This is a genomic window from Enterobacter sp. UPMP2052 (assembly GCF_053709675.1).
The window spans coordinates 1,093,543-1,208,885 of record NZ_JBSKJR010000001.1 but is presented as its reverse complement, the minus strand read 5'-3'; the positions used below and the strand labels follow the sequence as shown (position 1 = coordinate 1,208,885).

The 115,343-nt window shown below is 56.5% G+C and carries 95 protein-coding genes and 3 pseudogenes (2 of these 98 only partly in view); 58 read left to right on the top strand and 40 right to left on the bottom strand.

Annotated elements, in window-relative coordinates:
- The 5 genes and pseudogenes from ACWKX3_RS05500 to ACWKX3_RS05480 all read left to right on the top strand — a co-directional run.
- Positions 1-611, top strand: partial view of a TolC family outer membrane protein gene (locus ACWKX3_RS05500; protein ID WP_454541413.1) — the end only. 727 nt of this gene lie to the left of the window's left edge; only the last 611 of its 1,338 coding nucleotides appear in the window; its start codon lies beyond the left edge, outside the window; the stop codon is at positions 609-611.
- A gap of 40 nt (positions 612-651) precedes the next feature.
- A pseudogene (locus tag ACWKX3_RS05495) lies at positions 652-1,083 on the top strand (BapA/Bap/LapF family prefix-like domain-containing protein); the annotation flags it as partial.
- Between the two features lie 72 nt (positions 1,084-1,155).
- Positions 1,156-18,786: pseudogene (locus ACWKX3_RS05490) on the top strand (Ig-like domain-containing protein); the annotation flags it as partial.
- A 149-nt stretch (positions 18,787-18,935) separates the two neighbouring features.
- On the top strand, positions 18,936-21,116 hold the full coding sequence (locus tag ACWKX3_RS05485) for a type I secretion system permease/ATPase (RefSeq protein WP_454541412.1): 2,181 nt from the start codon (positions 18,936-18,938) through the stop codon (positions 21,114-21,116).
- A complete protein-coding gene (locus tag ACWKX3_RS05480; RefSeq protein WP_153688399.1) occupies positions 21,113-22,288 on the top strand; it encodes an HlyD family type I secretion periplasmic adaptor subunit in 1,176 nt (391 codons plus the stop codon). The genes ACWKX3_RS05485 and ACWKX3_RS05480 overlap by 4 nt, the downstream gene beginning before the upstream one ends.
- A 35-nt stretch (positions 22,289-22,323) precedes the next feature.
- Here the strand turns inward: ACWKX3_RS05480 and ACWKX3_RS05475 are convergent, their stop codons facing one another.
- Positions 22,324-23,208, bottom strand: a complete 885-nt coding sequence (locus tag ACWKX3_RS05475; RefSeq protein ID WP_454541411.1) for a MarR family transcriptional regulator — start codon at positions 23,206-23,208, stop codon at positions 22,324-22,326.
- Between the two features lie 326 nt (positions 23,209-23,534).
- Between ACWKX3_RS05475 and ACWKX3_RS05470 the strand changes: the two genes are divergently transcribed.
- Positions 23,535-24,998, top strand: coding sequence for an EAL domain-containing protein (locus tag ACWKX3_RS05470; RefSeq protein WP_006175160.1), 1,464 nt, complete (start codon positions 23,535-23,537; stop codon positions 24,996-24,998).
- 82 nt (positions 24,999-25,080) lie between these two features.
- Here the strand turns inward: ACWKX3_RS05470 and ACWKX3_RS05465 are convergent, their stop codons facing one another.
- The 3 genes from ACWKX3_RS05465 to ycgZ all read right to left on the bottom strand — a co-directional run bounded on the left by ACWKX3_RS05465 (position 25,081) and on the right by ycgZ (position 26,044).
- Entirely contained in the window at positions 25,081-25,359 is a 279-nt protein-coding gene (locus tag ACWKX3_RS05465; protein ID WP_006175161.1) for a biofilm development regulator YmgB/AriR family protein, read from the bottom strand.
- A 24-nt stretch (positions 25,360-25,383) separates the two neighbouring features.
- On the bottom strand, positions 25,384-25,683 hold the full coding sequence (locus ACWKX3_RS05460) for a hypothetical protein (protein ID WP_006175163.1): 300 nt from the start codon (positions 25,681-25,683) through the stop codon (positions 25,384-25,386).
- A 121-nt stretch (positions 25,684-25,804) separates the two neighbouring features.
- Positions 25,805-26,044: a regulatory protein YcgZ gene (gene ycgZ / locus ACWKX3_RS05455; RefSeq protein ID WP_042319765.1), complete on the bottom strand. Its 240-nt coding sequence runs from the start codon at positions 26,042-26,044 to the stop codon at positions 25,805-25,807.
- Between the two features lie 183 nt (positions 26,045-26,227).
- On the opposite strand from ycgZ, the gene ACWKX3_RS05450 reads away from it, so the two are divergent.
- A complete protein-coding gene (locus ACWKX3_RS05450; protein ID WP_236347418.1) occupies positions 26,228-26,431 on the top strand; it encodes a hypothetical protein in 204 nt (67 codons plus the stop codon).
- 41 nt (positions 26,432-26,472) lie between these two features.
- Here ACWKX3_RS05450 and ACWKX3_RS05445 read toward each other — a convergent pair whose 3' ends face one another.
- The 3 genes from ACWKX3_RS05445 to ACWKX3_RS05435 form a co-directional block, all read right to left on the bottom strand.
- On the bottom strand, positions 26,473-26,745 hold the full coding sequence (locus ACWKX3_RS05445) for a CsbD family protein (RefSeq protein ID WP_058608818.1): 273 nt from the start codon (positions 26,743-26,745) through the stop codon (positions 26,473-26,475).
- Between the two features lie 546 nt (positions 26,746-27,291).
- The gene (locus tag ACWKX3_RS05440) at positions 27,292-27,768 is read right to left on the bottom strand and encodes a DUF2778 domain-containing protein (RefSeq protein WP_058608816.1); all 477 of its coding nucleotides are present in this window, start codon (positions 27,766-27,768) and stop codon (positions 27,292-27,294) included.
- Positions 27,765-28,247, bottom strand: a complete 483-nt coding sequence (locus tag ACWKX3_RS05435; RefSeq protein ID WP_101737750.1) for an Hcp family type VI secretion system effector — start codon at positions 28,245-28,247, stop codon at positions 27,765-27,767. Before ACWKX3_RS05435 ends, ACWKX3_RS05440 begins: the two co-directional genes overlap by 4 nt.
- A gap of 235 nt (positions 28,248-28,482) precedes the next feature.
- Between ACWKX3_RS05435 and ACWKX3_RS05430 the strand changes: the two genes are divergently transcribed.
- The 3 genes from ACWKX3_RS05430 (at position 28,483) to ACWKX3_RS05420 (ending at position 31,761) form a co-directional block, all read left to right on the top strand.
- Positions 28,483-28,758: a metal/formaldehyde-sensitive transcriptional repressor gene (locus ACWKX3_RS05430; protein WP_006175178.1), complete on the top strand. Its 276-nt coding sequence runs from the start codon at positions 28,483-28,485 to the stop codon at positions 28,756-28,758.
- 33 nt (positions 28,759-28,791) lie between these two features.
- On the top strand, positions 28,792-29,910 hold the full coding sequence (locus ACWKX3_RS05425; protein WP_006175179.1) for an S-(hydroxymethyl)glutathione dehydrogenase/class III alcohol dehydrogenase: 1,119 nt from the start codon (positions 28,792-28,794) through the stop codon (positions 29,908-29,910).
- Between the two features lie 159 nt (positions 29,911-30,069).
- Positions 30,070-31,761, top strand: a complete 1,692-nt coding sequence (locus ACWKX3_RS05420) for a methyl-accepting chemotaxis protein (RefSeq protein WP_153688394.1) — start codon at positions 30,070-30,072, stop codon at positions 31,759-31,761.
- Positions 31,762-31,850: 89 nt separating this feature from the next.
- Here the strand turns inward: ACWKX3_RS05420 and ACWKX3_RS05415 are convergent, their stop codons facing one another.
- The 7 genes from ACWKX3_RS05415 to ACWKX3_RS05385 all read right to left on the bottom strand — a co-directional run bounded on the left by ACWKX3_RS05415 (position 31,851) and on the right by ACWKX3_RS05385 (position 39,566).
- Positions 31,851-34,235: a glucose/quinate/shikimate family membrane-bound PQQ-dependent dehydrogenase gene (locus ACWKX3_RS05415; RefSeq protein ID WP_454541410.1), complete on the bottom strand. Its 2,385-nt coding sequence runs from the start codon at positions 34,233-34,235 to the stop codon at positions 31,851-31,853.
- A gap of 285 nt (positions 34,236-34,520) precedes the next feature.
- Entirely contained in the window at positions 34,521-35,444 is a 924-nt protein-coding gene (locus tag ACWKX3_RS05410; protein WP_454541409.1) for a LysR substrate-binding domain-containing protein, read from the bottom strand.
- A 152-nt stretch (positions 35,445-35,596) separates the two neighbouring features.
- A complete protein-coding gene (cydB, locus tag ACWKX3_RS05405) occupies positions 35,597-36,607 on the bottom strand; it encodes a cytochrome d ubiquinol oxidase subunit II (protein WP_006175183.1) in 1,011 nt (336 codons plus the stop codon).
- A complete protein-coding gene (locus ACWKX3_RS05400; RefSeq protein WP_454541408.1) occupies positions 36,607-38,010 on the bottom strand; it encodes a cytochrome ubiquinol oxidase subunit I in 1,404 nt (467 codons plus the stop codon). Before ACWKX3_RS05400 ends, cydB begins: the two co-directional genes overlap by 1 nt.
- An 87-nt stretch (positions 38,011-38,097) precedes the next feature.
- On the bottom strand, positions 38,098-38,604 hold the full coding sequence (locus tag ACWKX3_RS05395) for a ferritin-like domain-containing protein (RefSeq protein WP_006175186.1): 507 nt from the start codon (positions 38,602-38,604) through the stop codon (positions 38,098-38,100).
- A 192-nt stretch (positions 38,605-38,796) separates the two neighbouring features.
- Positions 38,797-39,291: a YciE/YciF ferroxidase family protein gene (locus tag ACWKX3_RS05390; protein WP_006175188.1), complete on the bottom strand. Its 495-nt coding sequence runs from the start codon at positions 39,289-39,291 to the stop codon at positions 38,797-38,799.
- Between the two features lie 89 nt (positions 39,292-39,380).
- Complete coding sequence (locus tag ACWKX3_RS05385) at positions 39,381-39,566, bottom strand: con-10 family general stress protein (RefSeq protein ID WP_042319775.1); 186 nt, start codon at positions 39,564-39,566, stop codon at positions 39,381-39,383.
- Between the two features lie 502 nt (positions 39,567-40,068).
- Here ACWKX3_RS05385 and hglS point away from each other — a divergent pair.
- Both hglS and ACWKX3_RS05375 read left to right on the top strand, forming a co-directional pair.
- Positions 40,069-41,412, top strand: coding sequence for a 2-oxoadipate dioxygenase/decarboxylase HglS (gene hglS / locus ACWKX3_RS05380; RefSeq protein ID WP_454541407.1), 1,344 nt, complete (start codon positions 40,069-40,071; stop codon positions 41,410-41,412).
- Between the two features lie 42 nt (positions 41,413-41,454).
- Positions 41,455-42,960 (top strand): carboxylesterase family protein, encoded by a 1,506-nt coding sequence (locus tag ACWKX3_RS05375; RefSeq protein ID WP_442779172.1) that lies wholly within the window; start codon positions 41,455-41,457, stop codon positions 42,958-42,960.
- On the opposite strand, the gene ACWKX3_RS05370 is transcribed toward ACWKX3_RS05375, so the two are convergent.
- Positions 42,947-43,789 carry a LysR family transcriptional regulator gene (locus tag ACWKX3_RS05370; protein WP_058608808.1) on the bottom strand — a complete coding sequence of 281 codons (843 nt, stop codon included), beginning with the start codon at positions 43,787-43,789 and terminating at the stop codon, positions 42,947-42,949. The genes ACWKX3_RS05375 and ACWKX3_RS05370 overlap by 14 nt on opposite strands.
- A gap of 113 nt (positions 43,790-43,902) precedes the next feature.
- Here ACWKX3_RS05370 and ACWKX3_RS05365 point away from each other — a divergent pair, with 113 nt between their 5' ends.
- The 6 genes from ACWKX3_RS05365 to rimL all read left to right on the top strand — a co-directional run bounded on the left by ACWKX3_RS05365 (position 43,903) and on the right by rimL (position 49,109).
- Positions 43,903-45,072 (top strand): methionine aminotransferase, encoded by a 1,170-nt coding sequence (locus ACWKX3_RS05365; protein WP_454541406.1) that lies wholly within the window; start codon positions 43,903-43,905, stop codon positions 45,070-45,072.
- A 10-nt stretch (positions 45,073-45,082) separates the two neighbouring features.
- Positions 45,083-45,856 carry a transporter substrate-binding domain-containing protein gene (locus ACWKX3_RS05360; protein ID WP_058608806.1) on the top strand — a complete coding sequence of 258 codons (774 nt, stop codon included), beginning with the start codon at positions 45,083-45,085 and terminating at the stop codon, positions 45,854-45,856.
- A gap of 142 nt (positions 45,857-45,998) precedes the next feature.
- Positions 45,999-46,232, top strand: a complete 234-nt coding sequence (locus tag ACWKX3_RS05355) for a type II toxin-antitoxin system Phd/YefM family antitoxin (protein ID WP_058608805.1) — start codon at positions 45,999-46,001, stop codon at positions 46,230-46,232.
- Positions 46,233-46,259: 27 nt separating this feature from the next.
- Positions 46,260-46,595, top strand: a complete 336-nt coding sequence (locus ACWKX3_RS05350; protein WP_454541405.1) for a type II toxin-antitoxin system RelE/ParE family toxin — start codon at positions 46,260-46,262, stop codon at positions 46,593-46,595.
- 231 nt (positions 46,596-46,826) lie between these two features.
- The gene (locus tag ACWKX3_RS05345) at positions 46,827-48,482 is read left to right on the top strand and encodes a glucan biosynthesis protein D (RefSeq protein ID WP_042319778.1); all 1,656 of its coding nucleotides are present in this window, start codon (positions 46,827-46,829) and stop codon (positions 48,480-48,482) included.
- Between the two features lie 87 nt (positions 48,483-48,569).
- Entirely contained in the window at positions 48,570-49,109 is a 540-nt protein-coding gene (rimL, locus tag ACWKX3_RS05340) for a 50S ribosomal protein L7/L12-serine acetyltransferase (RefSeq protein ID WP_454541404.1), read from the top strand.
- Here rimL and ydcK read toward each other — a convergent pair.
- Positions 49,104-50,084, bottom strand: a complete 981-nt coding sequence (gene ydcK, locus ACWKX3_RS05335; RefSeq protein WP_101737738.1) for a YdcK family protein — start codon at positions 50,082-50,084, stop codon at positions 49,104-49,106. The two genes, rimL and ydcK, sit on opposite strands and share 6 nt — an antisense overlap.
- A 122-nt stretch (positions 50,085-50,206) precedes the next feature.
- Here ydcK and tehA point away from each other — a divergent pair, with 122 nt between their 5' ends.
- A complete protein-coding gene (tehA, locus tag ACWKX3_RS05330; RefSeq protein ID WP_006175207.1) occupies positions 50,207-51,211 on the top strand; it encodes a dicarboxylate transporter/tellurite-resistance protein TehA in 1,005 nt (334 codons plus the stop codon).
- The gene (tehB, locus tag ACWKX3_RS05325; RefSeq protein ID WP_006175209.1) at positions 51,208-51,801 is read left to right on the top strand and encodes a tellurite resistance methyltransferase TehB; all 594 of its coding nucleotides are present in this window, start codon (positions 51,208-51,210) and stop codon (positions 51,799-51,801) included. Before tehA ends, tehB begins: the two co-directional genes overlap by 4 nt.
- On the opposite strand, the gene pepT is transcribed toward tehB, so the two are convergent.
- Positions 51,798-53,027, bottom strand: a complete 1,230-nt coding sequence (gene pepT, locus ACWKX3_RS05320) for a peptidase T (protein ID WP_454541403.1) — start codon at positions 53,025-53,027, stop codon at positions 51,798-51,800. The two genes, tehB and pepT, sit on opposite strands and share 4 nt — an antisense overlap.
- A gap of 111 nt (positions 53,028-53,138) precedes the next feature.
- Between pepT and ACWKX3_RS05315 the strand changes: the two genes are divergently transcribed.
- Together ACWKX3_RS05315 and ACWKX3_RS05310 are read left to right on the top strand one after the other, a co-directional pair.
- Positions 53,139-54,734 (top strand): ABC transporter substrate-binding protein, encoded by a 1,596-nt coding sequence (locus ACWKX3_RS05315; RefSeq protein WP_454541402.1) that lies wholly within the window; start codon positions 53,139-53,141, stop codon positions 54,732-54,734.
- 133 nt (positions 54,735-54,867) lie between these two features.
- Complete coding sequence (locus ACWKX3_RS05310) at positions 54,868-55,542, top strand: DUF3313 domain-containing protein (protein ID WP_454541401.1); 675 nt, start codon at positions 54,868-54,870, stop codon at positions 55,540-55,542.
- 33 nt (positions 55,543-55,575) lie between these two features.
- Here ACWKX3_RS05310 and ACWKX3_RS05305 read toward each other — a convergent pair whose 3' ends face one another.
- Positions 55,576-56,472: a DMT family transporter gene (locus tag ACWKX3_RS05305; protein ID WP_088209079.1), complete on the bottom strand. Its 897-nt coding sequence runs from the start codon at positions 56,470-56,472 to the stop codon at positions 55,576-55,578.
- Positions 56,473-56,645: 173 nt separating this feature from the next.
- Between ACWKX3_RS05305 and ACWKX3_RS05300 the strand changes: the two genes are divergently transcribed.
- Positions 56,646-57,518, top strand: a complete 873-nt coding sequence (locus ACWKX3_RS05300) for an AraC family transcriptional regulator (RefSeq protein ID WP_006175222.1) — start codon at positions 56,646-56,648, stop codon at positions 57,516-57,518.
- Here ACWKX3_RS05300 and ACWKX3_RS05295 read toward each other — a convergent pair.
- Entirely contained in the window at positions 57,498-58,664 is a 1,167-nt protein-coding gene (locus ACWKX3_RS05295) for a benzoate/H(+) symporter BenE family transporter (protein WP_454541400.1), read from the bottom strand. The genes ACWKX3_RS05300 and ACWKX3_RS05295 overlap by 21 nt on opposite strands.
- Before the next feature lie 92 nt (positions 58,665-58,756).
- Between ACWKX3_RS05295 and ACWKX3_RS05290 the strand changes: the two genes are divergently transcribed.
- A complete protein-coding gene (locus ACWKX3_RS05290) occupies positions 58,757-59,284 on the top strand; it encodes a helix-turn-helix domain-containing protein (RefSeq protein WP_454541399.1) in 528 nt (175 codons plus the stop codon).
- 80 nt (positions 59,285-59,364) lie between these two features.
- Positions 59,365-61,326, top strand: a complete 1,962-nt coding sequence (locus tag ACWKX3_RS05285) for a peptidase U32 family protein (RefSeq protein WP_454541398.1) — start codon at positions 59,365-59,367, stop codon at positions 61,324-61,326.
- Here ACWKX3_RS05285 and ACWKX3_RS05280 read toward each other — a convergent pair whose 3' ends face one another.
- Positions 61,327-61,557 carry a DUF2554 family protein gene (locus tag ACWKX3_RS05280; protein ID WP_058608827.1) on the bottom strand — a complete coding sequence of 77 codons (231 nt, stop codon included), beginning with the start codon at positions 61,555-61,557 and terminating at the stop codon, positions 61,327-61,329.
- A gap of 220 nt (positions 61,558-61,777) precedes the next feature.
- Here ACWKX3_RS05280 and ACWKX3_RS05275 point away from each other — a divergent pair, with 220 nt between their 5' ends.
- A complete protein-coding gene (locus ACWKX3_RS05275) occupies positions 61,778-62,140 on the top strand; it encodes a hypothetical protein (RefSeq protein WP_006175230.1) in 363 nt (120 codons plus the stop codon).
- A gap of 146 nt (positions 62,141-62,286) precedes the next feature.
- On the opposite strand, the pseudogene ftrA reads toward ACWKX3_RS05275, so the two are convergent.
- Positions 62,287-63,286 (bottom strand): annotated as a pseudogene (gene ftrA / locus ACWKX3_RS05270) (transcriptional regulator FtrA).
- Between the two features lie 73 nt (positions 63,287-63,359).
- Here ftrA and ACWKX3_RS05265 point away from each other — a divergent pair.
- The 3 genes from ACWKX3_RS05265 (at position 63,360) to zinT (ending at position 65,735) form a co-directional block, all read left to right on the top strand.
- On the top strand, positions 63,360-63,773 hold the full coding sequence (locus ACWKX3_RS05265) for a rhodanese-like domain-containing protein (protein ID WP_454541397.1): 414 nt from the start codon (positions 63,360-63,362) through the stop codon (positions 63,771-63,773).
- A 155-nt stretch (positions 63,774-63,928) separates the two neighbouring features.
- Positions 63,929-65,035 (top strand): cobalamin-independent methionine synthase II family protein, encoded by a 1,107-nt coding sequence (locus ACWKX3_RS05260; RefSeq protein WP_454541396.1) that lies wholly within the window; start codon positions 63,929-63,931, stop codon positions 65,033-65,035.
- Positions 65,036-65,093: 58 nt separating this feature from the next.
- Positions 65,094-65,735, top strand: coding sequence for a metal-binding protein ZinT (gene zinT / locus ACWKX3_RS05255; protein WP_042319796.1), 642 nt, complete (start codon positions 65,094-65,096; stop codon positions 65,733-65,735).
- Between the two features lie 109 nt (positions 65,736-65,844).
- Here the strand turns inward: zinT and ydeE are convergent, their stop codons facing one another.
- Positions 65,845-67,038: an efflux MFS transporter YdeE gene (gene ydeE / locus ACWKX3_RS05250; protein WP_454541395.1), complete on the bottom strand. Its 1,194-nt coding sequence runs from the start codon at positions 67,036-67,038 to the stop codon at positions 65,845-65,847.
- 190 nt (positions 67,039-67,228) lie between these two features.
- Here ydeE and eamA point away from each other — a divergent pair, with 190 nt between their 5' ends.
- Entirely contained in the window at positions 67,229-68,128 is a 900-nt protein-coding gene (eamA, locus tag ACWKX3_RS05245) for an O-acetylserine/cysteine exporter (protein WP_058608791.1), read from the top strand.
- A gap of 37 nt (positions 68,129-68,165) precedes the next feature.
- Here eamA and marB read toward each other — a convergent pair whose 3' ends face one another.
- The 3 genes from marB to marR are packed head-to-tail and all read right to left on the bottom strand — an operon-like array spanning position 68,166 to position 69,249.
- Positions 68,166-68,381 (bottom strand): multiple antibiotic resistance protein MarB, encoded by a 216-nt coding sequence (marB, locus tag ACWKX3_RS05240; protein WP_058608790.1) that lies wholly within the window; start codon positions 68,379-68,381, stop codon positions 68,166-68,168.
- 32 nt (positions 68,382-68,413) lie between these two features.
- Positions 68,414-68,794 carry an MDR efflux pump AcrAB transcriptional activator MarA gene (gene marA, locus ACWKX3_RS05235; RefSeq protein WP_001303241.1) on the bottom strand — a complete coding sequence of 127 codons (381 nt, stop codon included), beginning with the start codon at positions 68,792-68,794 and terminating at the stop codon, positions 68,414-68,416.
- 20 nt (positions 68,795-68,814) lie between these two features.
- Positions 68,815-69,249, bottom strand: coding sequence for a multiple antibiotic resistance transcriptional regulator MarR (gene marR / locus ACWKX3_RS05230; protein WP_042319808.1), 435 nt, complete (start codon positions 69,247-69,249; stop codon positions 68,815-68,817).
- A 255-nt stretch (positions 69,250-69,504) separates the two neighbouring features.
- Here marR and ACWKX3_RS05225 point away from each other — a divergent pair, with 255 nt between their 5' ends.
- From ACWKX3_RS05225 to ACWKX3_RS05215, 3 genes are all read left to right on the top strand, one after another.
- Positions 69,505-70,170: a MarC family NAAT transporter gene (locus ACWKX3_RS05225; RefSeq protein WP_006175246.1), complete on the top strand. Its 666-nt coding sequence runs from the start codon at positions 69,505-69,507 to the stop codon at positions 70,168-70,170.
- A gap of 267 nt (positions 70,171-70,437) precedes the next feature.
- Complete coding sequence (locus ACWKX3_RS05220; protein WP_454541394.1) at positions 70,438-70,818, top strand: hypothetical protein; 381 nt, start codon at positions 70,438-70,440, stop codon at positions 70,816-70,818.
- 12 nt (positions 70,819-70,830) lie between these two features.
- Positions 70,831-71,277 (top strand): lysozyme inhibitor LprI family protein, encoded by a 447-nt coding sequence (locus ACWKX3_RS05215; RefSeq protein WP_454541393.1) that lies wholly within the window; start codon positions 70,831-70,833, stop codon positions 71,275-71,277.
- A 79-nt stretch (positions 71,278-71,356) separates the two neighbouring features.
- Here the strand turns inward: ACWKX3_RS05215 and ACWKX3_RS05210 are convergent, their stop codons facing one another.
- The gene (locus ACWKX3_RS05210) at positions 71,357-72,553 is read right to left on the bottom strand and encodes a sugar transporter (RefSeq protein WP_454541392.1); all 1,197 of its coding nucleotides are present in this window, start codon (positions 72,551-72,553) and stop codon (positions 71,357-71,359) included.
- Positions 72,554-72,728: 175 nt separating this feature from the next.
- On the opposite strand from ACWKX3_RS05210, the gene ACWKX3_RS05205 reads away from it, so the two are divergent.
- The gene (locus ACWKX3_RS05205; RefSeq protein WP_137273116.1) at positions 72,729-73,526 is read left to right on the top strand and encodes a PhzF family phenazine biosynthesis protein; all 798 of its coding nucleotides are present in this window, start codon (positions 72,729-72,731) and stop codon (positions 73,524-73,526) included.
- A 2-nt stretch (positions 73,527-73,528) separates the two neighbouring features.
- On the opposite strand, the gene ptrR is transcribed toward ACWKX3_RS05205, so the two are convergent.
- Entirely contained in the window at positions 73,529-74,407 is an 879-nt protein-coding gene (gene ptrR / locus ACWKX3_RS05200) for a putrescine utilization regulator PtrR (protein ID WP_454541391.1), read from the bottom strand.
- 101 nt (positions 74,408-74,508) lie between these two features.
- Between ptrR and sad the strand changes: the two genes are divergently transcribed.
- From sad to ACWKX3_RS05150, 10 genes are all read left to right on the top strand, one after another.
- Positions 74,509-75,897 carry a succinate-semialdehyde dehydrogenase gene (sad, locus tag ACWKX3_RS05195; protein ID WP_101737727.1) on the top strand — a complete coding sequence of 463 codons (1,389 nt, stop codon included), beginning with the start codon at positions 74,509-74,511 and terminating at the stop codon, positions 75,895-75,897.
- Between the two features lie 110 nt (positions 75,898-76,007).
- Complete coding sequence (locus ACWKX3_RS05190; protein ID WP_454541390.1) at positions 76,008-77,597, top strand: methyl-accepting chemotaxis protein; 1,590 nt, start codon at positions 76,008-76,010, stop codon at positions 77,595-77,597.
- Between the two features lie 62 nt (positions 77,598-77,659).
- Positions 77,660-78,586: a glutaminase B gene (gene glsB / locus ACWKX3_RS05185; RefSeq protein ID WP_058608785.1), complete on the top strand. Its 927-nt coding sequence runs from the start codon at positions 77,660-77,662 to the stop codon at positions 78,584-78,586.
- Positions 78,586-78,942: a DUF4186 domain-containing protein gene (locus ACWKX3_RS05180; RefSeq protein ID WP_454541389.1), complete on the top strand. Its 357-nt coding sequence runs from the start codon at positions 78,586-78,588 to the stop codon at positions 78,940-78,942. Before glsB ends, ACWKX3_RS05180 begins: the two co-directional genes overlap by 1 nt.
- A gap of 114 nt (positions 78,943-79,056) precedes the next feature.
- Positions 79,057-80,505: a GGDEF domain-containing protein gene (locus ACWKX3_RS05175; protein WP_273968212.1), complete on the top strand. Its 1,449-nt coding sequence runs from the start codon at positions 79,057-79,059 to the stop codon at positions 80,503-80,505.
- Positions 80,506-80,685: 180 nt separating this feature from the next.
- The gene (locus ACWKX3_RS05170) at positions 80,686-81,678 is read left to right on the top strand and encodes a diguanylate cyclase (RefSeq protein WP_454541685.1); all 993 of its coding nucleotides are present in this window, start codon (positions 80,686-80,688) and stop codon (positions 81,676-81,678) included.
- Positions 81,679-81,731: 53 nt separating this feature from the next.
- The gene (locus ACWKX3_RS05165) at positions 81,732-82,697 is read left to right on the top strand and encodes a sensor domain-containing diguanylate cyclase (protein ID WP_454541388.1); all 966 of its coding nucleotides are present in this window, start codon (positions 81,732-81,734) and stop codon (positions 82,695-82,697) included.
- Between the two features lie 84 nt (positions 82,698-82,781).
- Positions 82,782-83,309 (top strand): GNAT family N-acetyltransferase, encoded by a 528-nt coding sequence (locus ACWKX3_RS05160; RefSeq protein WP_088209093.1) that lies wholly within the window; start codon positions 82,782-82,784, stop codon positions 83,307-83,309.
- A 118-nt stretch (positions 83,310-83,427) separates the two neighbouring features.
- Entirely contained in the window at positions 83,428-84,879 is a 1,452-nt protein-coding gene (locus ACWKX3_RS05155; protein ID WP_102890864.1) for a tagaturonate reductase, read from the top strand.
- Positions 84,880-85,078: 199 nt separating this feature from the next.
- Positions 85,079-85,993 carry a bestrophin family protein gene (locus ACWKX3_RS05150; RefSeq protein ID WP_006175268.1) on the top strand — a complete coding sequence of 305 codons (915 nt, stop codon included), beginning with the start codon at positions 85,079-85,081 and terminating at the stop codon, positions 85,991-85,993.
- On the opposite strand, the gene ACWKX3_RS05145 is transcribed toward ACWKX3_RS05150, so the two are convergent.
- Positions 85,981-86,529: a GNAT family N-acetyltransferase gene (locus ACWKX3_RS05145; RefSeq protein ID WP_006175269.1), complete on the bottom strand. Its 549-nt coding sequence runs from the start codon at positions 86,527-86,529 to the stop codon at positions 85,981-85,983. The genes ACWKX3_RS05150 and ACWKX3_RS05145 overlap by 13 nt on opposite strands.
- Positions 86,530-86,643: 114 nt before the next feature.
- Between ACWKX3_RS05145 and ACWKX3_RS05140 the strand changes: the two genes are divergently transcribed.
- The 5 genes from ACWKX3_RS05140 to ACWKX3_RS05120 all read left to right on the top strand — a co-directional run bounded on the left by ACWKX3_RS05140 (position 86,644) and on the right by ACWKX3_RS05120 (position 91,632).
- Entirely contained in the window at positions 86,644-87,084 is a 441-nt protein-coding gene (locus tag ACWKX3_RS05140; RefSeq protein ID WP_088209096.1) for a GNAT family N-acetyltransferase, read from the top strand.
- Positions 87,085-87,228: 144 nt separating this feature from the next.
- The gene (locus ACWKX3_RS05135; RefSeq protein WP_202562164.1) at positions 87,229-88,224 is read left to right on the top strand and encodes an alpha/beta fold hydrolase; all 996 of its coding nucleotides are present in this window, start codon (positions 87,229-87,231) and stop codon (positions 88,222-88,224) included.
- 44 nt (positions 88,225-88,268) lie between these two features.
- Positions 88,269-89,009 carry a response regulator gene (locus ACWKX3_RS05130; RefSeq protein ID WP_006175274.1) on the top strand — a complete coding sequence of 247 codons (741 nt, stop codon included), beginning with the start codon at positions 88,269-88,271 and terminating at the stop codon, positions 89,007-89,009.
- A complete protein-coding gene (locus tag ACWKX3_RS05125) occupies positions 89,006-90,304 on the top strand; it encodes an ATP-binding protein (RefSeq protein ID WP_006175279.1) in 1,299 nt (432 codons plus the stop codon). The genes ACWKX3_RS05130 and ACWKX3_RS05125 overlap by 4 nt, the downstream gene beginning before the upstream one ends.
- Positions 90,305-90,441: 137 nt before the next feature.
- Positions 90,442-91,632 (top strand): cytochrome c biogenesis protein/redoxin, encoded by a 1,191-nt coding sequence (locus ACWKX3_RS05120; protein WP_454541387.1) that lies wholly within the window; start codon positions 90,442-90,444, stop codon positions 91,630-91,632.
- An 8-nt stretch (positions 91,633-91,640) separates the two neighbouring features.
- Here ACWKX3_RS05120 and tam read toward each other — a convergent pair whose 3' ends face one another.
- Together tam and ACWKX3_RS05110 are read right to left on the bottom strand one after the other, a co-directional pair.
- A complete protein-coding gene (tam, locus tag ACWKX3_RS05115) occupies positions 91,641-92,399 on the bottom strand; it encodes a trans-aconitate 2-methyltransferase (RefSeq protein WP_454541386.1) in 759 nt (252 codons plus the stop codon).
- An 85-nt stretch (positions 92,400-92,484) separates the two neighbouring features.
- Positions 92,485-93,069: an NUDIX domain-containing protein gene (locus tag ACWKX3_RS05110; protein ID WP_454541385.1), complete on the bottom strand. Its 585-nt coding sequence runs from the start codon at positions 93,067-93,069 to the stop codon at positions 92,485-92,487.
- A gap of 86 nt (positions 93,070-93,155) precedes the next feature.
- Here ACWKX3_RS05110 and ACWKX3_RS05105 point away from each other — a divergent pair, with 86 nt between their 5' ends.
- The 3 genes from ACWKX3_RS05105 (at position 93,156) to ACWKX3_RS05095 (ending at position 95,608) form a co-directional block, all read left to right on the top strand.
- On the top strand, positions 93,156-93,914 hold the full coding sequence (locus ACWKX3_RS05105) for a DeoR/GlpR family DNA-binding transcription regulator (RefSeq protein WP_042319819.1): 759 nt from the start codon (positions 93,156-93,158) through the stop codon (positions 93,912-93,914).
- A gap of 117 nt (positions 93,915-94,031) precedes the next feature.
- Positions 94,032-94,289 (top strand): type II toxin-antitoxin system antitoxin HipB, encoded by a 258-nt coding sequence (gene hipB / locus ACWKX3_RS05100; protein WP_101737717.1) that lies wholly within the window; start codon positions 94,032-94,034, stop codon positions 94,287-94,289.
- A complete protein-coding gene (locus ACWKX3_RS05095) occupies positions 94,289-95,608 on the top strand; it encodes a type II toxin-antitoxin system HipA family toxin (protein ID WP_137273130.1) in 1,320 nt (439 codons plus the stop codon). The genes hipB and ACWKX3_RS05095 overlap by 1 nt, the downstream gene beginning before the upstream one ends.
- Positions 95,609-95,918: 310 nt before the next feature.
- On the opposite strand, the gene ACWKX3_RS05090 is transcribed toward ACWKX3_RS05095, so the two are convergent.
- From ACWKX3_RS05090 to ACWKX3_RS05080, 3 genes are all read right to left on the bottom strand, one after another.
- A complete protein-coding gene (locus ACWKX3_RS05090; protein WP_102890873.1) occupies positions 95,919-98,012 on the bottom strand; it encodes a pyrroloquinoline quinone-dependent dehydrogenase in 2,094 nt (697 codons plus the stop codon).
- Between the two features lie 10 nt (positions 98,013-98,022).
- A complete protein-coding gene (locus tag ACWKX3_RS05085) occupies positions 98,023-98,388 on the bottom strand; it encodes a hypothetical protein (RefSeq protein ID WP_088209104.1) in 366 nt (121 codons plus the stop codon).
- A gap of 236 nt (positions 98,389-98,624) precedes the next feature.
- Positions 98,625-99,530, bottom strand: coding sequence for a LysR family transcriptional regulator (locus tag ACWKX3_RS05080; RefSeq protein WP_454541384.1), 906 nt, complete (start codon positions 99,528-99,530; stop codon positions 98,625-98,627).
- A gap of 125 nt (positions 99,531-99,655) precedes the next feature.
- Here ACWKX3_RS05080 and ACWKX3_RS05075 point away from each other — a divergent pair, with 125 nt between their 5' ends.
- On the top strand, positions 99,656-101,086 hold the full coding sequence (locus ACWKX3_RS05075) for an MFS transporter (RefSeq protein WP_454541383.1): 1,431 nt from the start codon (positions 99,656-99,658) through the stop codon (positions 101,084-101,086).
- An 18-nt stretch (positions 101,087-101,104) separates the two neighbouring features.
- Here ACWKX3_RS05075 and ACWKX3_RS05070 read toward each other — a convergent pair whose 3' ends face one another.
- Genes ACWKX3_RS05070 through ACWKX3_RS05060 form a run of 3 tightly spaced genes read right to left on the bottom strand, consistent with a single transcriptional unit; the run spans position 101,105 to position 103,815 of the window.
- The gene (locus tag ACWKX3_RS05070) at positions 101,105-102,100 is read right to left on the bottom strand and encodes a DUF2891 domain-containing protein (RefSeq protein ID WP_454541382.1); all 996 of its coding nucleotides are present in this window, start codon (positions 102,098-102,100) and stop codon (positions 101,105-101,107) included.
- A 9-nt stretch (positions 102,101-102,109) separates the two neighbouring features.
- Positions 102,110-103,096 (bottom strand): DUF979 domain-containing protein, encoded by a 987-nt coding sequence (locus ACWKX3_RS05065; RefSeq protein WP_006175307.1) that lies wholly within the window; start codon positions 103,094-103,096, stop codon positions 102,110-102,112.
- The gene (locus ACWKX3_RS05060; RefSeq protein WP_006175309.1) at positions 103,093-103,815 is read right to left on the bottom strand and encodes a DUF969 domain-containing protein; all 723 of its coding nucleotides are present in this window, start codon (positions 103,813-103,815) and stop codon (positions 103,093-103,095) included. Before ACWKX3_RS05060 ends, ACWKX3_RS05065 begins: the two co-directional genes overlap by 4 nt.
- Positions 103,816-104,059: 244 nt before the next feature.
- On the opposite strand from ACWKX3_RS05060, the gene ACWKX3_RS05055 reads away from it, so the two are divergent.
- Positions 104,060-104,608, top strand: coding sequence for a winged helix DNA-binding protein (locus ACWKX3_RS05055; protein WP_006175310.1), 549 nt, complete (start codon positions 104,060-104,062; stop codon positions 104,606-104,608).
- Between the two features lies 1 nt (position 104,609).
- Here the strand turns inward: ACWKX3_RS05055 and glgX are convergent, their stop codons facing one another.
- The 3 genes from glgX to treZ are packed head-to-tail and all read right to left on the bottom strand — an operon-like array spanning position 104,610 to position 110,954.
- Positions 104,610-106,685 carry a glycogen debranching protein GlgX gene (gene glgX, locus ACWKX3_RS05050; RefSeq protein WP_337285331.1) on the bottom strand — a complete coding sequence of 692 codons (2,076 nt, stop codon included), beginning with the start codon at positions 106,683-106,685 and terminating at the stop codon, positions 104,610-104,612.
- A gap of 16 nt (positions 106,686-106,701) precedes the next feature.
- On the bottom strand, positions 106,702-109,170 hold the full coding sequence (gene treY, locus ACWKX3_RS05045; protein ID WP_454541381.1) for a malto-oligosyltrehalose synthase: 2,469 nt from the start codon (positions 109,168-109,170) through the stop codon (positions 106,702-106,704).
- Positions 109,167-110,954: a malto-oligosyltrehalose trehalohydrolase gene (gene treZ / locus ACWKX3_RS05040; RefSeq protein WP_454541380.1), complete on the bottom strand. Its 1,788-nt coding sequence runs from the start codon at positions 110,952-110,954 to the stop codon at positions 109,167-109,169. The genes treY and treZ overlap by 4 nt, the downstream gene beginning before the upstream one ends.
- Before the next feature lie 211 nt (positions 110,955-111,165).
- Between treZ and ACWKX3_RS05035 the strand changes: the two genes are divergently transcribed.
- Positions 111,166-112,050, top strand: a complete 885-nt coding sequence (locus tag ACWKX3_RS05035; protein WP_042319827.1) for an SDR family oxidoreductase — start codon at positions 111,166-111,168, stop codon at positions 112,048-112,050.
- Here the strand turns inward: ACWKX3_RS05035 and ACWKX3_RS05030 are convergent, their stop codons facing one another.
- Positions 112,051-112,935, bottom strand: a complete 885-nt coding sequence (locus ACWKX3_RS05030; RefSeq protein WP_006175323.1) for a LysR substrate-binding domain-containing protein — start codon at positions 112,933-112,935, stop codon at positions 112,051-112,053. It abuts the gene before it with no gap.
- Between the two features lie 117 nt (positions 112,936-113,052).
- On the opposite strand from ACWKX3_RS05030, the gene ACWKX3_RS05025 reads away from it, so the two are divergent.
- The 3 genes from ACWKX3_RS05025 to ACWKX3_RS05015 form a co-directional block, all read left to right on the top strand.
- Positions 113,053-114,534, top strand: coding sequence for a UbiD family decarboxylase (locus ACWKX3_RS05025; RefSeq protein WP_446187259.1), 1,482 nt, complete (start codon positions 113,053-113,055; stop codon positions 114,532-114,534).
- A 124-nt stretch (positions 114,535-114,658) separates the two neighbouring features.
- Positions 114,659-114,946, top strand: coding sequence for a VF530 family protein (locus ACWKX3_RS05020; RefSeq protein ID WP_454541379.1), 288 nt, complete (start codon positions 114,659-114,661; stop codon positions 114,944-114,946).
- Between the two features lie 7 nt (positions 114,947-114,953).
- Positions 114,954-115,343, top strand: the 5' end (the start) of a protein-coding gene (locus tag ACWKX3_RS05015) for a glycoside hydrolase family 10 protein (protein WP_088209114.1). The gene runs 903 nt beyond the window's last position; only the first 390 of its 1,293 coding nucleotides appear in the window; it begins with the start codon at positions 114,954-114,956; its stop codon lies beyond the right edge, outside the window.

Here is a 115,343-nt window from a genome sequence, read left to right as displayed (position 1 = left end):
AGCAGGACGCCGTTAACCGCATTGATTACGCCTCGATCCCGGCGGTCATGGCCGCGCAGAATATGGAAAAGGCCGCGCAGTACGGGATCGAAACCGCAAAGTCTCAGCACTGGCCAACGCTGAGCCTGAAAGCAGGCCGTACGCGCTATGAGTCAGATAACCGCTCATACTGGGACGATCAGATCCAGCTGAATGTTGATGCCCCGCTTTATCAGGGCGGCGCGGTATCGGCCCGGGTACGCCAGGCGGAAGGTGCGCGCGCAATGGCCGCTTCGCAGGTAGATCAGGCGCGTTTTGACGTGCTGCAAAAAGCCTCTGTGGCGCAGGCGGACTGGACCGGCGCGCTCGGCAGAAGAGAGGCGGGGAAACGGCAGCTTGAGAGCGCGCTCCGCGCCCGGGATGTCTACAAAAATGAATACACCCTGAGCAAGCGCAGCATTAACGATTTGCTCAGCGTAGAACAGGATGTCTGGCAGGCCATTTCCGCAAAAATAATGGCGGAATATGATGGCTGGAGTGCCGCAATTAATTACGCCTCTGCGGTGGATAATCTCATGCCGCTGGTTGGAATAGAGACAAATGCCGCAGCGAAATTACCGGATTTGAGTTAACGGAAGACGCGATTTTCAGCGTGGAATAAGTCAAAAAAGAATGGGGCGTAATCCCCAGGGCGAGTTACAGCTATCGGGTGGACATTTTCACAGGACACCGTACACCTGCAAGGAGAAGAATATGAGTAGCGTAAAAGTTGTTGATGTCATCATTCGTAAAACGGCGGAGAAGGCAAAATTAACCGGCGAGGGAAATATGTCGGTCTCGATCTCATCGCCCGCCGTGATTGAAATTCAGGGCTCTGCACAGGACGTGGCGCGCTATGTTCGCCAGGGTAAAGACCTGCTCATTTATATGAAAGATGGCAGCGTGATCCGCTGCAATAACTATTTCGCTGAAGATCCTGAAACGCACCACCATTCTGAACTGGTGTTTAACGATAATCAGGAATTAACCCATATTTCTTTTGCCGACACCGGAGAAGTGACCGGCGTCGCGACAGCCGAGCTGACCGCGCAGGCGGCACCGATTAGCAGCATTGAACCTTTCATGGAGCAGGGCGGCGTGCTCGGCGATGCGCCGTGGGGCTGGATTGCGGGCGCGGCGCTCGGCGGTGGGGCATTAGGTGCCCTGCTTGCGCATGGCGGGGACGGTGAAACCAAAACCCGCGTCATCGACAACACCAAAGAGGTAGAGAGCGCAACACCGACCTTTATGGTGACGGACAAAGCGGGTGACAAGCAGGGTGTGCTGAGTGCAAAAGAGGTCACGGATGATAACACCCCAACCTTCAGCGGCACCGGCCAGCCTGGCGCAACCATTCAGATTAAAGACAGTAGCGGAAGCACCATTGCCAGCGCGATGGTGGCGAAAGACGGTACCTGGACGGTAAAACTGCCTGCGCAGACCGACGGGGAACATACCTGGTCCGTCGTGCAGATCGATGGCAGTAAAACGACCTCTGCGGGCAGCATCACCGTGACCGTCTCCACCGCAGACGCGAGCCTGACCCTGGCGACCACGTCAGGTGATAACGTGATCAACGCCAGTGAACAGGCGGCGGGCTTTACCCTGTCCGGTGCCAGCAAAAATCTGGCGCAGGGCACCAGCCTGACCGTGACACTGAACGGCAAAACCTATTCCACCGAGGTTGGAGCCAATGGCGCATGGAGCGTAAAAGTGCCTGCGGCAGACGCAAAGGCGCTGGGCGACGGCACCTGGACGGTGAGCGTCAGCGGCAAAGACGCGGCGGGAAATACCGTGACCGGCAGCCAGACGATTGGCGTGGATACTGCCGCGCCGACGCTTTCCGTCGATACCCTCGCGCATGACAACATCATCAATGCGGCTGAGCACAATCAGGCACTGACGCTGACCGGAAAAACCAGTGCGGAAGCGGGCCAGATTGTGACGGTCACGCTAAACGGCAAAAACCATACCGCTACGGTAGGAAGCGACGGCACATGGTCCGTTACCCTGCCTGCCAGTGACGTCAAGGCGCTTGGCAATGGCGACCACACCCTGACGGTCAACGTCAGCGATAAAGCCGGGAACGGCACCACCACCACGGCTGATTTCAGCGTGGATACCGCAGCTCCCGTGGTGACAATCAATACCGTGGCGGGCGACGACGTTCTGAATACCAGCGAGCAGGCACAGGCACAGATCGTCTCCGGCCATGCAAACGGAGCGGCGGCGGGCGACGTCGTCACGGTAACCGTAGGCGGTCAGACCTTTACCGGCGTGGTTCAGGCCGACGGCAGCTGGAGCGTGGGCGTACCGGCATCGGTTATCGGGGCGCTTGGTGAAGGGAAACACAGCGTGTCGGTTTCCATTACCGATGCCGCAGGCAATACCGGCAGCGCGACGCACGGCATTACGCTGAGCGGCAACCCGCCAGAATTCACCCTTGATGCCATCAGCCAGGACAACGTGCTGAATGCCCGGGAGGCGATGCAGCCGCTGAGCCTGAGTGGCACCAGCAATCTGCCGAACGGCAGCGCCATCACCGTAACGCTTAACGGCGTTGACTATCAGACCAGCGTGACTAACGGCGTCTGGTCGGTGCAGGTCCCGGTGACGGACGTGCTGAACCTGGCGAATACCCTGTACACCGTGAGCGTAAGCGGCACCGACAGCGTGGGCAACAGCGGCTCTGCAAGCGCGAACCTGCTGGTCGATACCGTTCTGCCGCAGGTGATCATCAACACCTTTGCGGGTGACAATCGGGTGAATAACGCCGAGGCGGCGGTTGATCAAATCCTGAGCGGGCGCGTCACCGGCGCGGCGGCGGGGGATACGGTTTCTGTTAGCGTCGGCGGCAAAAGTTACACCGCGACGGTGGGCAACGATCTGACCTGGAGCGTGACCGTTCCGTCATCCGATCTTACCAACTTTGGTGACGGCAACCTGACGTTCACCGCCTCCGTGACCAACGGCCACGGCAACACCGGGACCGGCGAGCGTGATATCAGCATCAACGCGGAGCTGCCGGGCCTTCGCGTCAACACCATCTCTGGCGATGATGTGATTAATGCCATTGAGCAGCAGCACGATCTGACCGTCACCGGCGCCAGCACCCATCTGGCCGAAGGGACGAAGATCGTGGTGACCATCAACAACGTTGACTACGCCGCCGTGGTGACCGCCAGCGGGAGCTGGCAAATTGGCGTGCCAGCGTCCGATCTTCAGGGCTGGAAGGCCGGAAATATCGCCGTGCACGCCAGCGCGGAAGATGCCTGGGGCAACACCGTTTCTGCCGATCGTCCCATTGAACTGGACCTTAACGCCGTGGCGGTCACCATCGATTCAGTGACCAGTGATGACATGCTCAATGCGGCCGAAAAAGGGGCCGACCTGACGCTCTCCGGCCAGACGCAGGGCGTGGAAGCCGGGCAGACCGTGGTGGTGAAATTCGCCGACCAGACCTTCACTGCCCAGGTGCAGCAGGACGGCAGCTGGAGCCTGACCGTGCCCGCCAGCGCCATGGAGACGCTGATCGACGGGCGCGCGCAGGTGAGCGTCAGCGTGACTAATGTCAACGGCAACAGTGCCGACGCGTCGCGCGTGGTGACGGTAGATACGTTACCGCCATCCATTACGCTGGATAACCTGACCGACGACAACATCATCAACGCCGCTGAAGCACAGCAGGATCTGCTGCTGAGCGGGACCAGCGATGCGCAAGCGGGCCAGACGGTGACCGTGACGCTGAACGGTAAAACCTGGCAGACCACCGTAAAAAGCGACGGCACCTGGCAGCTCAGCGTCCCGGCCGCCGACGTCGGTGCGCTGGCAGACGGCACCGTGACGGTGACGGCAAGCGTAAGCGATGTGGCGGGCAACAGCAGCAGCGTGGATCGCGTTGGGATGGTGGATGCTACCGTGCCGCAGGTCACCATCAATGATTTCGTGACCAGCACCAACACCGTTAACCACGTGGCGCATTCTCAGGCGCAGATCCTGAGCGGCTCCGTGACGGGCGCGGCAGCGGGCGATGTGGTGACCATTAAAATTGATAACCAGAACTACACCACCGTGGTGGATGCCGCGGGTCACTGGAGCCTCGGCCTGCCAGCCTCCGTCGTACAGGGGTTAGCGGACGGTACCGTGACCATTGACGTCTCCGTGACGGACCGCTCGGGTAACACCGGCAGCAGCTCGCTGGAGGTGATCGTAAATACCGTCACGCCAGCGATCGGCATTAACACCCTGGCGGCGGACGATGTGATTAACGCCACCGAGAAAGGGGCCGATCTGCAGCTCTCCGGGACCAGTAACCAGCCGGAAGGCACAACGATTATTGTTACCCTCAACGGAGTCAACTACACCGCAGTGGCTGATGCCAGCGGGAACTGGAGCGTCACCGTTCCCGCCTCTGCGGTGAGCGCGCTGGGCGAAGCCACCTACACCGTGACGGCGAGCGTCACCGACAGCGTGGGCAACAGCGCGTCTGCCAGCCATGACGTGCTGGTGGACAGCTCGCTGCCGGTGGTCACCCTCAACACCCTGGCCGGGGATAACATCGTTAACGCGGCGGAAGTGGCGGCGGGTCAAACCCTGACGGGCAGCGTGGCAAACGCTGCGCCGGGCGATACCGTCACCCTGACGCTGGGCGGAAAAACCTACACCGCCGTCGTGCAGGACGACCTCACCTGGAGCCTGCCGTTAAGCGCAGCACAGCTAGCCGCGCTGGGTAACGGCGAGTTGACCGTGACCGCCAGCGTAACAAACGCCCACGACAATACCGGCTCTGCTTCACTCGATTTCACCATCGACGCCCAGTTGCCGGGCCTGCGTATTGATCCCGTGGCGGGCGATGACGTGATTAACATCATCGAGCATGGTCAGAACCTTATCGTCTCGGGGAGCAGTACCGATCTGCAGGCGGGCGGTACGGTTTCCGTCACCATCAATGGCAAAATCTATTCGGCAATGGTACAGGCGGATGGCACCTGGCAGGCAGCGGTGCCTGCAGCAGACGTTTCGCAGTGGGCGGACGGACAGCTGTCCATCAGCGCCAGCGCACAGGATACCTCCGGCAACCCGGTCACTATCGGAACGGTTGTGGATGTCGATCTCGCGCCAGTGGCGATCAGCATCAACAGCGTGACGGCGGATAACGTGCTGAACGCGGCGGAGAAGGGACAGGAGCTGGTACTGAGCGGGACCACCACGCACGTTGAGGCGGGGCAGACCGTGACGGTGACGTTTGGCGGGAAAACTTACACTACCCGCGTGGATGCCGACGGCAACTGGACCTACACCGTGCCGGCGGCAGATCTCACCAGCCTGAAGGACGGCGATGCCCGCGTACAGGTCAGCGTGACAAACGTAAACGGCAACGCCGCCACCTCCTCGCAGGAATATAGCGTGGATGCCACCGCGCCGACGGTGACGATTAACACCGTCAGCAGCGACAACATTCTGAATGCGGCAGAGGCCGCGCAGGATCTCACCCTGAGCGGCACCTCTACGGCCGAAGCGGGCCAGACCGTCTCCGTTACCTTCAACGGCAAGACGTACAGCGCGCAGGTCAAGACGGACGGCAGCTGGACGCTCAACGTGCCAGCGGCGGATATGGCGGGTATTACCGACGGCAATGCTGCGGTGACGGCAACCGTTTCCGATAAAGCGGGCAACCCGGCAAGCACGCAAACCACAGTATTGGTCGACACCACCGTGCCGCACATCAGCTTCAACGTGGTGGCGGAAGACGATATCGTCAATATCGCTGAGCACGGCCAGGCGCTGATTGTTTCCGGCAACGTTACCGGCGCGCAGGCGGGGGATGCGATCACCGTGACCCTCAACGGTAAAGATTACACAGCGATGCTGGATGCCTCCGGTAACTGGAGCTTCGGCATTCCGGCCGCCGACGTGGGCGCGCTGGGCAATGGCGACCATGCGATCACGGCGACCCTCACCGACAAAGCGGGCAACAGCGCCAGCGCGACGCATGAGATTGACGTCTCCCTGACCGCGCCGGTTATCGCCATCAACATCCTCGCGGGCGATGACGTGGTTAACGCCACCGAAAAAGGTCAGGATCTGCAGTTGTCCGGCACCAGCAACCAGCCGGACGGCACCACCATTACGGTTACCCTGAACGGGATCAACTACACGGCCATCACTGATGGCAGCGGCAACTGGAGCGTCACCGTTCCGGCCTCTGCTGTTTCTGCGCTGGGTGAAGCCCAGTACACCGTGACCGCAAGTGTGACCGACAGCGCGGGCAACGGCGCAAGCGCCAGCCACGACCTGCTGGTCGACAGCGCGCTGCCGCAGGTCACGCTCAACGCTATCGCCACCGACGACATCATCAACGCTGCAGAAGTGGCGGCGGGCCAGGCCGTAAGCGGCAAGGTCAGCGGTGCGGTAAGCGGTGACACTGTCACTGTCACCCTTGGCGGCAAAACCTATACGGCCACGGTTCAGGACGACCTGAGCTGGTCAGTGACGGTGCCGTCTGACGTCTTAACCGCGCTGGGCAACGGCGATTTGACCGTGACCGCCAGCGTGACCAACGCCCATGGCAACACCGGAACGGCTGAACGCGATATCACCATTGACGCCAGCCTGCCGGGTCTGCGTATCAATATCGTCGCGGGCGACGACGTGATCAACAGCATCGAGCACGGCCAGAACCTGATCGTCAGCGGCTCCAGCGACGGGCTTACCGCCGGGTCAGCGTTGACCGTGACCGTTAACGGCAAAACCTACGGCGCAACGGTGCTGGCGGACGGCACCTGGGCGGCGGCCATTCCGGCGGCAGACGTGAGCGCGCTGGCGGCAGGGAAAGTCACCGTGAGCGTCGCCGGTCAGAGCACGGCGGGTAACCCGGTGTCCATCAGCCACGATGTGACGGTGGATCTGGCGACCGTGGCGATCAGCATCGATGCCATTGCCTCTGATGACGTGATTAACGCGGCGGAAAAAGGTGCGGATCTGGTGCTCTCCGGTACCACCACCCAGGTGGAAGCGAACCAGACCGTGACGATCATCTTCGGCGGCAAGAGCTACACGGCCACGGTCGGTGCCGACGGCAAATGGTCCACAACCGTACCGTCCGCCGACCTGGCGGGGCTGAAAGACGGCGACGCCAGCGTGCAGGCGAGCGTAACGAACGTGAACGGCAACAGCGCCTCGGCGGGCCGTGAGTACAGCGTGGACGCAACTGCACCAACGGTTTCCATCGAAATCGTCAGCGATAACAACATCATCAACGCGCAAGAAGCGCAGTCCGATTTGTCCCTTCACGGCACCAGCAATGCCGAAGCGGGCCAGAAGGTGACCGTCACCCTTGGCGGCAAGTCCTGGACTACCACCGTCGGCGCAGACGGCACCTGGACGCTGGACGTCCCGGCGGCGGATGTCGGCGCGCTGGCCGACGGCAACTACACCATCGGGGCTTCGGTGGCGGACAAGGCGGGCAACCCGGCCTCCACCGCGCGCGACGTGCTGGTGGATACCACCGTGCCGCAGCTCACCATCAACGCCGTCTCCGGTGATGACGTGATCAACAGCGTCGAGCACGGTCAGGCACTGACCGTGAGCGGCAGCGCGACCGGCGCGGCAGCGGGCGACGTGGTGACCGTGACCATCAACAATAAATCCTACACCGCGACCCTGGATGCGGCGGGTCAGTGGACCATTGGCGTTCCGGCTGCCGACGTTGGCGCCCTGGTCGCCGGGGATTACACCATTACCGCCTCCGTCACTGACAAGGCGGGGAACAGCGACAGCGAAACCCACGACATTAACGTTAACCTGACCGCGCCGGTGCTGACCATCGACACCGTCTCCGATGACGATGTGATCAACAGCGCCGAGAAGACGCAGGATCTGGTCATCGGCGGAACGGCGACCGGTCTGGCGGCGGGGGCGATCGTCACGGTGATGCTGAACGGCAAAGCCTACAGCGCGACGGTAGACGCGAACGGCAAATGGTCAACCACCGTTCCGGCTGAACAGGTCGGTGCGTTGGGTGAAGCCCTGTATACCGTTACCGCGTCGGCGACGGACGCTGTGGGCAACAGCGGCAGCGCGTCGCATACCGTGACCGTTGAATCCGTGCTGCCTGGCGTGACCATCAATGCCATCGCAACGGATGATGTGATCAACGCGGGCGAAGTCAGCGCGGGTCAGTCCATCAGCGGGAAAGTCATCAACGCCGAAGCGGGCAACACCGTGACGGTGACCGTGGGCGGCAAAACCTATACCACCACCGTGCAGAGCGATTTGTCCTGGAAGGTTGACGTTAGCGCGGACGATCTCAAGGCGCTGGGCAACGGCGATCTGACCGTAACCGCCAGCGTGACCAATGGCGTAGGCAACACCGGTTCCGGGGAGCGCGATATTTCCATCGACGCGAATTTGCCGGGTCTGCGCGTGAACATCGTGGCGGGCGACGACGTGATCAACAGCATCGAGCACGGCCAGAACCTGATCGTCACCGGTTCAAGCGACGGCCTGAGCGTAGGTAGCGCACTGACCGTCACTGTTAACGGCAAAGACTACGCCGCGACCGTGCTGGCAGACGGCACCTGGAGCGCGGCAATCCCGGCGGCGGACGTGGGCGCGCTGGCCGCGGGCAAACTGACGATCACCGTTGCAGGGCAAAGCAGCGCCGGCAACCCGGTGACCATCAATCACGATGTGACCGTGGATCTTGCGACCGTGGCGATCAGCATCGACGCCATTGCCTCTGACGACGTGATTAACGCCGCAGAGAAAGGCGCGGATCTAGTGCTCTCCGGCAGCACGGCGAACGTGGAAGAAAATCAGATCGTAACCATTACCTTCGGCGGCAAGAGCTACACCGCGCAGGTTGGCGCGGACGGCAAGTGGACCACAACCGTGCCGTCTGCCGATCTGGCAGGCCTGAAGGACGGCGACGCCAGCGTGCAGGTGAGCGTCAGTACCGTAAACGGCAACAGCGCGTCGGCAGGCCGCGAGTACAGCGTGGATGCCACCGCGCCGTCCGTGACCATTAACACCCTGGCGGCAGACGATATCCTGAATGCGGCAGAAGCGAAGTCTGACCTGACCGTCTCCGGCACCAGCACCGCCGAAGCGGGGCAGACGGTGACCGTGAGCCTCAACGGCAAGGATTACACCGCGAAGGTCGGTGCCGACGGCACATGGACCCTGGACGTTCCGGCCGCAGATGTCGGTGCGCTCAGCAACGGCAGCGTCACTGTCACCGCGTCCGTGAGCGACAAGGCGGGTAACCCGGCAAGCGTGGATCATAACCTGACGGTGGACGTCACCGTTCCGGTGGTGACCATCAGCGCCATTGCGGGCGACGACGTGATTAACGCGACGGAACACGGCCAGGCGCAGATCGTCAGCGGCACCGCGACCGGCGCGGCGGCGGGCGACAAGGTCACCGTGACGATTGGCGGCAAGACCTACACCACCGTGCTGGATGCGGCGGGCAACTGGAGCGTGGGCGTACCTGCCAGCGTGATTTCCGGCCTGAGCGACGGCACCGTGACCGTCACTGCGTCAGTCACCGATGCGGCGGGCAACACCGGGACCGGCACCCATAACGTGACCGTGGACACCGGCCTGCCATCGGTGAGTTTCGACACCCTGAGCGGCGATAACGTCCTGAATGCGGTGGAGAAGGGACAGGATCTGACCGTGAGCGGCACCAGCGCCAACCTGGCAGCAGGGACCACGGTCACCGTCACCCTGAACGGCAAACAGTATACCGCCACCACGACGGCCAGCGGGGCCTGGAGCCTGACGGTTCCGGCGGCGGATCTGGCTGCGCTGGGCGAAGCAAACTACACCCTGAGCGCAAACGCCACCAACGGCGTGGGCAACAGCGTCAGCAACACGGCCGAACTGCTGGTCGACACCGCGCTGCCGACCGTTACCGTAAATACCGTGGCGGGCGACAACATCATCAACGCCGCCGAAGTGGCGGCAGGTCAGACGATTACCGGCAGGGTGGCGAATGCCGAAACGGGCAATACCGTTACCGTGACGATTGGCGACAAGAGCTATACCGCCACCGTACAGAGCGATCTGAGCTGGTCGGTGAAAGTGCCTTCGGACGTGCTGACCGCGCTGGGCAACGGCAGCCTGAGCGTGAAGGCGACCGTCACCAACGGCCACGGCAACACCGGTTCCGGGGAGCGTGAGATTTCCATCGACGCGAATTTGCCGGGTCTGCGCGTGAACATCGTGGCGGGCGACGACGTGATCAACAGCATCGAGCACGGCCAGAACCTGATCGTCACCGGCTCCAGCGACGGGCTGGCGGTGGGTACGGCACTGACCGTCACTGTTAACGGCAAAACCTACGCCGCGACCGTGCTGGCAGACGGCACCTGGAGCGCGGCAATCCCTGCCGTGGACGTGAGCGCGTGGCCGGAAGGCACCGTGAAGATTGGCGTCTCCGGCGACAGCGCGGCGGGTAATACTATCGCCATCAGCCACGACGTCACCGTTGATCTCGCCACCGTGGCGATCAGCATCAACGCCATTGCCTCTGATGACGTGATTAACGCCGCAGAGAAAGGTGCGGATCTGGTGCTCTCCGGCGAGACCACCAACGTTGAAGCCGGGCAAACCGTCACCGTGAGCTTCGGCGGTAAAATCTACACCGCCAAAGTGGATACCGATGGCAAGTGGACCACAACCGTGCCGTCTGCCGATCTGGCAGGCCTGAAGGACGGCGACGCCAGCGTGCAGGTGAGCGTCAGTACCGTAAACGGCAACAGCGCGTCGGCAGGACGCGAGTACAGCGTGGATGCCACCGCGCCGTCCGTGACCATCAACACCCTGGCGGCAGACGATATCCTGAATGCGGCAGAAGCGAAGTCTGAGCTGACTGTCTCCGGCACCAGCACCGCCGAAGCGGGGCAGACGGTGACCGTGAGCCTCAACGGCAAGGATTACACCGCGAAGGTCGGGGCCGACGGCACATGGACCCTGGACGTTCCGGCCGCAGATGTCGGCGCGCTCAGCAACGGCAGCGTCACTGTCACCGCGTCCGTGAGCGACAAGGCGGGTAACCCGGCAAGCGTGGATCATAACCTGACGGTGGACGTCACCGTTCCGGTGGTGACCATCAGCGCCATTGCGGGCGACGACGTGATTAACGCGACGGAACACGGCCAGGCGCAGATCGTCAGCGGCACCGCGACCGGCGCGGCGGCGGGCGACAAGGTTACCGTGACGATTGGCGGCAAGACCTACACCACCGTGCTGGACGCGGCGGGCAACTGGAGCGTGGGCGTACCTGCCAGCGTGATTTCCGGCCTGAGCGACGGCACCGTGACCGTCACTGCGTCAGTCACCGATGCGGCGGGCAACACCGGGACCAGCACCCATAACGTGACCGTGGACACCGGCCTGCCATCGGTGAGTTTCGACATCCTGAGCGGTGATAACGTCCTGAACGCGGTGGAGAAAGGACAGGATCTGACCGTGAGCGGCACCAGCGCCAACCTGGCAGCAGGGACCACGGTCACCGTCACCCTGAACGGCAAACAGTACACCGCCACCACGATGGCCAGCGGGGCCTGGAGCCTGACGGTTCCGGCGGCGGATCTGGCTGCGCTGGGCGAAGCAAACTACACCCTGAGCGCAAACGCCACCAACGGCGTGGGCAACAGCGTCAGCAACACGGCCGAACTGCTGGTCGACACCGCGCTGCCGACCGTCACCGTAAATACCGTGGCGGGCGACAACATCATCAACGCCGCCGAAGTGGCGGCAGGTCAGACGATTACCGGCAGGGTGGCGAATGCCGAAGCGGGCAATACCGTCACCGTCACCCTTGGCGGCAAGAGCTACACCGCCACCGTGCAGAGCGATCTGAGCTGGTCGGTGAAGGTGCCTGCTGATGTGCTGACCGCGCTGGGCAACGGTGATTTAACCGTTACCGCTACCGTTACTAACGGCCACGGCAACACCGGTTCCGGCGAGCGTGAGATTTCCATCGACGCGAATTTGCCGGGTCTGCGCGTGAACATCGTGGCGGGCGACGACGTGATCAACAGCATCGAGCACGGTCAGAATCTGATCGTCACCGGCTCCAGCGACGGGCTGGCGGTGGGCACGACGCTGGCCGTCACCGTAAATGGCAAAGACTACGCAGCCTCCGTGCTGGCCGACGGCTCATGGAGCGCGGCGATCCCGGCTACCGACGTGAGTGCGCTGCCTGCGGGCAAGGTTACCGTGAGCGTTGCAGGCCAGAGCATGGCGGGCAACCCGGTATCCATCAGCCATGATGTGACCGTTGATCTCGCCACCGTCGCGATCAGCATCGATGCTATTGCCTCTGACGACGTGATTAACGCCGCAGAGAAAGGCGCGGATCTGGTGCTCTCCGGCAGTACCGTGAACGTTGAAGAGAACCAGACCGTAACCATTACCTTCGGCGGCAAAACCTACACCGCGAAAGTGGATGCCGACGGCAACTGGACCGCAACCGTGCCGTCCTCCGATCTCGCAGGCCTGAAAGATGGTGATGCAAGCGTGCAGGTGAGCGTCAGCAATGTGAACGGCAACGGCGCGTCCGCAGGCCGCGAGTACAGCGTGGATGCTACCGCGCCAACCGTCACTATCGATACGGTCGCGGGCGATAACGTGATCAACAGCAGCGAAGCGGCTGCTGGTGTGGCGATCTCCGGCACCACAACAGCAGAGGTCGGGCAGACGGTGACCGTCTCGCTCGGCGGCAAGAGCTACACCGCGCAGGTCCAGAAGGGCGGCGTGTGGAGCGTCAGTGTGCCAGCGGGCGATCTCTCTGCCATGGCCGACAACGGTTACACCGTGCAGGTGAGCGTAAGCGATGCTGCGGGTAACCCGGGCAGTGCGAACAAAGCCGTTACGCTGGATACTACGCCGCCGGTGATTCGCTTCAACGCCGTGGCGGGCGATGACATCATCAACAGCACGGAACATAGCCAGGCGCAGATCATCAGCGGGACGGCGACCGGGGCAAACGTCGGCGACAAGCTGGTCATCACGTTAGGTTCCAGTCAGTACATCACCACCGTTGACGCCAGCGGCAAATGGAGCGTGGGCGTACCAGCCAGCGTCATCTCAGCCCTGGCGGACGGTAAAGTAACCATCAGTGCAACCCTTACCGACAGCGCAGGAAACAGCAGCACCCTGACGCATGATGTGATTGTGAATACCGCAGCCGTGGCGCTGACGATCAACACCCTCGCGGTCGACGATGTGATCAACGCCGCAGAAGCGGGCACGTCGCTGGTCATTAGCGGCTCCAGCGCGCAGTTCGCCAGCGGCACGCAGGTGACGGTTACCCTGAACGGCAAGAGCTATACGGCGACCATTCAAAGCGACGGGAGCTGGACGACGACGGTTCCGGCGGCCGACGTGGGCGCGCTGGCCGATGGAACACACTATCAGGTGTCCGTCTCTGCGCAGGACGACGCGGGGAACGGCGCCTCGGCGACCCACAACATCAGCGTAGACACCACCGCACCGGTGATCAGCATTAGCGCGATCGCTGGGGATGACGTTCTGAACGCGGCAGAAGCGCAGCAACCGCTGACGGTAACAGGCGCATCCAGCGCGGAAGCAGGCCAGACCGTCACCGTTACGCTCGGGGGCAAAACCTATACCACTACCGTGGCGAACGACGGCAGCTGGACGCTGAATGTCCCGGCGGCGGATCTGGCCGCCCTCAGCCAGGGCGCGCTGATGGTCACCGCGTCGGTGAGTGATAAAGCCGGTAACAGCGGTCAGGTCACCCACGGCCTGACGGTAGATACCGTGGCGCCGAGCGTCACCATCAGTGCCGTTGCAGGCGATGATATCGTCAATAACAGCGAACAGCAGGCGGGCCAGACTATTAGCGGCACCACCACGGCGGAACAGGGCCAGACGGTGACCGTCAACTTTAACGGTCACAGCTATCAGGCAACGGTGGATGCCGACGGGAAGTGGTCGGTATTTGTGCCGGGACGGGATTTCCTCGGCCTGAGCGACGGGAAATACACCGTTACCGCATCGGTAAGCGATAAGGCGGGGAACCCGGGCAGCGCAACGCACGACGTGACGCTGAACGGCGATGTGCCTACCATCAGCATCAACGCCTTTGCGCAGGACGATATCGTCAATGCCGCCGAGCACGGCACGCCGCTGGTGATCAGCGGTACGACCGATGCGCCTGCGGGACAGACGGTCACCCTGACGCTTAACGGCAAAACCTATACTGCCACCGTGCAGTCGGATGGAAGCTGGCGCTATACCCTGGGCAGCGCGGACGTCACCGCCCTGGCTGATGGCGGCTCTTACGTCATCCATGCGCAGGTCAGCAACGCCATTGGCAACAGCGCCAGCGACGATCGCGCGGTCACCGTGGATCTGACTGCGCCGTCGATGGGGATTGCCATTGATTCGCTGCAAAACGATACCGGCCTGAGCGCGAGTGATTTCATCACCAACGACAAAAACGTGGTGGTTAACGGCTCGCTGACCGCGCAACTCGGCAACAACGAGAAGGCGCAGATCAGCCTCGACGGCGGCGTCACCTGGATAGACCTGACCGTCACCGGCACGACCTGGCGCTACGCCGATGGCCGCACCCTGACCGACGGCACTTATCAGTATCAGGTACGGGTTATCGATAACGCGGGCAACGTCGGCGCAACCGACAGCCAGGATGTGGTGGTCGATCTCACCGCGCCGGCGGCAACCACCATCACCGTGGATGCCGTGACGCAGGATACCGGGTTGTCCGACAGCGACTTTATCACCAGTGATAATCAAATCACGCTGAACGGGACGCTCGGTGCGGCGCTGGGTCGCGGCGAGCACGCGCAGATCAGCATTGACGGCGGAACGACATGGATTGATGTGAACGTCAGCGGGCTGACCTGGACCTACGTTGATGGTCGCACCCTGGCCGACGGTGACTACAACTACCAGCTGCGGGTGATCGACGACGCGGGCAATATCAGTGCCACCACCAGTCAGGTGGTGACCATTGATACCGTGGCACCGGACGCCAGCAAAACCGTCTCTATCGACAGCATCAGTGATGATACGGGCCTGAGCAACAGCGACTTCGTGACCAATGACACCTCGCTGACGCTGCACGGCTCGCTGGGCGCGACGCTGGCCGACGGTGAAGGCGTGCAGATCAGCCTCGACGGCGGCAGCACCTGGCAGAACGTGACCGTGGTCGGTAAGACCTGGTATTACGTCGATGGCCGAACGCTGGGTAACCAGACCTATGACTACTGGGTACGCGTGATTGATGCGGCCGGCAACGTGGGCGAATCTGCGCACCAGCAGGTGACGGTGGATACCATTGCGCCAGACGCGGCGATCACCGTGACCGTGGATAACATCACCGTCGATACCGGTTTTGATGATAACGACTTCCTGACCAGCCAAACGTCGTACACCCTGAACGGCACGCTCGGCGCTGCGCTGGGCAACAATGAGTACGTACAGGTTAGCCTCGATGGCGGCACGACCTGGGTTTACGCGAAGGTTAACGGCACGAGCTGGAGCTATACCGATACGCGCACCCTCGCCGATGGCGATCACGACTATCAGGTTCGCGTGGTGGATCAGGCGGGCAACGTCGGAGCAACCACCTCGCAGGTGGTGACCGTGGACACCAAAGCGCCGCAGTACGGCATCACCATTGATGCCATCAGCGACGATACCGGGCAGTCCGACAGCGATTTCATCACCAACGATACCTCGCTGACGGTGAGCGGCACGCTCGGCAGCGAGCTGCGCAGCGATGAACGGGTGCAGATCAGCCTGGACGGCGGGGCAACCTGGATCGACGTTACGGTGAACCATACCCAGTGGAGCTACACCGATACCCGCACGCTGACCGACAATGATTACACCTACCAGGTGCGCATCATTGACCAGGCAGGCAACGTCGGCTCAACCGCACAGCAGGTGGTGACGGTAGACACCACGCCGCCGGTGACGAAGGGCACGATCGTCAGCTATACCGATACCGACGGCGAGCGTACCGGGGTCTTTGGTGAAAACGTCTCGACGGATGACACCACGCCGCTCATCAGCGGCACCCTGAACCAGGGGCTGGCGGCCGGTGAAATTGCGCAACTGTATCGCGACGGGGTCCTGTTGGGCCAGGTCACCATGAACGGCGCGACCAGCTGGTACTTCCAGGACAGCGGCCTGCGCGACGGTAACCACAACTACGTTCTGCGTATTACCGACGTGGCGGGGAACTACACCGACTCGAATGATTTTGTGCTGAAGGTCGATACCAGCATTCCGACTACCACGGCGACCATTGCCGCCCAGACGACGCCGGACACGACGCCGATTCTGAACGGTACCGTGTCGGCGGCGCTGACCAACGGGGAATATCTGGTCGTTACCGTCAACGGTAAAACCTACACCTCCGAAGCGGGCGGCGCGGTGGTGGTCGACCCGGACAATAACACCTGGTATCTGCAAATCCCGGACAGCGATGCACTGACCGTGAAGAGCTATGACGTGACGGCGCAGGTGAAGAGCAGCGCGGGCAACGGCAACTCAACCGGCACCACCACGGGAAGCCTCGTGATTGGTAACGATGAGGCGATCACGGTGGGCTTCACGACGACCAGCTCAGGCTCATCGAACGCCGCGAGCTACATGCTGGATTCGGACGGGCTGTGGACGGTTACGGCGAACCAGCAAATCGCGTCGGCGAATGCCGACAGCCGCAACTCGTGGACGGTGGGAAGCAACTTTACGATGACCGGAACCTACACTTCCGGTACGTACGCGGATATCAACCGTGACGGCCTGAACGACATCCTGGCCGAAAGCACCAACTACAGCTACATGCAGCAGCTGATTAACAATGGCGACGGCACCTACACCTCGACTTCGCTCAGCGGCTTTGGGGCGCTGGTATGGTACGGCGCGGTGGTGGCGATTGATATTCAGGGTGACGGTTACACGGACTTTGTGGTCGGCGATGCGGGTGGCCCGGACTCCAGCACCTTTATGCTGAACAACAATGGGACGCTGGTCGGTAGCTCGAAGGCCGGAACCTACGGCACCTTTGTGTCCGGCTCGAAGGTGGGTAACTACAACAGCCTGATTGAAGTCTCCGGCGTCGACTTAGACAACGACGGTAAGGTGGATATCGCCCAGCACACCACTAACGGCAGTAACAACTACGCGCTGTCGACGATGTTCAACCAGGGGGACGGCTCGTTTACCTGGGGGCAGAACTTCATCAACACCATGTACAGCGCTACTGGCGCCAGCGCGGCGACCAACGCCGTCAGCATGACCTGGGGCGACTTCAACGGTGACGGCTACATGGATCTGTACATGAGCATGTACCGCACCTCCAGCGGCACCAACACTGGCGGCGTGCTGATGCTGAACGACGGCACCGGCAATCTGCTGGCGGGCACCGCGGTGGGCACCGCGACCACGGACAAATTCATCGGTAACGTCAGCGTGGCGGTGGACTGGAACATGGACGGCAAGATGGACATCATCAAGCTGGCCAACAGCGGGCAGTCATGGCTTTACACCAACGATGGCATGCCGGGCTCGGCAAGCTTCACGGCGTCGAAGTTCAGCACTGCCACCTCCACGCAGGTGTCCGGCGCGGCGCGGCTCGACTACGACTGGGACGGCGCGCAGGATCTGCTGATCTTCCGCCAGAACGGCAGCGTGATCCTGGAGCGCAACACCAACACCGTTGCGCCGGGTACGGCCATGCATCTGAAGATTGTCGACAGCGAAGGGATCAACGCCTTCTTTGGCAACACCGTTCAGCTGTACAACTCTGCGGGCCAGCTGGTCGCCAGCCAGATCCTGAACGCGCAGTCAGGGATGGGGATTAACGACTCCTCGTCGCTGATCAGCTTCTACGGCCTGGACGCCAGTGAGACCTACCACGCTGTGCTGGTGCGAGCGACCAACGGCGTCTCCAGTAACGTCACCTGGGACGGGCTGGAAGCGGGCAACGGTAAGGAAGGCTATGTGCTGACCGCAGAAGCCGCCACCGGAGGCCACAGCGGGACGATTGTCGGGACGGGTTATAACGACACCTTCGTCGCCGAAGCGGGTACCTATACCTACAACGGCTCCGGCGGCTGGTCGACGACGTCCGATCACGATACCTGGAGCAGCACCGGCGGTATGGACGTGGTGGATTACATCAACGCCACCACGGGAGTAAACGTGAATCTGGGGCTGGCGACGGCGCAAAACACCGGCTTCAACACCGCGACGCTGGTGAATATTGAAGGGGTTGCAGGCTCGAACCACGACGACGTGTTCACCGGTAACAGCGGTGATAACCAGTTCGAAGGACGCGGCGGCAACGACACCTTCAACATCGGTAGCGGCGGCCACGACACCTTGCTCTACAAGCTGATCAACGCGTCGGACGCCACGGGCGGTAACGGCAGCGACGTGGTGAACGGCTTCACCGTAGGGACCTGGGAGGGGACAGCGGACACGGATCGTATCGATCTGCGCGATCTGCTTTCCGGTAGCGGCTATACCGGCACCGGCTCGGCGAGCTATGTGAACGGCGTGGCGACGCTGGACAGCAGCGCGGGCAACATCACCGACTACATCCGTGTGGTGCAAAACGGCAGCAATACCGAGATCCAGGTTGACCTGGACGGTAGCGGCGGCAATTTCTCGCCCACAACGCTTGTGACGTTGAACGGGGTGCAAACCGACCTGGCGACATTGCTGGCGAACCATCAGCTGTTAATTGCCTAAACGATGCGGCGGGGAGCGATCCCCGCCGCGCGTGGCGTGCAGTTAAACCGATTATTTTGCCGGCTCGTTTAACAAGTGTTCGAATTTTAATCATTCCGTAAAGGTATCATTTCGGTGCGAAATCACCGCACTGGACAGGACGTAGCATTATGAAGACTCATCCGCAGTACGAACCCTGGTTGCAGGGCATGCTTATCATCGCGAAACACTATCGGCTTGATTTCTCGGCGGAGCATGTTCGGGTCACGATTAACCATGAGAGCCACTCTCCACGCCAGCTGGTGCTGGAAGAGATGGCGCGTCAGCTCGGGCTGGGGATGCGTATAGTGGCGGCAGAGACGGCGTCACTCGATCCGTGGCGTCTGCCGATGCTGGCCGAGTTCACAGGCGGACAGATTGCGGTCATTAACCGTATGGACAGCGAAGGGAACGTGAGCCTGCAGTTTAGCGGCGACGGTGGTCTGGAGACCACGCTGACGCGTGAGGCGCTGGGAACGCGTTTAAAAGCGCTCCTGGTGTTGCGCCCACTGGAGTCCACCCCGGATGCCCGCGTCGATGATTACATTAAACCCTACGAGAAAAACTGGTTCTGGCAGCTGGCGCTGAAAGACTGGCGGCGCTACAGCGATATCATGCTGGTCGCGCTGGTGGCTAACGTGCTGGCGCTGTCCGGAATGATTTTCTCGATGCAGGTGTATGACCGCGTGGTGCCGTCGCAGTCGGAAGCGACGCTGTGGGTGCTGTTTGGCGGCGTGATGGTGGCCATTCTGTTCGAGTTCATCATGCGCATGCTGCGGGTCCACATTTCCGATGTCATCGGTAAGCGCGCCGACCTGCGCATCTCCGAGCGCGTGTTTGCCCATGCGTTGCGGATCAAAAACGGCGCGCGCTCAAAATCCACCGGCTCGTTTATCGCGCAGATCCGCGAACTGGAGTCGGTGCGTGAGCTGATTACCTCAACCACCATTGCGGCGATCTCCGATCTGCCGTTCTTCCTGTTGTTTGTTTTCATCCTGTGGATGATTGGCGGCCCGCTGGTGCTGGTGGTGCTGCTCGCCGTGCCGCTGCTGCTGATCCCCGGCCTGCTGGTACAGCGTCCGCTGGGGAAACTCTCCAGCGAGGGGATGCGTGAATCCGCTATCCGCAACGCAACGCTGGTTGAAGCGGTGCAGGGCATCGAAGACATCAAGCTGATGCGGGCGGAACAGCGTTTCCAGAATCAGTGGAATAACACCAACGACGTCGCGGCAAGCGTCGGCATGAAGCAGCGCTGGCTGACGGGGCTGCTGCTGACCTGGACCCAGGAAGTGCAGTCCATCGTCTATGCCGTGGTTCTGCTGGTGGGCTGTTATCTGGTGATCGCGGGCGACATGACCACCGGTGCGCTGGTGGGGACCTCTATTCTGGCCTCGCGCACCATTGCACCGTTATCACAGATCTCAGGCGTGCTGTCACGCTGGCAGTCGGCAAAAGTGGCGCGCAAGGGGCTGGATGAACTGATGCAGCGTCCGATTGACGACCCGCAGCAGGGCAAAAAGGTGCACAAGGCGCATCTGCGCGGCGACTATGCGCTCAACGATGTCGGGTTCTGGTACGACGACGAAGAGAAACTCACGGTGCTGAGTATCAGCAAATTGACGATCCGCGCCGGGGAGCGCATCGCGGTGCTGGGGCGTAACGGTTCGGGCAAGAGCACGCTGCTGCAGGTGCTGGCGGGGATGCAGGAGCCTCAGCAGGGCAGCATCCTGCTGGATGACATTGCGCTAAACCACCTTGATCCGGCCGACGTGCGCCGGGATATGCAGCTGCTGAGCCAGCAGGCGCGGCTGTTCTTTGGCTCCATACGCGACAACATTGTGATGGGCAACCCGCTGGCGACCGATGATGAGATCCATCAGGCGCTGGTGAACAGCGGCGCGCTGGAGTTTGTCCGCAAGCAGAAGATGGGGCTGAACTACATCATCAACGAGGGGGGCGCTGGCTTATCGGGCGGTCAGCGTCAGGCGCTGCTGCTGGCGCGCGCGCTCATCACTTCGCCAAATATTTTGCTGCTGGATGAACCTACCGCCTGGCTGGATGAGATGAGTGAGAAGCACGTTATCCAGCATCTTCATCAGTGGCTGGGCAAACGTCGTACGCTGGTGGTGGCAACCCACCGACTGCCGATTCTGGAGCTGGTGGACCGTATTATCGTGCTGGAAAACGGCAAGATTGTGATGGACGGTCCTCGCGATGCCATTCTGCGCCAGCACGGAATGGCGGCGCAAAAAACGCCGCAGCGTACCGTCACCCTGAAACCCGCACCGGTGGCTGAGGAGGGCGTAGCATGAATGATTTAACGCGTTATAACAGCCGCCTGAAAGAGCCGCGCCTGCCGCGCTCAACGCTGGTGGCATGGTCACTGTTTGCGCTGCTGGCGGCGTTCATCATCTGGGCGAGTCTGTTCCAGCTGGATGAAGTGACCACCGGTAGCGGCAAAGTGATCCCGTCCTCCCACGAGCAGGTGATTCAGTCGCTGGAGGGGGGGATTATCCATAGCCTGCTGGTGCGCGAGGGTGATATCGTTGAGCGCGGTCAGCAGCTGGCGCAACTGGACCGCACCAAAACCGAATCCAGCGTGCTGGAGAGTGAATCCCGGCTGAATGCCGCGCTGGCCACCGCCGCACGCCTCAATGCTGAGGTAAACAACACGGCGCTGGTGTTCCCGGATGAGCTGGACGATGACGTTGAACTGGTAAAACAGGAAACGGCGCTGTATCAGTCGCGGCGGGAGAGCCTGGAGAAAGGGTTAGCCGGGCTGCGTCAGGGGGCTGAGCTTGTGCAGCGCGAACTGGCCTTAACCCGCCCGCTGGTGATCCAGGGTGCAGCCAGTAAGGTAGAAGTGTTGCGTCTTGAGCGTCAGAAGAATGAGCTTGAGAGCAAAATCACCGAAATGAAAAACCAGTATTACGTCCGCGCCCGCGAGGAGCTTTCAAAGGCTAACGCGGAAATAGAAGCGCAACGTTCGGTGATGAAAGGGCGCGAGGATTCTCTGACGCGCCTGACCTTTAACGCGCCGGTCCGTGGGATTGTTAAAGATATCGACGTGACCACGGTGGGCGGCGTCATTCCACCCAACGGTAAACTGATGAGCCTGGTGCCGCTTGACGACCAGATGGTGATTGAGGCGAAAATCTCTCCGCGCGACGTGGCGTTTATCCATCCAGGACAGAAGGCGCTGGTAAAAATTACTGCCTATGACTACTCCATTTATGGCGGGCTGGAAGGTGAGGTGACGATGATTTCGCCGGACACGCTGCAGGATGAGGTGAAAAGGGATGTGTATTACTACCGCGTTTATATCCGCACCGACAGTAATCATCTGACCAATAAACAGGGCAAGGAATTTCCGGTTTTCCCCGGCATGATCGCCACCGTGGATATCAAAACGGGAAGCAAAACGATTATGGATTATCTGCTGAAGCCGCTGAACAAAGCGAAAGAGGCGTTGCGGGAAAGATAAAAAGCTGGCGTTCGGGAGACCGGACGCCAGTCAGTTTATACGGTTGTTGTTATGATGTGTGCAGTTCGTCGTTCTTTTGGAACAATATTTATGTAGTGCGTAACATAGGCAAAATATAACGCGGCATAATTTTCGACCAGTTCAATAAACGCCGGGTATATCGCCATCCGCCCGTCACCCCGATCTTTCAAATACCCCATCTCCTGGGCTGCCTTGATAATGCGGGTCACATGAATGCGCGAAACAAAAAACTCTTTTGCAAGCGTTGCAGGTGAATATTCAATGGTTGCGCCGTGTGCGGTTTTGTTTTTGACGGCCTGCAGGTAGAGATAGAGCATAATCATGCGCCCGCCGTCTTTATCAATAAAAAGTCCAACTTCAGTCAAGATCTTCCTGAAGGTTAAGCCCCGAAAAAGATATTCCGCCGCCCGGCGGAAGAAATTATTCCGCGAAACGTCATGATCCAGTAAGTTGACATCAATGTTAAACGCGGGGTACAGAATACTGACGGGCACAAATGCGCCGGACATATAGCGTTTCAGTTCTTCCAGTCCTTTTTGCGTGGGGGCAATATTGGTTTTACGTCGATCTTCGGTGCAGCGCCAGGTTTTGATTCGCCCGGTCGTTCGAAGCAGAGTGATTATCGCAATAACGCTGTTAGGACTGGCAATTTTATAACGGGAACATAACTCTTTTATCTCGGAAACCGACTCGGCCTGATTGCCAAAGATGAAACAGCACATCGAGAGGATAATATTGAATCGGGATTCCTGAAGCATGGTTTTGTAAAACAGGGGCTGCTTTTTATAGATGACATCATTGATGGTGTAGTGCTCGCGTATTGCCTCGCCAAATCGGGGGTTATTCTTGATGACATCCCTTCGATGTAGCAAGGCCCTGGATGAGATATGATTATCCATAGCATTTTCTCTTTATTTGAACGAACCGATAAATGAAGGATCCAGTCTTCGTTTCGGAATTTTATTATACCCTGACATAAGAATATTTACCGTCGTTATTTGAAAAGAAAGATATATTTATTGCGCTTATGGATGCGGAAGATGATTAACCCAAAGATGTTCAGGCTCAATCGCAGGATAACAGTATATTAACCATCGCGCGTACTGTAAGATAAATATATGCATCTGGTTAAATGATTGTTGTTAGCTTTTACCTTTAGTTCCGTATTTCTCTCAGAATCGTCTTCTGTCGGAAAGGATCGCCTTTTTGTCTTCAGGAGCAGGCCATGGCCCATCAAAATACGTTCGAAGTTTCTGCCAGCCTTGAGCAAAAATTTGTTATCTCAGCCTGCAGTTTTACCTATCAAGGATACAGCCTTTTTCTAAAGGAGCAGGGGATCACGGCTTCGCAAATCCGATTTAACGGAGAGACGATTGCCCAGGGTGATATTAAGAATATCGTTATAAATCAGTATGCCGAGATATCGGTCTTTCTTGACAATGATGTGGTTAACTTACTGGATACGCTCAAGAAATTGGCTACGTTACTCAATGTGCTGCCGGTTATCCGCACGGTAACGCTCTATGGTCAGATACCCGATAGCTGGCTGTATCGTACGCTTGAAAATATGGTGGATAATAAAAATACGCTCTCCAGGGTACGCGTGGCCACGCTGGTTGATGTCATCAACTGCGTTAAAACGAGTGACGGCCTGCGCCAGGCGCGTTCTCAGTTATTAAGTAAAAAATCGTTTTACTGTGAATATAAAGGCACGATGAAAGGATTAACCCGGCGCGAGCTTGACGTGTTACTGAATTTCTACCGCGGGATTTCCATAAAAGTACAGTGTGAAAGTTTGGGGCTGTCGAACAAAACGCTTTACACTCACCGAAAGGAAGGGGTGAAAAAATTACATCTGATAAAACCCTGGTTAAGCGATCGTAACCTGTTCAGAATGGAAGAGAGTAACCACAAGGATATGCAGGAAGAAGGACTTTCATCGCGCGAAGTCGAGATCTTTAACGCGTTACTGAGGCGGGAAATATTCCCGGTGTATCAAATTATCACCGATCGCTTTAAAAAAGGGGTGGGCTTTGAAATTTTGTTACGCTGGAACAATAACGGTAAAGTCTTAAAGCCAACCGAGTTTATGACAGACATTTCCAGCGTGGAAATATGGCTGAAAATCACCGCGCTGGTGATCCACGCAGCTGTCTCAGGTATCAATAAATACAATGGTAAATTCTATTTTTCGGTGAATATTCCCCCGCAACTGGCTTCGGGTAACGCCTTGCCGGGCATGGCAAAAAAAGCGACGGGAATGCTCTTACAGCCGCAGTGGGCGTCAAAACTCGTATTTGAGTTTGCTGAAACCATTGATGTCACAAAAGATAAAGCAATCCCGGAAACCATGCAGCGTTTACGCAATACCGGCTGCAGATTATTCCTCGACGATTGTTTCTCAGACCACCATGTGATGTTCCCGGTTCGCCAGGTGCATTTTGATGGATTGAAACTGGATCGCGATATTGTCGAACAGTTTGTTGCCAATGATAATGACTATAATCTGATCAAAACCATTCAGTTCTACAGTGATATAACAGGAAGCGAGTGCGTTGCAGAAGGCGTGGACAGCGAGGAGAAATTTGAAAAACTCGCCGCTTTAGGCATTAAAAGCTTTCAGGGATATTATCTGTCGCGCGCGGTAAAAGAGGATGAATTGGATCGTATGGTGAGATTATTTAGCTAATGCAAAAGGGGCTGGCGGGCAGCAGGGCGTGATTTATCCCTTGCTGCCCACCCGCGCAAATTCAGAGTTTTTCCATCAAGTATTAAATATCGTCTCGCGTGAAGCCTACCACAATTTCCAGGGTATTGCGGATCACATCGCAGGCTTCAGGTTCTTTCGTTATTTCCAGGGCGTGAACCAGCTGTAAGATAATCTCTTTATTTGAAAGGTTATCACCGCAAAGCATAATGCACCGTATTGCCGATCCTAACACTTCAGCCTCATCAGAAAGATGCGAACCCGCGTTAAGAAAATGCTCGGCCAGTCCCTTATCATGCAGTGCTTCGAAATTATAGGCTTGCTGTATAATCGCTTTGCTCATGGTAGTCACCGTGTTGGTCGTAAATTAGTGTTTTTTGTCGGGCGCAAGAAGCGTGTCTTTTTTAAAAAGTGAACGAATTCGACCAACGTCATAATCCCCGATCACTCTTCCACGATCTTTCGAAACGCCGGTTATGCGCTGACGCACTTCATCTTCAGCGGCAATCAATGCATTTTTGCGTTCATCATTTGACTCAACATTCGCCATCGCAAGGAGCCGATTAGCAAGAGATGCAAAGGTGATAGGCCCGTTTTCCTTGAGGATGGTTAACACGGCCTCGCCAATTAAATCATCTTTAAGTCGTTCAAATTTAGTTCTATGCATAACGTCTATCTCACTCTGCTACGGCCTTGACGCCGTAACATTGGGTTAGTTATCGCGTACTGATAAGTATATTCTCTGTCTCTGCGTAACCAACTTTGTCACTTCACAATCAATTTTCAGGTTAGCGCTCAAAGAAGAGGGCGATGAGACCGTTGTAATGTGCCTTTTCGTGCTCACAGGATGACTCTTCAATGCGTCGCAGAAGCTTTGTACAAATTGTCATTCTGCTCAGTTGTACGTTTTCTTTGATAATTTCACTGACGATCAACCCGAGCGTCTCCTGCTTGGTTGGTATGTTGTTTTTGTTAAAATACAACGTGATAGCGTGTTCTGTTGTCGAAGGCACTGAGTTGCGACGCATCATTTTCCACCGTTATCAAACATTTTCGTAACATCGATGTGATAGAATCTATACCATCCTGGTAAATCTGTACAGAGAAAGTGTACAAGTTTTTCATTTTTGTGAAGAATATATTCTCCTGCTTAAGCACACATTTTCAGATTCTCTGCAATACTTTTTCCATACCGAAAAGGAGGGTATTCCATGCAAGACGGTTACTACTGGATAAAGTTCAGGGGCATCGTGCAGAAAGCCCGCTACTCTGATATTCCAGCGACGGATCTAGAGAAGGGCGAGCAGACGAGGGGCGTCTGGCACTTAATGGGAGAGGATATCGAAGTGTGTTCTTCGGCGGAGGCCGTTGTTTTGTCAGAACTTCTGGGAGAGTCTGGAGCAGATATTTATTGAACGCTAACGCAGCAAGAAAAAAGGCCCCGTGGGGCCTGATATTATTTACGGCCGAGCAGAAGGCCAAGCACCACACCTACTGCACCCGCAGCAATGAGGCCTGACAGCGGATTATTTCTGACCGCTTCCGTCACATCCGAAACGGCATCGCTGGCCTGAGCAGCGTATTTTTTCGCAGCACCTTTCATCTGGTGCTTAGGTGAGTCAACGACATCGCCAAACTGCTGCTGTGCAGAGCCTGCCAGTTCATCAAGTTTGTTTTTCGCTTTGTCGCCCGCGTAGTCGGCATTCTTATCAGCATTAAAATCAGACATTGTTTCCCTCCTTTTGTAGATAGTTTAAGGATAGACCCAGTTTCAGAATTTATGTGCTTTAACCTTAAAAGTGATGCGTTTGGAGGCGTTTTTAGGATATGTCTCCCTGTTGGGTAAAGACGGTTCTGAACTTGCAGGCCTTGAATTTATGATAAATGCGGCTAAAACATAATCGATGTAAAGGCGAGGTATCCTCGCCTTAATTAACGTTTTAATTTGATATATATTTTCAAGGCAAAGTAAATAAACAATGCTAACGATCTGAATTTTTACAAAAAAACCGCCGAAGCGGGTCTATGTAGTTTTAACCTTTCCTCTTGACCGAGGCTATGAGGAATATCAGTCCGGTATTCATCAGCACTGACACGGCGAGAATACCGAACAGCACTGTGTCACTCCAGTTTGTTTCAGTTATGAACCCCACCTTGTCGCTATAAACGTCAAACAGATATTCAAAGGGGAAGACGATGTAAATTACAGAGAAGATAGTCAGAAACGATATGAACTGAATCAGCCATAATCCTGCCTGTTTCGCGGGCGTCCTCATCAGTACACCTGTATCGTGCCATAGGCAAACAATGAAGCCGTTACGAGCATTTTGGGCGTATTCAATAGCGCTTCTCTAAGGATGTGAAAGTGTGCGGGCGATGGGAGAGTAATACAACCGTTGCTGATTCCGGCCCAACCTGCTGGGTGAAGCCGAAAGTTTCCCCTCGCAACCTCATCAATAAATGTGACGTCATCAATACTCTTATCGTCGCGGTACAGCGCGAACCAGGTGGAATGATCTGACAACGTATATTTTGTGGCGAAATAATCTTTAACGTGGGTACCAATGCTTCGCGGTCTGTCCACAATGTAATATTTACCTGGTGGTAGCGGCCCGATGTTCTTCACAGCGACTGAATCTGGATTATTCCTGTGTTGTCCCGCATTGCCTGAATAAGCAGGGAAAAACCCAATACCTGGGCAGCTCAGATTCGATAACTGGCCGCCATTCAGATGAAAAGTGCAGCGGATCATCTGTCTTTCCACTCGTCAGAAAAAATGATGTTGCCGTCGCAATGTTTCCAGGTGATCTTCTCGTAGCGCAGCGCGATGCTTTCAAGATGGTTATGCTTTTCCATTGCCGGATTTTTGACGTCATGCATCAGCGGGCATATCGAGACGACTTTGACGTTCTCAAGCAGCATATTGAAGTACTCCACCTCCTGGCCTGCATCATTGATCTTGTACCACTTAAATTCCGCAGATTTTAGCGTCTGCCCGGTGGCTACCGCTTTGTACAAGTATGGGCTGGAGCTGTCGAACTCCTTTTCGAATACCAGTGCGCTATGCACGCGGGTACCCGTGATTTTTCCCGTCATGCTATCGGTTGGCAGGTGCATACCATGACCAAACCCTACAACCTCAATAGAACCTTCTCGGTACCTTACATCTACCGAGCCTTTAATATCCGCGCCACCGTCGTCCTTTAACCACAGGTATGCTGGAATTGCCATTGCTAAACTCCTTTTAAGTAGACATTTCGGATATCTAATAAATACCTCTTTCCCCAATGCAGTTAGACAAAAAGTGTTATGTAAGATATTGATAAATAAGTATGTTATTAGAGTTGTGGCGAATGGTTTTTTTGAAGGACCTCATGACAGTTGCCCCAAAAGCCTCAACACAAGGATGTTTACATGAAGCCGATAGACACGTTACTATACCCCCCTATAGTATATCGGAGGGCGTATGCCGCATTCACCTGCTGACAAAAAACGTATCCTTACTCGCGTACGCCGCATCCGGGGCCAGGTCGATGCCCTCGAGCGTGCGCTTGAGTCCGGCGAACCCTGTCTGGCCATTCTGCAGCAAATTGCCGCCGTGCGCGGTGCGGCGAATGGCCTGATGGGCGAAATGGTCGAAATTCACCTCAAAGATGAGCTGGTCACGGGAGAGACAACCCCGGATCAGCGGGCAGTTCGGATGGCGGAAGTCGGCCATTTGCTGCGCTCTTATCTAAAATAAACCCACAGACCTCACTACAAGGGAAGAGACACTATGAAATCTCGCGCAGCTGTTGCATTCGGTCCAGGCCAGCCGTTGAAAATCGTTGAAATTGATGTCGCGCCGCCGAAAAAAGGCGAAGTGCTGATCAAAATCACCCACACCGGCGTGTGTCATACCGACGCCTTTACCCTGTCGGGTGAGGATCCGGAGGGCGTGTTCCCGGCGGTACTCGGCCACGAAGGCGGCGGCGTGGTGGTTGAAGTAGGCGAGGGCGTCACCAGCCTGAAGCCCGGCGACCACGTTATTCCGCTGTACACCGCCGAGTGCGGTGAGTGCAAATTCTGTAAATCCGGTAAAACCAACCTGTGCCAGGCGGTACGCGCTACCCAAGGCAAGGGACTGATGCCTGACGGCACCACCCGTTTCTCCTTGAACGGTGAACCGATTTATCACTACATGGGCACCAGCACCTTCAGCGAATACACCGTGTGCGCAGAGATCTCGCTGGCGAAGGTTAACCCGCAGGCACCGCTGGATAAAGTGTGTCTGCTGGGCTGCGGCGTGACGACCGGTATCGGCGCGGTACACAACACTGCGAAAGTGAAAGAGGGCGATACCGTTGCGGTATTCGGTCTGGGCGGTATTGGCCTTGCGGTTATCCAGGGCGCGGTTCAGGCGAAAGCCGGGCGTATCATCGCGGTGGACACCAACCCGGAGAAATTCAAACTCGCGGGCGAGATGGGCGCGACTGATTTCGTGAACCCAAATGATGACGCAAGGCCGGTTCAGGAGGTGATTGTTGAGCTGACCGACGGCGGCGTTGACTTCAGCTTCGAGTGTATCGGCAACGTCAATGTGATGCGTGCTGCGCTTGAATGCTGCCACAAAGGCTGGGGCGAAAGCATCATCATCGGCGTCGCAGGTGCGGGGCAGGAGATCAAAACCCGTCCGTTCCAGCTGGTCACGGGCCGCGTATGGCGCGGATCGGCGTTCGGTGGTGTGAAAGGCCGTACTCAGCTGCCGGGCATGGTAGAAGATGCGATGGCTGGCAAAATCCAGCTCGATCCGTTCATTACCCACCGTTTACCGCTGGATCAGATCAACGAAGCGTTCGATCTGATGCATCAGGGCAAGTCCATTCGTACCGTCATACATTTCGGCGACAACTAATTATTCTGCCAGCGGTTTTTGCCGCTGGCCTTTCCTGGATATTCTTCTCTAAAGTGTGACCTGGCTGGCGCTTTTAGCCATAAGCAAATTCCCCGCCGTGCCGATGACTATTTTACAGGCGTGTTTATACGCATCTTACCTATAAGAGAGTCGACGGTCATGGACAACACAACATCGATGCAGGCGCAGCAGCGGCTGGGCTTCTTGCATCATATCCGGCTGGTTCCGCTGTTTTCCTCCATTCTCGGTGGCATTATTCTTCTGTTCGCCCTGAGCGCAGGACTGGCAGGGTATTTCCTGCTAAAAGCCGATACCGATCAGCAGGATGTTACATCCGAAATTCAGGTACGTATGGGGCTGTCGAACAGTTCGAACCATCTGCGTACCGCCCGTATCAATATGATCCACGCCGGTGCGGCGAGCCGTATCGCGGAAATGGACGCGATGAAAGAGAACATCGCCGAGGCGGAAAAACGCATTAAGCAGTCGCAGGAGGGGTTCACCGCCTATATGAACCGCCCGGTCCGTACCCCTGCGGATGAAGCCCTGGACAGCGATCTGAAAACCCGCTTCGATGCCTATATCGCTGGTCTTCAGCCGATGCTCAAATATGCCAAAAACGGCATGTTTGAAGCCATCATCAATCACGAAAATGAGAGTGCCCGTCCGCTGGATGATGCCTATAACGACGTGCTGTTAAAGGCGATCAAGATCCGTACCGATCGCGCTAACGCCCTCTCCACGCAGGCGCATACCCGCACCCAGCTGGGGCTGATGTTTATGGTCGGGGCTTTTGCATTAGCCCTGGTGCTCACGGTGATGACTTTTGTGGTGCTGCGCCGTACCGTGATCAACCCGCTCCAGCGCGCGGCTACGCGCATCGAGAATATCGCGAAAGGCGATTTGACGATGCCGGACGAGGCGACGGGCCGCAGCGAGATTGGCCGTCTGACGCGGGACCTGCAGACAATGCAGCACTCGCTGGTGACCACGGTAGGGACCGTGCGTCAGGGAGCGGAGGAGATCTACCGCGGCACGAGTGAGATTTCCGCCGGTAATACCGATCTGTCATCGCGTACCGAACAGCAGGCCGCCGCCATTGAGCAGACCGCGGCCAGCATGGAGCAGTTGACGGCAACCGTGAAGCAAAACGCCGATAACGCTCACCATGCCAGCAAGCTGGCGGAGGATGCGTCCGGTAAAGCCAGCCGGGGTGGCCAGATGGTCTCCGGGGTGGTGAAAACGATGGGCAACATCTCCACCAGTTCGAAGAAAATTTCTGAAATCACTGCCGTCATCAACAGCATTGCTTTCCAGACCAATATCCTTGCGCTCAACGCCGCAGTAGAGGCGGCGCGTGCTGGGGAACAAGGGCGTGGATTTGCGGTGGTGGCAAGCGAAGTGCGTACCCTGGCGAGCCGCAGTGCCAACGCCGCGAAAGAGATTGAAAGCCTGATCAACGAGTCCGTTTCACTGATTGACCAGGGCTCTGGCGAGGTGGTAGCAGCGGGTAACACCATGAATGAGATTGTTGATGCGGTGAAACGCGTCACCGATATCATGCTTGAAATTGCTGCCGCGTCGGATGAACAGAGTCGCGGTATCGTTCAGGTAAGCCAGGCTATCTCTGAAATGGATAAAGTAACCCAGCAGAACGCCTCGCTGGTGGAAGAAGCCTCAGCGGCGGCGGCATCCCTGGAAGAACAGGGCGCGCGTTTGACCGAGGCGGTAGGGGCATTTCGTCTGAGCGGCGCGAAGCAGGGCCGCGCGGTGACGGCTGCACCGGTGGCGCAGAACGTACCGTTGCGCCAGGCGGCAACGATTTCCGGGGATAACTGGGAGACGTTCTGAGTCGCGGAGTGTGTCGGGTGGCGCTTCGCTTACCCGACCTACAAAATCTGACCTAAAAAAAAGGGACCTTTCGGTCCCTTTTTCATTGTTTACTTCTTGTCCGGTAACGCATACGCGATAACGTAATCACCACGATCCGGTGACTGGCGCGCGCCGCCTGCGTTGATGATGATGTACTGTTTACCGGTTTTCGGCGAAACATAGGTCATCGGGCCGGACTGGCTGCCCACCGGCAGACGGTCTTTCCAGATCTCTTTCCCGGTTGCGGTATCAAACGCGCGCAGGTAGAAGTCCTGGGTACCGGCAAAGAACAGCAGGCCGGACTGCGTGGAGAGTGATGCCCCAAGCGTAGGCATACCGATCGGGATTGGCATATGCATGCGGATCCCCAGCGGACCGGTGTCTTCGACCGTGCCGACTGGAACCTGCCACACCAGCTTGCCGGATTTCAGGTCAACGGCTGACATGGTGCCAAACGGCGGTTTCTGACACGGAATGCCCAGCGGCGACAGGAAACGTTCGCGCATTGCGCCGAATGGCGTGCCGTCCATCGGGACAATCCCCATTTCGATACCGCTGGCGTCTTTCGCCACGTTAGCGCGAGGAACCATGTAGTTCGCCAGCCCCAGACGCATGTCGTTAACGAACATCAGGCCATTGTTCGGGTCAACCGACACGCTGCCCCAGTTCATCCCGCCAAGAGAGCCAGGGAATTGCAGAGAGCGGTCCAGACCCGGCGGAGTAAAGACGCCCTGATGGCGCATCTCTTTAAACTGAATACGGCACAGCAGCAGGTCAACCGGCGTTGCGCCCCACATGTCGGATTCGGTCAGCGTCTGGTTGCCGATCATCGGCATGCCAACGGAATAGGGCTGAGTAGGCGAATAGCGCTCACCCTCAACGTTACCCGCAGGCACAGGGCGTTCTTCAACTTTCGCCACCGGCTTGCCGGTTTCGCGGTTGAGCATAAAGATCATGCCCTGCTTGCTGGTCTGGACCAGTACCGGCGTGGTACCGCCTTTACCGTCCGGCAGATCGTACAGCAGCGGCTGGGAAGGCAGGTCGAAATCCCACAGGTCGTGGTGCGTGGTCTGGAAATGCCAGCGAACCTGGCCGGTGGTGGCGTCCACGGCGACAATCGACGAGCTGTACTTGTCATCCAGCGCAGTACGTTCACCCGCCCAGAAATCTGGCGTTGCGTTACCCGTCGGCAGATAAATCAGGTTCAGTCTGGCGTCGTAGGACATGGCAGACCAGACGTTCGGGGTACCGCGCGTGTAGGTCTTGCCTTCTGGCGGCTCGCCGGTCAATGCAGGGTTGCCCGGATCCCAGGCCCACGCCAGTTTACCGGTATGAACGTCGTAGGCACGTACCACGCCCGGCGGTTCACCGGTGGAGAAGTTATCCGCCACGCGTCCGCCGACCACGACCACGTTGCCCGCGACCAGCGGCGTCGAGGTTTGCTGGTAATAGCCGGGTTTAATTTCACCCATGCCGACGCTCAGGTCGACAGTGCCATGGTCGCCAAAGTCGTCACAGACCTTGCCGTTGTCCGCGTTGATAGCAATCAGACGGGCATCGGTGGTAGGCAGGAACAGGCGACGCGGGCAGGCCGCAGGCTGAGTTTCTGCTTGTGACATTGTCACGCTCGAGCGATCTTCAAAGTAGCCCAGCCCGCGGCAGCGCTGCCAGTTCGGGGCCGTTGCTTTTGAGTCGTAACGCCATTTCTCTTTGCCGGAGTCAACATCCAGCGCCAGCACTTTGCTGTACGGCGTACACACGTACAGCGTGTCGCCTACCTGCAGCGGGGTGTTCTGATCTTCTGCACCCGAGCCGTTGCTTTGAGGGATGTCGCCGGTATGGGCCACCCAGGCCACTTTTAGCTCGTTGATGTTTTGCTTATTAATCTGGTCGAGTGCGGCAAAACGGTCACCGTGGGTGGTGTTTCCCCAGTGTTCCCAGTTCTTCTGCTGTTCGCCGGGTGCCACCGGTTTTACTGGCACCGGTTCGTTGGCCGCGACCAGCGTTTGCGGTTTGAACATCCAGCCGAGGCTCACCAGCATAACAACAGCCAGCACTGCTGCAACGCCAAACGCCGGCGCTTTGTTCACCGGCGTGCCGTGCTGCGCCGCGCGCAGATAAGGCCATACGATGGCACACAGAAACGCCAGCACCGCAAAGGTGAACAGGCGTGAGAACAGCGGCCAGAAATCCCAGCCTGCATCGCTCACTGCCCAGAACAGCGAGGCGATAAACGCCAGGGCGTAGAGCACGATCCCGATGGTGCGATTGGTGAAAATCAGGATGGCAGCAATCACCATCACGATGCCCATGATCAGGAAGTACCAACTTCCGCCCACGGTGACGAGCTTTAAGCCCAGCCCGCCGACAGCCAGACCGATGAGCACCATCAGTCCGGCAAGAAGCCACTGCAGAATACGAGGTACTCCGCGTGGCGCGTTGCCAAATGCCATTTCTGTCTCCTTAAATACACCCGTCCTGTCAGGCTTGCGTGGTGTCTGTACCAAATGGGTAATTAATATTGAGGTTAAGCAGGGTTTAACGCTTAAAGCAGGACTTTAAGCGGCTAAATTCACCTTTTATAAATGATGTGTGAACCATTTGGTGAATTCGTGGCTATGATAAATCTGTTAAATTGTTTTACGCAATTGTTAATGAATAATTTCGCATTTATTGATTAGCAAAGAGAAGCAACCCGTCATCACGACGGGTTAAGCAGGCGGGAGAAAAAGGGGTAATTACACCGGCATGGACTTACGGATCGCGCTCAACAGGGTTTGCGCGCCCGCAGAGAGCGGAGTGTCCACGCGGGTCAGAATGCCGATAGGTTCGCCCGCGCCGGGAGAGGTGACCGGCAGCGCAATCAGCGTGCCGCGGCGTAAATCGTCTTTGACCGCCCCTGACGGGACAAACCAGACATAGTCGTAATCGACGGTAAGCTGGCGCGAAAGGGAGGCCGACAGCGTTTCGATGCAGCCCGAGGACAGCGAGCAGCCCTGCATCTGCAGCATGGTTTCGGCGTTCTGTCGCGGGACCGTGCCCTGCGGCGACACCACCACTGGCCACTCCATAACCCTGCTCAGGGTGACGGTGTCCTGCAAGAGTGGATGATTTGGCCGCACCACCAGCTTGAGGGATTCGAGAAACAGCAGCTCATAGTTCAGGCCGCTCATCAGCTCGGGGTCGGACATTCTGCCGATACCCAGATCCAGTTCGCCGGATTTCAGCCCCGCGAGCAGCATGGTGTTGTTCATGGTGGCGACCTGAAGCGTGGTGTGCCGTTGCTGCCGGTGAAACTGCCCGATAACCGGCGGCAAGATCCCCAGCGCCGCAGTAGGCAGCGCGCCTATGCGTACCACTTCGCAGACGGGTTCATCTTTACGGTTTAAAGCCTGACCTGCGGTGTTAAGGGCGTCAAGCACCTTAACGGCGTGCGTAAGAAATTGCTCGCCCACGATGGTCAATTGCGCCCCGAGGCGGCCGCGATCGAACAGGCGCGTTCCGGTGAGCTGCTCGAGTTCGTTCAGCGTTTTTGAGAGTGCAGGTTGACTGAGATTAAGGGTTTCAGCCGCACGCCCCAGCGTTCCCTGTTGAGCGACGGCCACAAATGTATGTAAATGGCGCAAGCGTATGCGCTGACTGAACAGACCATTTTTTTCCATAGGCGATGTTTAAAACAGAGCGATGCCGCTGACAAGCGATGTTGTTTAATTTTGATAACTTCATAGCAAAATATTATTAACATTCGATCTGTTTGAGTTACAAGCGCTTTTTGGTCCGGGCGGGCTGGCGCGCCGCCCTGACCCTGGATTTATCAGTGGTAACCTTCAGTATCAGACACTTTGCCGCGGAAAACGTAGTAGCTCCAGGCGGTGTACACAAGGATCACCGGGATGATTAACAGCGTGCCGACCAGCATAAACAGCTGACTGGAAGGCGGGGCTGCGGCTTCCCACAGGGTAATGCGCGGGGGAATGATATGCGGCCACAGGCTGATGCCCAGCCCGCTGAACCCGAGGAAGATAAGCCCAAGGGTCAGCAGGAACGGGCGGGCGTGGCTGTGCGGGTTGTGAGTCATTCGCCAGATCCACAGGCTCAGCACGCCAACCAGCAGCGGAACCGGAAGGAACCAGAAAAAGTTTGGCAGCGTGAACCAGCGCTCGGCCACGTACTGCCAGCCAAGCGGCGTCCAGATACTTACCACGGCAATCACCGCAATCAGCGCCAGCAATACCCGGCGGGTAAGATAGCGCATGCGGATCTGCAGTTCACCTTCGCTTTTCATAATAAGCCAGGTGGTGGCGAGCAGGGTGTAAGCGACCATAAGGCCCAGGCCGCAGAACAGGTTGAATGGGGTGAACCAGTCGAGCGCGGAGCCAGCGAAACGTCGGCCTTCAACGTCGAAGCCGTTGATCATCGCCCCCACGACAATCCCCTGGCTGAAGGTGGCAAGCAGCGAGCCGCCAGCAAAGGCATAGTCCCAGAATTTGCGGTGCGACGGCGTGGCCTTAAAGCGAAACTCGAACGCCACCCCGCGAAAAATCAGGCCGATCAGCATAGCGGTGAGGGGAATGGTCAGGGCATCGATGATGACCGCATAGGCCAGCGGAAAGGCGCCAAACAGCCCCGCGCCGCCCAGCACCAGCCAGGTTTCATTGCCATCCCACACCGGGGCTACGCTGTTGACCATCACATCGCGTTCTTTCGCGTCGCCGACAAAATTAAACAGCAGGCCAATGCCCAGATCGAAACCGTCCATGATGATGTACATCAGCGTGGCAAAAACGATGATCGCGATCCAGATGACAGAGATATCAACGCCCATCAGAGTCTCTCCTGTTCAGAAACCGACTCGGCGGCAGACAGCGGACGGGCAGGGGTGCCCGAGGTATTCGATGTCAGCGTGCTGACAGGTTGCGGGCCTTTCTTGATCAGCCTGACGAGATAGACATAGCCCACGCCAAAGACCGAACAGTAGACCAGGATAAAGGCCATCAGGCTGATGCTCATTTGGAGCGTGCTATGCAGCGATACCGCGTCAATGGTGCGCAGATAGCCATAGACCACCCACGGCTGACGGCCCACCTCGGTGGTGACCCAGCCCGCCAGCAGCGCGACCAGCCCGGCAGGCCCCATACAGAGGGCGAACCAGTGAAACAGACGGGAGTGGTAAAGCCGGTTGCGATAGCGTAGCCAGACGCTGATCGCCCCAAGCGCAATCATCAAGAGCCCCATGCCAACCATAATACGGAATGACCAGAAGACGATAAGCGAGTTTGGACGCTCGTCTTTGGGGAACTCTTTCAGGGCGGGAACCTGTTTATCGAGGCTGTGCGTCAGGATCAAACTGCCCAGGGCAGGAATTTCCAGCCCGTATTTGGTGCGCTCCTCATCCATATCCGGCACGCCGAACAGCAGCAGCGGGGTCGCTTCACCCGGGCGGTTCTCCCAGTGGCCTTCGATAGCGGCAATTTTCGCGGGCTGATGTTCCAGCGTGTTCAGACCATGCATATCCCCGACCACGGCCTGAATGGGCGCAACCAGCAGCGCCATCCACATCGCCATGGAGAACATTTTGCGTATGGCGGGCGTGTCGTTTCCGCGCAGCAGATGCCAGGCCCCGGAAGCGCCGACAAACAATGCGCTGCACAAGAACGCGGCAATCGACATGTGGATAAGACGATACGGGAAGGAGGGGTTAAAAATGATAGCCAGCCAGTCCTGCGGGATCACCTGGCCATTTTCGATGGTGAACCCCTGAGGGGTGTGCATCCAGCTGTTAGACGCAAGGATCCAGAAGGTGGACATCAGTGTGCCCAGCGCCACCATGCAGGTGGCAAAGAAGTGCAGGCCGGGGCCGACTTTGTTCCACCCAAACAGCATTACGCCAAGGAAACCGGCCTCCAGGAAGAAGGCGGTAAGCACTTCGTAGGTCAGTAACGGACCGGTGATACTCCCGGCGAACTGCGAGAAGCCGCTCCAGTTGGTGCCGAACTGGTATGCCATGACCAGCCCGGAGACGACGCCCATGCCGAAGTTAACCGCGAATATTTTGAGCCAGAAATGGTACAGCGATCGCCAGACGTCGTTTTTGGTACGCAGCCACATGCCTTCAAGTACCACGAGATAGCTGGCAAGCCCAATAGTGATCGCCGGAAAGAGAATATGAAAGGAGACGGTAAAAGCGAACTGAATCCTGGCCAGATGAAAGGCGTCGAGTTCGAACATGGTTCCTACCTCTGGAACGAATGGCCTCTGGAACGGATGGTGCACCGGCGCTGCCAGACAGCGTTCAGCTGCCTGGCATGCTTCTGACTATTTTTTCGCTTCGACCCCGGAGGTCTCTGAGCGTTGTAAGAACTGTTCCGTCGTCTGCGGAATATGGGTGATCAGCCACTCAGCCATCGCTTTTTCTTCGGCAAGGATAGATTCAATGGCCGGCACAGAGGCGGTATCGCCTGCGCGTTTGGCTGCCGCCAGCAGGGAGGTATAGCAGGCAATCTCAAACTGCTCGAAAACATAGCCGCTGATGGACCCTTTCACGATTTCATCGGACGGGAACATACCGCCAATGGACTGGCCGAGCGCGGCCATCTTGCTCATGGAGTCTTTGAGGACGGAACGAGAAATATCATTGCGGTCGAGGATCTCTTCCAGCAAACTGATTTGACGTTTTGTCTCGCTAATATGTTGTTCAATTCGGGAGCGGATGTCAGGGTAATTATCGATGCGGCTGGCCATGGATTCCAGCATTGATTCCGCTTGCTTTTCCATTGCATGGGCATCGCGTAGCCAGTCATGATAGTGTTCTACGTGATTCATAATCGTGTCCTCAATTATTAGATGGTCAATTTATTGTTACTCTCTGCAATTCGAACTGCACCTGCAGTACACTGCTCATTCATTATAAAAACAGAAGGAATAACGAGAATTAACCACAGCAGTGCTGCCGCTAAAAAGCATCCTTTAACGATCGCCATACAGATGCTTATTTAAAATATCTGTGTTAAATCGTTATTTCTTCGCTTTTTTATTGATATTACCTACGGCAAGATCGGTGAGTTTAAGATCGGTTTCTTTTTCTTCTTCAAGCGTTTCCGCCAGTAACTTAACGGCTTTAGTATAGCCTAACTGTTCCGCTAAGGTCGCCAGGGTACCGTAACTGGCAATTTCGTAATGCTCTACTTTTTGCGCAGCGGCAATTAATGCGGCATCACGGACTTCATTTTTTTCAGTGCTCTCAATGACTTCATTTGCCTCTTCAATCAGGCCTTCCATTGCAACGCACTTCATGCGCTTAATCTTGAGGCCATTTTCCTGCTCAATGATCTGATCGATACGCTCGATCTGACCCTGTGTTTCCTCAAGGTGAGCAGTGAAGGCTGCGCTAAGCTGTTCGCTGGAGGCGGCGCGGGCAAGTTTGCTCAGCGCACGGGTCAGCTGCTTTTCCGCGCTGTAGGTGTCGGAGAGAAGGTGAATAAAGACGTCTTCGATGCTTTTCATATTCATATTTACGATCCGATTAAATATGTGAAGGGTACTGCGAGCCGTCTGGCCCGCAGCAAGCTCTTTAGGTATTTAAAGAGATGTAATTAAGATCAGGATTTGTCAGAACCACGGCCTCCGCCATGACTATTCTGACCCCCTTTCTTACCTGCTTCAGAGGCGCGTTGCGGGTCGTTTTTGAAATTCCCACCGCTCTGCTGTCCACCTTTACGTCCTGCGTCAGATGCTTTATCACGATCTTCAGCGAAATTACCGGAACCACCACGATGCTCTGCCATATTAAACCTCATATTTCATATATTGGTCATGTCAGTAAGATACGAATATATTCCGTATCACTCGTCGTTCGATTAATAACTGTAGTCGCTGGTGGAGGTTCGTCAAATTTAATTAATGGCCCTATTTGATTTATCGCAAAATAATGTAGCAATTAACGCTTCGCTTGCTAAAAATATATTCTTCCAGAAGGGCGGGTAAGTTGTTGTGTTTGCTGAGGGTATTCAGATTCTGTGCGCGCTAAATGATATTTTTTCCAAAAGTTATTGGCCCAAAAAATGCAGGTAGATGCCGTTTGCAGATTATTCCTGGTGATATTTCATCATAGCGAGACATAGCGGTAGAAAATAATTACAGGAGACTATTTTAGGCCTCATTTGTTACAAGGTGCGTCAACGCATGTGTTGACCACACGCGTCTTAAGATCACAATTTGTAAATTCTTCCCCCCGGAAGGAACGGCCTTTTCTACACTCCAGGTAATATTCACTGGAGGCAAGACATCATGGCGAACACCATCACGGCTGATGAGATTCGGGAGCACTTTTCGCAGGCTATGTCGGCGATGTACCAGCAGGAAGTTCCGCAGTACGGCACATTGCTTGAGCTGGTGGCAGATGTGAACCTTGGAGTTCTGGAAAATAATCCTTTATTACATGAACAGCTTGCGAATGCAGATGAACTGGCGCGCCTCAACGTTGAGCGTCACGGCGCGATTCGCGTGGGGACCGCGCGGGAACTTTCTACCCTGCGCCGGATCTTCGCCATTATGGGCATGTTTCCGGTCAGCTATTACGATCTCTCACAGGCGGGGGTGCCCGTTCACTCCACGGCGTTTCGTCCGGTTGACGATGCAGCACTGTGCCGCAATCCGTTTCGTATTTTTACCTCGCTGCTGCGTCTGGAACTGATTGAAGACGTCGCGCTGCGCGAACGCGCGGCTGAGATCCTCTCGCGGCGGAACATTTTTACGCCGCGCTGTCTGGCACTTCTTGACCTGTATGAGTCAGAAGGGGGCTTTACCGACGCACAGGCGAGCGAGTTTGTTCAGGAAGCGCTGGAGACATTCCGCTGGCACCGTCACGCGACGGTAGACAGGGAAACTTACCTGGCGCTGAGCAATGCGCATCGCCTGATTGCCGATGTCGTCTGCTTCCCCGGATGCCATATCAACCATCTCACGCCGCGCACGCTGGATATCGACCGCGTACAAGAGCTGATGCCGAAATACGGTATTGAACCCAAAGTTCTGGTGGAGGGGCCGCCGCGCCGCGAGGTGCCGATCCTGCTGCGCCAGACCAGCTTTAAAGCGCTTGAGGAGCCGGTGCTCTTTGCCGGGGAAGATAAAGGAACGCATACCGCCCGCTTTGGTGAAATAGAACAGCGCGGCGTGGCGCTCACCCCGAAAGGACGCGCGCTGTACGACAGCCTGCTGAGCCAGGCGGGGACGGGCAAAGACAACCTGACGCACCAGCTGCATTTGCGCGAGACGTTTAGCGCCTTCCCGGACAGCGAAATGTTTCTGCGCCGTCAGGGGCTGGCCTATTTCCGCTACCGCCTGACGCCTTCAGGCGAGGCGCACCGCCATGCGTTTCGTCCCGGCGACGATCCGCAGCCGCTTATCGAGCGTGGCTGGGTGGTGGCGCAGCCGATCACCTATGAAGATTTTCTGCCCGTGAGCGCTGCCGGTATTTTCCAGTCCAACCTCGGCAATGAAACGCAGGCGCGCAGCCACGGTCATGCCAGCCGGGAGGCATTCGAGCAGGCGCTGGGCTGCCCGGTGCTGGACGAATTTACGCTGTACGAGGAGGCGGAAGCGCGCAGTAAACAGCGTTGCGGTTTGCTCTAAAATCGTTACTCTGCAAGGGTGTGATGGAAAAAGAAGGTGAGTATGCATAATCCCTCCGCCCCTGTGGTTGAAACGCGCCAGGGCGCGCTGCTTGGTTTTACAGATGAGGATGTTCACGTCTGGTGCGGTATCCCTTATGCCGCACCGCCTGTCGGTGCCTGGCGCTGGCGCTCACCGCGCGCGCCTGAGCGCTGGGAGGGCGTTCGCCAGGCCACGGCGTTTTCCCCGTCGAGCTGGCAAAGCAGCGAATATTGTCAGCAGCTCGGCGGCGGCGATCCCGGCATGTTTTCGGAAGATTGCCTCTACCTTAACGTGTGGTCACCGGCTGCACGTACCTCGCCGCGCCCAGTGATGGTATGGCTTCACGGCGGGGGCTTTACTCTCGGTGCGGGTGGGTTGCCTCCCTATCAGGGGAAAGCGCTGGCCCGGCGCGACGTGGTAGTCGTGACCCTCAACTATCGGCTTGGGCATCTTGGCTTTTTCGCGCATCCCGCACTGGAGGGGGAGGAGGAGCGCGTGGTGCATAACTTTGCGCTGCTCGACCAAATCGCCGCGCTGAACTGGGTACGGGATAACATTGCTGCCTTTGGCGGCGACCCGAACGCCATCACCCTGTTTGGTGAATCTGCTGGTGCACGCAGCGTGCTGTCGCTGCTGGCGTCTCCGCTGGCGAAAGGGCTTTTCCATAAGGCGATTGTGCAAAGTGGCTACACCTTGCCGGACACGCCGCGCGAACAGGCTTTGAAGAAAGGGCAAGCGCTGGCCCACCACTTTGGCCTTGAGAACGCCACGGCCGATGAGCTGCGCGCCATTCCGCCTGAGGCCTTCTGGCCGCTAACGGCTCCGCTGAATATCGCCCCTGCGCCCATCGTTGGTGATTGCGTGTTGCCGGAAGCGATGCTGGATGTCTTCTTTGCCGCCCGTCAACATCCGATGCCGATCATGATTGGCTCGAACAGCGACGAGGCCAGCGTCATGGCGGTCTTTGGTATCGATCTCGCCGGGCAGATCCAGAAGCTGCGGCGCGAAAGACGTTTTGGGCTGGGGTTGATCAAGTTGCTCTATCCCGGCGTGAAGGGGGATGAAGAGCTGGGCAGGCAGGTGTGCCGCGACATGGCGTTTACCACCATGGGGTACGTGGTGATGCAGGCGCAGCAGCGCGCCGGAGCGCTCTGCTGGCGCTACTGGTTTGATTATGTGGCAGAAGCGGAACATGCCACCTACGTCAACGGTGCCTGGCACGGCAATGAAGTTCCCTACGTGTTTGATACGCTCGGGCAGGTTGAGCCGTCTCGTCACTATGTGAATGAGCGCGACCTCCATTTTGCAGCCCAGGTGGCGGATTACTGGGTCAGCTTCGCCCGTGATGCAGGCACTCGCGACAGTCTGCCGGGGCCAGTCCGCTGGCCCGCATGTCGAAAAGGGCGGGATGTGCTGCTACGAATTGGCGTGAATAAACATGCAGGTTTCAGGCTGGAAAACCGCTTTATGCGCGCGCGCATGAGCCTCTTCAAACGGGTGATGAAACACCACGTCAGCCTCGACTGAGCAGGCAGGCGCGAAACGCCGCCAGTCCGTCCTCCTGACCGGGCGAGTCGCGCCATACCAGGCGGTAACTCGCCCCGGTTTTAATACTGGTGTCATAAGGCCGCGTCAGCCGCCCGGCGCGGATATCCTCCTCCACCAGCGTTTCGTCAGCAATCGCCATCCCCAGCCCCTGAATCGCCGCGGTAATGGCGAGATCCATGGTATCGAAGTGTTGATTTTTGAGCATGGCTGCGCCCGGGTGCGCCTGATGTGCCAGCCATAACGACCAGTCCGTTCTGTCGCGGGTCGGGTGCAGAAAGGTTAAGGACTCAGGCGCGACGTCCGCGCGCTGCGGGCTTACTACCGGGGTTAAGGCCTCTTCAAACAGCAGATCGCCCGCGCTCATGTGGGTGCCAAAGACGATTGCCGCATCGTAGGACTCGGTTTTGAAATTGACGTTATGATCGGTCGTGGTGGTGAGCGCGATCTGCAGATCCGGCTGTTCACGTTCAACCTGAAGCAGACGCGGCACCAGCCAGCGCATGGCGCAGGTGGGCGCTTTCAGGCGGATCACGGTCTGGTGCGTTCGCGCGCGATCGGCCACCGTCAGCAGATGCTCAAAGGCAGATTGCAATTCCGGAAGCAGGGCGCTTCCCTGGGATGAGAGCCGCAGCCCGCGGGCGTGGCGTTCAAACAGCGGAAAGCCGAACCACGTCTCCAGCGCCGCAATTTTACGGCTTACCGCGCCCTGCGTCAGACAAAGTTCTTTGGCGGCGTGGGTAAGATTAAGATGCCGCGCGGTGACCAGAAATGCATCAGCGGCGTTGAGCGGGAACGAGCGGCGCGACATAAAAACTCCTCAGCTATGCATTTTTCTCATGGCTATTATGACAACAATTCGGTTGTTCCAACAGCGCAGTTGTTGTTTGAATAGTTATGCACTCACCATGAGAAGGACAGAGGATGACTATACGAACCCCGGTGCAAACTCGCTCAAAAATGCCTGACGTGGGGACCACTATTTTTACCGTTATCGGCCAGCTGTCCGCTCAGCATAACGCCATCAACCTGTCTCAGGGCGCGCCGAATTTTTCCTGCGATCCGGGCCTGGTCGCTGGAGTGACCCGCGCCATGGAAGCCGGGCATAACCAGTACGCCTCGATGACCGGCCTGCAGTTGTTGAAGGAGCGGATCGCAGAGAAAATCGGTACGCTGTACGGCACGCAATACGATCCCGGCGCGGAGGTGCTGGTGACCGCCAGCGCCAGCGAAGGCCTTTACTCGGCGATTGGCGGCCTGGTGCATCCGGGCGATGAGGTGATTTACTTCGAACCCTCGTTCGACAGCTACGCCCCGATTGTGCGTTTGCAGGGTGCCACGCCCGTCGCCATCAAGCTGACCGTGCCAGATTTTGCCGTCGACTGGGACGAGGTTCGCGCGGCCATCACCCCGAAAACCCGGATGATCATCGTCAATACGCCGCATAACCCGAGCGGGCAGGTCTTCTCGGCAGACGACCTGCAGCAGCTTTCAGCCCTCACGCGCAATACCGACATCATTATTTTGTCTGATGAAGTGTACGAACATGTGGTGTTCGACGGCCAGCCGCACCACGGCATGGCGACGCACCCGCAGCTCGCCGAGCGCAGCGTGATTGTCTCCTCGTTTGGGAAAACCTATCACGTCACCGGCTGGCGAGTGGGGTACTGCGTTGCGCCCGCGGAGCTGATGGAGGAGATCTGCAAGGTCCATCAATTTTTGATGTTTTCTGCCGATACCCCTATGCAGCACGCCTTTGCCGAGCACATGGCCGATCCGCAAACCTGGCTGTCGCTGGCGGCGTTTTATCAGCGTAAGCGCGACCTGCTGCAAAGTTTGTTGGCAGAGTCACCGTTCAGGCTGCTGCCGAGTGCGGGATCGTTCTTCCTGCTGGCAGACTACCGTTCGTTCAGTGATGAGCGCGACAGCGAACTGGTGAAACGGCTGATCACCGAGTGCGGCGTTGCCACCATTCCGCTGTCGGCGTTTTATGCCGACGGCACGGACAATAAGTTGATCCGCCTCTCTTTTGCTAAAGACGAGGCGACGTTACGGGCAGGTGCCCGGGCCCTGTGTCGGGTTAAACCACGCTAAGGAGTTTGAGATGAAATTACGCGCGTTAGTTGTCGGCATGGGACTGCTGTGTTCGTTCTCGTCGTTTGCAGCCACCGAACTGCGTTACGGGCTGGAAGCAGAATATCCGCCGTTTGAAAGTCGCAATGCCTCGGGTGAACTCGAAGGGTTCGATGTGGAATTGGGTAATGCCATCTGCAAAGCGGCGGCGCTGAAATGCAGCTGGGTAGAAACCTCATTTGATGCGCTCATTCCGGGGCTGGTGGCGAAGAAATTTGACGCGATTAACTCAGCGATGAACATCACCGCGCAGCGCGAGAAAAGCATCGATTTCACCCAGCCGATTTACCGTATTCCGTCGCAGCTGGTCGGCAAAGCCGGCAGTGCGATAGACGCGACGCCAGAAGGACTGAAGGGTAAAACCATCGGCGTTCTGCAAGGCTCTATTCAGGAAACCTACGCAAAAGAGCACTGGGAAAAGCAGGGTGTCACCGTGGTGTCTTATAAAGATCAGAATATGGCGTGGGGAGATTTGCTGAATGGCCGCATCGACGCCTCGCTGGTGATGTCCGCGGCCGGGCAGGCAGGCTTCCTGAGCAAGCCGCAGGGCAAAGGGTTTGGCTTTATTGGCAAACCGGTGTCGGACGACACCATCCTCGGCAGTGGGATCGGCTTTGGGCTGCGTAAGGGGGATGAGGCCACCAAAAAGCAGCTTGATGCCGCTATCGATAAAGTACGTGCCGATGGTACGATCGCTAAACTCGCTGATAAGTACTTCCCGGGTATCGATGTCAGCGTGAAATAACCGCCTCGCTTTGTCCCGGCTGTCGATGTCCAGCCGGGTACTTTTTTATCCCCTGGACGTTGTCAATGTATCCTGCTCTTGTGGTGAGTCTAAATTCAGTCTATATTCAATCCAACAAACCGCCCCCATCATCAGGTTGCTCATGAAAGTTGAAACTATTAGCTACGTAAAAAAGAACGCGGCTACGCTCGACCTTTCCGAGCCTATTCTCGTTACGCAAAATGGCGTTCCCGCTTATGTTATTGAGTCTTATGACCAGCAGCAGGAGCGTGAAAATGCTATTGCACTTTTGAAATTGATGACGCTTTCAGAGAAGGATAAATCTGAAGGGAAAACGTATTCGAAAGCGCAACTGCTTGATAGTCTCGACTGGTAAGGATGCAGCCTCCAAAAAGGGTTGGACATGGAACAAAGCTCGGTAGTTTTTGAGTACACGTTTACCGCAAAATTTTGCATTGAACATATCGTCAGTTTTCTTCGCAACGCGGATGTTGAGCCACGACCCATCATAGAAGAACTATTAACGCAAGTTGAAAGTCGCGTTGGCCAATTTCCCCTTGGTAGCCAGATTTGCCCTGAACTGGTGAAAATCGGATGTGCTAAGTACCGCGAGTTCAATAGCGCAGGCGGATATCGTGTACTTTATTCGGTAGAAGAACATTGCATAACTGCGCATGCCATTCTTTCCCAGCGGCAGGATATTAAACAACTTCTGTTTAAGCGCCTGATTCAACCCTGAGTGCATGCATAAAAGGTCCGGCATGCCCGGGCCTCTTTACATAAGCATACCTGTCTTTACACCACTTTCAGGCCGTTCTGGTCGACAGAAAATATTTCATACTTTGTTCAGATAATCACCGGCCAACAATTGGATTTCTAACCGTTTTTGTTTAGGCTGTGCGTTCTTTCTTGCCGTCGTTTCGCCCTGTGCGAAATACATTCACACGACCATAAGGACGTTTTCTCAGGCATGAATCGCAGACGTTTTTTAAAAGGCTCACTGGCTATGGCCGCCCTGAGCGGCACCTCTGGCCTGGCTTCCCTGTTTTCTCAGGCAGCATATGCTGCAGACTCTGACATAGCTGACGGCCAGAGCCGTCGTTTCGACTTCTCTGTTCTGCAATCCATGGCGCACGACCTGGCGAAAACCCCGTGGGGCGGTGCGCCGCGTCCGCTGCCGGAAACGCTGGCGACCATGACCCCGCAGGCCTACAACGCTATTCGCTATGATGAGAAGCAGTCACTGTGGAATAACATCGAAGGCCGCCAGCTTGACGTGCAGTTCTTCCATATGGGCATGGGCTTCCGCCGTCGCGTACGGATGTTCTCCCTGGATCAAACCACCTCCCAGGCGCGTGAGATCCATTTCCGTCCGGAGCTGTTTAGCTACGGCGACACGGGGGTCGACACCAGACAGCTGGAAGGGCAAAGCGACCTGGGCTTTGCGGGCTTCCGCGCCTTTAAAGCACCGGAGCTGGCGCGTCGCGATATCGTCTCATTCCTCGGCGCAAGCTACTTCCGCGCGGTGGATGACACCTACCAGTACGGCCTTTCGGCGCGCGGGCTGGCTATCGATACCTTTACCGATACGCCGGAAGAGTTCCCGGACTTCACCGCATTCTGGTTTGAAACCGTTAAACCTGGTGATACCACCTTTACCGTCTACACGCTTCTGGACAGCCCAAGTATCACCGGTGCCTACAAGTTCGTGATCCACTGTGAAAAGAGCCAGGTGATCATGGACGTAGAAAACCACCTCTACGCGCGTAAAGACATTAAACAGCTCGGTATCGCACCGATGACCAGTATGTTTAGCTGTGGCAATAACGAACGCCGCATGTGCGACACCATTCACCCGCAAATTCACGACTCTGACCGTCTGGCCATGTGGCGCGGCAACGGTGAGTGGATCTGCCGCCCGCTGAACAATCCGCAGAAACTGCAGTTCAACGCTTACATGGACAAAAACCCGAAGGGCTTTGGTCTGCTACAGCTTGACCGTGATTTTTCCCACTATCAGGACATCATGGGCTGGTACAACAAACGCCCGAGCCTGTGGGTTGAGCCGCGTAATAACTGGGGCAAGGGGGCGGTCGGGCTGATGGAGATCCCTACCACGGGCGAAACGCTGGATAACGTGGTCTGCTTCTGGCAGCCGGAGAAAGCGATTAAGGCGGGGGACGAGCTTGATTTCAAATATCGCCTCTACTGGAGCGCACAGCCGCCGGTACGTTCTCCGCTGGCAAACGTCTACGCCACCCGCACCGGCATGGGCGGCTTCCCGGAAGGTTGGGCACCGGGCGAACACTACCCGAAAGTGTGGGCGCGTCGCTTCGCCATTGATTTTGTCGGGGGCGATCTGAAAGCCGCTGCACCGAAAGGTATTGAGCCGGTAATTACACTCTCCAGCGGTGAAGCCAGACAGGTTGAGATCCTCTACGTTGAGCCGTTCGACGGGTATCGCATTCTGTTTGACTGGTACCCCACCTCGGATTCCACGGAGCCGGTGGATATGCGGATGTTCCTGCGCTGTCAGGGCGACGCCATCAGCGAAACCTGGCTGTATCAGTATTTCCCGCCCGCGCCGGATAAACGCAACTACGTTGACGACAGGGTAATGCGTTAGTCCTTATGGCATGGTGCCGGGTGGGCTAACGCTTACCCGGCACTGACAGTGCCTTCAGCGTCCGCCACCTGGCCATTGAGAGGGAACATGTCTTCAGAAATCATACCCGTCACCCCGAATATTGAACTTCGCGCCGTCGACGAACGCTATACCTCCGAGCTGCATCATTTAGTTGTCAAAAACAAAGCCTGGCTACAAACCGCCTTTGACTGGGCGCAACACGTCGGCAGTGAAGACGACACCCGGCGTAACGTGCAGAGCAATCAAATGCTGCATCAGCGTGGTTACGCCAAAATGTTCCTGATTTTTCTCGATAATCAGTTAACCGGCGTGCTGTCATTTAACGCAATCGAACCGGCAAACAAAACGGGATACATCGGCTATTGGCTGGATGAAGAGCATCACGGGCAGGGGATTGTGTCTCAGGCGCTGCAGGCCTTTATACGTTACTACGCCGGGCGCGGCGAAATTCGTCGCTTCGTCATCAAATGTCGGGTTGCTAACCACAACAGTAACCGCGTCGCACAGCGTAACGGTTTTACGCTCGAAGGCTGTCTGCGCCAGGCCGAGTTCCTTAATGGTCGTTTTGACGACGTTAACCTGTACGCGAAAATCGTCGCGCTATAGCGCACCCAGCAGGGGCGTGCGGGTGATCCGCTGCCTGCCGTTGATAACCTTCTCGCCGCGCAGGTGAATGCTCTCGCCTGCAAACGCCTCTATAACGGCATCGTCTGTTATCTCAATACGATGCTCGATCAGCACATCGCCGGTGATGCGCGCCCGGCCCTGGATCACCACGCGGTCGTCTATCAGAATCGGCCCGCCGCGTAACCACGCCTGACCGCCGATCAGCACATGATGTTTGATCACGCAGTTCCCCTCGACCACGGCGTTCTCTGCAACCTGCGAGCTGTAGCGCAGGGTCGGTATGGCGTCCTCTTCTTTTCCCGCAATTAGCCGGGCGTGACCGTAGACTTTTGCACAGTCGCAAACCCAGACGTTATTAAGTTCGTTACCCTCAAGAATGGCGTGGTCGAACACCTCCGCACGGTGTTCAACAAAGGCATTGCTCACCATTGCTTCACCGTATATTTGCGCCTGATGAACGATGCGCGATTCGCTCACCGTCGCGTTGCCGTAAATCTTCAGGATCTGCTCGTGGTCAGGGGTTAACCCTTTGGCTGCGATAACCTGGCTGTGGTGAAGCACGCGGGCGTTACCGTAAATATGACATTCGCCACGCACAATTGCCTGCTGAATAGTGACGTTGTCACTTATTATCGCACCATGGCTGACCTGCGCCGCATCCAGCCAGCTGTTGCCGCCTACCTGCGCGCGATGGCTTATCACGCACGGCTGGGTGATCCGGGCGTTGTCGCAAACGCGTGCGCCGGCAAACACTACGCTGTTTTCATCGTATATCCAGCAGTGCCCTTCGTGCGCGAGGGCACTCTCGTCTTCAACCCAGCCGCCTTTGGTGCCGCTGGCGACATCGTTGAAATCCATTGTGGCGATAAGCTGCCGTAAGATAATCGGGGAGCGGGGCTCGTCGTTTTGGCTGTGCCAGATCCGCGTCTCGTCGCTAAGCCGGTATTTTTTCATTCTGTTTTCTCTGAAAAGCGTCTTTACTAAACGTAGCAAATTTTCCGCGTTTCGAAGTGCTGGCGTCCCGTGCGGAAACCCCTTAAAATGGCATTTCAAATACATTTTAAAATATCAAATAAATGCATAAAAATAACACTTCCCAACAAGCTCTTAACTTGCCCGCTGGCTATTTCGGCATGGTGCTGGGAACCATTGGGATGGGCTTTGCGTGGCGCTATGCCAGCACACTCTGGCCGGTGTCGCACTGGCCCGGCGATATACTGGTCGCGCTGGCAGTGGCAATCTGGTTTTTACTGACGCTGGCGTTTATCAGCCGCGCAATCCGGTTTCCGCACAGCGTGCTGGCAGAGATGCGCCATCCGGTGATGAGCAGCTTCGTCAGCCTCTTTCCGGCCACAACCATGCTGGTGGCGATCGGTTTTGTCCCCTGGTATCGTCCGCTATCGCTGGTGTTATTCGTCGCTGGCGTGGTGATACAACTCGGCTATGCGGCGTGGCAAAGTGCAGGGCTGTGGCGGGGGAAACATCCGGAAGAGGCGACCACGCCCGGTTTGTATCTGCCTACCGTGGCCAATAACTTTATTAGCGCGATGGCCTGCGGGGCGCTCGGGTTTAACGATGCGGGCCTGGTGTTTCTCGGGGCGGGGGTATTTTCGTGGCTTAGCCTCGAGCCGGTGATTTTACAACGCCTGCGCAGTGCTGGCGAACTGCCGTCAGCCCTTCGTACCTCGCTCGGTATACAGCTTGCGCCCGCGCTGGTCGCCTGCAGCGCCTGGCTGAGCGTAAACGGGGGCGATGCCGATACCTTTGCCAAAATGCTGTTCGGCTATGGTTTATTGCAGCTGCTGTTTATGCTGCGCCTGATGCCCTGGTATCTGTCACAACCCTTTAACGCGTCGTTCTGGAGTTTCTCGTTCGGCGTCTCCGCGCTGGCAACCACCGGCCTGCACTTAGGGCATAGCAGCCCGTCGGGCTTCTTTCACGCTATCGCCATTCCGCTGTTTATTTTTACCAACATCATCATTGCGATGCTGCTGGTTCGTACGTTTATCTTGCTGATGCAGGGCAAACTTCTGGTGCGCGCTGACAAAGCACGGCTTATGCAATCTGAGGAAAAGAAATGACTGTTGATGAGAACTACTTCACCGAAAAATATGGCCTCACCCGTACGCACTCTGAGGTGCTGTATAGCGCCGGGATCGTCAAGCCGGGTAAAACTCTTGACCTGGGCTGCGGTAACGGGCGCAACAGCCTGTATCTGGCGGCCAACGGCTATGATGTGACCGCCTGGGATAAAAATCCCATGAGCATTGATAACATCGAGCGCATCAAAGCGGCAGAAGGGATTAGCCATCTGCAGACGGCGATCAAAGACCTGAACACCCTCAGCTTTGACGGCGAGTACGATTTTATCCTCTCCACCGTGGTGATGATGTTTCTGGAAGCGAAGACCATTCCCGGCCTGATTGCCAATATGCAGCAGTGCACCAAACCGGGCGGGTATAACCTGATTGTCGCCGCGATGGACACGGAGGATTACCCTTGCACCGTGGGCTTCCCGTTCGCGTTCAAAACGGGCGAACTGAGCAACTACTATGAAGGCTGGGAGTTGCTCAAGTACAACGAAGAGGTCGGTGAGTTACACCGCACCGACGAGAACGGCAACCGCATTAAACTGCGCTTCGCCACGCTTCTGGCGCGCAAACCAGCTTAACGCGCGGCCAGCAGACAGAGCTGAAGGGCGGTGTGGTAAGAGGCCTCGAACGAACTGAGCGGGAGAAACTCAAACTTCGAATGGAAGTTATGGGCACCGGTAAAGAAGTTCGGGGTCAGCAGCCCTTTGGCTGACAGCGCTGCGCCGTCCGTACCGCCGCGCATGGGCGTCGGTTTTGGCGTAATGCCAAGCGACGTCATGGCCTCAAACATCAGGTCGATGGCGCGTCTGTCTTCCCCAATCGCGTTGCTGATGTTGCTGTACGTATCCTCAATGTGAAATGCGACCCTGGCCGTTGGGTGCTGCGCGGCTATCTTCTCTGCCACGCTTGCGATCTGCTGTTTACGTGCGGCAAAGCCTGCGGTATCGAAATCACGAATGTTTGCCTTGAGCACCGCCTCACTTTGCCCGGCCTGAATGCCGTTAAACCAGATATAACCTTCACGCCCCTCGGTACATTCCGGGGTTTGCTGGCGATCGAAATGGCTGATGAAATCAGCGGCCATCAGCAGCGGGTTCACCAGCACGCCTTTGGCTGACATCGGGTGCGCCGTGACGCCGGTGAAACGGATCTCCGCCGCTGCGGCGTTGAAGTTCTCATACACAATCTCGCCCAGCTCACAGCAGTCGATGGTCCAGGCAAAGTCCACGTCGAAACGTGCCAGGTCCAGCGCTTTGGCACCACACAATCCAATCTCTTCGTCGGGCACAAACGCCACGACAATGTCGCCATGGCGATGTTCTGCCGTCAGGTTTTCAAGCAGGGTCATGACCACGGTAACGGCGGATTTATTATCTGCGCCTAATACGCTGGTTCCGTCGCTAAAAATAATCTCTTCATCAGGGTAAGCCAGAATTTCAGGGTGCTCTTTTACGCGAAGCCAGATGTCTTTCTCTTTATTCAAACAGAGGTCTTCACCGCGAAAGGTTAATATTTGTGGATGAATATCCGGTGATAATCCGACATCAACGGTATCGATATGGGTAATAAATCCAATTCGTGGTGCGCCCTCAACATTTCCCTTTTTTACCGCGGTGACGATGGCGAATTCATCGATCGCTATGTCGCTTAAACCCAGCTCTTTCAACTCGTTAGCCAGCTCACGCGCCATGTCATGCTGGCCCGGCGTGGAGGGCAGGGTTTTCGCTTTCGGATCGCTCTGGCTGGTAATGGCGAGATAGCGGAAAAAGCGTTGGGTTAATTGTCTGGAGAGGGGGGAAGCCATAGTGATTCCTTCTTTTTTGTTTTATCAGGTGTTTGCAATCTCACTTTAATGTTATTTATGAAATGGCAAAAGAATTAATTAGCCGTCGAATTAAAAAGACAGGATCAGCCAATGAATTGCAAACTTACAACGTTAACTCTGGCACTTGCTGCGCTGACGGTCAGTTCCACCGTCGCGGCAAAAACGCTGGTGTATTGCTCCGAAGGATCGCCAGAAAACTTCAACCCTCAACTGTATACCTCCGGCACCAGCGTGGATGCCAGCGCTGTACCGGTCTATAACCGGCTGGTGGATTTTAAACCGGGTACCACAGAGTTGGTACCGAGCCTCGCAGAGCGCTGGGAGGTGAGCGAGGACGGCAAGGTGTATACCTTCCACCTGCGTAAAGGCGTTAAATTCCAGAGCAACAAAGCGTTTACGCCCACGCGCGACTTCAACGCCGACGACGTGATCTTTTCGTTCATGCGCCAGAAAGACGTTAATCATCCTTACCATAACGTCTCTAATGGCAGCTATTCCAACTTCGAGAGCCTGGAGTTCGGCAGCCTGATCGTCGCTATCGATAAGGTCGATGACCATACCGTACGCTTCACGCTGGCCCATCCGGAAGCGCCGTTCGTGGCTGACCTGGCCTGGTATTTCGCCTCGATCCTGTCAGCGGAATATGCTGACGCGATGCTTAAAGCAGGCACGCCAGAGAAGCTGGACATGGATCCGATTGGCACCGGGCCGTTTAAGCTGGCGCAATACCAGAAGGATTCCCGCATCCTGTTCACGGCGTTCCCGGAATACTGGCAGGGCAAATCAAAGCTCGATCGTCTGGTGTTCACCATCACGCCGGATGCCTCGGTGCGGTTTGCCAAAATCGAGAAGAACGAGTGTCAGGTGATGCCGTTCCCGAACCCGGCAGATCTACCGCGCATGAAGGCGAACAAGGACATCAACCTGATGAGCAAGGCCGGGCTCAACACCGGTTTTCTCGCTTTCAACACCCAGAAGCCGCCGCTGGATAACGTAAAAGTTCGCCAGGCGCTGGCAATGGCGATCAACAAACCGGCGATCATTGATGCGGTGTTCCACGGCACCGGTACAGAGGCGAAAAATCTGCTGCCGCCGGGCGTCTGGAGCGCGGACGATAAGCTCAAGGATTACGCCTGGGATCCTGAGAAGGCAAAAGCGCTCTTAAAAGAGGCCGGATTCGCCAACGGGGTAAGCATCGATCTGTGGGCGATGCCGGTGCAGCGTCCGTACAACCCCAACGCCAAACGCATGGCAGAGATGATTCAGGCGGACTGGGCGAAGATCGGCGTGCAGACCAAAATCGTGACGTATGAGTGGGGGGAATACCTCAAGCGCGTGAAGGGCGGTGAACATCAGGCAGCGTTGATGGGCTGGACCACCGCGACGGGGGATCCGGACAACTTCTTCGGGCCGCTCTTTACCTGTACCTCGGCGAATGGCGGGTCGAACTCGGCCAGGTGGTGCTATAAGCCGTTCGACAAGATTATCGCCGAAGCAAAATCGATAACCGATCGCGATAAACGTATCGCGCTGTATAAAGAGGCACAGCAGATGATGCATGACCAGATGCCCGCCGTGATGATTGCGCATTCCACCATTTTCGAGCCGGTGCGAAAAGAGGTGACAGGCTACGAAATTGACCCGTTTGGCAAACATCTGTTCTGGCAGGTGGATATGAATAAGTAATATCTGAATTGCCCGGCGCGCCGGGCAATCTTTTCGCATTTTGTGCTGCCATCGTCATTTTTTGCCACAACAGACGCCCCCCTTTTTTGCTATAACTTCAATTGCATACTTGCAGATAACCTGGAATCCCATCATGCGTACTCATTCCCTGTTTAAGGTCGCGGTGCTCTCCGGCCTTTTGGCAATGGCGGGCTGTGCCTCTAAAGTCGCAGCACCTGACCAGTTTTCTGGTTTTTTAAAAGACTACTCTGGCTTGCAACAAACAACGTCTGCGACGGGGAAACCCACGCTGCGTTGGGTAGATCCGTCGTATAACCCCAATAATTACGACAGCATTATCTGGACGCCAATTACCTATTATCCGGAACCCAAACCCACTACGCAGATTGGTAAACGCACGCTTGATGAGTTGCGCAATTACACCAATGACAAGCTGAAAGCGGCCGTTGCCCAGCGTAAACAGATTGTCACCACCCCGGGTAAACACAGCCTGATCTTCCGTGGCGCAATCACCGGCGTCAGCTCGCAGAAAGAGGGGCTGCAGTTCTACGAAGTGGTTCCTGTTGCGCTGGTCGTGGCCGGCACGCAGATGGCGACCGGGCATCGCACCATGGACACGCATTTGTTCTTTGAAGGTGAGCTGATTGATGCCGCCACCAACAAACCGGTGGTGAAGGTGGTTCGTAAAGGAGAAGGGAAAGAGCTGGCGAATGAAAATACGCCGCTGACCTTCCAGACGCTGAAGCAGGTGGTTGATGACATGGCGACGGACGCCACCATGTTTGATGTGAATAAGACTGCGAAATAATGGATAAGGCCTGCAATGTGCAGGCCTTATTTTTCACGCCATCCGCAGGCGTCTGAACCAGGTCTCCGGTTTGGTAAACATCACCATATTCCCGCCCAGGATCAGCACTAACCCCACGATCCCATTCATGTGCCAGACATACCCCTCGTAAAACGTTGAGATAGTTAACGCCACCAGTGGAAACAGCAGCGTACTGTAAGCCGCTTTGCCGGGGCCGATGCGTCCCACCAGCGTAAAGTACGCGCCAAACGCAATCACCGATCCGAACAGGGCAAGATACAGCAGAGCGCCCAGGTAGGTCACCGTCCACTCCGGCACAAAGCTATCGCCGCGGAACAACGCAATGACGCCCATGATTACCGTTCCGTAAAGCATCGCCCAGGCGTTGGTCGTCATGGTTTCCAGCCCGTTGCGCTGATGACGCATACTGATCATATTGCCCAGCGAGAACCCATAGGTACCAAGCGCTGAAAGGCCAATCCCGGTCAGCAGCGAGGCGCTCCAGCCGCTCGCCAGCAGATCGTCCCAGAAGAGGGTGACAATTCCCGTCAGGCCCAGCGCGGCTGCCGTCCAGAATCGTGCCGGCGGGCGCTGCCCGAAGAAGATGAAGCTGTTAATGGCGTTATACAGCACCGCCATCGAGAAGATAACTGACTCCAGCCCGGTGTTGATATGCGCCGCCGCGGTGTAAAAACACCAGAAGTTGAAACAGAAGACGCAACATCCCTGAAGTACGCAGAAGAGGTGATCCCGTACCGCCAGCCTGCGCAAGCGACGCAGGGTAACCAGTACGATCATCATCGTGGCGCTGGCGACGGCGAAGCGCCAGAAAATCGACACGGGCGCCGCAACCGGCCCCTGTTGCAGAAAAATGGCGATCCAGGTGGTTCCCCAGATGATAACCACCAGCCCGTACAGTAGTGCGTTCATTGTTCCTCTCTTACGTCACGGCGAAAAGGAGAGTTTGGCGCGTTCTTCCCGGGCTGGCTTTCAACGGTTTGCGCAGGACTTGCAAATTCTTGCGCTTTTTTATCCGCCGGGATCTGGCAAGTGGCTGCAACACTTCTTAGACTGACACTCTGATTAATCACCTGTTAACGGCCATGTCTCACGCTTACGACACCTTTGAAACGCTACGCCAGCAGAACGCGGTGCTTCGGGAAACCGTGGCGCTCAACTCCGGCATTCAGCTGGCGGCGTGGTACAACAAGCACGATACGATCACCGTTAAAAGTAACCACCATACGCTGAGCCTGTACGTGGCGGACGGTTACGAGAGTTACCAAAAAACGCCGGGCGGCTGGAAGAACGGCGGCGGCCCCGATCGTTTTTGCCTGATGCCCAAAGAGAGCGAATCGACCTGGGATATCCGCGATGACCTGTCGTTTGTGCATCTCTACTGTACCGACGAACATTTACGGGACGTCGGGGAGAAGATCTGGGACAAACGGCCTCTGTCGCTCACGCTGGACGAAAAAATCTTCGGCAGCGACCCAAAAATTACCGCCCTGTACCGGCAGTTTTTGCTCGGCTGCGACTGGCAGCAAAAAGCCAATCAGCTCACCCTGAGCACGGCGTCAACGCTGCTGCTGACCCATCTTTTGCAGAATTACGCCAACGTGCAGTGGAAACTGCCGGTGGTGACCGGCGGGCTATCGCCGTTTGTACTGCGCAACGTGGTGGCGTTTATCGAGGAAAACCTCGCGCAGCCGCTGACCCTGGCGGATCTAGCAAGCCAGGCGGCGCTGAGCGAATATCATTTCGCCAGGATGTTCCGCCAGTCTATGGGGCAAGCCCCGCACCAGTACGTCATGCACCGGCGGATGGAAAAGGCCAAAGCGCTGATCCAGCACACCGCCATGCCGCTCACTGATATCGCGATGGCCTGCGGATTTAACTCCGCCAGCCATTTCAGCAACCGCTTTCGCAGCGTGCTGGGCGTCACCCCGTCACAGTTACGCGCGACGAAGGTGTGAAAACACGCCGTAGCACAGTCCGCCCAGAATAAGCCCCCAGAACGCCGAACCAATCCCCATCATCGTTACGCCGCTGGCGGTCACCAGAAAGGTGATAATGGCTGCGTCCCGCTCCGTTTCGTTGTGCAACGCCTGGTAAAGGCTGCCGCTGATAGTGCTGAGCAGCGCCAGCCCGGCCAGCGTCTGGATCCAGCTCAACGGCAGGGCAGCCATCAACCCGGTGATGGAGCCGCCAAACAGACCGGCCAGCAGGTAAAACACCCCTGCGGCGGCGGCCGCTATCCAGCGTTTACCGGCGTCCGGGTGTGCATCCGGGCTTTGGCAGATGGCCGCGGTAATGGCGGCGATACAGATCGAAAACACGCCGAAGGGCGAAAGCAGCAGGGCCAGTCCGCCGGTAAAAATCATCAGCGGTGATACTGCCAGCGGATACCCGGACGCCTTCATGGTGGCAAAACCGGGGGCGTTTTGTGAGGCCATGGTAACGAGGAAGAAGGGTAACCCAATGCTCATTACGCTGCTAAAAGAGAAGGTCGGCGCCACAAACTCAGGCATGACGAAAGAGAGAACAATCTTATTTGTGACAATGTCACCTCCGGCCCATGCCGCTGCGATGCCGGTGAGTAAAGTTGCGACGATGGCATAGCGCGGCGCAAGGGCTTTCGCGACCAGCCAGGCGAGCAGCATACTGCCGCAGAGCAGAAGATGACCGTCAAGATGGCTGAAAGCCTGCAGGCCAAAATGCAGTAATACCCCGGCCAGCATAGCCGCGGCGAGTGAATGGGGGATCAACTGCATCAGGCGTGCAAACAGCCCGGTCGCACCGCACAACAGGATCAGCGCATTGGCAAAGATAAAAACGCCGATGGTTTCCGAAAGCGTGACGCCGTGCAGGCTGGTGGCCAGCAGCGCCGCGCCGGGCGTTGACCAGGCCGTCAGCACCGGCGCTTTGTACCACCACGACAACGCGAAAGTGCTGATCCCCATGCCAATCCCGAGGGCAGTCATCCAGCCGGCAATCTGCTGCGCGCTGGCACCCGCAGCAGCGGCAGCCTGCCAGATGATGGCCGCCGAGCTGGCGTACCCGACCAGTACGGCAACGAACCCGGCCAGTATGGCTGGGAAGAGAGGAGAGGGACTGCGCATAAAAAACTCCGTTGTGCGTTATAACGTCCGATATACGGTATCACTGTGCGTTATAGCGCACAAGTGGTATGCTATCCGGTAACGGAGGGACTATGGACATGACACAACACCTTGCATCCACGTTGAAGGCGCTACGCCAGGCGCGCGGATGGAGTTTATCGATGCTGGCGGAAAAGACCGGCGTCTCAAAAGCGATGCTGGGGCAGATTGAACGCAACGAATCCAGCCCGACGGTCTCGACGCTGTGGAAGATTGCCACCGGCCTGAACGTGCCGTTTTCGGCATTCATTACGCCAGAGGCTGAATCCCCGGCGGTTTACGACCCTCAGCAGCAGGCGATGGTAGTGAAACCGCTGTTTCCCTGGGATGAGGCATTAAAGTTTGACCATTTCTCCATAACGCTGGCACCGGGTGCCCTGAGCGAATCCACGCCCCACGAGGTCGGGGTGATTGAACATGTGGTGGTGATAAGCGGCGAGCTGGAGATGAACATCGACGGTGTGTGGCGCACGATCGTCGCCGATTCCGGGGTCCGTTTTGCGGGCGACAAACCGCACGCCTACCGCAACAGCGGCACCCGCACCGTGCATTTTCATTCGCTGATCCATTATCCCCGTTGAGGGTACGCAAAATGGTTCCGTTGGCGCAGAGTTCTGACTACAATAGCCGCCATTTTGACCATAACGGATAACGACGAAGTATGCGCCTGCACTCCCATCATCTTGAACTGTTAAGCCCGGCCCGCGACGCCGCCATCGCCCGTGAAGCGATCCTTCACGGTGCCGATGCCGTCTACATTGGCGGCCCGGGCTTTGGTGCCCGCCATAACGCCAGCAACAGCCTGAGCGATATTGCCGGTCTGGTGCCGTTCGCCCACCGCTACGGCGCAAAGGTGTTTGTGACCCTGAACACCATTCTTCATGATGATGAGCTGGAGCCTGCGCAGCGTCTGATCACCGACCTGTACGAAACGGGCGTAGATGCCCTGATCGTTCAGGACATGGGCGTACTGGAGCTGGACATCCCACCGATTGAGCTTCATGCCAGCACCCAGTGCGATATCCGTACCGTGGAAAAAGCGAAGTTCCTCTCTGACGTCGGTTTTTCGCAAATCGTTCTGGCGCGAGAGCTGAACCTGAACCAGATCCGCGATATTCACCAGGCAACGGATGCGACGATTGAGTTCTTCATTCACGGCGCGCTGTGCGTTGCCTACTCCGGTCAGTGCAACATTTCTCACGCCCAGACCGGGCGTAGCGCCAACCGCGGAGACTGCTCGCAGGCCTGCCGTCTGCCGTATACCCTGAAAGACGATCAGGGCCGCGTCGTCGCGTTCGAAAAACACCTGCTGTCGATGAAAGACAACGATCAGACGGCCAACCTTGGTGCGCTGATCGACGCAGGCGTGCGCTCCTTCAAGATTGAGGGGCGCTACAAAGACATGAGCTACGTGAAGAACATCACCGCGCATTACCGCCAGATGCTGGATGCGATCATCGACGATCGCGGGGATCTGGCGCGCGCGTCGGCGGGGCGGACAGAGCATTTCTTTATCCCGTCCACGGATAAAACCTTCCACCGCGGCAGCACGGACTACTTCGTGAACGCGCGTAAAGGGGATATTGGCGCGTTCGATTCACCGAAGTTTGTCGGCCTGCAGGTTGGCGAAGTGCTGAAAGTCGCGAAAGACTATCTGGATGTGGAAGTGACCGAGCCGCTGGCAAACGGCGATGGCCTGAACGTGATGATTAAACGTGACGTGGTGGGATTCCGCGCCAACACGGTGGAGAAGACCGGGGAAAACCGCTATCGCGTCTGGCCAAACGAAATGCCTGCCGATCTCTACAAAGCGCGTCCCCATGCTGCGCTCAATCGTAACCTCGATCACAACTGGCAGCAGGCGCTGCTGAAAACCTCCAGCGAGCGCCGTATTGCGGTCGATATTGAGCTGGGAGGCTGGGAAGAGCAGCTGATCCTGACCATGACCTGTGAGGACGGTATTAGCGTTACGCATACCCTCGACGGCATATTTGACGTCGCGACCAATCCGGAAAAAGCGCTGAACAACCTGAAGGATGGCGTGGCGAAACTGGGGCAGACGCTGTACTACGCCCGCAACATCGACGTGAAACTGGCGGACGCGCTGTTTGTCCCGAACAGCCTGTTAAACCAGTTCCGCCGTGAAACGGCAGACATGCTGGACGCGGCGCGCCTGGCCCAGTACCCGCGCGGCAGCCGTAAAGCAGAAACCGTGCCTGCACCCGTTTACCCTGACACCCATTTATCCTTCCTGGCGAACGTTTACAACCACAAAGCGCGGGCGTTTTACCATCGCCACGGCGTGCAGCTGATCGACGCGGCGTACGAGGCGCATGAAGAGAAAGGCGATGTCCCGGTGATGATCACCAAACATTGTCTGCGCTTCGCCTTTAACCTCTGCCCGAAACAGGCAAAAGGCAATATCAAAAGCTGGAAAGCCACGCCGATGCAGCTGGTCAACGGGGACGAGGTGTTAACCCTGAAATTTGACTGCCGCCCGTGTGAAATGCACGTCATTGGCAAAATGAAAAATCACATCTTCAAAATGCCGCAGCCGGGCAGCATTGTGGCCTCCGTCAGCCCTGACGAGCTGATGAAAACCCTGCCAAAACGCAAAAGCTAACTAGCGAAAATAGGTCTCCGGTTTGCGCGACTTCTGCCAGGAATGGTGTTCGCGCAGACCTTCCGCTGACTCCTCCGCAACCGCTCTAAGCTCATCACTGTCCGCCTCATGACGAAGCTGGTGATCGACCGTCCTGACCCACAAATATTCATGCCCTTTATGTCCGGCCATCACCTGGCCTGAAAACAGTGCGCACACAAGCATTACAATAGATAACCCTTGCTTCAACATATCTTCACCACTAAATAACATTTGCCGCTATAATGCAGATAATTCCCTCAGGTTATTATTCGATTATTCAAATAAGCGCAAAGCAAACGTCAATTTATGTCTGGTCAGAGCAATTAATGGGCAAAATGTCACTGCCATTTATGGTGTGTAATCATCACTTAGATTTATCGGTTTTTGATATATAATAAGAATCTTCTGACTAAGGAATGGGTACGATTTAATGGGTAAGGTATTAGGTGTTGCGCTACTTGTCATTGCGCTGGGCGTTACGGCCTGTGTGAGCTATTCCTGGGATGACAAACCCGAATATATTCAGTCTGCAGAAACACGCGTAAGTTCCTATTTGACCAGCGACGTGGGCCGGGTCGCCTGTAATAGTACAAAAAAGAACGATCAATACTGGGAATTAGGTTGCACCACCCAGGCTAGCGGTAAAACGTTCCAGTTTGCCGTGTATCCAGCCGACCGTGCACCGTACGGGGTTTCACGTCCGTTTTATCTCGAAGCTATCAATGATGAGGCAAAACAGAGTGCAACGGTGGGGCTGATGCGTTATCTGCAAATTAATACGCAGCCAGGCTAAATGTTGTTTAGCCTCTGTTGAATCAGTGGATGGTAGAGTTTGGGTGTTCCGCAGCCCGGCCTGATGTGTCGGGACGTAGAGACCAAAATACAAATCTATCCATGCAAGCATTTACCGCCAGATTATGGCGGTTTTTTTTTGCCGTTTTACCGGGCTTTTAGCACACAGGCTTTACGGTACTGGGCCGGTGTTTGCGAAAACTGCAGGCGGAAGTGGTGACGAAGCGTGCTTGCCTGGCCGAATCCCGTCTGCTCTGCAATGCTCTCGACGCTTAAGCGGCTGTGTTCCAGAAACGCCTTCGCCTGCATCAGGCGCATTCAGCAGCCAGCGCGTGGGCGTCGTGCCGGTGGCATCCTGGAAGCGCCGCAGGAATGTTCGCTGGCTCATGCCAACCCGCTGCGCCAGCGCGTCAACCGTGTGCGGTGAACTCAGGTGCTGATGGAGATAATCAAACAGCTGACCAAGGCGTTTGCTCTCACGCAGCCGGGCGACCGGGTGGTTGGGCTGCTGCGTCTGCGAACCGTCCCGGTGCGGGGGAATAACCAGCCGGCGCGCCACCCGGTTGGCCGCCTCGACGCCGTAATCCCGGCGCACCACATGCAGACATAAATCAATACCTGCCGCGCTGCCCGCGGAGGTCAACATATCCCCCTCATCCTGATACAGCACATCTTCAACCACGTTTATCGCCGGAAAGCGCGTTTTCAGCGTGTCGATGTAGCGCCAGTGGGTGGTGGCTTTTCGCCCGTCGAGCAGGCCGGTTGCCGCCAGAACAAAGACGCCGGAGCAGATGGTAAGCACCTGGCAGCCGCGGGCGTTCGCCACGCGCAGTGCCTGACGCAGCGCCGGTGGAACCGGCTCATCCACGCCACGCCAGCCGGGAATGATGACCAGGTCGGCGTCATCAAGCAGGCTCAGATTGCCATCCGTCACGATCCGTATCCCACCCGTGGCCCGCAGTTCACCCTCGTCAACGCCCGCAACGGCAAACCGATACCAGGATTCGCCCATCTCCGGGCGCGGGAGGCCAAAAATCTCCACCGCCACGCCGAACTCAAAGGTGCATAACCCGTCGTAGGCCAGGACGACGACGCGGGGGCCGGTTTGCTGACGTAAGGTTGTCATCTTTTGGCTGTTTTCTGGCATAAACGGGGGCATTCACTGGCTGAATTATTCAATAAAGTAGTGGTAACACAAACGCCAACAATGAGGAAGGGTCATGAGCTATGTTACTGAATTTCCGGCTGCCGGGGCGCAGGACGCTGCGGCACACTTTCTGCGCCGGCTGAGCGTCGAGACGGACTGCGCGGACGTCCATCATGCGCTAAACAACCATGAGCAGGACTTTGTGCTGCTGCACGTCGTCGGCAGTGCTGAGCAGTTTGCCCGCCGTCACATACCCGGTGCGCTGCACTTGCCCTGGCGGCAGATGACCGAAGAGCGCATGGCGCACTGGCCGGCCGGAACGCTGTTCGTGGTTTACTGCGCTGGCCCGCACTGTAACGGGGCGGACAGAGCGGCGCTGCAGCTGGCGCGCCTGGGTCGGCCGGTTAAAATCATGATCGGTGGCATCACTGGCTGGGAGTACGAACAGTTCGAATTTGCGGCGCAACATTCCCCTGTCGGGCGGTGATGATGAATTTATTTCATCGCCCGTGAAATTTTCTCAGTTGTCGCCGGGCGGCAGGTATGGCATCTTTTTTGGACATTTAGACATCCAGAAGTCTAAAATTCAAATACTGAATTATCACTGTCGGCAACTATCGCCGACAGCCAAAGGAGATTGCCATGCAGCGACAACACGCCCCATACCGCGCCGACGTAGTCGGCAGTTTCTTACGTCCGGACGCCATCAAACAGGCTCGCGTGCAGTTCGCCCGGGGTGAAATTGACGCCGGGCAGCTGCGGGCAGTGGAAGATGAGGCCATCCGCCATGTTGTCGAACAACAGTGCGCCTGCGGCCTGCATGTTGTCACCGACGGCGAATTTCGTCGGGCCTGGTGGCACTTCGATTTCTTCGACGGTTTGCAGGGCGTTGAGCGCTACGATTCGCAGCAGGGCATTCAGTTTAACGGCGTGCAGACCAAAGCTCACGGGGTTCGCGTGACCGGCAAGCTCGGCTTTGGCGACCATCCTATGCTGGAAGATTTCCGTTATCTGAAAAGCATCAGCGGCAACGCGCAGCCGAAGATGACTATCCCAAGCCCGAGCGTGCTGCACTTCAGGGGCGGTCGCAAAGATATCGATGCGACGGTTTATCCGGATCTCGACGTCTATTTTGATGACCTGGCGACCACCTGGCGCGATGCGATCCACACGTTTTACGAGGCGGGATGCCGCTATCTGCAGCTGGATGACACCGTCTGGGCGTATCTCTGTTCAGACGACCAGCGCCGGCAGATCCGCGAGCGCGGGGATGATCCCGACGAACTGGCGCGTATCTATGCGCGCGTGCTGAACAAGGCGCTGGAAGGCAAGCCGGACGATCTGACCATTGGTCTGCATGTCTGTCGCGGTAACTTCCGCTCGACGTGGATCTCCGAAGGGGGCTATGAACCGGTGGCGGAAACCCTGTTCGGCACCGTCAACGTCGATGCCTTCTTCCTGGAATACGATAACGACCGCAGCGGTGATTTCGCGCCATTACGATTTGTGCGTCCCGGCAAACAGCAGGTGGTGCTGGGGCTTATTACCACTAAAAACGGCGAGCTGGAAAACCCGGAGGGCGTTAAAGCGCGTCTGGAAGAGGCGTCGCAGTACGTCGCCAAAGCGCAAATTTGCCTCAGCCCGCAGTGCGGTTTTGCCTCCACGGAAGAGGGCAACAGCCTGAGTGAAGATCAGCAGTGGGACAAAGTACGGCTGGTCACGCAAATCGCCAGCGAAGTCTGGTTGTGATCTGAAATGTTATAATATAACATACCTCACTCTTATAACACGGAGTGAGGGTTTTGTTGTGGCTGCACATATTGGAAAATTTGCAATGACTCTGGGGGCCCTGCTGGTCAGCGGCCAGCTGTTTGCGCATTCGCACGGTCACCAGATGACGGAAGCGGAGCAGAAAGCGGCAAACGGCGTTTTTGAAGACAAAGACGTTAAGGACAGAAAACTGTCCGACTGGGACGGCGTCTGGCAGTCGGTCTATCCTTTCTTACTCGACGGCTCGCTGGATCCGGTTTTCAAAAAGAAAGCGGAAAAAGACAAAAGCAAATCCTTTGATGAAGTGAAAGCCTACTACCGCACCGGCTATGCGACCGACGTCGACACCATCGGCATCGAAGATAACGTGATGGAATTCCATAAGGGCAAAGAGGTCAGCCGTTGCCATTATGACTACAGTGGCTACAAAATTTTGACCTACACCTCAGGTAAAAAAGGGGTGCGTTATCTGTTCGAGTGTAAGGACGCCAGCAGCAAGGCACCGAAATTCGTGCAGTTCAGTGACCACACCATCGCGCCGAAAGCCTCTGCGCACTTCCATATCTTTATGGGGAATACCTCACACGACGCGCTGCTGAAAGAGATGGATAACTGGCCGACCTACTATCCTAACGAGATGTACAAAGAGCAGGTTGTAGACGAGATGCTGCACCACTAAGCTGTTGCGTTTACTGTTGATTTTGCCGGGTGGCGGCTTCGCCTTACCCGGCCTACAACGACGTGAATGTAGGCCGGGTACGCGGAGCGCCACCCGGCTGTTAAACCTCTCAGGCCACGTTGGGCGTTTCACACCACGCCTTCACGCGCATCCCGCGCAATATCATCAGCCACGCCACAACAATTGCCGCCATCATAATCGCAAACAGCGACCAGTGCGGTAAATGGGTGAGGATGATCCCGGTGATCATCGGGTTTGCCGCAGCGCCCAGCCAGCCGAGCGCCTGCGCGGAGAAATAGCTCGCTTTCATCCCCGGCGGGGCGATGTTGTCGATCAACATATATTCACCAGGCGCATAAATAATCTCCCCCAGGGTAAAGATCGCCGCGGCGATGCCCCAGTAAATCAGATTCTCGCCGGAGAACATAAACCCACCCAGCCCCAGAATGAAGAACAGCGTCGCAACGGTCATCAATGGCCGAATGTTGCGGGCAGTGATTTTGCGCCCGAGCGCATACTGCAGCGTCACCACCACGGCGGCGTTAACCGGCAGCACCACGGCGACCACCTTTTGGGCGAAATCGCTGTCGTCATTCGCCGCCAGAACATATTGTGAAATGCAGCTGGCAAAGGAGCCACCCACGTACGAGGCGAGCAGCCCGGAGAGCGTGAACCAGAAAAGGGCGCGGTCTTTGAGCAGCACGGAAGGCTGCCAGGGCGTGGTCTCCTGCGCTATATCCATGGCGACGCTTTTCTGCACCCAGAAATGGATAAAGCCCAGCGGCAGCGCGGCGCAGAACGCCGCCAGCCAGAACGGCAGTTGCAGGCTGTACATGACCAGCAGCGTGCCGATCGGTGGCCCGATGGTCCAGCCGATATTCAGAAAGCTGTAGTTCAGTGAGAAAACGCGCGCTTTTTCGCTGGAGGTCAGTACATCGGCGAACCAGGCCTTTAACACCGTGGAGAAAACCGAGTAGGCGCAGTTGATGAGAGCGAAGAACAGTACCACCAGCGTGACATTATCCACCAGCGGGATCGCCACAAAACCTGCGATAAACGCCGCGATGGAGATAAGCATGTAGCGTTTCTTGTCAAACTTATCGGCCAGAATGCCAAACCCGAGGCTGAACACCACGCCAATGGTCAGCGCCACCGTCAATGCATAGCCAATATTCTCCACGCTCATGCTGTAGACGCGCGTGAGATAGATGGTCATAAACGGCAAGGTTGCCCCACGACCGATGGTTAATAACAGTGACGATGCCAGTAACGCTGCGGTGGAGCGCCTGAGTGAGGATTTCATATGCCTGCCCGACAATTGCTTAATCTTATTGTTGTGTGCATTCAGGAGTATCACGACATGCGGGGGATTGTATAGCGCCTGATTTATCCGTAAGTGCCGCGTCTGACTGCCAGAATTAATGATCTTTTCCTCCCGCTGTTTTTTCGCTACCTTGAAGTGTTTACAAAAATTTAATAATCAGGGGCAGGGTATGACGCGTAAAGACGGACTGCTGGCGTTGCTGGTGGTTGTGGTGTGGGGCCTCAATTTTGTGGTCATCAAAATGGGCCTGCATAACATGCCCCCGCTAATGTTGGCAGGGTTGCGTTTTCTGCTGGTGGCGTTTCCGGCGCTCTTTTTTGTCGCCCGCCCGAAAATCCCCTTCAGACTGCTGCTCGGCTATGGCCTGACGATTAGCTTTGGTCAGTTTGCCTTTCTGTTTTGCGCCATTAAATTCGGTATGCCCGCCGGGCTGGCCTCGCTGGTGCTGCAGGCGCAGGCGTTCTTTACCATCATTCTCGGGGCGTTTGTCTTTGGCGAACGTTTGCAGGGGAAACAGCTGGCGGGGATTACCCTCGCGGTGTTTGGCGTGCTGGTGCTGATTGAAGCCAGCCTCAACGGCCAGCACGTTGCGCTGCTGGGCTTTATGCTGACGCTGGCGGCGGGGCTAAGCTGGGCGTGCGGAAACATATTTAACAAGCTGATCATGCAGCATGATGCGCGTCCGCCAGTGATGTCGCTGGTGGTCTGGAGCGCCTTAATTCCCATCATACCCTTCATGGCCGCGTCGTTTGTTCTGGACGGACCACAGCTGATGCTTAACAGCCTGGTTGAGATTGATCTCACCACCATTTTGTCGCTTATCTATCTGGCGTTTATCGCGACCATTGTCGGGTATGGCATCTGGGGATCGCTGCTGGGCCGCTACGAAACGTGGCGCGTGGCGCCGTTATCCTTGCTCGTGCCGGTGGTCGGGCTTGCCAGCGCGGCCATCCTGCTGGATGAAGAACTGAGCGCATTGCAGCTGTTTGGCGCGGTGCTGATTATGGCAGGTCTGTATATCAACGTCTTTGGTTTGCGCGTCATGCGAATGAGGCGGGCAAGGGGATAGGCAAAAAAAAGCCCCGCATCTGCGGGGCAAAAACGAATCAGAGGTCGTGGTTGTAGTACGGCACGCCTAATTCGTCGGATTTGTCGCTGCCAGCGCCCATATGGTTAAAATCATAGGGAGACTGGTCATGTGCTGACGGCAAAACTATCGTGTTACAACTGTTTTGCTGCGTTGCACAGTGTGTTTGCTCCGCGAAGGCCTGGCTGGAAACAAGCGCCAGCAGGGCGAGGGCGGCGGAGGCGGTGAATTTCATGATTTCCTCGGTTACGTCTTTACAGGCGATGATTAACTGCAATGTTTAAGTGGATACAGATAACGGGATTCACCCGGCATACTGGTAATACGATACTTATGAGGCGGCACGTCGAAATAGTTCTTAAACGTCCGCGTCAGGGTTTGCTGTGACTCAAAGCCGTAACGCTCCGCCAGATAAAGGATCGGTTCATTGCTTTCTTTTAGCTTTTGGGCAATTTCCGTCAGCTTGCGGCTACGAATGTATTGACCTAATGAATGACCGGTCTCTTTTTTGAACATCCGTTGCAGGTGCCATTTTGAGTAACCTGAACGCTCTGACACCTTTTCAAGGGAGAGCGGCGATTCCAGGTTATCTTCGATCCAGTCCAAAATGCTATGAATGGTGATAGCGTCAGTATTGCGTCTGGACATCGTCATACCTCTTTTCTGTATTACGGCAGTATTTTCTTAAGCAAAAGCTCAAGTGTTGCCACTTCATCTGCCGTTAAGTTTTTTGTTAGTTCCTGGTGCAGTGTTAGTCCTACTAATTGATGACATTGCTCACACATCTCCGCGCCGTCGCTGGTGAGTTTCACCAGTACGCCACGTTTGTCATTCGGGTTAGGGCTACGTTCTATCCACCCCTTGCAGACCAGGCGATCCAGCATGCGGGTTAACGCACCGAGATCGACAGAGAGCACCTTCTTCAGCTCAACCGGCGTGATACACACTTCGCAGCGAATGGAACACAGCACTTTGAACTGTGTTGCGGTGATATCCAGCGGAGAGAGATAGTCATTGAGCAGGCGATCTTTCTTCTGATTCACCATGTGAATAAGACGACCCAGTGGAATTATGTCGTTAAAGAGGTCACTGGTGCTTTTCACGATGGTTGCCCTGGCAAGTAGTTTAGTCACGGCAGATATTATTGCTCAGGCAAGTATAAGTCAACTGAATGAATCAGCCGATGCCACGAATTGCTAAAACGTTTCATGAACTTTTTTTGAACGCTTTTATATCAATTACATAACGCAGGGTTATTTTTCTGTACGCAAATAATCCTTACGTTGTATCCGTGGCTCCGCGAGTGGGTTTCACCCTATACTTGCGGTGTTGACAATGGATAAGGACAGCGACGCATTATGGTGGATTTGATTAAAGCAATTGGTCTTGGGCTGGTGGTGTTGCTGCCGCTGGCTAACCCACTGACCACGGTTGCGCTCTTTTTGGGGCTGGCAGGGAACATGAACAGCGCCGAGCGCAATCGTCAGTCGATGATGGCCTCGGTGTACGTGTTTGCCATCATGATGGTGGCCTATTATGCCGGGCAGCTGGTGATGAACACCTTCGGGATCTCCATCCCCGGTCTGCGGATTGCGGGTGGGCTGATTGTGGCGTTTATCGGCTTCAGGATGCTGTTCCCGGCGCAGAAAGCGCACGAGTCACCGGAAGCTAAAAGTAAATCCGAAGAGATGGAAAACGAATCGTCGACTAACATCGCCTTCGTTCCCTTAGCCATGCCGAGCACGGCGGGCCCGGGGACCATTGCGATGATCATCAGCTCCGCCTCAACGGTGCGCGACGGGTCCACTTTTCCGGACTGGGTGATTACCGTTGCACCACCGCTGATCTTCGCGCTGATCGGCATTATCGTATGGGCCTCTCTGCGCAGTTCAGGGGCGATTATGCGCTGGGTAGGCAAGGGCGGGATAGAAGCCATCTCGCGGCTGATGGGCTTCCTGCTGGTGTGTATGGGCGTGCAGTTTATTATTAACGGCGTGCTGGAAATTATTAAAACCTACCACTGAGCAGCCTTTAAGGGCGCTGTATGATGCCCTCGCATCAGGCCTCCTTCGCAGAAGATGGAGCAAAACACACAACGGCAACCCAGGTTGCCGTTGTTTTTGCCCGCGTAAACGAGAGACTATTCTATAAAGGATAAATTTCTTGAATATAAATCGATTCTGAAAAGTGATATTTTGCGTCCTTTTTTCATCCAAAACCGATTCCAGATACTTGTCGCTAATTAGCCGTTAAAGTAACGTACGCCAATTATTTCATCTCTGGAATCTGTCATGCGTAAATTGTCATTAATTGCTTTAAGTACATTACTGTTCTCATTAAATGCGACCGCCGGATTGTTCGACTCTACACCTGAATTCAAATGTGGTCGCGAAGATTCCGTCGCCGCGCTTCAGGCAAAAATTCGAAATGATGCCATCAGCAAACTACAGGAAGCGTACCTGACGTCTCCGCAAAAATTCTATGGCAAGCCCCTGAAAAACTATCTCGACAAGGCCAATCAGATCGCCATTGTCATGGAAAATGTCACAACCAAAACCTTTAAAAGTGAAGATTTGTCACGCCAGTGCACGGCCAAAATCTCACTGACATTACCGCCAGAACTCCTTAGCGTGATGACGACGTTCCCTGATAAGGTCGGGAGTATCAGCTGAGGCAAAGGGAAGGTGCTGAACGATCGCGTTCAGTGGGAGAATTACAATTATTCAATAGCGTTGGCGGATAATAATAAAGATATTGCCGTGTCATATGAATATACTGATTCGGACTATATTGCTGAAGCCTTGTTTAATATTTCGCTGTTTGCCTTAAACAAGGATGATCTTGAAAACGCGGACCTTAAGAATAAACTCAGCACATCTGCATATTATTATTCAGACAGCGATCGCCATTTGAACGATATCTGGAAAGGTATGCCTGAGTCAGTGCGTGCATCCATGAAAAAAGAACAAACGGCCTGGATTACTGAAAAAGCACGTAAATGTGGAAAATTAAGTGATGCCTCGTCCGAGTCCACGCCTCTGAAAACACGGATCGCCATTTATCAGTGCCAGACAAAGATGACCGACGAAAGGGTGCGATATTTAGGCGGCGATACCGAGTCTGAATATTAATTCTGCCGCTGGCGCAGGTGTTGACCCGGTTGAATGCGTTAAGTAGGCCGGGTAAGCACAGCGCCACCCGGCAAACGCTTTAGCCGTTATTCACCCGTTCCTCCAGCGCCACCGGCCATTTGCGGAAGATAAGTACCGACCACACCAGCGCTATCGCTGCCGGGATCGCGCCCAGGTAGCCGATGGCCGACATCGAAACGTGCAGGCTGATCTGATTTCCCACCAGCGCACCCGCGCCGATCCCAAGGTTGAAGATGCCCGAGAACAGCGACATCGCCACGTCGGTGGCATCCGGTGCCAGCGCGAGCACCTTAACCTGCATACCCAGCCCGATAATCATGATGGCAACGCCCCAGAACAGGCTGAGGATCGCGAGGTCGGTTTCACTTGCTGCCGCAGGCATGAGCAGCAGCAGACAGGCCAGCAACAGCCCGATCGCACTGCTCACCAGGGTCGACGCATGCTGATTACCGAGCTTCCCGAACAGAATACTGCCGATGATGCCCGCGCCGCCCAGGATCAGCAGCAGGATGGTGGCAAAGTTCGCGCTAAAGCCTGCCACGACCTGTACAAACGGCTCAATGTAGCTGTAGGCCGTGTAATGGGCCGTCACTACAATCACGGTTAACAGATAAATACTCATCAGCGCCGGGCGGCGGATCAGCAGCGGCAGGCTTTTCAGCGAGCCGGAATGCTCGCTGGGCAGTTTTGGCAGCAGCTTGACGAGGCAGATAAGGGTGATCAGCGCGCCCATGCCGATAGCGAAAAACGTCGTGCGCCAGCCGAAATATTGCCCCACGATGCGCCCGATAGGCAGCCCGAGCACCATCGCCAGCGCGGTGCCGGTAGCAATCAGGCTCAACGCCTGAGCGCGTTTACCCGCAGGGGCGAGGCGAATGGCCAGCGAGGCGGTAATTGACCAGAACACCGCATGCGCAAACGCAATCCCGACGCGGCTTATCACCAGCACCGTGAAGTTCCATGCCATAAACGACAGCACATGGCTGGCGATGAACACCACAAACAGGCCGATTAACAGCTTGCGCCGCTCCATCTGGCTGGTCAGCAGCATAAAGGGCAATGACATCAGGGCCACCACCCACGCGTAGATAGTGAGCATGATCCCCACCTGCGCCGTTTCCATCCGGAAACTTTGGGCAATGTCAGAGAGCAGCCCCACGGGGACAAATTCAGTGGTGTTAAAGATGAATGCGGCAATAGCGAGCGTGACCACACGTAGCCACGCGACCTTGCGGGAAACAGTGTTCGTTGTCATAGAAGCGTCTGGGATTGGTTGCGAAGAAGAGAGGAGACGATCTTAAAGCGTTCAGCGGCGAAAACTCAACCATTATGTGACGCAGATCGCAAAATTTACTGGCGGAGAGCGGTAGCGGAGCGCACTGTTTTCCCTGAAGATAAAGGTCAGCACAGCGATAACAGGCGGTTAGACAATGCAGGAAATTGATTTTTATCTGGTAGATGCCTTTAGCGACACGGCGTTTGGCGGCAACGCGGCAGCGGTATGTCCACTGGAAGCGTGGCTCGCGGACGAGACGCTGCTCAAAATGGCGCAACAGCATAACCAGTCCGAAACGGCGTTTTTCGTGCGCACCGACGAGGGCTTCGAGCTGCGCTGGTTCACCACACAGTCTGAAATTAACCTTTGTGGTCATGCTACGCTGGCGGCGTCCCACGTCATTTTTGAATACCTGGACTACCCACAGACGGAAATTACCTTTTCAACCCGCTTTGTCGGCAACCTGACGGTTAAACGCAACGGCGACTGGCTGACGCTCAATTTCCCGGCGTGGTCGACTGAGGCCGTCGACCAGCCACCGGCAGCACTGTTCAGCGCGCTGGGCATCAGCGGGGCGAAAGAGGTGCGCCTGGGGCGGGATTATCTGGTGGTACTCGACAGCCAGCAGCAGGTGGAAGAACTTACACCCGACATACCGGCGATGCTCCCGCTGGATAAGATGGTTTGCGTCACCGCGCCCGGTGAGCAGTACGATTTCGTCAGCCGCTTTTTCTGCCCGGGGGAAGGGGTGCCGGAGGATCCGGTGACGGGGTCCACCCACTGTATGTTGATTCCCTACTGGAGCGAAAAACTGGCGAAAACCCGGCTTAATGCTCGCCAGGTTTCAGCCCGTGGCGGGGATCTGCGCTGTGAACTGATCGGCGATCGCGTACTGATTAGCGGCCAGGCCACGCTGTATCTTAAAGGGAAAATTTTCCTTCGCCAGTCTTGATATCAGCCTGCGGGCGCGGGCAACTCGCGCTCATTTAGCAGGGCGATAAAGGCTTCAAGCTGGCGCGTCATTGTGCCGCGTCGCCACACCAGCCACGTTGTCAGCCAGCGCCAGTTTTCCGCCAGCGGCCACGCCTCCACCTGATGATGCCCCGGCATGCTCTGCAGCATCGAGCGGGGCATCAGCGCAATGCCTGCACCCGCAATCACGCAGGCCAGCATTCCGTGATAAGACTCCATCTCATGGATGCGCCCTGGCATCGCCCGGTCTGCATGAAACCAGCTTTCCAGATGTCGGCGATACGAGCAGTTGGCGCGAAAGGCGTAGACATCGCTGCCGTTTACCTGCGCGGCGCGGGAGACGACATCGTGTCCGGCGGGCGTCACCAGCATCATCTCTTCCCGGTACACCGGCATCCCTTCCAGTTCAGGATGGGAGAGCGGGCCGTCGACAAACGCGGCGCTCAGCGTCCCTTCCAGCACGCCGTCGATCATGGTCCCGGACGGGCCGGTCGAGAGGGCAAACTGTATGCGCGGATAGCGCTGGTTAAACTGCGCCAGGCTTTCCGGAATGCGAACGGCGGCGGTGCTTTCCAGCGCGCCGAGGGCAAACAATCCCTGCGGTTCATCCCCGGCGACAACCATGCGCGCCTCGTCAACCAGCGCGAGGATCTGCTTGCTGTAGCGCAGAAAGTTGTGCCCGGCGGGGGATAAACGCAGACGCTGGTTTTCACGGATAAACAGCTCAACGCCAAGATCGGCCTCAAGCTGACGAATGCGGGTCGTCAGGTTTGAGGGAACGCGATGCACTTTTTGCGCCGCCTGGGTGATGCTGCCGGTCTGCGCGACGGCGTTAAACATTTCAAGCTGGGTCAGATCCATAGCATTCTCGATTCGTGAATAAGGTGGTCAATATTATTCATTTTTAAGAAATAGCAGATCGGGCCACACTGAATCAACTCTTATAATACGTGGAGAACATCATGACGCATTCCCCTGCAACACACGCACTCTCTGTAAACCCGGCGACAGGCGAAACCCTGGCCGCTTATCCGTGGGCAACGTCCGACGAAGTCCAGCACGCCATTGCGCTGGCCGATAGCGGTTTTCGTCAGTGGCGCAATGAAAGCGTGGCGCACCGCGCGCAAAAACTGCGCGACCTCGGTGCGATGCTGCGTAACCGTGCGGAAGAGATGGCGCAGATGATGTCCCGTGAGATGGGCAAACCCATCCTGCAGGCGCGCGCTGAGGTGGCCAAGTCTGCTGGCCTCTGTGACTGGTACGCCGAACACGGCCCGGCGATGCTACGTACGGAAGCCACCCAGGTCGAAAATAACAACGCGGTGATTGAGTACCGTCCGCTGGGGCCGATTCTGGCGGTCATGCCCTGGAACTTCCCGCTCTGGCAGGTGCTACGCGGCGCGGTGCCTGTCCTGCTGGCGGGCAACAGTTATCTGCTCAAGCACGCACCCAACGTGCTCGGCTCGGCGCAGCTGATTGCGCAGATCTTCACCGAGGCCGATTTCCCTGAAGGGGTGTTTGGCTGGGTTAATGCCACCAACGAGGGCGTAAGCCAGGCGATTAACGATCGCCGCATTGCCGCTATCACTGTGACCGGCAGCGTGCGTGCGGGGGCGGCTATTGGTGCTCAGGCGGGGGCGGCGCTGAAAAAATGCGTGCTTGAACTCGGCGGTTCCGATCCTTTCATTGTATTAAACGACGCGGATCTGGATCTGGCGGTCAAGGCGGCGGTGGCCGGACGTTACCAGAACACCGGGCAGGTATGTGCGGCGGCGAAGCGTTTTATCGTCGAAGAGGGCATTGCCGATCGCTTTACCGAACGTTTCGTGCAGGCCACCGCGGCGCTGAAAACGGGCGCGCCGGATCACGAAGAAAACTACCTTGGCCCGATGGCCCGCTACGACCTGCGTGATGAACTGCATCAGCAGGTGCAGGCAACGTTAGCCGAAGGGGCAACCCTGCTGCTGGGCGGTGAGAAGGTTGCCGGGAAGGGGAACTACTATGCGCCAACCGTACTGGGTAACGTGACGCCTGAAATGACGGCTTTTCGCCAGGAGCTGTTTGGCCCGGTGGCCGCCATTACGGTGGCAAAAGATGCGGAACATGCCCTCGCACTTGCCAACGACAGCGACTTTGGCCTATCCGCCACGGTGTTTACCGCAAACCCAGAGCAGGCCGAGAAATTCGCTCAAGGGCTGGAGTGCGGCGGGGTGTTCATCAATGGCTATAGCGCCAGCGATGCCCGCGTGGCGTTCGGCGGCGTGAAGAAGAGCGGATTTGGCCGCGAGCTGTCTCACTTCGGTTTGCACGAGTTCTGCAATGTACAGACGGTCTGGAAGGATCGCGTTTAACCTCCCTCAAGGCCTTCCGCGTGAAGGCCTTTGTCATGTTTCTGCAATGGTTCTGTCATTTTCCTCTCGTAGACTGCCACGCGTCTAACGCTTTGTTACAGAAGAAAATTATGAACCTAACGCAAATTTTTCGCCGTATTGCGCCGCGTCTTTTTCCGCGTCAGTTTGGTCTGCTGGCCGGTATTTTTTGTATTATTGGACTCTTCTCGGCATTACAACTTTCCTCCTCCATTCTCCTTGGCGCATCGCTAAAAGACGCTCAGCGCAACGAACGGCATAACCAACTGGCCTATCAGCAGCAGGGCAAGCTGGATTTAGCCCGCGTCTCCCTGCTGGCGGCAAGCGATCTGCTTAACCGTTCCGGCGTCTATTTTATGCAGGACAAAGAGACAGGCTCTGAGGGTAGCTGGCACAGCCTGATGGACGAAGCGCAAAAGGCGCTGGCGGTGTCGCAACAGGCCTGGCAGGCGTGGCTGGCACTGAACCCGCCGAAAGATGAGGCGCTGGTGAACAGCTATCAACTGTTTTACGGCGCTATCAAAGAGCAGGCCGACGGGCTGGTCGACACTCATTCCATCGACGCTTTTTTTGCCGTGCCTGCTCAGGCATTTCAGAGCGATTTCAACGACAACTACGCCCGTTATCAGCAGGCAAGCGAGAAGCAGGCCATGCAGGGGCGGCAAACCTTAATGGCGCAGCTCTCCGGTCTACAAACGGCGTTTCTGTTTGCGCCGCTGGTACTGCTGGCGATTGCCGCTGCCGTGTGGTTTGGGATGGCAAAATGGGTCATCACGCCGCTTCGTCGGTTAATTGCGCATATCGATCGTCTCGCGGCGGGCGATTTGTCCGGTATGCCGCCGGATGTGGTGCGCTTTAACCGGGAGATAGGGCAACTGAGCGACAGCATACGTACCATGCAGCGTGGCTTGCAGGCACTGGTGACGCAGGTCAGCGATGCCACGTCGTCAATGGTCGAAAACATTGGCGCCCTGGCACAGGGCAACGAGGCGCTGTATCACCAGTCAGCGCGCCAGGCAAAAGAGCTGGAAGAGGTAACTGCTCATATCGCCACGCTTGAAACTCACGTCGAAGGCAATACAGGCTATGCGAAACTTGCCAGCTCGCGCGCGGACGAAGCACGTCAGGCGGCTGCGGGGGGCGATCGTATGATGTCGACCGTGAATGCCTCCATGCAGGCGATCGTCGACCGATCCGCCGAGATGCGGGGGATCGTCGCCATGATCGATAACGTGGCGTTTCAGACCAACATCCTCGCGCTGAATGCCGCCATCGAAGCCGCGCACGCGGGCAACCAGGGACGCGGGTTTGCGGTGGTGGCGAGAGAGGTCGGGTTACTCGCCAGAAAGAGCAGCCATTCCACGCAAACCATCCAGGAGCTGATCAATCACTCGCTGCAGGGCATCGAGGATGGTTCAAAAGCCGTTAGTCGTCTGGAAGATAACCTGCAGCAGGTCACCGGGCTGGTGGCGACCCTGAGCAGCCTGCTGAGCGATATCTCCTCGGCCACGCTGAGCCAGGGAGAAAGTATTCACCTGATGACGCGGCAGCTGCAGGCACTGAATCGCGTTTCGCGTCAAACAGACCTGCTGGTCAGCGATGCGTCGCAGGCTTCCGCGCGGCTGCATCAGGAGTCGGGCCAGCTGCTCACGGCGGTTTCGCGTTTTCGTCTCCCGGCCTGACGCAACATCGCAGCCTCTGGTATACTCGCAGCCCGTTTTAGCCTGAGGGCAAGGAGCAAAGAGTGGCTGCGGTCATCCATAATGAGATGCTGGACGAGATTCTGGCGCAGGTTCGCCCGTTAATTGGGCAGGGTAACGTTGCCGACTATATCCCGGCGCTGGCGTCCGTTGACGGTAATAAGCTGGGGATTGCCATCTGCACCGTAGACGGGCAACGTTTTCAGGCCGGGGACGCGGAAGAGCGTTTCTCTATTCAGTCGATCTCAAAAGTGCTGAGCCTGGTGGCGGCCATGCGCCAGTATGACGAAGAGGAGATCTGGCAGCGCGTTGGCAAAGATCCTTCCGGCCAGCCGTTCAACTCGCTTTTGCAGCTTGAGATAGAGCAGGGTAAACCGCGCAACCCGTTCATCAACGCCGGGGCGCTGGTGGTGTGCGATATGCTGCAAAGCCGTCTCAGCGCACCGCGTCAGCGGATGCTCGAAATTGTCCGCCAGCTTTCTGGCGTGCAGGACATTACCTACGATCCGGTGGTGGCCCGCTCTGAGTTTGAGCACTCGGCCCGTAACGCCGCCATTGCCTGGCTGATGAAATCCTTCGGCAATTTTCATAACGACGTTGCCACCGTTCTGCAAAACTATTTCCACTACTGCGCCCTGAAAATGAGCTGCGTTGAGCTGGCGCAGACCTTTTTATTCCTCGCCCATCAGGGCCACGCGCCGCACCTCGCTCAGGAGGTGGTGTCGCCTATGCAGGCCCGGCAGATAAACGCCCTGATGGCGACCAGCGGTATGTATCAAAATGCCGGCGAATTTGCCTGGCGCGTGGGGTTACCCGCCAAGTCCGGCGTGGGCGGCGGGGTGGTGGCGATTGTGCCGCATGAGATGGCGATTGCCGTCTGGAGCCCGGAACTGGATGAGACGGGGAATTCACTTGCAGGTGTAGCGGTACTGGAAAAGCTGACGCACCGGCTGGGACGTTCTGTTTACTGATGTCGACGTTAGATCCTCTTTTTACCCGCCCTGCGCGGTCAACCTTCCGCTCGCGTTTTCATTTAGGCGCGAAAGAGCGGCAATACTGCTGGGATAAAGGCCCGGACACCATCGATCGGCATGCGGCTGATTTTATCGCGCAGCGCCTGGCGCCTGCCCAGCCAACGAATGACGGAAAACAAACGCCGATGCGCGGGCACCCGGTGTTTATCGCTCAGCATGCGACGGCCACCTGCTGTCGTGGCTGTCTGGCAAAGTGGCATGCGATACCGCAGGGGCAGGAACTGACTGCGCAACAGCAGCAGTACGTCGTGAGCGTGATTCATCACTGGCTGGTAAAAGAGATGAACGCCTAAATTTGACGAGTTATGATCCTGTTGTATCTGTGCTATAGATACTTATTCACTTATTTCCCTTGATGAAGATGACCGCAAATAATTGCCATACGTCATTATATGGATCCCTGTTTAATGCGTTCTGAACTCTCGTCCTTCAAGCTATTTTCACCAGACAGCCCTCTGCGTAACGCGGCAGGGATATTTGCTCTTACCACCTTGTTCTATTTTATTGGTGCTGAGCTGCGTCTGGTGGAAGCCTTATCCCTTTTCTGGCCGCTCAATGGCGTGATGGCGGGGATCTTTGCGCGTTATGCTTACCTTAACCGGCTGCATTATTACGCGGTGTCGTATGTCGCGATGTTGTTATATGACGCGGTGACCACCAACTGGGGCGTGGCGTCTCTGGTTATCAATCTGTCGAATATGGTGTTTATTATCACCGTCGCGGTGCTGGTGCTGCGGGATAAACGGCTGATGAAGAAAACGCCCGATCCGCTCAACGCGCTGCGGCTGTTCAACTATTGTCTGATCGCCGCCTTGCTGTGCGCGCTGCTGGGCGCATTAGGCTCGGTCGGGATCGACAGTCATACCTTCTGGCCGCTGTTTGCCGACTGGTTTAGCGAGCAATTCTCAACGGGCGTGTTAATTGTGCCCTGTATGCTGACGGTGACAATGCCGGCGCGCCTCCCACGCCTGACGCCGGAGGCACTGTTACCGGTGCTGGCGCTGATGGTCTCCGTGGCGGCGTCCGTGGTGATTGGCGGAGCAGGGAGTCTGGCTTTTCCGCTGCCTGCACTTATCTGGTGTGCGGTGCGGTACTCGCTTCCGGCCACCTGTCTGCTGACCTTTATCACCGGCGCGGTAGAAGTTGTGCTGGTGGCGAACTCCGTCATCAACATTGCCGTTGCCGCGCCGCTCTCCACGCCAATGATGTTTTCCGCCCGTCTGGGCATTGCGACAATGGCGATTTGTCCGGTGATGGTCTCCGTGAGCGTGGCGGCTATTAACTCGCTGATCCGCCAGGTGTCATTGCGGGCGGATTATGATTTCCTGACCCACGTCTATTCCCGTTCCGGATTGTATGAAGCGCTGAAACAGGAAGAGACGCACAAGCACTCCCGCTTTCTCACGGTGATGCTGCTGGATATCGATTATTTCAAAAGCATCAATGATAACTACGGTCACGAGTGCGGCGATAAAATCCTGACCGCGTTTGCGCAGAAGGTGCAGCAGGTTGTCGGTGAGGACGGGCTGGTGGCCCGGATGGGCGGAGAGGAGTTTGCGGTGGTGGCCAATACCGGTGATGCGCAACGTGGCTTTGAGCTGGCCGAGCGCATCAGGCTGACGATCGCCAATCATCCCTTTACCTGGCGTCAGCAGACGTTGTTTTTGACGGTCAGTATCGGGCTGGGAAGCGGGAAAGCCGACCCGCGGGCGTTGACCGAGGTTTTCAACACGCTGCTGACCGAAGCGGATGACTATCTCTATCGTTCGAAAAAAGCAGGGCGAAATCGTACCAGTGCGCGTATGCAGGACGATACGATTGTGGCCGACGCTGAACGGGATGCGGAAGAGGCGTAACCGTCACCACCTTAGGTAGCGCGCGGTATTAAAGCGAATGAATATCCGATAAATTGCTTGCTACGTATTTTCAAGCTCAATAAGATACCGCAAGAAACATATCGGAAAAATCTTAGCATGAATGCAACCGACCCTCTCAGCATGAAGCCTCGCTTAGCGGGACGTCGGTTTGTCAAACGTATGTATCTGATGCGTATGCTCGGTACGCTTCTCTGCTTTTTCCCCATTCTGTCGGTATTGCTTGAGCAGCAGCGCCCCCCGTGGCTTATTGGCCTGCTGGGGGCTAACGCCTTTATCTGGCCGACGATGGCCTGGTATCGTGCACGACAATCAACGACTCCCCTGGCGACTGAACATCAAAACCTGGTCCTTGACGCTGGAGCAGGCGGATTCTGGATTGCCATGATGGCGGTGAATCCGCTGCCCTCTGTGGTAATTGCTACTATTCTGCTAGCCGACCGGCTCTCTGCGGGCAGTTACACACTGCTGAAAAAAGCGGCCGCACTCATGCTGGCGGTTTTTCTGGTGAGCTGGCTGAGTCAGGGAATGGTAATCAATCCGGAGGTTTCTTCGCGGACCCTTTACGCTACCTTGCCGCTGATCGCCATCTATATCATCGCCCTGAGCGTTCTGACGGACGGGATCGCCTTGCGCCTGCGGATCAAAAGTCGCGAGCTGGAACGGATCGCAATGATGGATCCGCTACTGGATATTGCTAACCGGCGACTGCTTGAAAAGCGTATTGAGCATGAGCTGAGTAAACTTCGCCAGGCATGCCGTGATTCTGCGCTGATGTTTATTGATATCGATAATTTCAAGGACGTTAACGATCGCTACGGCCACAAAGTCGGGGACGTGATGCTGGCTACTGTGTCGGAAATTCTGCATCTGGCCACGCGCCCGACGGATACCCCTGCACGGCTGGGCGGCGATGAGTTTGTCATTCTTCTGCCGAATACCACCGTCGACGAGGCGCAGGTTGTCGCCACGCGCATTATGGACGCCACGGCCGTGATGAAAGATGTGGCTCAGGAAGCGGTCCCTTGCACGCTCAGTATCGGCATTGCCTGTGCCACCCGCGACATGGAAAGCGTGACCGACTGGCTGCAGGCGGCCGATAGCGCCCTCTATCATGCGAAACGCGAAGGTAAGAACCGGATCTTCGCGCACTGACAAAGTGCCGGTTTAAGCTACGCTGTTAATAACGCAAGGCACAAGGAGATGTCATGAAAGCCCCTGCTACCCCTACAGATGAAAATGAACGCCTGGCCGCACTGCGCGAATCGGGCCTGCTTGATATTGACCGTTCTCCGGCTTTTGATCGCCTGACGCGGCTGGCGAAGCGCTTTTTCCAGGTACCGCTGGCTATGGTTAATCTGATTGATGAGCATTCGCTTATCGTCAAGTCGGCCGACGGCAAAGCGCCTGACGTGGTACCGCGCCACATCTCTTTCTGCGGTCATACTATCCTCGGTGAAAAACCGCTGGTGGTGGGGGATATGCTTCAGGATCCCCGCTTCGCGGATAATCCGCTGGTGGCAGGCGAACCCAATGTGCGCTTCTATGCCGGATTTCCGCTGCGCCTGCGTAACGGGGCAAGCGTTGGCTCGCTGTGTCTTATCGACTATGCGCCCCGGGAGTTTAACGCGGCGGATCTCGCCGTGCTGAGCGATTTAAGCGCGCTGGCGGAAGATGAGTTTGCGGCGGTCAGCGCGGCAACCACGGATGAACTGACGGGGCTGTTTAACCGCCGCGGCTTTAACCAGATTGTCGAATTTGCGCTCTCCGTCGCCAGACGGCGGGCAGAGCCACTGACCCTGGGCTGGATGGATTTAGATTACTTTAAGGATATCAACGATCGCTTTGGGCATGATGAAGGCGATAAGGCTCTTAAGGCGATGGCTCGTCTGATGCAAAGTTCTTTTCGCGAGGCTGACCTGCTGGTCCGCTTTGGCGGAGACGAATTTGCGGTGCTGTTTGCCGATACCGACGAACAGGGGGCCTGGATCGCCATGCACTATCTTGTCGAACAGGTTGAACACTACAACGCGCGTCAGCTGCACCCATGGTCGCTCCATTTTTCCTGGGGCGTGAGCGAATTCGATCATCACGGCAACGATATGCAGCAGTGGCTGAAAAATGCCGACGAGAAAATGTACGCCATGAAACGCCAGCGTCACCAGAAGGGATAACATAACAAAAGCCTATGGCTGAAGGGGTTGCGTTGCCCAAAGGTGACCCGCAAAGTGAAGCGGTACTCAACACAGGGAAAATCCATGAACGCACCGCTTCAGCTCCAGAGCTTGTCACGAGACACCCTTCTTACCCACCTTGATGCGCTGGCCGACATCCTTGAAAACTGCGTGAACGGCGGGGCATCGGTAAGTTTTATGCTGCCCTTTAGCCATGAGAAAGCCCGCGCGTTTTGGCTGAATATCGCTGCGAGCGTGGCACGAGGCGAGCGTACCGTGCTGGCCTGTTTTGACGAGCAGCGCCAGCTTATCGGGACGGTTCAGCTCATCACCGATCAGCCTGAAAACCAACCCCACCGTGCCGACGTAGCAAAACTGTTGGTTCACGAAAAGGCGCGACGCAAAGGCGCTGCACTGGCGCTCATGAACGCGCTTGAACAGGTGGCGCGGGACAAAGGGATTTCGGTTCTGGTGCTGGATACGGCAACCGGGAGCGGTGCCGAACACTTTTACCTGCGGGCTGGATGGCAAAAAGTCGGTGAGATCCCACGCTATGCGCTTATGCCGGACGGTGAACTGACCGGCACCACGCTGTTCTATAAATTCCTGTAATTATTTTTTACAACCACTCGCTCCCTTGATCAAAACAGGGTTTATGGTCGTTAAGTTTTGGTAAGTTATTAGACCAATCTTATCAGGCTGTATGACTAATCATAAAAGGAACCCTGTCGTGAACACACTCAACCGTCGTGATTTCCCTGGCGAGCTTTACCCGGAGCGTATCATTCAGTTTGGCGAAGGTAATTTCCTGCGCGCGTTTATCGACTGGCAAATCGATCTGCTCAATGAACATACCGACCTTAACTCCGGGATCGTGATTGTTCGCCCGATTCAGAGCGATTTCCCGCCGTCGCTGAGCACGCAGGACGGTCTCTATACCACGATCATTCGCGGATTGAACGAACAGGGCGAAGCCGTGAGCGATGCACGCCTTATCCGTTCGGTTAACCGTGAAATTAGCGTCTACAGCCAGTACGACCAGTTCCTGAAACTTGCCCACAATCCGTACATGCGCTTTGTTTTCTCGAACACCACCGAAGCGGGGATCAGCTATCACGCCGGGGATGCGTTCGACGATGCGCCTGCGGTTAGCTATCCGGCTAAACTGACGCGTCTGCTCTACGAGCGTTTCAGCCACTTTAACGGGGCGGCGGATAAAGGCTGGGTCATCATTCCGTGCGAGTTGATTGATTACAACGGCGATGCGTTACGAGAGTTAGTGCTGCGTTATGCCCATGAGTGGGCGCTGCCTGCGGCCTTTATCCAGTGGCTAAACGAAGCCAACACCTTCTGCTCCACGCTGGTCGACCGTATCGTAACTGGCTATCCGCGTGATGAAGCTGCAGAACTGGAGGCCGGGCTGGGGTATCACGACGCGTTTCTCGATACCGCCGAACATTTCTATCTGTTTGTTATTCAAGGGCCTGAATCCCTCGCCAGGGAGCTGCGTCTGGACCAGCTCCCGCTTAACGTAAGGATTGTGGACGACATTAAGCCGTATAAAGAGCGTAAAGTGGCGATCCTCAACGGGGCGCACACCGCGCTGGTGCCTGTGGCATTCCTGGCGGGGCTGGATACGGTAGGCGAGGCGATGAACGACACGGACGTCTGCGCGTTTGTGGAAAAGGCCATTTACGAGGAAATTATCCCGGTGCTGGACCTGCCGCGCGATGAGCTGGAATCCTTTGCCCGCGCCGTCACAGGGCGTTTTCGCAATCCGTACATCAAGCATCAACTGCTGTCGATTGCCCTGAACGGGATGACCAAATACCGCACGCGTATTCTGCCGCAGCTGCTGGCGGGGCAGAAGGCCACCGGTAAACTGCCGGCTCGTCTGACCTTTGCGCTGGCGGCACTGATGGCGTTTTATCGGGCGGAGCGTAACGGTGACGTTTATCCGGTGCAGGATGATGCTCACTGGTTGACGCGTTATCAGCAGCTCTGGGCACAGCATACTGATAAGCAAATCGATACCCGTGCGCTGGTGACGGCGGTTCTGAGCGTCAGCGAACACTGGGAAAGCGATCTCACCCAGGTTCCGGGACTGGTAGTGCAGGTTGCCACCGATCTGGATGCCATTCTGGAACAGGGTATGCGCGCTGCCGTTAAGCCGCTCTGCTAATCTTCTCGTCCCGGCTTCGGCCGGGATAATTTATAATATTAGTTACAACATACTATTTACCCCTGTTATTAAAAAAGAACATCAGCACCGTGCGCTATACGCTTATCAGGAGAGAAAATGCAATGTTCTATTAACAGACTTGCAACCGTGACGGGGATCACGTTTAATAGCGGCGCATTTTCCTTTCCTGAAGCTCACTATGATTGTTCGCCCTCAACAGCACTGGTTACAACTCATTTTCGTCTGGCACGGTTCCGTTTTACCCAAAATCTATACCCGCCTGCTGCTTAACTTCCTGCTTTCGATTACTGTGATCGCGATGCTGCCCTGGTATACCTCGCTCGGCGTCAGGTTTACCGTGGCACCGTTCAGCATTCTTGGCGTGGCTATCGCGATCTTTCTGGGTTTCAGAAATAACGCCTGTTATTCGCGCTACGTCGAAGCTCGCCAGCTTTGGGGGCAGTTGATGATAGCGGCCCGGTCGCTGTTTCGCGAGGTAAAAAACACCTTGCCTGACGATGCCCATCTCGGGGAATTCGTGCGCCTGCAAATTGCGTTTGCCCACTGCCTGAGAATGACGCTTCGCCGCCAGCCTCAGGCCGATCGGCTTTCAGCCTATTTATCCGCTGAACATCTGCATAAGGTGATGGCCTCAAACTCTCCGGCAAACCGCATTTTGCTGATCATGGGGGAATGGCTTGCCGTCAGGCGTCGGGAAGGGCAGCTCTCAGACATTTTGTTCCACAGCCTCAACAATCGACTTAACGATATGTCCGTGGTGCTTGCCGGCTGCGAGCGCATTGCCACCACGCCCGTGCCGTTTGCCTATACGCTGATTTTGCACCGCACGGTTTATCTCTTCTGCATCATGCTGCCGTTCGCCCTGGTGGTGGATTTGCACTACATGACACCCTTCGTATCGGCGCTGATTTCATACACGTTTATCTCGCTGGACACCCTGGCAGAGGAGCTGGAAGATCCGTTCGGTACCGAGGATAACGATCTGCCGCTGGACGCCATCTGCAACATGATGGAACGCGACCTGTTGCAGATGAACGATGAAGAGAACATTCCAGCGCGACTGATGCCGGATAAACACTATCAGCTGACGTAACGGGCATTCCATTCGTCGCGGGTGATTTCCCACAGTTCAGAGTCCAGCAGGCCGCTGACGTAGGCTTTCTTTTCAGTTCGGATAAGCCGCATGCCGCTACTGGCTGAAATACGCTGCGAGCGGCTATTGGCGGCCGCTTTCGGCGCACGGAGCACCGGTTTGTTCAGTGTATTAAACCAGTAATCCGTCGCCGCAATGCTGGCTTCCCGCATGTACCCCTGACCCTGAAATTCCGGCGCCAGCCAAAAACCACGGTTATTGTCTTCCACATCGTATAAGCAGATGATCCCCATCAGCTCGTCCGGGGCTTCGCGTCGGCGAATGCTCCAGAACCACGCAATCCCTTTGTCCATGTCAGGCAGAGCGACGTTATTGACATAATATTCTGCACCATCATCGGGATAGGGCCACGGAACGGATGAAACCATATAACGAACGATCTCCCAGCGCGGGTATCGCTGTTGGATCTGTGGCGCATCTTCAGCAACCAGGGGCTTAAGTAGTAAACGAGGCGTCGTCAGGGTAGGTATCGTCATCCGCTGTTCTCCTTTTTTTAGCGTTATGCATTTGCGCACCTTCTGGTATTTTCATCATTACCACAATCCAGACTGAGAATCTCTCGTTCCTGAACATTAATGAGTGAGGAAAACATGGCCGTAACAGTACGTGCTTTACGTGAAGATGATTACCCCCGGTGGCGCACGCTGTGGGATGGATATACCCATTTTTATGACTGTGAACTGGATGAATCCGTTACGGCCTCCACCTGGCAACGCGCGCTAAACCCGGATTCTGCTCTGTTGTGCCGGGTGGCTGAAATCGAGGGAAAGGTGGTGGGTTTCGCCCTGTGCGTGTTGCACGACGGCACATGGTCAACGGCGCCGATTTGCTATCTTGAGGATCTGTTTGTCGACGCTGAGGTCAGGGGGGCGGGGGCCGGGAAGGCGTTAATCGATGCGCTGATGGAAGAGGGCAAGCGCGAAGGGTGGTCAAAACTTTACTGGGTCACCCGACACAATAATCCGGCGCGCAAGCTGTACGACAAATTTGGCGAAGCGGACGATTACGTTCGTTATCGTATCTCGCTCTAAGCCTTTATGCCTGGGTTTGTATCACAGTGTATCTGTGCCGGAGATACATACACAGGCATGCAATAAAGAGCCTTTCACACATATCCGCTATACAAAACAGTGGTGTTATATCCCCGTCAACTGTACTCACTCGGAGATAACATCATGTTTAGCAAACTCGCTTATTCCACACTCGCGTTAACCGTTTCTCTCGGCACCGTCATGTCCTGCCAGGCTGAAGTTACCGGAGCCGATTACAAAAACGCCTTTAATCAGGTCCACCAAATCAACGCCGGCGATCTTAACGTTGGCTATGTCGATATCGGCCCGAAAGATGGGCAGCCCGTCATATTGCTGCACGGCTGGCCGTATGACATTCACAGTTACGCGGACGTTGCGCCCCTGCTGGCGGCGAAGGGGTATCGCGTAATCGTGCCTTCTCTTCGTGGCTACGGCACCACGCGGTTTATCTCGGACAAAACGCCGCGTAACGGCCAGCCGTCGGCGATGGCGAAAGACGTCGTTAACCTGATGGATGCCCTGAATATCAAGCAAGCGGTCTTCGCGGGCTATGACTGGGGTGCCCGTACGGCGGATATCGTCGCCGCGCTCTGGCCGGAGCGGGTGAAATCCCTGGTATCGGTCAGCGGATATCTCATCAGTAGCCAGGCGATCGGCGAAAAACCGCTGCCACCCAAAGCGGAAGTGCAGTGGTGGTATCAATTCTATTTCGCCACCGCGCGCGGGGCAGAAGGCTACGCCAAAAATACGCATGACTTTGCCCGCCTGATCTGGTCCCAGGCATCGCCGGACTGGAAATTTACCGACGCGACCTTTAACGCCAGCGCCGCCTCGCTCGATAACCCGGACCACGTCGCCGTCACCCTCAGCAACTACCGCTGGCGTTTAGGGCTGGAAAAAGGCGAGCGCAAATATGATGCCTACGAGCAAAAACTTGCTGCGCTGCCGAACATCACCGTACCGACGATCACTATCGAAGGCGGTAACAATGGTGCGCCACACCCTGCACCTGAGGCCTATGCGGGCAAATTTACCGGTAAGTATGAACACCGCACCTTTGGGGCAACCGTTGGTCACAATCCACCGCAGGAAGATCCGCAGGATTTTGCTAAGGCGGTTATCGACGCTGACAAGCTCTGATATGTGCTATTTTCAATTGGTTACCCTTCTGTCAGGAGCCTGCGGTGGAGCATATTGATCATATCCTTGTCGTCGATGACGACAGGGATATTCGTGACTTAATCGTCGATTACCTTAATAAATCAGGCTATCTCGCCTCCGGCGCGGCCAACGGCAAAGAGATGCGCGTGGTGCTTGATAAACAGCATATCGACCTGGTGGTGCTGGACGTCATGATGCCTGGTGATGACGGACTAACCCTCTGTCGACAGTTACGCAGCAGCAAATTTAAAGATTTGCCGATCCTGATGCTTACCGCACGAAACGAAGAGACCGACCGGATCCTCGGCCTGGAAATGGGGGCCGACGATTACGTTGTGAAGCCTTTTGTCGCTCGCGAACTGTTGGCGCGGATCAAAGCCATCCTGCGCCGTTTCCGCACCATGCCGCCCAATCTGCAGGTTACCGAGGCCGGTCGTTTAGTGGTGTTTGGCGAATGGCAGCTGGATACCGTTGCCCGCCATCTCATCGACAATGAAGGTATGGTGGTAGCGTTGAGTGGGGCGGAGTACCGGCTTCTGCGCGTGTTCCTTGACCATCCACAGCGTGTGCTGACGCGCGACCAGCTGCTGAACCTGACGCAGGGGCGAGATGCCGAGCTGTTCGAACGTTCGATCGACCTTCTGGTGAGCCGCGTTCGCCAGCGTCTCAATGAGGATGCCCGCACACCTGCCTATATCAAAACCGTGCGCAGCGAAGGCTATGTTTTCACCATGCCCGTGACCATTATCGAGGCAAATGAATGACCCTTTGGCCCCGTTCGCTACTGGCCCGGCTGCTGATTATTGTGCTTCTCGGACTGTTGCTGGCTAACTCTCTCAGCCTGACTCTGGTGCTTTACGAGCGAATGCGCAGCGCACGCACGGTGATGCTCGGTAACCTGGAATATGATGTGGCGACCAGCGTGGCCATCCTCGACAGGCTGCCGGCGAACGAACGTCCGCAGTGGCTGGATCGCCTCGACCGCGGTAACTACCGTTATCTGCTTGGGCCGGGAGAGCCGGGTTCTCCTCCCCGGGATAAACGCTCGCGCGACGCCATTCGTACCTTGAAAGAGACGCTGGCAGACAGCTACCCGTTGTACTTTACCGCCGTTCCCGGGCCGATCTCGCACATTCAGGCGCATCTGACACTGAGCGACGGCGCGCCGTTAACCATCGATCTGATCCCCCGCATGCCGCCGGTCGCCAGCTGGCTTCCCGTGGTGCTGGTTTTGCAGCTGCTGCTGGTTGCGCTTTGCTCATGGATTGCCGTGCGTCAGGTGGTGCGGCCATTTTCACAGTTCACGCGCGCGGTGGACACCCTTGATCCCGCCGCTAACATGCCCATGACGGAGAAAGGGCCGATGGAAGTCCGTCGGGCGGCACACGCGTTTAATGCGATGCAATCGCGCATTCAGTCCTACCTGCGGGAGCGGGCGCAAATCCTGGCCTCGATTTCGCACGATCTTCAGACCCCCATAACCCGCATGAAGCTGCGCGTGGAGATGGCCGAACAGCCAGAACTTCGCGACAAGTTGCTGAATGACCTGGACAATATGTCGCGCCTCGTACGTGAAGGCATTGCGTATGCCCGGTCATCAGAAACCCTCGAAGAGACCACGCTAAAGATGGAACTTAACGCGTGGATCAACAGTATTGCCAGCGACTATCAGGACATTGGTAAAAACGTGCAGTTTCATGCAAACGAGGCGCGATTGCCCATCGTCACGCGTCCGCAGGCGCTGCGCAGGGTAATGACCAACCTGCTCGATAATGCCCTGAAGTTTGGCGGAGAGGCCATCATCAGAATTGATAATATCAGTGAAGAAGAGGTTGTTATTCATATTTTGGATAACGGCCCGGGGATCCCGGAGGCGGAGATCGAGGCGGTACTGCAGCCATTTTACCGGGTCGAGACGTCGCGTAACCGCGAGACCGGCGGAACCGGGCTAGGGCTGGCAATCGCCACCCAACTCACCGCCCAACTCAACGGCAAACTGCATCTGGCCAACCGGGCAGAAGGCGGGCTGGACGTGAGCGTCACGCTGCCACGCCGGTAATTGTACGGCTTTGTATCGCATTGCCACCGCGATACGCTGAAAGACAAAATTCGCCGTTTTGCACATAACCTGAATACATCAGTACGTTCAAATGACCCCACTGCAGTTTCGCAGCCACTCTGATATGTGAGGTCATTATGTTTCTGATTATCGCTTTTTTGGGCGGGATGATAAGTCTGCTCAGCCCCTGTACGCTCCCGGTTATTCCGCTGCTGTTTGCGGGTTTCCAGGGACAGCGCCGTCAGATCCTGGCGCTCCTCGCCGGTATGATCGTGATGTTTACCCTGGTGGCGATGGTCGTCACGGTTGCCAGCGACAGCATTGCGCAGGCGACGGTGATAGGGCGCGGGGTTGCTCTCGTTATTCTTGCGGTGGCGGCCCTGGCGCTGATCTTTCCGCAGTTTGCTCAACGCATTGCCGGGCCTGCAGTTGCCGCAGGAAATGTGTTAAACGCCCGCAGTGGACAGACGCGCGGGGTGCTTTCCGCTTTCCTCGGCGGGCTGGCGGTAGGGCTGCTCTGGTCACCCTGTGCCGGACCGATCCTTGGCGCGATTTTTAGCATCAACATTGCTGGCCATTCGGCTATCGCAACCGGCGCGCTGCTCGCCGCATACGGCAGCGGTTGTGCGGTGATGCTGGGCCTGCTTGCCGTGGGCGGACGCCGGCTGATGGCGCCTTTACGGGCAAAATCGGCCCTTATGGAGCGGCTGCGTCAGGGGGCGGGCGTCATGATGCTGGTCGCCGTGGTATTCAACGCCACCGGAATGACCTCGGCGTTGCAAGGGGCCAACGGGCTTGCCGATCGGCTCGAGAATACGCTCTTAACGCTGGTTAAACCCGCCAGCACCGGGGTGAAACTGCAGCCTGTGGTGCAAACGACGACGACCAGCCAGTTACCGTCTCTGGACGGCGGAACTGGTTGGGTAAATGGTGACCCTGTCACTTCTGAATCACTACGAGGCAAGGTGGTCCTGATCGATTTCTGGACCTGGGACTGCATTAACTGCCAGCATACGCTGCCGCATGTGCGTGACTGGGCGAATAAATACCAGTCGCAGGGCCTGGTCGTCATCGGTGTCCATACGCCAGAATACCCGTGGGAAAAACCGCTTTCGTCCGTCAAAAATGCGGTGAATAAATGGCAATTGCCGTACCGGGTAGTGGCGGATAATAACTATAAAATCTGGACCGCGTTCGGCAATCAGTACTGGCCCGCACACTATTACTTCGATGCGAAAGGCCAGCTGCGTTACACCGCTTTTGGCGAGGGGGATTATGAAAAACAGGAGCAGGTTATTCAGCAGTTGCTGAAAGAAGCCCGCTCCTGATCGTCGCCTCAGGGTACGCGTTTGGCGACAATAAACAGTCGTGGAAAGGCCAGCAGTATCTGCCCGTTTTCCTGGAGCGGATACTGCGCTTCCAGCATCTGATGGTAGCGTTTGAGGTAGTTTTTCTGCTCACTCTCGTTGAGATCCTGCAACCACGGGCGTAAACCCGTCGCACTGACCCAGTCAATAATCGCCTGATGTGAACCCATTTTGTGGAAATAGGTGGTCCGCCAGATATCCACCTCGCAGCCTGCCTCCGTCAGAATATCGTAATAGGCGTGAACGCCCGGCAGCGGTTCCCGGCCTCGGTTCGGGTAGCCCTGTTCGCTGGCCACGTCACGCATGGCGACGTGGGTTGGTTCGAGCCAGTTATCCGGCATCTGGATCGCCAGCACACCGTTTAAGCGCAGCAGGGAAACCAGATGCGGCAGCAGATCGTAATGATTGGGTATCCACTGCAGCGAGGCGTTGGCGTAAATCAGGCTAAGCGGTTCCTGCGGCTTGTACTGGCGGATATCCGCCTCTACGAAGCGGCAGCCGGGCAGGGCAGCTCGTGCTTCCTCCAGCATCGCCGGAGAATTATCCACCCCGGTAATATCGGCATCAGGCCAGCGCTGGCGAAGCAACGCGGTACTGTTTCCGGGGCCGCAACCAAAATCGACAATCGAGGCGGCATCATCAAGCTGAACGCGGGCGAGCAGTTCTGCGGCGGGTCGTGTGCGTTCTTCACCGTATTGCAGGTAAAGAGAGGGATTCCAGTCGGCCATTTTTTACATCTCCGTCATGCATGGTTCAGCAAGAATAGCACAGGCAGCCACCTGCACGGCGGCAGGCAGCTGTTAAGACACAAGCCTATAAAATGCCTTTCAGCGCAACGTGATACAGCAGCATGATGGTTTTACCGTCGACGATCAGACCCTTTTCAATGCCCTTTAACGCCTCGTCGAGCGTAAGCTCCAGCACCTCGATATCTTCGCCTTCAGCCTTGATCCCGCCACCGGCGCTGGCCCGATCCTGGGGGTGATATTCCGCGAGGAAGAAATAGAGTTTTTCCGTGACCGAGCCAGGGCTCATGTAGGCCTCGAACACTTTTTCCACGCGCGATACCCGAAAACCGGTCTCTTCCTCGGCTTCCGCCTTAATACGGCTTTCAGGATCCAGATTATCGAGAAGCCCGGCAGCGGCCTCAATGAGATCGCCCGCATGACCATTGATAAATACCGTAAATCGGAACTGGCGCGTCAAAATGACCGTTTTTTTGTCGCGGTTGTAGAGCAAAATCGTCGCCCCGTTTCCCCGGTCGTAGACCTCACGAGTCTGACGCTGCCACTCCCCGTCGTGGCGCTGGCGGTCGAACGTGTATTTTTTCAGGCTGTACCAGTTATTGGACAATATTTCGTCCGCGATAATGCATATATCTGCACGTTGTAAGGGCATGTTTGCTTCTCCTTAGGGTGAGAAGCTATAATAAGCAGCAATAACGTGCATCATCAAGATAAAACATGCAACTTCAGGATCTGATTATGCTGACCAGCCAGCGAAAGCAATTTATTCTCGACATACTCCACGCCGACGGACAGGTGCAATCGAAGGCGTTAAGCCTTCATTTTGGCGTTTCGGAGGATACCATCCGCCGCGATTTACGTGAGCTTGCGGCAGAAGGGCGTTTACAGCGCGTTCATGGCGGGGCGCTGCCAGCATCATCCGCGACGGCACCTTTTGCCGAACGCCAGACTTTAAAGGTGGACGCCAAGAAAAACGTAGCCCGCTGCGGCGCGCAGCTGATTTCGCCAGGTCAGGTTGTGATTATCGACGGAGGAACCACGACGTCCGAGCTGATCACCTTTCTGCCGCAGGATTTGAACATTACCGTTGTGACGCACAGCCCGGGCATTGCGCTGGGCCTTATCAATCATCCATTCATCGAGGTGATTTTGATTGGAGGTCGGCTCTACAAACACTCCATTGTGACGGTCGGCGCGGCGGCAGTGGAGGGCATTGAAAAGATCCAGGCCGACCTGTTCTTTATGGGCGTCACGGGCATCCATCCGGAAGCCGGGCTGACAACCGGTGATTATGAAGAAGCCTCTATCAAACGCGCTTTCTCAGGCAGAGCAGCAGAGACGGTCGTGCTCGCTTCGCCGGAAAAAATCAACGCGGCATCATCTTTTGTTATCGGCGGCCTGTCGCTCGCCAATACGGTTGTGGTTGAAGCGAATACCGATCGCGCATGGATAAATGCCATCGAAGAAAAGGGCGTTTCAGTCGTTAAGGCCGCGTAACCGCTAAACCAGGTTTCGGTATCCCTTAGAAGGGATATTATTTGATTTATCCCCTCTAGGGGATAATACTGTGCTTATCCTCTATAGGGGATAAACTCACGGTGAGAGCGAGACACGATGAAAGCACCCATGATATACAGCCCGACGCAGCTGGCGAACGCCATGAGGCTGGTTCGCCAAAAAAACAACTGGACCCAGAGTGAGCTGGCAAAAAAGATAGGCATTAAGCAGGCGACGATTTCCAATTTTGAAAATGCCCCGGACAATACCACGCTGGCGACGTTTTTTAAGATACTCCAGTCGCTTGAGATGAGCGTGTCTCTGCACGAAGCAGACCATGCGGTTGCCGATAATCCACAGGAGCTGGACTGGTAATGCCGACATTAGTGACATGGATGAATAACGAACGCGTCGGTGAACTGACGAAATTGCCAACCGGTGCACATACGTACAGGTATGACAAAACGTGGCTTTCTAGCCCGTACGCCCGACCTTTGTCGTTATCTCTGCCGCTGCAAACCGGTAATATCACCTCCGATGCCGTTTTTAACTTCTTTGATAACCTCCTGCCGGACAGTCCTGTCGTCAGGGATCGCATCGTGAAGCGCTATCAGGCGAAATCTAAACAACCTTTTGATTTACTTGCAGAAATAGGTCGAGACAGCGTGGGCGCCGTGACGTTACTGCCGCCAGAAGAAGCGAGCCTGAATCCGGTCATGGCCTGGGAAACGCTCAGCGAGCAGAAGCTGGAAGCAATCCTCTCGGCCTATAAATCCGATATTCCACTGGGGATGATTGATGACGAAAATGATTTTCGCATTTCCGTCGCCGGCGCCCAGGAAAAGACGGCGTTATTAAAGAAGGGAGATGACTGGTGCATCCCGAAAGGCACGACGCCAACGACCCATATCATTAAGTTGCCGATCGGCGAAATCAGGCAGCCTAACGCTACGCTGGATTTACGCGACAGCGTCGATAACGAATATTTCTGCCTCAAGTTCGCAAACGCACTGGGTTTTGAGGTGCCGAAAGCGGAAATCATCAACGCGGGCAGGGTGCGCGCGCTTGCCGTGGAACGCTTCGACAGGCGCTGGAATGCAGACCACACCGTGTTACTGCGGTTACCTCAGGAAGATATGTGTCAGACATTCGGACTGCCTTCCTCGTTAAAGTACGAATCCGACGGTGGCCCCGGCATTGCGCAAATCATGTCATTTTTACTCGGCTCTAGCGCTGCACTGAAAGATCGCCACAACTTTATGAAGTTCCAGGTGTTTCAGTGGCTGTTGGGCGCAACCGACGGCCATGCTAAAAATTTCTCGGTATTTATACAGGCGGGCGGAAGTTATCGGCTGACGCCATTTTATGACATCATCTCGGCATTCCCGGTACTCGGTGGCGCCGGTATTCACATCAGCGATTTGAAACTGGCAATGGGCCTGACGGCATCCAGGGGCCGAAAAAATGCCATCGATAAAATTCATCCGCGCCATTTTATGGCAACTGCAAAAGCGGTGAAGTTCCCGGAGGATCGGATGAGAGAGATTATGCAGTCGTTCGCAGATCACGTCCCGCTGGCGCTTAATGAGGTTATGGATTCGCTGCCGGAAGGTTTTTCCGACAAGGTGGCGACGTCGATAACTTCCAACGTACTCCGGTTGCATGCGCGGTTATGTAAAGAGGTTGGAAAATGAGCGGTCTGGGTGATGCGATAAAGGTGGGCAATGACGTCGTAGAATTAATGGTTTTGATGTGATGATATGTTAGTGCGTATAATGTATATTATGTTAAATGGGATAATTAGTAGCGACCCCAGCTAATGACTGGATGCCCTGTCTCTTCATATAAACCGCTATGGAAGTTTGAGGACAACACCTGCCCCTGGATTTGCGATGCCTGAAAGCTTAGAGATAACTGCCTTTGGCATTTTCAGTGAATCTCTGTCCGCGCATAAAAATGGGGCCTCAGGGGCCCCACGTTGTTTACGGTGAACGTCTTATCAAATTATTCAGGCAGCGCGTAAACCACCACCTGGTCGCCAACCTGATCCTTCAGAATGGTATTGCCGCCGGCAACGAAAGCCACATACTGGCGACCCTTATACTCATACACCGACGGGTTGGCAACCGCTGGCGCCTCGACCTGATCGGACCACAACTCTTCGCCGGTCTCTACCGAGTAGGCGCGCACTTTGGCGTCCATTGAGGCGCCAATGAAAATCACGCCGCCCGCGGTCACAGCCGGGCCACCGATGGTAGGAGAACCCCAACTTTCCGGCATAAAGAAGCCATACTGCTGCGATGCACCTATCGGACGACGCCATTTAACATCCCCCGTATGCATATCCAGCGCCACGATCTCACCAAACGGTGGCTGCCAGCATGGCATGCCCAGCCAGTTGTTCGCGACCATCAGGCGCAGGCCGTAAGGTGCCCCTTCCTGTGGTGCAAAACCACTCTCATTGCCGGCGCTTTTATCCGCTTTGTCGTAGTCTTCGCGGCTATACAGCTTCACATACTGAACAATGTGGGAGGTGTTAACGATAGCAATTTGTTTATGCGGGTCAAACGCCACGCCACCCCATTGAACACCACCCGCACTGTCCGGATAGGTCAGTGCGCCCTCGCCTTTCGTTGTTGGCGGCGTGTACATACCTTCATAGGTCAAGTTATCCCAAAGGCGGCTACATTGCCCGGCACCGACAACATCTGCCAGTTTCCAGATGGCTGGTTTTTTCGACTGGTCCAGCAGCGGCGCAGGTTTGGTGGGGAACGGCTGCGTAGGCGAGAGAACTTCCCCCTTCACTGAACCATCACCCTGCGGTACCGGGCGTTCTTCGATAGGCCAGACGTCTTCCCCCGTCAGACGGTTAACCACAAACAAAAAGCCCTGCTTGGTTGCCTGAACCAGTGCCGGGATCTGTTTGCCGTTGACGGTGATATCCATCAGCGTTGGCGCAGAGTTAATATCGTAATCCCACACATCATGGTGCACCCATTGACGCGACCAGACCACTTTGCCTGTATTGATGTCCAGCGCGGTGGTCGACGTGCCGAGGGGAATAGCGTCGACACGATTACCGCCCCAGTAGTTAGGTGATGGAGATGAGACCGGAAGGTAGACCAACCCGTTCGCCTCGTCGGCAGACATATGTGTCCAGACGTTGGCCGTTCCGGTGCGTTTGCGGATGTCAGCGGGGATCGCTTCGAAAGACCATTCCCGCTTGCCGGTCTGAGCGTTGAATGAAAATACGGTGCCTGGAGGTGCTTCAGCATACGCCCAGTCCTTGCCGGCCCAGCCTACAAGCAGATGATTACCGACCACCGTTGGTGGCTGAAGAATGGACAGCGGATATTTGGCGTTCTCCGTGTTCCACTGATTGATATCCAGCACGCCATTGTCCGCAAAGCCGCTGCACGGTTTGCCTGAATCGGCATCCAGCGCAAAGAGCTTGCCATCAACGGTGCCCATATAAACGATTTTCTGACAGGCTTCTCCGGCGACCGGTTGTTTTGCCTGCCAGTAAGAGACACCGCGGTTTTTCAGTACCGGCTGAGTGAGCGCTTTTCGAGAAGATTTCGTGTCATAATGCCACTTCTCTTTGCCCGTCCCCGGATCCAGCGCTATCAGGCGATCAAAAGGGGTACCAATGTAAATGGTCTGATTGGCAAAAATTGGCGTCGCTGACCAGACGGTAGCAGGCGTCTCCCCTTTCCCATCCGACACGTCACCGGTATGAAACTCCCACACCTTGGTTAATTTGTTAACGTTCTCCGCCGTGATCTGTTTCAACGGGCTGTATTTCTGCGCGTTGAGTTGCCCGTGAAAGCTATCCCAGATGGCCTCAGAAGGTACCAGCGGCGTGGCCGGTTGGCTGGCTGAAGCGACATTCTGCCCCACGCTTTTGCCGGTAGAAGCCTCATTCGTGGTTTTGGTGGTTCCCTGTTTTTGCTGATCGGCGGCGTCGACGTTGAGCTCTTCCTGAGTCCCCTGTGAGGCCTCAGCGGCTTTATCCTGCGCCTGTGTTAGCGGTGTGACCAGCAATGCGAGTGTTGTCATGCTGACTTTTAATAACGGGTAGTGTTTATTGTTATGCACGGGTGGCTCCTCAGGCGCTGACGCGTTGATTGTGACGGGCGGAATTGCTGCAAAGCGCAATCAGACCAATCAGGCCGACCACCATGGCTGCGGTGATGATGTACTGGTGCAGTAGCGCGGCGGCGAAACCAATACCAAACAGCACCACAAGAGTGACGATGATCAGGAAAATGCGCGCACCGCGACGGGTGGCGGCACGTAACAGTAAGGTCAGTATCGCCAGTACGGCGCTGGCGATGACGACGCCCAGTGCCCCGATGGTACCGGTGACGCCCGTAAGCGGCGTTAACCAGGCGTATAGCGCCACCGCGAAACTGATTACCGCGGCCAGTAGCAGCAATATGCTCCCGACCCGGGAAGAGTGAGAATGCAACATACCAGGAAATCCCCTTAAAAAAATGAATCATAAACTCAACGTGTTTTGTGAGCATGTGCGACTGTTATTCGCGCAGGCGAAGGCCAAGAAATCAATGCGATGTGAAGAACAGCGGCAAAATTCACTAAACGTAACTGAGTATAGAAGAGGATATTTTTTGTGGGCGAGACAGATGCCAACGTAGCACGTGTTGCTTACAATTCGGGGCGGTGTTGTACCAGCCCCTTCCCTGTTCATCACGACACCGCCCGACAGACTTCCCGCACCTTCTCCCGTAACCACCGGTGACCCGGATCATTTTCCATTTTAGGGTGCCACATTTGCGAAACCGTTATGACCCGGGCAGTAAACGGTAATTCGAAAATATGCAGTTTGTCGGTCATCTGCTGGTTCAGCAGATACAGTGCGGGCACCATCGCGATGAGACTGGATTCCAGCGCCACCGATAATGCAGTCGGAAAACCGGGGACGACGCTGGCGACTTTACGTTTAAGGCCCAGCTCCGCCAGCGCTTCGTCGACAAAACCGTTGAGCGAGCCGTCGGGCGCTGCAACCACATGTCCCCAGGAAATAAAGGCATTCACGTCTATCTTTGGCAATGAAACCAGCGGATGCGCTTTGCGAACCGCGCCGACAAAACGATCCTGGAACAGTCGCTGAATGCGGATCTCTGGCCCCATGTTGCTTTGCACACCGATTTCCAGATCAACCAGGCCTTCACGCAAATAGCGCGAGGTTTTCTCCGGTTTCGGCGCAAATCGCAAACAGACGTCAGGGGCCGCTTTTGCGACGGATGCAATCAGCGCGGGTCCAAACGCGACCACAAAGCCATCGTTCGCTCTGATGGTGAAAAGCCGCGCAAGTTCTTCCACCTTCAGTGTGTCGGCGGACGGCTGAAGGACCACCCTCGCCTCGTGCACCGCATTTCTGGCACGCTCTCTGGCGGCTTCAGCCCAGGGCGTCAGGACCATATTGCGGCCTGCGCGAACCAGAATCGGATCGCCCGTCACATCACGCAGCCTGCTCAACGTGCGGCTCATGGCCGATGTACTGAGGTTTAAACGCCGTGCTGCGCCGGCCACGCTGGCTTCGGTGAGCAGTACATCAAGCGCAACAAGCAAATTAAAATCCGGGTCCGCCATACAAGCCTCGTGAGAAAGTGATAAGGCGTTTCATGCAACGATTAAGTGCAAACGCTGCGCCTTCCGCCCGTTATATCCCATGTTTATAGTTTCGTCATCAAAACCTGACTGCAGGAGTAAACACCATGATGCTCTTTTCACATCAGCCCGGCGACGACGGTCTGCCAGGTCACGAGCGCGCGGGTGTGATGGCCGCCGTTATGACGACGACGCTAATGGGCGTGTTTGATGGCACCATGATCAACATTGCGCTGCCCTCAATGGCGAACGCGCTGCACGTCTCCGCCAGCGTCGCCGTCTGGTTCGCCAACGCTTATCTGCTGGCGGCCGCGATGATGCTTGCCATCTTTGCGGCGCTCGCGACTCGCGTGGGATTTCGGCCCGTGTTTCTGTCCGGCCTTGCAGCATTTACGCTGGCTTCGTTAGGCTGTGCGCTGGCAAGTTCTGCGGAGCTGCTGATTGGCATGCGGGTGATACAGGGCATTGCCGGTGCCGCCACGTTAAGCATCGCCCCGGCAATACTGCGCTCCGTCTTTCCGGGACGACTGCTGGGGCGCGTGCTCGGCCTGCACGCCCTGCTCATCGCCTCAAGTACCGCCATCGCGCCCGTGCTCGGCGGTGTGATACTGCACGCCCTGAGCTGGCAATGGCTGTTCGCGATCAACGTTATTCCGGGCACCGTCGCGCTGTGGCTGGCCTGCAACGCGTTGCCACGCCCGAAAGCTGTCGATAAAACGCCGTTTGACGTGCCCGGTGCCCTGCTCTCGGCGATGTTTTTAGGTGCCACGGTGATGACGGCCAACAGTTTTTCCGGCTTACAGGGCATCAACACGGATGTTTTGAGTTGGGCAAGCGTCGCCCTCGTAAGCGCCGTAGCGTTTACCCGGCACAGCCGTCGCACACGGGATCCGCTGTTGCCGCCGGTAATCTTCCAGAACGCGCGCTTTACGTTGGCCGCCCTGACCTCGTTGGCCTCTTTTGTCAGTCAGGGGGCAACCTTTATTGCGCTGCCATTCCTCTTTCAAAACGTCTATGGCTTTAGTGCCGTCGTCGCGGCGCTGCTGTTCACTCCATGGCCGATAGGGATCGTCTTGATCGCACCTCATGCCGGCCGCTGGGCAGATACTTTCTCTGCGCCGGTGATATCGACCCTGGGTCTGATGATTTTTGTGGTGGGATTAGTCCTGCTGGCCATGCTGCCCGCCTCTCCCTCGACGTGGGATATCTGCCTGCGTAACCTGGTGTGCGGTATAGGCTTTGGCTGTTTTCAGAGCCCTAACAACCGGGAAATGCTCTCGAATGTAGCCCGGGAATATGCCAGCTATGCGTCCGGGGTATTAGCCATCGTCAGGACCTTTGGGCAGTGTCTTGGGGCCGCCGCGGCTGGCGTGGTGTTGACGATGATAACAACCGCCTCCAGGCCAGGGCTGGATGTCCAGGCGGTTCATCTGTCGCTGTGGATTGCCGTTGCGGCATCAGCAGCGTCGGTCGCGTTTAGCCTGAGCAGGCTGCGCAAACCCGTGCGGGCGGGTGCATCGGAACAGGAGCAGCGGTGAGGCTGCTCCCTTCTCACCTTACTCCAGTGCCAGGAGAGCAAAGCTGGCAAGCCAGTGCCCGCCGCTATAATGGCTCCCCACCACATGCTCAACGCTGGCGGCCAGATGCTGTTCAACCGCCTTGCTTAGCGCCGGTTGCGCTACATGGTTTTCCGGCAGCGCGTTGGCGATATGCTTCATGCACCAGGCGCGGCTGAGGTTTAGCCCGTCGAGGTGAGCAATTTTCGGATCGGTACGGTCGCTGACCTGTGCCGGTTCCATGAGCGCCGTAATCGATCCGACGTTCGGCAGGAATGAGTCGAACCAGGCCGGGAAGTGTTCGGCCACTTTGCTCATCAGCAGCGCTTCGGTGAGCGCACCGGAAATATACTCATCACCGCCCGGCTCGTAATGTGCCGGATAGTGCGTGTCGCGGGCGTAGAAACGGTTTGCCGCCGCCAGGATAGATTCTTCCAGCGCGCTATCCTGCACCGCGCGGGCATAATCCAGCGCCAGCGCCAGGGCGAATGCCGTGTTGTAGTGCGTCCCGACGCGGATCGGGTACGTTAACTTGCTGAGGTAATCCACCAGCCTGTCGCGAATATCCTGAGTTAACGGCTCAAGGGTTTGATACCAGCGTTGCGCCTGTGGCAATGCGGACTGTTTCAGTTCCTGAGCCAGCGCCAGTAGCCAGCCGTAGCCGTAAGGGCGCTCAAAGGAGGCGCGGAACGGTGCGTTGAAATAAGCCAGCTCCTGCGCCACGTTTTCAGCTGTAATGTGTTCTTCAAACAGCGCGACGATCGCCTCCCGGCACGGCAGATCCGGATAAAGACGAACGCAGCGCAGCAGCAGCCAGTAACCGTGTACCGCCGAATGCCAGTCAAAACAGCCGTAAAAGACAGGGTGCAGCGCGCGAGGCGGTAATACATCCCCGTCATCATTAAGCAGGTGCATAATGTGGTTCGGGTATTCCTGGCGCAAATAGGTTAAAGGCATACGGGCAAAAGCGTCCGCCTGATGTTGCGTTAATTCCATAACAGCTCCTTAGCGAAACACGAGGAAATACATTAAGAACACGTTCACCACCAGCAGGGTTAACGCGGTCGGGATCTGGATCTTAATGACCTGATATTTGTCCTTCAGCTCCAGCAGCGCGGCAGGAACGATATTGAAGTTCGCGGCCATCGGCGTCATCAGGGTGCCGCAGTAACCGGCGTACATCCCGATAGCCAGCAGTGGTGCCGGGTTGCCATGATGAACGTTAATCAGGAAAGGCAAGGCGATCCCGGCGCTCAGCACCGGGAAGGCCGCAAACGCGTTACCCATAATCATGGTGAATAACGCCATGCCGATGCAGTAGATCACCACCAGCATGAAGCGGTTATCCGGATCGACAAACAGGCTGACAACCTTCTGTACCGACTCCCCGGTATCCGCAACCACAAACACCCCACCGAGCATGGCCAGCATTTGCGGCAGGATCACCGCCCAGCCGATGGTATCCACCAGGCGACGGGACTGACGTATAGCGTGCAGCGGCGTCCCCTTCGTCAGCCACCAGCCCGTCAGGATCGCCGCAACGCACGCGACGCACAGCGCGGCCAGCGTAAGCTGTTTCTGATCGAGAAGATAAACGCCGCCAATAGACACGCCTTTAAGGAACAGCGTCCCGATAACCGTCACTACGGGGATCATCAGCGCAGGCAGGAACAGCCAGTTTTTCAGCCGGTTTGAGGAGGCAACGCGCTCCTCATCGGTCGACATTTTATAGTGTCCTTTGCCAACCAGCCCAAAGCCGGCCAGCAGGGCGATAACGATAACGCCGCCGCCAATGATCCGGTACGCCAGGGATTTACCCAGCTCCTGCACCATCAGATCGCCAAACAGGAAAATCCCGCCGAACAGGAACCAGAACAGCGCCGTGGTAAAGCGTTTAGGGTTGGCGCGATCCCGCAGGGTCATAATGACCAGCAGCATAACGACAAAGCCAATCAGGTAGTAAACGCGGTTAATGGTGATTAACGTCATCATGGTGCGATCTCCTGCGTACCCTGCTCTGCTCGCCAGGCCATGACGTCGCGACGGATGCTGGCATCCAGGCGCAGCAGACGCGTCATATGAATGATCAGCGCCGCAATGGCGGTGGGAATGGCCCACAGGCCGATGTGCAGCGGCTCGATCCCTTCAATGCCGTTCTCTTTCAGGAACGCGTCAATCAGCAGCACCGCCCCGAAAGCAATAAAGATATCTTCACCAAAGAAGACGGCAATATTGTCGCATGCAGCGGCATGGGCTTTGATTTTGTCGCGAATATGCTGCGGGAGTTCGCCGTATTCATTAAGCGCAGCCCCTTCCGCCATGGGTGCCAGCAGCGGACGCACGGTCTGTGCATGACCGCCAAGGGACATCAGCCCCAGGGCCGCCGTACCTTCACGCGCCACAAAGTAGAGCATCAGAATACGCGCCGAGGTCGCGCTGGCAATTTTTGCGACCCAGGCCTGGGCCCGCTCTTTCAGCCCGTAGTACTCCAGAAGACCAATCACAGGCAGGATCAGAATGAAGGTGGCGAGCGAACGGCTGTTAACGAACTTCTCGCCAAAGGTCTCCAGCAGCATGCCGAGATCCATGCCGACCAGCAAACCCGTCGCCAGCCCTGCGACCACGACAACCAGCAGCGGGTTGAAGCGCAGTGCAAAACCAATAACCACCACCGGTATCCCGATAAGCGGCAACAGTGTAGAACCGTCCATAAACGTTTACCCTATCCAAAGTGAGCGTTGCGCGCCGGCGGCGATTTTTTTAATACTTCGCATCAGGGCGAAGTGGCTGCTTTGCGGCGAGCGATGTTGTGTTTTGCGTCAGGCTCCACAGAACCTGGACTAAAAAGCTATATCTGAAGCGCAAAAACATGTAAACAATTTATCAATAAAATGTTCTTATTTTATCGATGAGTTTACATTTCCGGGCGGATTATACGCGCCCATAAGGATCGTTATGACCGCAAAAAAAAGTGCGACCTCCGCGAACAGCGATGACATTACCGATGGCCGTATCGTGTCTTCCCGCCATCTGGTTTCTGAGCGCTGCGCGGAGCTGTCGGAGCTGGAATACGCGCTGATCATGACCAGCAACGCGTTTAACAAATGGATGGTGCGCTGTATGACCGCAGCCGGAGAGCCGGATATGGGGGCCTTTGACGTGTCGCTTCTGCATCACGTCAATCACCGTGACCGTAAAAAGAAGCTGGCCGATATCTGCTTCGTGCTGAACGTGGAAGATACCCATGTCGTGACCTATGCCCTGAAGAAGCTGGTCAAAGCGGGCTATGTCACCAGTGAGAAAGCCGGCAAAGAGCTTTATTTTTCGACGACAGAAGAAGGTAAGGCGCTGTGCATGAAGTATCGCGATGTGCGGGAAGCCTGCCTGATCAACATTCAGGCGGAAAGCGGTATTGCGGGGGCGTCTATCGGGGAGACCGCGCAGCTGCTGCGCACGATCTCCTCGTTGTATGACACCGCCGCCCGGGCGGCGGCATCACTGTGACTCAGGGACGTCTGAAAAGGGTGATACTGCGTCCCGGCAATTCATAATCAACGGCCGTGGTAAAGACCTCCCCGGTGGTCACGTCTTCAGCCGTTGATAATTCCAGGACCCAACCCCCTGTACCAAACTGCGGGATCTGGAACGGCACGACGCCCTCGAAAGGATTAAAGAGCATCAGGATATCGTGCCAGATGCCCTCCTCCTGCTGAAGGTCGGGCCGGCTGATCGCCACCCCCAGCGTGGCCCCTTCGTCCCACTGCTCAGACTGCTGCGGCCCGCCGCCGGCGTTGAACCAGCGGATCTCCAGCCCGTCGCGCCAGCTCTCGCGGCGCAGCAGGGGTTGCGCCGCCCGAAGCGCGATCAACCTTTGGGTAAATTCGCGCAGCGCAACGTCGTTTTCAGACATGCCGTTCCAGTCAATCCATGAGATCTCGCTGTCCTGGCAGTAGCCGTTATTGTTGCCTTTCTGGGTGCGCCCGAACTCATCGCCCGCCAGCAGCATCGGCGTGCCGTGAGAAAACATCAGCGTGGTAAGGAAATTGCGTTTCTGCCGCTCGCGGGTAGCGATAATGTTCGGATCTTCGGTTGGTCCTTCCTCGCCATAATTACAGGAGCGGTTATCGTTATGGCCATCGTTGTTCTCTTCCCCGTTATCGGCGTTATGTTTCTCGTTAAACGAAACCAGATCGTTTAGCGTGAAGCCATCATGGGCGGTGATGAAGTTGACGCTCGCCCACGGGCGACGCCCGCGCAGATCGTACAGGTCACCGGAGCCGAGCAGCCGCGCGGCAAAATCGGTCGAGACATTATCCCCCTTCCAGTATTCGCGAACGGTATCGCGATACTTATCGTTCCACTCGCCCCAGCCGGGCGGGAAGCCTCCCACCTGATAGCCGCCCGGGCCGATATCCCAGGGTTCGCCAATCAGTTTCAGCCGGGATAACACGGGGTCCTGCGACATCGCATCAAAAAAGCCGCCGCGCGGATCAAATCCTTCCGGTTCACGCCCCAGAATGGTACCGAGGTCAAAGCGGAAACCGTCTATATGCATTGATTCTGCCCAGTAGCGCAGGGAATCCATCACCATCTGCAGCACGCGTGGATGTGATGTATTTACCGTATTCCCGGTGCCGGTGTCGTTAATGTAATAGCGATGCTGATCCGGTAACGTGCGGTAATAGCAGAAGTTGTCGATGCCTTTGAACGACAGCGTTGGCCCCAGCTCATTGCCCTCTGCGGTGTGGTTATAGACCACATCGAGGATCACTTCGATGCCCGCGTCGTGGTACGCGCGCACCATATCCCGGAATCCCTGAATCCCCGCCGGGCCGTAATAACGCGACGCCGGGGCAAAAAAGCCCAGCGTGTTATACCCCCAGAAGTTCTTCAGCCCCCGGTCAAGCAAGTGCTGATCGTCCGGGAACCAGTGAACCGGCAGCAGTTCCACCGAGGTGATGCCCAGACTTTTAATGTAATCAACCGAGGCTTTATGCCCCATTCCCTCAAAGGTGCCGCGCAGCTCGGGCGGAATCGCCGGGTTTAGCTGCGTAAAGCCCTTAACGTGGCTCTCATAGACCACGGTATTGGGCCACGGAATGTCTGGCCGGTTGTTATCCTGCCAGTCAAAGGCATTGGGATCGACGACCTTACATTTTGGCGTAAACGGAGCGCTGTCACGGGTGTCAAAGCTCAGGTCTTTCTCTTCGTGACCCAGCTCGTAGCCAAAATGGGCGTCGTTCCAGTCGATGTTCCCGACCAGTTCGCGGGCATAAGGATCGACAAGCAGCTTGTGCGGATTAAAGCGATGACCATTCTCCGGATCGTAAGGCCCGTAAACGCGATAGCCATAAAGCGCACCTGGCTGCAGGTCGGGCACATAGCCATGCCAGACTTCGTGGGTATACTCCGGCATCTCAAGCCGAGCGATTTCCGTTTTACCGGAAGGATCGAACAGGCACAGTTCCACCCGCTCCGCATGGGCGGAGAAGAGCGCGAAGTTCACCCCACTGCCATCATAATTAGCGCCCAGTTGCTGGCCGTGACCAGACCGAATTTCAAACTTACTGTCCTTAGGCATTTTTATTTCTCCACGATTATTCGCAGGTAAGCAGTACCACTAAACATCCTGTTTCTGATGTCAAATCCAGAGTGTCTTGCAGAAGGCGGCTTTCGCCGGTAAACAGATCCCGGTAACGCTTTCCGGCCAGCTCGGCTGGCAGGGCTACCGTCGTGTTGGTCCACAGTTTTTCATTTGCGGTGACGTTAAAGACCAGACGCGGCACGGCAACAATCAGCGCCTCGCCATCCTTAACGCGGGCATAGGCAATCAGGTTCTCTTCGCGCTCGCCGGTCACCTTGAGCGGCAGCCAGTCGCCGTAGCGGAACAGCGCTGAATAGTGCGGTCTGAGGCGCAGCAGCGTGGCGGTGACATACTGCTTCACGCGGCCATCTCGCCAGCACTGCTCATGGTCAAATACGCTTGCATCCAGGGTGCTGAGATCCTGTACAAGCGTGGCGAAGTCCGGCTCGCGTCGGTTATCCGGATCGACAAGGCTGAAGTTAAGCGCTTCGCTGCCCTGGTAGATATCGGGTACGCCTGGTGCGGTCAGTTTGATCGCCGTCTGGCTCAGGCTGTTCATCAGGCCTGCGCGAATAAACGGCTGCAGGGTTTCACTGAAATCATGCAGGAACACAGTGTTATCCGGCGAGAGGAGATGCCGGACGTAATCCATCACCACGTTCTCATAGCTCTCGTTGCTGTCGATCCAGTCGGTGCGCTGTTTGGCCTCGCGCAGCGCTTTTTCGATAAAGCCCAGGAAGCGCGTTTCGAGCGATTTAAGGCCGTCGTGGTCATCCGGAGAGAGCGTGGCGGGCCACACCCCCGCCAGCGCCTGATAGATCATCCAGGTATCCGCGGCGTTCGGCGCGGTACCGTCATTGAGGAAACGCACCTGGGTCTGGTTCATCTTTCGCCAGCGCGCCAGGTTTTCTCCCCACTGTTCCGGCGCTTCGGTCAGGGTGTAAAGACGCGCCCGCGTATCTTCCCCCCGCTTGGTATCGTGGGTTGAGGTGCCAAGCAGCGCATCGGGCTGACGGGCCAGACGGATGCGCATTTCCTGATGAAAACGCGATATCGAGAAAGCGCGAGGCGTGGGATCGGCCCCCACCTCGTTCAGGGCAAGCTCCAGGTTGTTCCTGAAGAACAGCGTGTCTTCGACGGATTTCGCCATCAGCGGGCCGGTCAGCTGCTGGAAACGGGTTCTGAACAGCGTGGCGGCATCGCGGTCGCGCTCCGGGAGGTCGCCGGTAAGAATGTGCACAATCAGACTCAGCGCAGGTTCCGAAGTGTTAACGCTGGCAACCACGCGATTAAGGAGCACGACATCGCTCGGCGTTAAGCCCTCTGCGGTGCCGTAGGTGCGGTAGACAGGAAACGCGATCAGCAGCTCGCGCAGGGCATGGCGGATCTCCTCAACCGGGATCTCCGCGCTGTTGTGCTGTGCAAGCTCCGTTGCGATGGTAAGCAGCGTGGTGAATTCGCCTTCGAAATTGCGATCGGTCATCAGACCTTTGGCATCCCGCAATTCTGCGTGTCGATCAACCGTCGTGCCCAGCGTCTCTTCGTGGATTTTCTCCAGCCGCTCAAGGCTGTTGTCATCCACCAGCACCTCCGCCAGCGAGGCGATAAACTCGTACCCGGTGGTGCCCGATACCGGCCAGTCAGCGGGCAGTTGTTCACCTTTCGCCAGTATTTTCTCCACCGTGATGTAGCAGTCTGGCCCGGTCGCCTCACGCAGACGGTTGAGATACCCCAGCGGGTCTGCAAGACCGTCGATATGGTCAATGCGCAGGCCATCAACGATACCGGCGTGAACCAGCTCAAGGATCAGACGATGCGTGTCGTCAAACACCGCGTCATCTTCCACCCTGACACCCACCAGCCCCGTTATCTCAAAGAAGCGTCGCCATGAGAGCTGTTTGGGTGCCTCGCGCCAGGACATCAGCCGCCAGCTCTGCGCCTCGTGCAGCTCTGCAATGCTCTTATCTTCAGAGAAGGTGCCGGGGTTAAGCGGATATACCGCATCGTAATACACCAGCGATGCCTTATCGGTGACACTGTCACGCTGTAAGGTGATTGCCCCCTTCTCCAGTTCGCCCTCAAAGGTGTCGCCCAGGAACGGCAGCGTGAGCGGGCGCGACCAGTCGATATCAAAGTAGTGCGCATAGCGGCTCTGGCTGCCATGTTCGATCACGTCTCGCCACCAGCGGTTTTCCAGCGAGGTCGACATGTGGTTAGGGACGATATCAAGAATCAGCCCCATGCCCGCCTGTTTCAGCGCGGCCGCCATGCGATCAAAGCCTTCTCGTCCGCCAATGGCCGGATCGATCTCGTTGGGATCGGTCACGTCATAGCCGTGCGTCGAGCCGGACGTCGCCGTAAATATCGGTGAGGCGTACAGGTGGCTAATCCCGAGGTCTTTAAAATAGGGCACCAGTTCGACAACGCGATCGAAGGTCATGCCATTGCGAAACTGAATACGGTACGTGGCGGCAGGGATCATAACGATGCTTCTCCTTCAGCAAAGCGGACAACGACGCTGTACGGGGGCAACGCGTCGCCCGGTTCGGGCCAGGCAAACAGCGTCTCGCCGGGAATTTCGGGCAATGCAGCGGACGTATCTGCAATATTCAGCGCCAGAGAAAGCGTCCCGGACGGGAAGCGCCAGCTTACCGCCACCATGCCGGGAGCCGTCTGCACCACGGTGCCCTCAACGGTACCGCCCTGGCGAAGTAACGGCACGATATGAGCATGGCGCAGGGTAAGCAGGTTGCGCGTAAAGCGTAGCCACGTCTTGCCCTCATCCGTCGCCACGTTATTCCAGTTGATTTTTGAGCGCATAAAAGTGTTCAGATCGTTCGGATCCGGGACGGTCTCATCATGTCCCGAGTGGCCAGAAAACTCTTTGGCGCGCCCTTCCCGCACGGCTTTCGCCAGGTCGCCATGGAAGTCGGTGAAAAATAAAAACGGATGGGTTTCGCCAAACTCTTCGCCCATAAACAGCAGCGGAATATGCGGTGAAAGCAACAGCGCGGCCAGCAGAACGCGGGTTTTTTCCGGCCCTGCCAGGGTGATAAGCCGCTCTCCCTGTGCGCGGTTGCCGGTTTGATCGTGGTTTTGAATAAAATCGACGAAGAATTGCGGCGGCTGGCTGCGGCAATCCACGCCGCGCGGTTCGCCGGTCTGGAGAGATATCTCGCCCTGGTAGACAAACCCTTCCGCCAGCGCGCGGGCGAATTTTTCCTCAGGCCGATCCGCAAAGTCCTGATAGTAGGCATGCGTTTCGCCGGTCGCAAAAACGTGAGCGGCATTGTGAAAATCATCGTTCCACTCGGCGGTAAAGCGTGGCGTTTCGCCTTGCGCATCCCGGGGATGCAGAAAAATCACGTTGCGGCTGTCTTCGGTGGTGAGATGAATATGCCGGTCAGGAATCACCTCCCGAATGCGGTCGGCAATCTCTTCCAGTACAGGGGTTTCAGACGGGTCGTGGATCTGGTCAATGGCATCAAAGCGTAAACCGTCCAGATGATATTCTGTCAGCCAGTAAAGCGGCGCGTCGACAATGTATCGCCTGACCGCCTCGGTCTGGTAGGCAATACCGTTGCCCCACGGCGTCATGCGCTCCGGGTCGAAAAAGGCAGGCGACAGCAAAGGCAGGTAGTTACCTTCGGGGCCGAAGTGGTTAAGGACGATATCCAGCACCACCGACAACCCCAGCCCGTGCGCGGCATCGATAAAGGCGTGGAAATCTTCCGGCGTGCCGTAGGCCGAGTGCGGCGCATACAGTAATACGCCGTCGTATCCCCAGCCGCGCGCACCGCCAAACTGCGAGACGGGCATCACTTCAAGCTGCGTCACACCCAGTTCCACCAGGTAAGGCAGCTTATCAATCGCTGCAAGGAACGTGCCCTGCGGGGTGAAGGTGCCGATATGAAGTTCGTAAATCACCGTCTCTTCCCACGGGCGTCCTTTCCAGTCAGGGTGAGCGTGAGGATAACGCCCCGAATCGATGACAATGGAAGGTCCGTTAACATCCCCTTTCTGGGCTCGCGAAGCGGGATCGGGAATGGCCATGCCGTCCTGCAAAACAAACTGATACTCTGTCCCGTGCTTCACATCCGGTACGTCGACCTGGAACCAGCCATGCCCTGTCGCCACCATGGGAATATCGGTTTCCGTAAGACGCAGCGTGAGATCCTGTTGTCCTTCAGCCCAGACGCGAAAACGTACGACGTCAGAGGAGATAAACTCAGCGCCCCAGCGTGTGTGAAATGTCCTGAATTCCATTTATTGTCCTCGATTGACCCTAATTTACGCCCAACGAAGTACAAGCTTAGTTCAGGAATGGAAGAGTGTTACGGCGGGCGTACGTTAACCGCCCATACTGCGGGGTTTAGGCTTTTTGGCGAGGGAATATAGATTTATCTGATTTTCCGCGTTTTGCCCGTCCAGGTCGCATTTCCGGCTACGCTTGAAATTCATCACTAAGGAGGCCGATATGACGACAGGAACTAACCCCACTTTGCATTACCCTCGCCCGCCATTTGTGGAACAGCCACAGCAGGCCCCCGGACTGGCATCAGAAATGAAGCCTATTCCGGATCATGGTGAAACCAGCTATATCGGTTCTGGCAAACTGGAAGGGAAAAAAGCCCTCATCACCGGCGGTGACTCTGGTATCGGGCGCGCGGTGGCTATCGCCTATGCGCGTGAAGGTGCTGACGTCGCGATTGGCTACCTTCCTGAGGAAGAGTCCGACGCAGCGTCGGTGATTGCCCTGATTCAGGCAGAGGGTCGTAAAGCCGTCGCCATTCCGGGCGATATTCGCGTTGAGTCGTTCTGCGATACGCTGGTTGAAAAGGCCGTGGCGGAGCTGGGCGGGCTGGATATTCTGGTCAATAACGCAGGCCGTCAGCAGTACTGTGAATCGATTGAAGATCTCACAACCGCCGATTTTGACGCGACGTTCAAGACTAACGTTTACGCGCCGTTCTGGATCACCAAAGCCGCGCTGCGTCATCTAAAAGAGGGGGCGGTTATCATCAATACCTCTTCCGTTCAGGCCTTCAAACCGAGTGAGATTCTGGTGGATTATGCCCAGACCAAAGCCTGCAACGTGGCGTTTACTAAGTCTCTCGCTAAGCAGCTTGGGCCGCGCGGTATTCGGGTAAACGCCGTGGCACCGGGTCCGTACTGGACGCCCCTGCAGTCGAGCGGCGGCCAGCCTCAGTCTAAGGTTCAGTCTTTCGGCAAAGACACGCCGCTGGGGAGACCGGGCCAGCCTGTTGAAATCGCCCCGCTGTATGTCCTTTTTGCCTCGGATACCTGCTCCTATGCCTCTGGCCAGGTCTGGTGTTCGGACGGCGGCACGGGCGTAGCGTAATTACGCCTGAGCAAGCGTGGTTAAGAATTTCTTCAGCACTTCAGAGCGAATGAAACGGTGACAAATCAGCGTCAGTTCGCTCTCTTTAATGCGATCGAGGATATCGATATAGACCACGTTTTCAACGCGTAACGTCCTGGCTGATGCGGGAAGCAAGGCGATACCAAACCCCGCGGACACAAGGCTCACCACGGTAGGCACATCGCTCGCCTGTTGAACCACGCTGGGTTGGATCCCTGCTCCGGCACACACATCATTGAAATACTGCTCCAGCCCCATGCCCTGCGGATCGCGCAGGGCAATCCATTTCTCCCCTTTAAGCGATGCCAGCGTCAGCGCAGCGGACGTTGCCAGCGGATGTTCGCTGTACAACGCCAGAATGCTTTTCTCCCCGGCAAAATGAATGCTCTGCAAATCGTCAGGAAGCGCGGGCAGCGGCGCGCGAACAATCGCCACGTCCAGATCGTTACGCTGAATTGAGGCATAAAGGTTCTGCACATTTCCGGTCGTCATGGAAAGCGTGACGTTAGGCCACCGCGCATGAAAATGACGAAGCACGGCAGGCAATTTCGCCTCGAACATCGCGCTGGAGACGCATCCCAGATTCAGTATGCCCTGCTCGCCTCTGGCGGTTTGCCTGGCATCCAGAATGGCCTGCTCTGTCATGGCGATGGCCAGCCTGGCTTTGGTCAGAAAGGCCTCCCCGGCGGGCGTAAGCGTCAGCCGCCGGTTAGCCCGGCTAAAGAGCGTGACGCCCAGCTGCGTCTCAAGGGACTTAATCTGCTGGCTGAGCGCCGGTTGCGCCATGTTCAGGCGTTCTGCGGCCCGGTGCATGTGTAGCTCTTCAGCCACCGTAATGAAATGACGCATCAAACGAAATTGCATAAAGCCACCCCGTAAACCAATCGATAATGAATTTCATATCAAAATAGCAGTAATGATGCAATTGATAGAGATTATTAATCCCCTGACAATGGAGGCATTCACTCAAGGGAGGACAGTATGGAAAAGCCAGTCAACGATCTCAGAAGCGCCATCGCATTACTGCAACGCCACGAGGGGCAATATATTGAAACCGACCATCCGGTTGACCCCAACGCCGAACTGGCGGGCGTCTATCGCCACATTGGCGCAGGCGGCACGGTAAAACGCCCTACGCGCATTGGCCCGGCAATGATGTTCAACAGCATCAAGGGCTACCCGGATTCCCGCATTCTGGTGGGGATGCATGCCAGCCGGGAAAGAGCGGCGCTGCTGTTAGGGTGTGAACCCTCCGAACTGGCGAAACACGTAGGCCAGGCGGTAAAAAAACCGATTGCCCCGGTAGTCGTCCCGGCAGCCCAGGCACCGTGTCAGGAGCAGGTATTTTACGCTGACGATCCTGATTTCGATCTCCGCAAGCTGCTGCCTGCGCCCACCAACACGCCGATTGATGCCGGTCCGTTTTTCTGCCTTGGGCTGGTGCTGGCAAGCGATCCGGAAGACGCTTCGCTGACCGACGTGACCATTCACCGTCTTTGCGTGCAGGAGCGCGATGAGCTTTCGATGTTCCTTGCCGCCGGGCGACACATTGAGGTCTTTCGTCAGAAAGCCGAAGCGGCCGGTAAGCCGTTGCCGGTCACCATCAATATGGGGCTGGACCCGGCTATCTATATTGGCGCGTGCTTTGAGGCACCGACCACGCCGTTTGGCTATAACGAGCTGGGCGTGGCGGGCGCGTTACGCCAACATCCGGTTGAGCTGGTCCAGGGCGTGTCCGTCAATGCAAAAGCCATTGCTCGCGCCGAGATCATCATTGAAGGCGAACTGTTGCCGGGCGTGCGCGTCAGGGAAGATCAGCATACCCATACCGGCCATGCGATGCCGGAATTCCCCGGCTACTGCGGTGAAGCGAACCCCTCCCTGCCGGTCATCAAGGTTAAAGCAGTGACCATGCGCCATCAGGCCATCCTGCAAACGCTGGTCGGCCCCGGGGAGGAACATACCACGCTTGCCGGTCTGCCTACCGAAGCCAGCATCCGTAACGCCGTGGAAGAGGCCATTCCGGGCTTTCTGCAAAACGTCTATGCGCACACCGCGGGCGGCGGGAAATTCCTCGGTATTTTACAGGTGAAAAAACGTCAGCCCTCGGACGAGGGGCGTCAGGGTCAGGCGGCGCTGATCGCGTTAGCCACCTACTCTGAGCTTAAAAATATTATTCTCGTGGATGAGGACGTGGATATTTTCGACAGCGATGACATTCTGTGGGCCATGACGACCCGGATGCAGGGCGACGTCAGCATCACCCATCTGCCCGGCCTTCGCGGACACCAGCTGGATCCGTCTCAGGCCCCCGACTACAGCACCTCGATCCGTGGCAACGGCATTACCTGCAAGACGATATTTGACTGCACGGTCCCCTGGGCGCTGAAATCCCGGTTCGAGCGTGCACCGTTTATGGAGGTTGATCCGCGCCCGTGGGCGCCCGATCTGTTTAAATCCTGACAGCCCTCTTTCTTCACCCCGGATGGGGTGAAGAAACGCACGCGAAAATTGCTGCTTTCCCGCCTTTCTTGTACCCTTCTCTTCGTTGCTTTCCCCCACACTTTTTAAGACATCCGGACGCGCTATGACTGCACACGTTTCGAAAGACCCTCTCCACGGCGTAACCCTGGAAATGCAGGTAACCGCGCTGGTTGCGCGCTACGGCTGGAACGAATTAGGCAATCGAATCAAAATTAACTGTTTCAGAAAAGATCCCAGCGTCAAATCGAGCTTAAAATTTCTGAGGCGTACCCCGTGGGCGCGCGCCAAAGTGGAAGCGCTGTATCTGGACTCACTCAATGACGATGACGTTGAACCACAGCCTGAGCCAGCCTTTAATCCCTGGGCCAACAGCCGGATAACGAAGAGCTAATACATCCATGACACAACATGTAAAACGGATTGGTGCGCTGGTGGGTTGTGCACTTTTACTTGTTAGTTGCGCCTCAAAACCACCGAAATCACTGGTTACCCCACTCCCGTCGGCGAATAAACCGACGCCCCGGACTCATGAACCGATGCGCGGGATCTGGCTGGCGACGGTCTCCCGACTTGACTGGCCGCCGGTATCGTCGGTAAACACCCTCAATGCCGATCAGCGCGTTGCACAGCAAAAACGGGCGCTGACGGATAAGCTCGACAAGCTCCACACCCTCGGCATTAACACCGTCTTTTTCCAGGTGAAGCCCGACAGCACCGCGCTCTGGTCATCTAAAATCCTGCCATGGTCAGACACCCTGACAGGGAAAATTGGCGAATACCCCGGCTAC

Bases quoted from the DNA above. Each gene is read 5' to 3' on its own strand.
- ACWKX3_RS05485 (WP_454541412.1), top strand. From the start codon at position 18,936: ATGAAGACTCATCCGCAGTACGAACCCTGGTTGCAGGGCATGCTTATC.
- ACWKX3_RS05480 (WP_153688399.1), top strand. From the start codon at position 21,113: ATGAATGATTTAACGCGTTATAACAGCCGCCTGAAAGAGCCGCGCCTG.
- ACWKX3_RS05475 (WP_454541411.1), bottom strand. From the start codon at position 23,208: ATGGATAATCATATCTCATCCAGGGCCTTGCTACATCGAAGGGATGTC.
- ACWKX3_RS05470 (WP_006175160.1), top strand. From the start codon at position 23,535: ATGGCCCATCAAAATACGTTCGAAGTTTCTGCCAGCCTTGAGCAAAAA.
- ACWKX3_RS05465 (WP_006175161.1), bottom strand. From the start codon at position 25,359: ATGAGCAAAGCGATTATACAGCAAGCCTATAATTTCGAAGCACTGCAT.
- ACWKX3_RS05460 (WP_006175163.1), bottom strand. From the start codon at position 25,683: ATGCATAGAACTAAATTTGAACGACTTAAAGATGATTTAATTGGCGAG.
- ycgZ (WP_042319765.1), bottom strand. From the start codon at position 26,044: ATGCGTCGCAACTCAGTGCCTTCGACAACAGAACACGCTATCACGTTG.
- ACWKX3_RS05450 (WP_236347418.1), top strand. From the start codon at position 26,228: ATGCAAGACGGTTACTACTGGATAAAGTTCAGGGGCATCGTGCAGAAA.
- ACWKX3_RS05445 (WP_058608818.1), bottom strand. From the start codon at position 26,745: ATGTCTGATTTTAATGCTGATAAGAATGCCGACTACGCGGGCGACAAA.
- ACWKX3_RS05440 (WP_058608816.1), bottom strand. From the start codon at position 27,768: ATGATCCGCTGCACTTTTCATCTGAATGGCGGCCAGTTATCGAATCTG.
- ACWKX3_RS05435 (WP_101737750.1), bottom strand. From the start codon at position 28,247: ATGGCAATTCCAGCATACCTGTGGTTAAAGGACGACGGTGGCGCGGAT.
- ACWKX3_RS05430 (WP_006175178.1), top strand. From the start codon at position 28,483: ATGCCGCATTCACCTGCTGACAAAAAACGTATCCTTACTCGCGTACGC.
- ACWKX3_RS05425 (WP_006175179.1), top strand. From the start codon at position 28,792: ATGAAATCTCGCGCAGCTGTTGCATTCGGTCCAGGCCAGCCGTTGAAA.
- ACWKX3_RS05420 (WP_153688394.1), top strand. From the start codon at position 30,070: ATGGACAACACAACATCGATGCAGGCGCAGCAGCGGCTGGGCTTCTTG.
- ACWKX3_RS05415 (WP_454541410.1), bottom strand. From the start codon at position 34,235: ATGGCATTTGGCAACGCGCCACGCGGAGTACCTCGTATTCTGCAGTGG.
- ACWKX3_RS05410 (WP_454541409.1), bottom strand. From the start codon at position 35,444: ATGGAAAAAAATGGTCTGTTCAGTCAGCGCATACGCTTGCGCCATTTA.
- cydB (WP_006175183.1), bottom strand. From the start codon at position 36,607: ATGGGCGTTGATATCTCTGTCATCTGGATCGCGATCATCGTTTTTGCC.
- ACWKX3_RS05400 (WP_454541408.1), bottom strand. From the start codon at position 38,010: ATGTTCGAACTCGACGCCTTTCATCTGGCCAGGATTCAGTTCGCTTTT.
- ACWKX3_RS05395 (WP_006175186.1), bottom strand. From the start codon at position 38,604: ATGAATCACGTAGAACACTATCATGACTGGCTACGCGATGCCCATGCA.
- ACWKX3_RS05390 (WP_006175188.1), bottom strand. From the start codon at position 39,291: ATGAATATGAAAAGCATCGAAGACGTCTTTATTCACCTTCTCTCCGAC.
- ACWKX3_RS05385 (WP_042319775.1), bottom strand. From the start codon at position 39,566: ATGGCAGAGCATCGTGGTGGTTCCGGTAATTTCGCTGAAGATCGTGAT.
- hglS (WP_454541407.1), top strand. From the start codon at position 40,069: ATGGCGAACACCATCACGGCTGATGAGATTCGGGAGCACTTTTCGCAG.
- ACWKX3_RS05375 (WP_442779172.1), top strand. From the start codon at position 41,455: ATGCATAATCCCTCCGCCCCTGTGGTTGAAACGCGCCAGGGCGCGCTG.
- ACWKX3_RS05370 (WP_058608808.1), bottom strand. From the start codon at position 43,789: ATGTCGCGCCGCTCGTTCCCGCTCAACGCCGCTGATGCATTTCTGGTC.
- ACWKX3_RS05365 (WP_454541406.1), top strand. From the start codon at position 43,903: ATGACTATACGAACCCCGGTGCAAACTCGCTCAAAAATGCCTGACGTG.
- ACWKX3_RS05360 (WP_058608806.1), top strand. From the start codon at position 45,083: ATGAAATTACGCGCGTTAGTTGTCGGCATGGGACTGCTGTGTTCGTTC.
- ACWKX3_RS05355 (WP_058608805.1), top strand. From the start codon at position 45,999: ATGAAAGTTGAAACTATTAGCTACGTAAAAAAGAACGCGGCTACGCTC.
- ACWKX3_RS05350 (WP_454541405.1), top strand. From the start codon at position 46,260: ATGGAACAAAGCTCGGTAGTTTTTGAGTACACGTTTACCGCAAAATTT.
- ACWKX3_RS05345 (WP_042319778.1), top strand. From the start codon at position 46,827: ATGAATCGCAGACGTTTTTTAAAAGGCTCACTGGCTATGGCCGCCCTG.
- rimL (WP_454541404.1), top strand. From the start codon at position 48,570: ATGTCTTCAGAAATCATACCCGTCACCCCGAATATTGAACTTCGCGCC.
- ydcK (WP_101737738.1), bottom strand. From the start codon at position 50,084: ATGAAAAAATACCGGCTTAGCGACGAGACGCGGATCTGGCACAGCCAA.
- tehA (WP_006175207.1), top strand. From the start codon at position 50,207: ATGCATAAAAATAACACTTCCCAACAAGCTCTTAACTTGCCCGCTGGC.
- tehB (WP_006175209.1), top strand. From the start codon at position 51,208: ATGACTGTTGATGAGAACTACTTCACCGAAAAATATGGCCTCACCCGT.
- pepT (WP_454541403.1), bottom strand. From the start codon at position 53,027: ATGGCTTCCCCCCTCTCCAGACAATTAACCCAACGCTTTTTCCGCTAT.
- ACWKX3_RS05315 (WP_454541402.1), top strand. From the start codon at position 53,139: ATGAATTGCAAACTTACAACGTTAACTCTGGCACTTGCTGCGCTGACG.
- ACWKX3_RS05310 (WP_454541401.1), top strand. From the start codon at position 54,868: ATGCGTACTCATTCCCTGTTTAAGGTCGCGGTGCTCTCCGGCCTTTTG.
- ACWKX3_RS05305 (WP_088209079.1), bottom strand. From the start codon at position 56,472: ATGAACGCACTACTGTACGGGCTGGTGGTTATCATCTGGGGAACCACC.
- ACWKX3_RS05300 (WP_006175222.1), top strand. From the start codon at position 56,646: ATGTCTCACGCTTACGACACCTTTGAAACGCTACGCCAGCAGAACGCG.
- ACWKX3_RS05295 (WP_454541400.1), bottom strand. From the start codon at position 58,664: ATGCGCAGTCCCTCTCCTCTCTTCCCAGCCATACTGGCCGGGTTCGTT.
- ACWKX3_RS05290 (WP_454541399.1), top strand. From the start codon at position 58,757: ATGGACATGACACAACACCTTGCATCCACGTTGAAGGCGCTACGCCAG.
- ACWKX3_RS05285 (WP_454541398.1), top strand. From the start codon at position 59,365: ATGCGCCTGCACTCCCATCATCTTGAACTGTTAAGCCCGGCCCGCGAC.
- ACWKX3_RS05280 (WP_058608827.1), bottom strand. From the start codon at position 61,557: ATGTTGAAGCAAGGGTTATCTATTGTAATGCTTGTGTGCGCACTGTTT.
- ACWKX3_RS05275 (WP_006175230.1), top strand. From the start codon at position 61,778: ATGGGTAAGGTATTAGGTGTTGCGCTACTTGTCATTGCGCTGGGCGTT.
- ACWKX3_RS05265 (WP_454541397.1), top strand. From the start codon at position 63,360: ATGAGCTATGTTACTGAATTTCCGGCTGCCGGGGCGCAGGACGCTGCG.
- ACWKX3_RS05260 (WP_454541396.1), top strand. From the start codon at position 63,929: ATGCAGCGACAACACGCCCCATACCGCGCCGACGTAGTCGGCAGTTTC.
- ydeE (WP_454541395.1), bottom strand. From the start codon at position 67,038: ATGAAATCCTCACTCAGGCGCTCCACCGCAGCGTTACTGGCATCGTCA.
- eamA (WP_058608791.1), top strand. From the start codon at position 67,229: ATGACGCGTAAAGACGGACTGCTGGCGTTGCTGGTGGTTGTGGTGTGG.
- marB (WP_058608790.1), bottom strand. From the start codon at position 68,381: ATGAAATTCACCGCCTCCGCCGCCCTCGCCCTGCTGGCGCTTGTTTCC.
- marA (WP_001303241.1), bottom strand. From the start codon at position 68,794: ATGTCCAGACGCAATACTGACGCTATCACCATTCATAGCATTTTGGAC.
- ACWKX3_RS05225 (WP_006175246.1), top strand. From the start codon at position 69,505: ATGGTGGATTTGATTAAAGCAATTGGTCTTGGGCTGGTGGTGTTGCTG.
- ACWKX3_RS05220 (WP_454541394.1), top strand. From the start codon at position 70,438: ATGCGTAAATTGTCATTAATTGCTTTAAGTACATTACTGTTCTCATTA.
- ACWKX3_RS05210 (WP_454541392.1), bottom strand. From the start codon at position 72,553: ATGACAACGAACACTGTTTCCCGCAAGGTCGCGTGGCTACGTGTGGTC.
- ACWKX3_RS05205 (WP_137273116.1), top strand. From the start codon at position 72,729: ATGCAGGAAATTGATTTTTATCTGGTAGATGCCTTTAGCGACACGGCG.
- ptrR (WP_454541391.1), bottom strand. From the start codon at position 74,407: ATGGATCTGACCCAGCTTGAAATGTTTAACGCCGTCGCGCAGACCGGC.
- sad (WP_101737727.1), top strand. From the start codon at position 74,509: ATGACGCATTCCCCTGCAACACACGCACTCTCTGTAAACCCGGCGACA.
- ACWKX3_RS05190 (WP_454541390.1), top strand. From the start codon at position 76,008: ATGAACCTAACGCAAATTTTTCGCCGTATTGCGCCGCGTCTTTTTCCG.
- ACWKX3_RS05180 (WP_454541389.1), top strand. From the start codon at position 78,586: ATGTCGACGTTAGATCCTCTTTTTACCCGCCCTGCGCGGTCAACCTTC.
- ACWKX3_RS05175 (WP_273968212.1), top strand. From the start codon at position 79,057: ATGCGTTCTGAACTCTCGTCCTTCAAGCTATTTTCACCAGACAGCCCT.
- ACWKX3_RS05170 (WP_454541685.1), top strand. From the start codon at position 80,686: ATGTATCTGATGCGTATGCTCGGTACGCTTCTCTGCTTTTTCCCCATT.
- ACWKX3_RS05165 (WP_454541388.1), top strand. From the start codon at position 81,732: ATGAAAGCCCCTGCTACCCCTACAGATGAAAATGAACGCCTGGCCGCA.
- ACWKX3_RS05160 (WP_088209093.1), top strand. From the start codon at position 82,782: ATGAACGCACCGCTTCAGCTCCAGAGCTTGTCACGAGACACCCTTCTT.
- ACWKX3_RS05150 (WP_006175268.1), top strand. From the start codon at position 85,079: ATGATTGTTCGCCCTCAACAGCACTGGTTACAACTCATTTTCGTCTGG.
- ACWKX3_RS05145 (WP_006175269.1), bottom strand. From the start codon at position 86,529: ATGACGATACCTACCCTGACGACGCCTCGTTTACTACTTAAGCCCCTG.
- ACWKX3_RS05140 (WP_088209096.1), top strand. From the start codon at position 86,644: ATGGCCGTAACAGTACGTGCTTTACGTGAAGATGATTACCCCCGGTGG.
- ACWKX3_RS05135 (WP_202562164.1), top strand. From the start codon at position 87,229: ATGTTTAGCAAACTCGCTTATTCCACACTCGCGTTAACCGTTTCTCTC.
- ACWKX3_RS05125 (WP_006175279.1), top strand. From the start codon at position 89,006: ATGACCCTTTGGCCCCGTTCGCTACTGGCCCGGCTGCTGATTATTGTG.
- ACWKX3_RS05120 (WP_454541387.1), top strand. From the start codon at position 90,442: ATGTTTCTGATTATCGCTTTTTTGGGCGGGATGATAAGTCTGCTCAGC.
- tam (WP_454541386.1), bottom strand. From the start codon at position 92,399: ATGGCCGACTGGAATCCCTCTCTTTACCTGCAATACGGTGAAGAACGC.
- ACWKX3_RS05110 (WP_454541385.1), bottom strand. From the start codon at position 93,069: ATGCCCTTACAACGTGCAGATATATGCATTATCGCGGACGAAATATTG.
- ACWKX3_RS05105 (WP_042319819.1), top strand. From the start codon at position 93,156: ATGCTGACCAGCCAGCGAAAGCAATTTATTCTCGACATACTCCACGCC.
- hipB (WP_101737717.1), top strand. From the start codon at position 94,032: ATGAAAGCACCCATGATATACAGCCCGACGCAGCTGGCGAACGCCATG.
- ACWKX3_RS05095 (WP_137273130.1), top strand. From the start codon at position 94,289: ATGCCGACATTAGTGACATGGATGAATAACGAACGCGTCGGTGAACTG.
- ACWKX3_RS05085 (WP_088209104.1), bottom strand. From the start codon at position 98,388: ATGTTGCATTCTCACTCTTCCCGGGTCGGGAGCATATTGCTGCTACTG.
- ACWKX3_RS05080 (WP_454541384.1), bottom strand. From the start codon at position 99,530: ATGGCGGACCCGGATTTTAATTTGCTTGTTGCGCTTGATGTACTGCTC.
- ACWKX3_RS05075 (WP_454541383.1), top strand. From the start codon at position 99,656: ATGATGCTCTTTTCACATCAGCCCGGCGACGACGGTCTGCCAGGTCAC.
- ACWKX3_RS05070 (WP_454541382.1), bottom strand. From the start codon at position 102,100: ATGGAATTAACGCAACATCAGGCGGACGCTTTTGCCCGTATGCCTTTA.
- ACWKX3_RS05065 (WP_006175307.1), bottom strand. From the start codon at position 103,096: ATGATGACGTTAATCACCATTAACCGCGTTTACTACCTGATTGGCTTT.
- ACWKX3_RS05060 (WP_006175309.1), bottom strand. From the start codon at position 103,815: ATGGACGGTTCTACACTGTTGCCGCTTATCGGGATACCGGTGGTGGTT.
- ACWKX3_RS05055 (WP_006175310.1), top strand. From the start codon at position 104,060: ATGACCGCAAAAAAAAGTGCGACCTCCGCGAACAGCGATGACATTACC.
- glgX (WP_337285331.1), bottom strand. From the start codon at position 106,685: ATGCCTAAGGACAGTAAGTTTGAAATTCGGTCTGGTCACGGCCAGCAA.
- treY (WP_454541381.1), bottom strand. From the start codon at position 109,170: ATGATCCCTGCCGCCACGTACCGTATTCAGTTTCGCAATGGCATGACC.
- treZ (WP_454541380.1), bottom strand. From the start codon at position 110,954: ATGGAATTCAGGACATTTCACACACGCTGGGGCGCTGAGTTTATCTCC.
- ACWKX3_RS05035 (WP_042319827.1), top strand. From the start codon at position 111,166: ATGACGACAGGAACTAACCCCACTTTGCATTACCCTCGCCCGCCATTT.
- ACWKX3_RS05030 (WP_006175323.1), bottom strand. From the start codon at position 112,935: ATGCAATTTCGTTTGATGCGTCATTTCATTACGGTGGCTGAAGAGCTA.
- ACWKX3_RS05025 (WP_446187259.1), top strand. From the start codon at position 113,053: ATGGAAAAGCCAGTCAACGATCTCAGAAGCGCCATCGCATTACTGCAA.
- ACWKX3_RS05020 (WP_454541379.1), top strand. From the start codon at position 114,659: ATGACTGCACACGTTTCGAAAGACCCTCTCCACGGCGTAACCCTGGAA.